Consider the following 115,343-nt stretch of genomic DNA (forward strand, 5'->3'; position numbering starts at 1 on the left):
TCCGCCCGCCATTGCCATCGAACAGAAAGTGAATAGCCGCAATCCGCGTTCTACGGTGGGCACCTCGACCGAGATTTACGAATATCTCCGCCTGCTGTACTCCCGGGTGGGAAAAACGTATAGTCCCATCAGCGGGCAGGAAGTGAAGAAACACTCCACGGAAGACATCGTCAACTGCATGCTCTCCTATCCGGAAGGTACGAGATATACGGTGCTGACCCCCATCCGCCTGCGTGAAGGCCGCACCTTGCAACAGCAATTGGAAATAGACCTGAAACAAGGATTCAACCGTATCGAAGTGAACGGTGAAATGAAACGAATCGATGAATACACGCCCGTGGCAGGTGATGAAGTCTACCTGTTGGTCGACCGTATGGCGGTAACCACCAGCAAGGACGCCATCAGCCGGCTCACCGACTCTGCCGAAACAGCCATGTACGAAGGTGACGGAACCTGCATGCTGCGTTTTTATCTATCGGATGGCACCACCAAACTTCATACTTTCAGCACGAAATTCGAAGCGGACGGCATCGTCTTTGAAGAACCGAACGACCAGATGTTCTCGTTCAACTCGCCTATCGGTGCTTGTCCGGAGTGCGAAGGATTCGGTAAAGTGGTCGGTATTGACGAGCACTTAGTCGTTCCGGATCGTTCATTATCGGTGTATGAAGGAGCTATCGTATGCTGGCGCGGCGAAAAGATGGGTGAATGGAAAGACGAATTGATTCACAATGCGGAAAAATTCGACTTCCCCATTTTCACTCCTTATTATGAGTTGACAGACGCTCAACGCCGGTTGCTTTGGGAAGGCAACCCATATTTCCACGGCATCAATGATTTCTTCAAGATGCTGGAAGAGAATCAATATAAGATACAATACCGGGTGATGCTGGCACGCTACCGTGGAAAGACGCTTTGCCCGAAATGCCACGGCACCCGCCTGAAACCGGAAGCCGGATATGTACGGGTGGGCGGTAAGAATATCTCCGAACTGGTAGATTTACCTATTACGGAATTAAAGCAGTTCTTTGACCATCTGGAGCTGGACGAGCACGACAGCAATGTGTCCCGACGTATTCTGGTTGAAATCAATAGCCGGATTCGCTTTCTGATTGATGTAGGTTTGGGCTATCTGACGCTGAACCGGCTCAGCAATTCCTTATCGGGCGGAGAAAGCCAGCGTATCAATCTGGCAACCTCGCTGGGAAGTAGTCTTGTTGGCAGCCTTTATATTCTCGACGAGCCAAGTATCGGACTGCATAGCCGTGATACAGACCGCCTGCTTCATGTGTTGCGCCAACTGCAACAATTAGGTAATACGGTAGTGGTGGTAGAGCACGACGAAGAGATTATCCGTGCCGCGGATTACATTATCGACATAGGTCCTAATGCCGGACGTCTGGGCGGAGAGGTTGTCTACCAAGGCGATATGAAGGATTTGAAGAAGGGAAGCAACAGCTATACGGTACGTTATCTTTTGGGAGAAGATGAAATACCCGTTCCGGAGCATCGCCGGCCGTGGAATAACTATATCGAATTGAAAGGCGCACGTGAGAATAATCTGAAAGGAGTAAACGTACGCTTCCCGCTCAATGTAATGACAGTCGTTACGGGTGTTTCCGGTTCCGGAAAGAGTACACTGGTGAGAGACATTTTCTTCCGGGCATTGAAACGTGAATTAGACGAATGCAGTGACCGGCCGGGAGAATTCTCTTCAATCGGAGGAAGTTTGCGCGACCTTCGGAATGTAGAATTTGTAGACCAGAACCCGATTGGCAAATCATCGCGCTCAAATCCGGTGACTTACATCAAGGCTTACGATGAAATCCGCAAACTATGGTCTGAACAACCTTTGGCGAAGCAAATGGGATATACTCCCGGATTCTTCAGTTTCAATAGCGAAGGCGGCCGTTGCGAAGAGTGTAAAGGAGAAGGAACCATTACTGTAGAGATGCAATTTATGGCAGATTTGGTATTGGAGTGTGAATCTTGTCGCGGGAAACGCTTCAAATCCGACACGCTGGAAGTGAAATTCAACGATAAAAGCATCTACGATGTATTGGAGATGACCGTGAACCAAGCGATTGAGTTCTTCAACGAACATGGACAGAAGAAAATTGTGAAGAAACTGCTTCCTCTGCAGGACGTGGGACTGGGATACATTAAATTAGGACAGGCTTCTTCTACCCTTTCCGGTGGTGAAAACCAGCGTGTCAAACTCGCATTTTATTTAAGTCAGGAGAAAGCCGACCCAACGATGTTTATCTTTGACGAGCCGACTACGGGATTGCATTTCCATGACATCCGCAAACTTCTGGATGCTTTCGACGCACTCATCCGCCGGGGACACAGCATCGTTATCATCGAGCATAACATGGACGTTATCAAATGTGCCGATTATGTAATCGACCTCGGACCGGAAGGCGGAGATAAGGGTGGAAACATCGTAGCAGCGGGTACTCCGGAAGAAGTTGCCGCCTGCGGAGCAAGCTATACGGGGCAGTTTCTGAGAGAAAAACTGGGATAACGATTCGTTTTATTTTCTTAGGTTCTTTATATCTTGTCTCGCCCCATATATGAGGTTATGTAAGCTAACAGTGTAAATAATCTATATATTACTGCATAACAAACGAATATACCTACCACCCCGTCCTTCGGACACCCCTCCTTCCCGAAGGAGGGGAAGCCATGCGGACGAACTTATATCGAACTAACGTCAGTTAAATGGGCTCAACCACGCTGTAATCATGCTTCAATGCAGTCAACAATCACCGACGGGAGAAAGTTTTCCGACAGGCGCCCCGTTCTGTTAACGGATGCAAACGCAATAGAAGGGAGTTTGTCCGCATTTTGAAAAACGCAACAAGTCGCCCATCAGTTTACATCATTTAACAATCAAGCGTCAAATTCCGCTTTACACTCGCTTCATGAAGCATTCATTTTCGTTCCTTCACAGATATTAAGTAAATATTTATTCAATTTTAGAACGAAGAGGGAACGAAGGTGAAACGAAGGAGATACGAAGGGGATACGGAGAAGTGACGAAAAAGCAGCGGAAAAGCGAGGAAAAGACAAAAAATCAGAATCTTCGGGAAGGCTCCGGAGGGAGCTTGTTTTTTTGTTTTTTTATCAGTCCGTTAACCAAGATTAAGCGCCCGGAGTGAACCGCCGAATGGAAAATCTTGGGTACGGATGGTGCAAAAGAAGGTGTGTCAAAATGCGCACCTTCTTTTTTATGCACAAAGAGGCTGTGCCAAAACTCTTATAAACAAAAAGTCACCCTCGCTACAATTATCTGCGACGAGGGTGACTCCGTAGAAAGGGGCGTTTTAACACAAGCCCCCATATATCAAATATCGATCATACTACTATAAGTAGAAACCGAATCCAACCTTCACACCGAAACGTGACATATCTCCATCATTGAAACGCCATTTATAATAAACGGCAGGTTCAATGGTTACCGTACGCGAAAGGAAGTAAGCGTATCCGGCTTCGAGCCCCAGTCCCCAGTCCGTCTGATGTTTTCCACCACTCCAGCGGAAACGGTTCCAGTCGAGTCCGCCACCCAGATAAACACCTGTTTTATTGAAGTAGAAACGTACTCCGGTGCCCAATGTATACTCATCTATCGGTTTCGACCAGTCGGCCCCGGCATTTACCATCAAGGCAATACCCTCAGCTAAGAATGTGCCGACTTGTGCACCAACTCCAAATTTTGCTTTATCGTTTTCACTATACGAAAAGTCCAATCCCGACAATGAAGGATTAATAATCGTAATTCCTTTCTCAAATTGCGCCTGTGCAGTGAAAGAGACTGCCAATAAGCAAAGAGCCAAAGCTAATTTCTTCATAAACTTACTTTTTTAAGTGAATAGATTGTTCGTCTTTTTTGCGGCGTTCGCGCATTTGTTCCTTTTTCCGAAGCACCAGCCAAAGAAGGAGGACGATGACATAAGAAACTGCCACCGTAATTATTTTCTCTGTCGGGCCGACTTCCGTATTACGAGGCAACAAATAAGCCGCCGTTACGGATACATAAATAAGGAATGCAAGCGCCACTCCTGTTGATTTTCTTATTTTCTTCATTCTGTTGATTTTCTTGTTTTCTTCATTCTGACAATTTTCTTGTTTTCTGCTTGCCCAGCCAGACATAGAACCAAGCTGCCGCAATCACCACACACGCTATGCCGATGCCGTAGGAGACTGCATGCGAAAGTCCCAATCCTTCGGGAGCAATGCATATATAAGTTGAACATACACATGTCATAAACAGTGCCGGTATCAAAGTAATGATATAAGGTTTTCTGGATACCGCCAGAAAAACCGTTATAGCCCACAAGGTAAACACAGCCAATGTCTGATTTGCCCAGGCAAAATAACGCCATATCATATTAAATCCGTTTGCATCACGCAAACTATACAAAAGCAAACCAATAGCTACTACAAACATCGGAATACAAATGTACAAACGACGGCGCATACTTTTTTGCTCCATGCCCAAGAAATCCGCCACAATCAGACGTGCCGAACGGAAGGCGGTATCTCCCGAAGTAATCGGAGCGGCAATCACTCCCAAAATAGCAAGTACTCCGCCGATTGCTCCCAACCATTCTTTTGTGATGGCATCAACGATAACAGAAGCATTGCTTTCTTCCATTCCGTTCTCATGGAAAAAATAAGTAGCGGCAGCAGCCCAAATAAGAGCAACAATGCCCTCGGTAATCATTGCACCGTAAAACACCGGGCGACCGTGACGTTCCGAGGTCATGCAACGTGCCATCAATGGGCTCTGCGTAGCATGAAAACCGGATATGGCACCACAGGCAATGCTCACAAACATAATCGGGAAGATAGGAAGTTCGTTCGCTTCCGGGTTCGTATTTTGCAATCCGTCCCACAACTCCGGCAAAGCGGGATGGTTAACGTAGAGCATCACCAGAATGCCTACTGCCATAAACAACAAGGCAATCGCAAACAATGGATAGATTTTACCTATTATTTTATCAACAGGCAACAAAGTAGCCAGCATATAATATGCAAATACAACGATAATCCAAAACGTAGCATCCAAACTTTCCGGAGTGAGTTTTGCCAACAATCCGGCAGGTCCCGCAACGAAAACCGCCCCTACCAGAATCATTAAAATGACAGTGAATCCTCTCATCACCTGCTTGGCGGTCAGTCCTAAATAACGGCCTATTATTTCCGGCAAGCTTTCGCCTCCATTACGCAAAGAAAGCATTCCGGCAAAATAATCATGCATTGCCCCCGCAAAAATACTTCCCAGCACAATCCACAAGTATGAAGAGCTACCGAATTTCGCTCCCATGATGGCTCCGAAAATAGGACCTAATCCGGCAATATTGAGAAATTGAATCATGAAAATCTTCCAGGTGGGCAATGGAATATAGTCCACTCCATCCGCCTTGGTAAGAGCCGGCGTCTTACGGTCATCCGGACCAAAGACGCGTTCCATCAGGCGCCCGTACGTAAAATAGCCTACTATCAGTGCCAGCAGACATAGAGTAAATGTAATCATAGCGTGTCGTTTTTTTAACTTGGCAAATGTAACATAATCTCTCGAAACAGCCCAACATTACCGACACTTTTACTAACTTTGCGGGGATTTAAAACGAAAAACAAAGAATATGCGTCGATATATTTTCATTCTTTCACTTTTGTTTCCTTTCCTCTCCGTAGCCGCACAGCCCAAGCACGAGGTTCGTGCCGCCTGGCTCACTGCTCTGTATGGTCTTGACTGGCCTCGTACACGTGCTTTAAGCCCTCAAAGTATCTGCAAGCAAAAGGAAGAATTGGTGGATATTCTCGACAAGCTGAAAGCTGCCAACTTCAATACCGTCCTGTTTCAAACACGTACACGCGGGGACGTGTTATATCCCTCGTCTATCGAACCTTTCAACGCTATCCTGACTGGGAAACCCGGTGAAAATCCCGGATATGACCCGCTCGCCTTTGCCATCGAAGAATGTCATAAGCGGGGGATGGAGTGCCACGCCTGGATGGTGACTATCCCATTGGGAAACAGGAAACACGTTGCTTCTCTCGGCAACCGTTCCGTCACCAAACGGATGAAAGACATTTGTGTACCGTATAAGAATGAATATTTCCTCAATCCGGGACATCCGGGAACCAAAGAGTATCTGATGAAACTGGTGCGGGAAGTCGTAAGCCGTTATGATATAGACGGAGTGCATTTCGATTATTTGCGTTATCCGGAGAATGCCCCTCTCTTTCCCGACAAGTACGACTTCCGCCGATATGGCAAAGGGCGTACAGTAGAGCAATGGCGACGGGACAATATCTCAGAAATTGTACGCTATATATATAAGGGTGTAAAAGCGATGAAGCCGTGGGTGAAGCTAAGTGCCAGTCCGGTAGGAAAATACCGGGACACCTCGCGTTACTCTTCCCGTGGGTGGAATGCTTTCTTTACCGTTTATCAAGACCCGCAAGGATGGCTCGGCGAAGGCATCATAGACCAGATATATCCGATGATGTATTTCCAGGGAAACAGTTTCTATCCTTTTGCCCTCGACTGGCAGGAACAGAGCAACGGACGACAGGTGATTCCGGGACTCGGCATCTATTTCCTTCATCCCGACGAAGGCAAATGGACACGCGCTGAGATAGACCGCCAGATAAACTTCATCCGCAATCATAAAATGGCTGGTGAAGGGCACTACCGTGTGAAATATCTCATGGAAAACACCCAAGGCATTTATGATGAACTGGCCGAAAACTTCTACGCATATCCGGCTTTACAGCCTCCTATGCCTTGGTTGGATAATGTGCCGCCCACAGCTCCGTCCGAACTGAAAATAACTAATATCGACCATGGATATACGGAATTAACCTGGCAGGCTGCTACTGATAACGATCAGCGTAACAAGCCCATGTATGTTATTTACGCTTCTAATGAGTATCCGGTAGACATCGACCGACCGGAAAATATCGTTGCACAGAATATCAGGGAGACAAGTTATATCTATGCCCCTATTCTACCTTGGAATGCGAAAAAGCATTTCGCAGTGACGGCTATTGACCGCTATGGAAATGAAAGCGTAGCGATACAAGAAGGAAACTAGAAGTACAAACCCTATTTGAAACAATTTTTGAAACTAACCGTATACAACAGGTGATGTTGTTGCTCTTTAGTCGCAAACCCTTTATTCATCGGATGAAATCGGATAAACAAGAAAAAAGTAGAGAGGAAGATTGAGAATAAATATCCAGTGGGAAGATATGCCGGTGTATGTGAATATTTAGCACCATACAAGAATGAGTCAAATTTAAATTATCACTTGGTTCATTTCTGTGCCAGAATAAACTAAATGATATTTTTCCAGTTAAACAAAATTATAACGCCCGTTCTTTGAGATATTGAAAACGAAATATTACGAAAATAATGATTATCTTTGAACCACTAAAAAGAGATTAACAATGAATGACCTGCTTCGTAAACTCCCTATCGGGATACAGACCTTTGAGAAACTTCGTAAGGGTGATTATCTATACGTAGATAAGACAGAGCTTGTATGGAAAATAGCTTATACATCTACTCCATACTTTCTGAGCCGTCCACGCCGTTTCGGTAAAAGTCTTCTCCTCTCTACCTTTGAAGCCTACTTTGAAGGAAAGAAAGAACTCTTCGAAGGGCTTGCCATTGAAAAGCTGGAAACGAAATGGGAAAAGCATCCTGTGCTACATCTGGATTTGAATGCCGAAAAGTACGATTCTCCGGAAAGACTTTATGACATCCTCAGCCGTCAACTCACCTTATGGGAGATTCAGTATGGCAAAGGAATAGACGAGAACACTCTTTCCGGTCGTTTCTCCGGCGTCATCCGCCGTGCCTACGAACAAACCGGTAGCAGCGTTGTAGTCCTGGTAGACGAATACGACAAGCCTCTATTGCAAGCTTTAGGCAATGACGCCTTGCTGGATGAATACCGTAAAACCCTGAAAGCCTTTTACGGAGTATTGAAAAGCACCGACCGCTACCTGCGTTTCGTCTTCCTCACAGGAGTGACGAAATTCTCGCAAGTAAGTGTATTCAGTGACCTCAACCAGTTGCAGGACATCACCTTATGGCCCGATTACGGAACCCTTTGCGGCATCACTCTCCAAGAATTAGTGGATACCTTCCAACCGGAAATAAAGATACTTGCAGCCAATAATTCCATTTCTTATGATGAGGCGGTGCAGCGAATGACACGTCTTTACGATGGCTATCATTTTTGCATCAACTCGGTAGGCATTTTCAACCCGTTCAGCATACTGAATGTCCTGAAATCAAAAGTGTTCGACAATTACTGGTTCCAAACCGGTACTCCGACTTTCCTCGTCGAGATGCTGCAAGAAACCGAATATGACCTGCGTACTCTGCTTGACGGAATCGAAGCACCGTCTTCCATGTTCTCCGAGTATCGGGTAGATTCCAACAATCCGATTCCGCTGATTTACCAAAGCGGCTATCTGACGATAAAGGCTTATGATGAACGTTTTCGCAACTACCTGTTGGAATTTCCGAACGATGAGGTGCGTTACGGTTTCATGGATTTCCTAGTACCGTTCTACACTGGAGTGAAGAATAACGATCAAGGCTTTTACATCGGCAAGTTCGTCAATGAGTTAGAGAGTGGAGACTACGATGCCTTTCTCACCCGCCTGCAAACCTTCTTTGCCGATTTCAATTACGAACTGAACGAGCAGACAGAACGCCACTACCAAGTAGTTTTCTATATTGTCTTCAAACTTATGGGACAGTTCACTGATGCCGAAGTGCGCAGCGCCCGCGGTCGTGCAGATGCCGTAGTGAAAACACCTAAATATATCTATGTCTTCGAATTCAAACTGCATGACACGGCAGAAGCGGCATTGAAGCAGATTGACGATAAAGGCTACTTGATACCGTATCAGGCAGACGAACGTGAAGTGATAAAAATTGGAGTAGAGTTCAGTACGGAAAAACGCAATATCAATCGCTGGCTAGTGTGAACAGATAAAGTTAAATATTATCGGGAGCTACCAATACCCACGCCCGATAACAGCTTCTCCTATGAACAGGAACCAAAGGTAAATAACCGGCGTACACTCTACCTTCCCTGATTTCCAACGGATAAGTTGCGGACATTCGTTCATGTTCCTGCAAAGCTTCACCTTCTGAAGGATGATAATCAATCACAAAACGTCCTGTTGAACCTGGACGTACATAACGGTCATGTAAAAAACGCGCAATGACTCCCATATTCATGCGCAGATTGATTTCCACACAGGGATGAATCCGAAAAACCGGCTTTTCATTTTCCGGAAACCGACAAATCATCATATCAACTCCAAGATAACCTTTATAAACGGTTCCCACCAACGCAGAAAGTCTGTATTTCAAACAGTTCTCCAAATCCATCAGAGCCTCTGAAGGGATATATTGCGCAAGTTTTTTCCGGATTGCCTCATTAGAAAGCAGACAGTTCCCTTCATACATTCCACTCTTTCCGGTATGGAAGAGGGAATATCCCACAAACGTCAATTCACCTGCACCATCGGAATAAAACTCCATGGCAAAATCTTCTACCTTATTATATATAGGCTCCGCAATGACTCCACCCTGCGAAGCAGCCACACGAGTACACCAGCCGGAGATGAAAGAAGTAAATATGCCTTTACACCAGTTCAGACCTTTACCGCTTCCCGAAAGCGGAGCTTTCAACAAACATTCCTTCCGCCCTTCCACAAAACGCTTCCATTCCTCCGGGGTCTTTAAATAATAAGATTCGCCGCAGAAATATTCATTCAGTTGTAATTCAGGAAGTAACGCGACGGCTTTAGAACGATGAGAGTATTCCCGCAGATCGTTTAATTGCCCCATAGAAGGCAGCAGGACTTCATCCACACCCAACACAGAAAGCCGCTTCCGTAAAGCCACATCCCATCCCCAGGGACGAATATCCAAATCCTGTTCAATAGCAAGTTCCGGCTCCGTTATCAAATCAACCGAAAGTCCTAATAATTCCTGTATCTTCTTCACATAGTCGAGATTATAGGCGGAAGGAGCCAATACCGCACTCCCCTCTTCCGCATACCACATCGGAAGCAAAGCCAATTCGGAAGCCATACGTCTTGCCGAAGCCGGAGCCATATAATTTGTTTCACCGCTGGCAAGCGCCAAATCATGTTCCGGATTGAATAGATAAAGAGCCTTTTTTGTCATTTCAAATGAATTCAAAACTTTATTCTGCAAATATATACAGGAAATAGCCAGGAAGGACTACAATAAACAGAAAGTTGGAATTAAACACACAATTTTGCCATCTCTACTTTGCAAATCCTAAAAAAAGCAGTATATTTGCCACTCGAAAAACAAAGAACTGAAATGGAATCATTCTACCGCACACACGCCTACCTCGTTGAGCACACCAATGCCCCCGTTCGCCGCGATCTCATGGACGAGATCGACTGGAGCGACCGCCTGATTGGTATCAAAGGGACACGTGGCGTAGGAAAAACCACTTTCCTTCTCCAATATGCCAAAGAGAAATTCGGGAACGACCGTTCCTGTCTGTTCATCAACATGAACAACTTCTATTTCTCGGGTCACAGCATTATAGAGTTCGCCAACGAATTTCAAAAACGTGGCGGAAAAGTATTGTTGATCGACCAGGTGTTCAAACATCCGGAATGGAGCAAAGAGTTACGCATGTGTTACGACCGTTTTCCTAATCTGAAAATTGTCTTCACCGGCTCGTCCGTGATGCGACTGAAAGAAGAAAATCTCGAACTGCGTGATATTGCAAAGAGCTATAACCTGCGTGGATTCTCTTTCCGCGAATTTCTGAACTTGCAGACAGGTATGAAATTCAGAGCATACAGCCTCGAAGAAATTCTTAGCACTCACGAACAGATTGCCAAAGGAGTACTCTCCAAAGTTCGTCCGCTTGACTATTTTCAGGATTACCTGCACCACGGATTCTATCCGTTCTTCCTCGAAAAACGTAACTTTTCGGAGAATCTGCTGAAGACGATGAACATGATGGTGGAAGTAGATATCCTGCTCATCAAACAAATTGAACTGAAATATCTTTCAAAGATAAAAAAATTGCTATATTTGCTCGCTGTCGACGGACCGAAGGCTCCAAATGTGAGCCAACTGGCAAGCGACATACAGACATCTCGCGCCACGGTGATGAACTATATCAAGTATCTGGCAGATGCGCGACTCATTAATTTGGTTTATCCGAAAGGGGAAGAATTCCCTAAAAAACCTTCGAAAATAATGATGCACAACTCCAACCTGATGTATTCCATCTATCCGGTGAAAGTGGAAGAGCTGGATGTGCTCGACACATTCTTTGCAAATTCTTTATGGAAAGACCATAAGATACATAAAGGGGATAAAAACGTCTCTTTTATGGTAGACGAAGTAATGCCGTTCAAAATTTGCCAGGAAGGCGCAAAAATCAAGAACAATCCGAATGTAACGTACGCGTTGCATAAGGCTGAAATAGGTCGGGGCAACCAGATACCCCTCTGGATGTTCGGCTTTTTATATTAAAAGATTTATTTACTTAAATATTTAATTTAGTTATGACTAAACAGAAGAAATTCATCACTTGTGATGGTAACCAGGCTGCAGCACATATCTCGTATATGTTCTCTGAAGTAGCAGCTATCTACCCCATCACTCCTTCTTCGACTATGGCTGAGTACGTAGACGAATGGTCTGCCGCAGGACGTAAGAACATCTTCGGCGAAACAGTATTGGTACAGGAGATGCAATCTGAAGGTGGTGCTGCCGGTGCAGTTCACGGTTCTCTTCAGGCGGGTGCGTTGACTACTACTTACACTGCTTCCCAGGGTCTTCTCCTGATGATCCCTAATATGTACAAAATTGCCGGTGAGTTCTTGCCTTGCGTATTCCATGTATCTGCTCGTACATTGGCTTCTCACGCATTGTGTATCTTCGGTGACCACCAAGACGTAATGTCAGCTCGTCAGACTGGCTTTGCGATGTTGGCTGAAGGCTCTGTACAGGAAGTTATGGATTTGGCTGGTGTTGCCCACTTGGCTACCATCAAATCTCGCGTTCCGTTCATGAACTTCTTCGATGGTTTCCGCACATCTCACGAAATCCAGAAGATCGAAATGTTGGAAAATGATGATCTTGCTCCGCTAATCGACCAGGAAGCTTTGGCTGAATTCCGTGCCCGCGCACTGAACCCGATGAAACCGGTAGCTCGTGGTATGGCTGAAAATCCTGACCATTTCTTCCAACATCGTGAATCATGCAACAACTACTATGAAGCAGTTCCTGCTATCGTAGAAGAATACATGAATGAAATTTCTAAAATCACAGGTCGTAAATACGGTTTGTTCGATTACTATGGTGCAGAAGATGCAGAACGCGTAATTATCGCTATGGGTTCTGTAACAGAAGCTGCCCGCGAAGCTATCGACTACCTGGTAGCAAACGGCGAAAAAGTGGGTATGGTTGCCGTACACCTGTATCGTCCGTTCTCTGCTAAACACTTCCTGGCTGCTGTACCTAAGACTGCTAAAACTATCGCAGTTCTTGACCGTACTAAAGAACCGGGTGCTAACGGCGAACCTCTTTACCTTGACGTTAAAGACTGCTTCTACGGTGCAGAAAATGCTCCGGTTATCGTTGGCGGCCGCTACGGTTTGGGTTCAAAAGATACTACTCCTGCTCAAATCCTTTCAGTATTCGAAAACTTGGCTATGCCAATGCCGAAGAACCACTTCACTATCGGTATCGTAGACGACGTTACTTTCACTTCTCTTCCTCAAAAAGAAGAAATCGCTTTAGGCGGCGAAGGTATGTTCGAAGCTAAATTCTACGGTTTAGGTGCTGACGGTACAGTAGGTGCTAACAAGAACTCTGTAAAGATTATCGGTGACAACACTGACAAACACTGCCAGGCTTACTTCTCTTACGACTCTAAGAAGTCAGGTGGTTTCACTTGTTCTCACTTGCGTTTCGGTGATACTCCGATCCGTTCTACTTACTTGGTAAATACTCCGAATTTCGTTGCTTGTCACGTTCAGGCTTACCTGCACATGTACGATGTAACTCGCGGTTTGCGTAAGAACGGTTCTTTCTTGCTGAACACAATCTGGGAAGGTGAAGAACTGGCTAAGAACCTGCCTAACAAGGTTAAGAAATATTTTGCACAGAACAACATTTCCGTATATTATATCAACGCAACTCAGATTGCACAGGAAATCGGTTTGGGCAACCGTACCAACACGATCCTTCAATCTGCATTCTTCCGTATCACAGGCGTTATTCCTGTAGAACAAGCTGTTGAGCAGATGAAGAAATTCATCGTTAAGTCTTACGGCAAGAAGGGTGAAGACGTTGTCAACAAGAACTATGCTGCCGTTGACCGTGGTGGTGAATACAAGACTTTGGCTGTTGATCCTGCTTGGGCTAACCTGCCGGATGACACAAAAGCTGAAAACAACGATCCTGCATTCATCAACGAAGTAGTTCGTCCTATCAATGCACAGGATGGTGACCTGCTGCCTGTATCTGCATTCAAAGGTATCGAAGACGGTACTTGGCATCAAGGAACTGCTAAATATGAAAAACGTGGTGTAGCAGCATTTGTTCCCGAATGGAATCCGGAAAACTGTATCCAGTGTAACAAGTGTGCGTACGTTTGTCCTCACGCTGCTATCCGTCCGTTCGTGCTTGATGCAGAAGAACAGAAGGGTGCTCAGTTCACACAATTGAAAGCAGTAGGTAAAGCATTCGACGGCATGACTTTCCGTATGCAAGTAGACGTGCTTGACTGCTTGGGTTGCGGTAACTGTGCCGACATCTGTCCGGGTAATCCGAAGAAGGGTGGCAAGGCATTGACCATGAAACACCTCGAAAGCCAATTGGCTGAAGCTGCCAACTGGACTTACTGCGTAGACAACGTGAAGACTAAACAACATCTTGTTGACATCAAGGCTAACGTGAAGAACTCACAGTTCGCGACTCCATTGTTCGAGTTCTCAGGTGCTTGCTCAGGTTGTGGTGAAACTCCGTACGTGAAACTGATTTCTCAGTTGTTCGGTGACCGTGAAATGGTTGCTAACGCTACCGGATGTTCTTCTATCTACTCCGGCTCTGTTCCTTCTACTCCTTACACTAAGAACGAAAACGGTCATGGTCCTGCTTGGGCTAACTCACTGTTCGAGGACTTCTGTGAATTCGGTTTGGGTATGGAATTGGCTAACGAGAAGATGCGTGCCCGTATCGTGAAAGTGATGAACGAGGCTATTGCTGCCGAGTGTACTCCTGCTGAAGTGAAAGAATTGTTCACCGAATGGATGAACAATATGCTGGATGCAGAAAAGACTAAGGAATTGGCAGCTAAAATTATTCCGGTTGTTGAAGCTAACAAGGATAAATGTAACCACTGCAAACAAATCGCTGAACTGCAACAATATCTTGTTAAACGCAGCCAGTGGATTATCGGTGGTGACGGTGCTTCTTACGATATCGGTTACGGTGGCCTTGACCATGTAATCGCTTCCGGTAAGGACGTTAATATCCTTGTTCTGGATACTGAGGTTTACTCTAACACAGGTGGTCAGTCTTCTAAGGCTACTCCGGTAGGTGCTATCGCCAAGTTCGCTGCTGCCGGTAAGCGCGTACGTAAGAAAGACCTCGGTCTGATGGCTACTACTTACGGTTATGTATATGTTGCACAGATTGCTATGGGTGCTGACCATGCTCAAACGCTGAAAGCTCTCCGCGAAGCAGAAGCATATCCCGGACCATCTTTGATTATCGCTTACGCTCCGTGTATCAACCACGGTCTGAAAGCTGGTATGGGTAAGAGCCAAGAAGAAGAAGAAAAGGCTGTAGCATGCGGTTACTGGCACTTGTGGCGTTACAACCCGGCTTTGGAAGCTGAAGGCAAGAATCCGTTCCAGTTGGATAGCAAAGAACCGAACTGGGCTGATTTCCAAGGTTTCTTGAAGGGTGAAGTTCGTTACGCTTCTGTAATGAAACAATATCCTGCTGAAGCTGAAGAGTTGTTCAAAGCTGCTGAAGAGAACGCTAAATGGCGTTACAACAGCTACAAACGTCTGGCTAAAGAAAACTGGGGTGTTGCCGAATAATCGGTTGCCACACTGTTGACAGATAAATAATCAAGTAGGAGGAAAACGAAGTTATTGTTTTCCTCCTACTTTTGTTTTTTTTACCCACCAAACTACTGAATATCACGGCTCTTTCATTTAACTTTGATGCTATAATGCACCACTGTTTAATCACACTGTGCCCCAGAAAAAGACCACTCCGTATGGAGCCGAAAGAGATTCACAGCCATAGGATATGCAACGCAAACACTTACGCCTGCATATGGAAATGAGTTAAAAAGTGACTTTGGAGTAGCCCTTACCAGTGGACGTGCTGTCTATTTGCACAAAAAGCCATTATTCGGTAAACTCAAGTTTGCATTTAATTGGGGCTCGGATATCAGCTATACCAAGTATAAGAACTACAAAGAAGAGTATAACTACAGTGCTGCTGACGAAATGGAAATCCAAGACTACGGTTTGCATCAATGTGACAATACCCGTTCAATGGCGGGCTGAAGTTTTATCCTTTTCTTTTCAACAAATCCGTCGGGCTCTCGCCAAACTGTTCCTTATAGCATTTGGCAAAATAAGAAGGTGAACTGAAACCGACTTCATAACCAATTTCGGCTACCGTCATATCCGACGAAGCGAGCAGAGACGCAGCTCTCTTCAGACGGGCAATACGGAGCAATTCATTAGGAGAATAATTAGTCAAGGATTTTATCTTCCGATAAAGCTGCACACGGCTCAAGCCCATTTCTTTGCCCAAATCTTCTACATTCAAACCGGAATCTCCCATCTTTGCGTCAATCAAGGCTTTGAACTTTTCTACAAAATCCTTGTCCATATCGCAGACATCTTCTTTGGCCAATGCCTGTCCGCCACCAAAGAATTGTTTCAGGCGACGATGCGAATCTATGAGGTTGCGGACACGCGCCAGCAACAATTGCGAACTGAAAGGCTTGGAAATGTAAGAGTCCGCACCACCATCATAACCTTGAATCTTCTGTTCATCCAAAGAACAGGCAGTCAAGAGGATAACGGGAATATGGCATGTTTGCAGTTCGCTTTTCAGACGACGGCAACATTCAATACCATCAATGCCCGGCATCATCACGTCAGAGATGATCAAATCCGGAACATATTTCATAGCCTTGCGGATACCTTCCGAACCGTCCGCCGCTTCAATGACAGTATAGTCTGTATGAAGTAGTCCATGAACATATGAACGAATATCCACATTATCATCAATGATAAGTACGGAAGGTTTGGAAGAATCATAGTTCTTTTCCAGTTCCTCTTCCTCAATGGGCAAAGCATCGTTCAAGGAAGAAGCTTCGGAAACAGAAGATACCGGAGATTCTTCCAAAGAAGAGGTCTCGCAAGCACAAGTCCGTACCGGCAAATCGACGGTGAAGACGGTGCCTTGCTTTTCGTCACTTTCCACTGATATAGTCCCACCATGCAGCTCGACGAAAGCCTTTACCAAAGCCAGCCCTATCCCCGAACCGGCATGGTGCATATCAATTTTATAGAAACGGTCAAAAATATTACGGATATGTTCGGCTGAAATCATCGAACCGGTGTTGGATACGGTAAAATGAATCCATCGGTCATCCTCTTTTGTCAAGGCAGACAAACGGACGGTAACTTTACCATTCTCCGGCGTAAACTTGAAGGCATTGGAGAGAAGATTAAAATAAATGCGTTCCAACTTCTCTACATCTGCCAAGGTATGGTAGTCCGTATCCGGCATATTGTCAAAAGAAAAATGAATATGCTTTTTGCGGGCTGCCGCCAGGAAAGATTCGTTCCAACCTTTGAAAGAGGAAAGAATATCAACCGGAACGGGGGTATATTCCATCTTCCCGTTTTCGTATTTACGGAAATCCAATATCTGATTGACCAAACGCAAGAGGATATTCACGTTTCGTTGCACCAACAGTAGCATCCGGTGTTGGTCGTCACTCAACGTCTTATCAGCCAACAGATGCTCCACAGGGTCGGCCACCAAAGTTAAGGGAGTTCGGAAATCATGAGAGATGTTCGTAAAGAAAACAAGTTTGGCGTGGGTGGCCTCTTCCAGCTGATGAGAAAGCTGTATTAACTGGTCACGCTGTTCTGCCAGTTTGTCGCGCTGTTGTTCCAATTGGTCGCGCTGCTCTTCCAACTTATCCCGTTGCTCTTCCAACTGCCTTTTCTGTTCGGAGAGCTCTCTATTCAAACGATTTTTAGAACGCAGCGAGTTGTAGACAACTACCAATAATCCTGCCACCAGCAAGAGAATAACCAAACCGCCATACATCACCACTTGTTGTGTAGCCACACGTGACAAATATCCATCGATACGTCCGTTCAGTGTTTCTATCTTTTCGTCCAGTTCCGAGATGTGAGCAGTCTGAAGTTGCATGACATGTGCGTTAGTCCGGTCTACTACCGCTGTATTCATTATGGTTTCACGCGGGTAAGGTTTTGCTTCGAGAATATTCATTGCCAGTTGCAGTACTTTATCACCGTTAGTCGGATAAATAAAGGTAGCGTTCAATACACTGTCAAGCACAAGCTCCAGTCCGTTTCCTTTGCCCGGCAAGGCATCGATACCGACAAATATCATTTCTTTCTCCCGCCCCGCCTTTCTGGCAGCCTGATAAGCTCCGGGAGCTATGCGGTCATTATGCGCATATACGGCATCAATCTTCGGATGGCAACGGAGTATGCTATCCATTGCTACTTCCGCCGGTTCGCGCTCCCAGGCTGCATCCGCTTTATCAATCAGCTTTATATCAGGAAAGTTACTGATAGCCGCCATAAATCCCTGATGACGTTCCATTGCAGGAGTCGATCCACTCAGTCCGGTAAGCTCCACCACATTTCCTTTTCCTTTCAGAGTGGATGCCATGTAATTTCCTACTGCGCGGCCTATTTCATAATTATCAGCACTGATATATGCAGTATATTTATCAGAAAGAATCTTCCGGTCGACCAAGATAACAGGGATTCCCTTTTGGTAAGCCTCTTCCACAATCGGAGTCATCGGGGCCGCTTCATTGGCAGAGATAATCAGCAAATCGACACCTTTATCTATGAAATAACGGACATCTTCCGCCTGCTGACGGTTATCATCGCCCGCCGACCGTATCTCTACCGACACTCCGTCATAAAACATGGCTTCACGGAGAATCTCATCATTCATCTTATGCCGCCAGGAATCATCACTACACTGAGCCACCCCAATACGGAAACGGGGGGCATCCTGCCGACAGGCAGTCATGCCGATAAGACAAAACAATATCACTATCCACTGCGTGTATTTCATCGGTTTAATCGTTTTAAATACTTTCATCGTTTTCATAGTACTTAGCAGATTGATTCAGAACAAAAATAAAAATAAATCTGCAAGTTAGCTAACTATCCCCCGATTTTTCTACAAATTACTCTCTCTAAAGAAGATAAGATAACTAAAAATATTCACCGGGAAATTATTAACAAAAGTATAAGAGGTAAACAAAACACTTAATCAATGTTATAAAACATCTCTTTTTATTTGGATTATTTGCAGATTTCACAGAAGTCCGTATCTTTGCACTGTGTTTTTCATAGTATTAGATTTAAGGTTAACAAAGGTTGGAGCAAGGCGTTGCTCCTTTTTTTATGCCTATACGCGAACACATACTACTTGAACCCTACTACGGTTATCGTATAAGCTATCATGGCTCAGTAATAATATTGTTCTCTTAAGCACATATTTTTTACATTAAACAATCTTTTAACTATTCCGAAGAATTCAGAAATACACTTTCCTGCATGTCTATCAAGCTACAGGGTAACATCATGGAAATATAATATATTTCCTCCTCAGGTTGACGAGGAATAGAGGTCACTTCTTTCATGTTCCCATATTCTTTCAAAAAATTGTCTATTTGTTCGAATACCTCAATAGGAATATGATCCAGCTTTATTGTACAAACATACATAATATGCAGAAACCTTCCATCCAGTCCATGCCTAATCATAATCGTGAAATCATCATCTTCTTTTGTTAACTGCATATCCTTCAGATAAGGTCCAACATAACGTTTCACTACATCACGGGGATCGACTTCTCCAACAGTTATCCTATAATAATCTCTCCAATCCTTTTCATTTTCTTTATCTACAGCACACTGGACATTACAAATACGGATACGATTATTATAATACATTTTTTCATACACATTATGTTCCTTTGTCTGCACATAGACAATGGTATCTTTAGCAAACAGATTTATACCTATAAATAATAGACTGAAAAATAAGATTGTTCTCATAAACATTTTATATTTCATTATTTACAATTTTCCTTTATCAATCCTAATATTTTATTTAAAACTATAGGACCATAAGATTCGTTATATTTATATCCATTAGTAATTGAATAAGAACGGTCATAAACATAAAATAAAGAAGACCATTCTCGGAAATCCGAATCGGTTATAGATTCTGGAATCCCCTTTTTAGTTAAACGACTCAGCCAATCTTTATATATAGTTTGTTGTTTATCCCATTCTTCATGATTTTCAAGTTCATTCTTGTAAAATTCTCCACAAACTAACGGATATAGTTTACTCTGCCAATCCTCATATGTAGCCCTTTCTATTTTCCCTTTAAATTTCGAATAAAATACAATATCATCAATTAATACCCTTTCATACTCCATCATTCCACGTGAATCCAATCCCTCATACATTCCTTGCTCTATTTGCAGTAAGTGTATCAATTCATGACTAAAGGTACGAGCACAAATATATTCCTCATCACCAAACTTCAAAATTACTCTCACCGGATTGCCTTCACCATCCAATAATACAGAATTCCCTCCGCTTCCTTGCAAACTCGGGTCTATTTTCACCGAACTGAACTGACATTCTTTCTTCGTCAAGTAATTAAAAGCCGCCTCAATATAACAATTATGATTGATTGCTTCTTGAATTGCTTCATTTAATTGCTCCAGTTGTTTGGAAGTTAAATTCCCTTCATCATATATAATCTTTTCCACCAACGGATAAAAAGGAGGAGAAGATGTACCACTACTATTACTACCACCACCTGTAATGATTGTCCCACTACCGGACGGAATATATCCATCAGTACCAGCAAATCGACATGTATATTGACATCTAAAACCATATTGGCGGTACTTCCAGTAGGTATTCAAAAAACGGGCCAAATTACTCATTACCCTTCGGGCGTATTCAACATCTACAATTCTATCAAAAACAAACAATCCTTCCATACGAAAAGCAGACATATGAATACATTCTAAATATACAGGGAACCCTCCCGGCATTTCAGCACCAGATATTAAAAAGGTTTCGATTTCATTTTTCAATTCTTCAAGGTTAACAGTAGAGACAATAAGACCATTATGAGTCCAACTACTCAAACCCGTATATGTATAATCCATCTCCACTCCCATGCTATCACCATATCCATAACCAGACACTGTACCATACCGTGTTTGTACCTTTCCATTTGTTATTATTGGGAATTCCTCCAATAATATAGCAGGTGCCACTAATTCATCGTCAATGACAAGCCCTTCTTTTCTTCAGTCCTTAAAAAGTGATGAATACAAATATTGCTTGATAATAGGTATTTGCTCATTCAAAACAACCGCATCTATACGGAACGGCACTCCCAATATCCCATCCATTCGTTTAGTTTCCCAAGAAAAAAGTTCGTCCACAGGATAAACAATACATCCTTCTACTATATTATCTGAATTTGTATATGGCACGGAATAATACATTCCATAATCACCGGAAGCCTCCAAAACAGTATATTCATATAATGCAGTCTTATCGGAAAGTTCTCTTTCAAATCGTTCATAACTTCCTTCTTGTTCCTGCATCAATCGGATAAGTTGCAGTGCACCCACATTTTTTACTCCTTCTTCCCCCCCAAAAACATACGTCCACAGGAGAGGGAGGCGTACAAGCAGACACAACTATTATTAATAACAAGACCGAAATCTGTAAATGTGTTCCCTCATATCAAGCAAAGACTTATATTATTTTACAAAGATATGTTTTCTCTGTTCAGAACCAAATAAAAAATAAGTTTTAACAAATGAACGGACAAATTACTCTATTAATACAAAAAATTCCACAGTACAAATGTCATTACGGCAAATATACTGTGAAATACTTATTATATCTTTACTCTAACAAACGAACGATTATAACAATCTGTCTTTCAACACCTGCGGAAGTTCCGGCATCGCCCCGCTCTGCGTGCAGACATAAGCAGAAACTTCCACCGCCAGCTTATGAGCTTCGGGAACCGGCTTGCCATTCAATATGGAAGCACAGAAAGCTGCCGTGAAAGAATCGCCCGCTCCTACCGTATCGGCTACGGGAACTCTCGGCGTTTCCTGGAAAGAGACAACGCCCGGAGTAAATACATAGCTGCCATTGATGCCGCAAGTCAGAATCAACATTTTCAGATTGTACTTGGCCAACAGAATCCAGCACTTGTCCTGCAAGTCGATGCCCGGATAACCGAACATACGGCTGATGGTCACCAACTCTTCGTCGTTTATCTTCAAGACATTGCAGCGTTGGAAGGAATCGCGCAACACTTCTTTGGTGTAGAAGTCCTGACGGAGATTGATGTCGAATATCTTTAATTGTCCGTCTATATCGGGCATGGTGTCCAAGAAGCGGTTGATAGTGGCGCGACTTGCTTCATTGCGCTGCGCCAACGAACCGAAGCAAACGGCACGTGTGTTCAACGCCAGACGTTTCAGTTCGTCCGTGAAAGGAATGTTATCCCAGGCAACCCCCTCCTTGATTTCATAACAGGGCACACCTTCGGCGTCCAGTGTCACTTGCACCGTACCGGTAGGATAATCTACCCGTTCAATCTGAGTATTCAGTTTCTTGTCTTTAAAGACCGACATAATCTCATCCCCCAGTTCGTCATTGCCTACCGCACTGACTACACGGCTGTCAAAGCCAAATTGCGAAACATGATAAGCGAAGTTTGCCGGAGCACCGCCTATTTTCTTTCCTTCGGGCAGCACATCCCATAGTGCTTCACCCATTCCTACTATCGTATTATTCATGATAAACAGAGTTTAATTGATTCCCAAATATAAAATTATTTTCTGATACGGAGCGTATAGAACAGCAGATAAAGCACACCGATTGTCATTACTGCAATAGCGCCGTTCTGTCCCAGTGAAGTGTCCGAAGCCACTCCCATCGCCAACGGAAATACCGTTCCACCGAAAAGCCCCATAATCATCAGACCGGAGACTTCGTTTTTCTTACTCGGCAGATAAAGCAACGCTTGCGAGAAGATGACGGAGAATACGTTAGAGTTACCGAAACCAATCAGGGCGATGCAAGCATAGATAATCGCTTTCTCGTGGAAGATGAACAAACCAATCATGGCAACCAACATCATTACTACACTGATAGCAAAGAAAGATTTCGGAGACATCTTGCGCAGAATGAAAGAACCCAGGAAGCAACCCGCCGTACGGAAGATAAAATAGAGACTTGTCGCGAAAGCGGCATCATCCAGTCCCATTCCGATGCGTTCCATCAGAATCTTCGGAGCGGTAGTGTTCGTACCTACGTCGATACCGACATGACACATGATACCGATGAAGCAAAGCAGGATGAACGGTTTGCCGAGCAAAGCGAGACATTGTCCGAAAGTAGACGGTCTGCCTTCTTCTTTTTCTTCTTTAATCTGTGTGACATTGAGCAACAGAACAGCAATAACGGCTACAATCATGTAAATCGGGAACAGGATGCGCCAGCCCAAATCGAAAGTCGGGATGGCTTGTGTAGCTCCCCACATGGCAATATAAGGAGCAAGGAAAGAAGCGATGGCTTTTACAAACTGACCGAAAGTCAGGCTACTTGCCAGGCGGTCACCCCTCACGATGTTGGAGAGCAAGGGATTCAGAGAGGTCTGCATCAATGCGTTTCCGATACCCAAGAGGGAGAAAGAAATCAGCATCAGCATATAACTGTCACCGAAAATCGGCAATAACAAAGAAGCAAAAGTGACAATCAGACTGAGCAATACAGTCTTCTTCTGACCGATACGGCTCATCAGCATCCCTGTCGGTACGGAGAAAATCAGGAACCAGAAGAAGACAAGTGAGGGAAAAATGTTTGCTTGTGAGTCCGACAGACCAAGGTCTGCCTTTACATAATTGGAAGCAATGCCTACCAAGTCAACGAACCCCATGGCGAAAAAGCATAGCATCACCGGGATAAGTTTGGAGAGAGAAGAGTTTTTACTGTTTTCCATTGTTATATCTGTTACTTAAATTTCGCATACCTGTTTATCCGTATGCTACAAAGTGAATCTGTTATTGTATAATTTCTGTATCTTTAGGGCTTAATTTGTCCGCCCTTACGGGAGCAAACCTGTTTGCCCCTTATCCGATTCTTGCTTCACACCGCTATAATAGGATGAAAGCTACGATATTGTTGATTTGTCACGGCCGTGACAAATTCTCTTCATGGCTGTGGTAGCTTCTCTTCATGCCCGTGAGAAGAATCTACCACTGCCGTGGCAAGCTACTTATACCGTAGGCTTAACAGAAGTATACCGTTACCTTAAGTGTAGGAACCCGTAAGGGTGGATATACTCTGCCGTAAGGAACCGGGAAAAGAGCCTACAGATTACATAGAAGAGTCCTATGGCTTCAACCGGTAAACCACAAACGAATCTACCTTATAGGATCCGCCCTTGCTGTAAAAGCCGATATGGCAGTAAGGCTCCGACGGGAATACCTGATTGGTCATTGCGAAACGTCCACCGTCACCGAATGCTTCTACACTTGATTTATCTACAAACAGGCGAAGTTTCAGTTCATTCCTTCCGCTTTCGATAGCCGTCCACGTCAGCGTCGGGAAATTTTCGTTGAAGCTGACATCTCCGCTTTTACGGCGGTCCATAGAGAATTTGTTCTCTTTCATGTCATATTGCATGTCCACTTCCTCGCCCTTATCATTGTAGAGACGGAAGCCGATAATGTCTGCATGTTGGTTCTTGATGGTCAGTTCTATTTCGTAAGCACCTTCGTTACCCGGAATCATTTCTTTGACCGTGCGTGTTCCACTTACTTTGAACGAACGTTTCTTCGAAATGTCGCGCAGTTTCAGCAGTTCGGGAGAAGGGGCGGATTTGAGATAAATCTCACCGTCTGCGGCAAACAGGCTCAAATCGCGGGGAACGGAGTTCGGACTACGGTATTGGGAGGTAGGAACATCATTTGCATATTGCCAGTTGCTCATCCATGCGATGGCGATACGGCGGTTGTCGGGGGCATCACTCCAAGTAACAGTAGCGTAATGGTCTTTTCCCCAGTCCATCCATTTGGTTTTGGAGGGTGATTCGTTTACAAACTCTTTTCCGTTGAAGGAGCCTACAAAATATTGAGTAGCACTTCCTCCGAAAGGACCTCCTGGATTCAAATTACAAAGCAACACCCATTTCTTATCATTGGTACCTTCTACTGGAAGTTCAAACAAATCGGGACATTCCCACACGCCGCCATGTGCACCTTGTCCTTCACCGAAACGACTTTCAAAGGTCCAATCTTTCAGATTAGGAGAAGAGAAAATCTGCATTTCCTGCCCTACTGCCAATACCATAATCCACCGATGGGTTTCTGCATGCCAAAACACTTTCGGGTCGCGGAAGTCACAGACCTCAGACACCAGAACGGGATTGTTTTCGTATTTAGTAAAAGAACGTCCGTTGTCGGTGCTGTAAGCTATACTTTGCACTTGCCGGTCACTGCTTTGAGTGTAGATAGCAACAATAGCACCTGCACCAAATCCTGCTGTATTATCGTAATCCACCACAGCCGAGCCACTGAAAATTGTTCCTAATGCATCAGGAGCTATAGCAACAGGAAGATGTTTCCAGTTTACGAGGTCTTTGGTGATGGCATGTCCCCAGCTTAGATTTCCCCATTGAGAACCATAAGGGTTGTATTGATAAAACAGATGATATTCACCGTCTTTATATACCATTCCGTTCGGGTCGTTCATCCAACCATAAAGGGGCGAAAAATGATAAGTGGGACGGTACTTTTCCCGATTAGCTGTATCAAACGTATCGGATAATCTCATTTCCTTGCAGCAAACCGTATTTTCAGGAGAAAAGTTTGTATGAAGAGGATCATTCGTTTGTAGTTTAAATTTGCAGGAAATCGTCCGGCCTGAATAACTGGAAATGTCTACAGGAACAAAGTAATCCACTTTATGCATCGCCAGCCGTACATCCAGCCATTTCACCTCTTCATTATTTATAATCATACTGATACGTACATCGGGGGCAGTTTCTTCTACCGGTAGAAGAAAAAACTTCTGATTGGTATTAATACGTACCATGTAATGTCCTTCTCCAAGATTCTTTATCAATAAAGGAGAATCTGCTGCGCGGAGCGAAAAAGAAAAAGTTATAAGTAAAAAATAAATCAGAACAGCCTGAAATTGCTTAGATAAAAGAAATACATTCATGTTTCAATGGTATTAAAATATGATTAAAGTATGATTGATGTAGGCAAAGGTAGGCGCTTCGGGATGAAACGCCTATCAAATTTGTTTCAAACGCTGTAAAAAATGTTACTTCCGCATGATTCGAGCCTATTCATAATTCTTATTCTGGGTATATAATCCTGGAATATAGTACAGTTGGTTATAAGGTATCGGGAAGAACTCATTTTTTCCCGCTTCATAATGAGCATCCTTATAATATTGGGCATAGGTCTGTCCGTCATATACACTGTTTTGTTCGCTTGCAAAGTAAGCATTCAGCGTTTTAGAAGCAATCCCCCAACGGCGCAAATCAAAATAACGTCCGTTTTCCATCGCCATTTCCAAGCGACGCTCCCAACGCAGACACTTACGCGCAGTTTCCTTGTCTTGGAAGTAAGACTCCGGATAAATCACAATCTCACACTGTTCTTTTGCATAAGAAATGTGTTTTTCAATCGAATTGGCTGCACGCTGACGAATATCATTGATAATGACACGGGCTTTGTCCAGTTCGTCCAATTCAATCAATGCCTCAGCACGCATCAGCATCACATCCGTATAACGGAATACATAATCGTTCATTGCGAACGCCTGCCATGATCCGTTGTAAGTCTCTCCTTTCGAACGTTGGGGCACTTCTTTCAAGGAAGTATAATAGCCATACGTATTCGGCGTACGGGAGTTGTCTTTCGTCATCACATATTCTGCTTCATATTTGTATGGATAGGTAGGCATGCCGACTGTATGAAAGAGTCTGGGGTCCCATTTCTGTTCGTTCACTTCTCCGTTGACCGGATAGCTGATTTGATGATTATAGTCATCAAACATCGGCAGACCATTCTCTGTCTTGAATGCATTCACCAGATTCTGCGAAGGCTTATGAAAGTCCCATCCGCAAGTCCACATTCCCCAACACCCATTCAACATATTCGACCAGTTGGCACGTCCGAAACTTGTGTTATCATCCTTATAGTCGGAACATTGTACGGCAAAGACCGATTCCTTGCTGTTCTTGTAATCCGGCAAAAAGATGTCGCCGAAATCTTCCAGATAATCATACTTGGAATCTTCAACGTCTTTCGTATATGTTACCACCTTGCTCATATATTCTTTATTTATATGAGATACGCCGGTAGTCGCTTCATAACCGTCTCCCCATGCCAAGTTCAAATAACACTTTGCCAGGTAAGCCGCAGCGGCAATCTTATTTACCCGTCCGCCATTAGCCTGTTCGTCCGGCAGCACATTATAGGCAGTTTCAAAATCAGCTATTATTTTACCAAAGAGTTCCTGATACGTAAACTGGTCATTTCTTATCTGCTCGATGGTATTGTTTGAATACGCCACTTCATCAATCCAAGGAACTTGGCGAAACACGGTCAACAATTTATAATAGAAGTGCGCGCGTAAGAATTTAACTTCCGCAATGCGCTGCTTACATAAATCCTCACCAAGTTTGTTCACTCCGTTTCTGTCCAAAGACACTAACGCACGATTGCAACGGGAAACGGCACAATAGAGACGATACCAAAGCTCGTCCATCTCACCCGGAGTAGTAGCCGTCAACGTAGACCAAATCTCAAAAGGATGATAGCCGGTGTCGGTCGTCCCGGAACCACCTTTCAAACAGTCGTCAGATGTTATATCACCATAAGGAAACAGATTGAACGGATAGGAAAACCAGCAGTCGCCCAACATGGCATAAGCGGCATTCACCATCTTCTCCGGTTCGGAGAACGCTTTATCTTCATCAATCACTGCTGTGGGATTATAGTCGAGAAAGTCATTACAGTTTGTAAAGGATACACCCATCAAACAGGCAAGTGCAAATGTATATATTTTCTTTTTCATTGTTTTTCTTCTTTTAGTATGTTAGAAACTAAGTTGCAGACCGAATGACACAGAGGTGGCCAGCGGATAAGCCCAATCCGGATTTTCAGGGTCGGCACAAGTCAGACCTTTACTTTTGACTGTTAGCAAGTTCTGTCCCGACAGATATATACGTGCATTGCTCATTTTGAATTTAGACAAGAATGAGGCAGGCAAATTATATCCCAGTTGCAAATTGCGCAACTTCAAATAGGAACCGTTTTCTACAAAATAGGTTGAAGCGCGACCTTCATCGGCAGTATTGTTAGTGGTCAGTGCGGGAATAGTGGAACCGGTGTTTGCGGTAGTCCACGCACCCAACAAACGGTTTCCTTTGTTTGAGCCCGCATCTGTAATACTCCAGAAGTCAGTCTGAAACTTTTGGTTGTTATACACGTCCTTATCATATACCCCTTGCCAAAACATGCTGAAATCAAATCCTTTATAATTCAATGCGATATTCAGACCATAAGAAAATGCCGGAACAGGATTGTAAATCCAAGTTTGGTCATCGGCTGTAATACCATTCTTACCATCCAAATCTGCATATTTCAGTCCACCTACACGTGCGTTCGGTTGACCGGAAGCATCCACTTCGGCCTGATGTTGGAATATACCCTCTACCACATAGCCTACAATAGAGCCGTATGGTTGACCGGACTGAACCAGATTCTCCGTTGTTGTGTGTGCATAAGATCCTGTGGAGGTTGCAGGAAGGTAAGTTACTTTATTGCGGAAAAAATCTAAGTTTCCGTTTACATCAATTCCAAGCCCGCAAGCCAGAGTCTTGCGATAACCCAAAGCAACCTCCATTCCCCAGTTGCGCAATGAAGGACCATTGGCCCAAGATGCCCCACCTTCTCCCAGTGCGCCCAAGTAAGAGGGATTAATCAACATATTGTCCACATCTTTCACATATCCATCTATTGAACCGTATAAACAGCCTTTGAGAAGTGTGAAGTCTGTACCGATATTGAACTGTTCGGCCGATTCCCATTTCAAATTAGGATTCGCAAGTTGAGTGGCACGATAACCGGAAGGGAACGTTCCCGAATATTGCAACAGTAAGTCGTAAGCGGTAGAAGTAACACGGTCTAATCCATAATCGGCTACATAAAGTCCAAACTGGGCATTATTGTCTATTGCCTGATTACCGGTCTGTCCCCATGAAAAGCGAAGTTTCCAGTCGTCCATCCAATCTTTCCGCAACAGTTTAGACAAACGCAATCCGAGAGTCGCTGCCGGGAAAGTACCCCAACGATTATCTTTACCAAATCTGGAAGAACCGTCTCTGCGAATGGTGAAAGACGCCAAAACGAAATCGTCGAAATTATAGTCTATCTTTCCAAAGAAAGAAGCCAACCGGAACCCTACCTTTGCGCCAGCGTTTCTCATTGTACCAGTTGCCGCATTGGGCCACATATAGTCTTTATCTTCCAAAGCGTACTCTTCGGAATAAGCAGAAAAATCAATCACGGATTGCTTGGTCATTTCGGTACCTGCCAATACGGTAATATCATGTTTATCGGCCAATCGGAAATTATAGTTGGCAGTATTCGACCATGTCCAGTTTGTTTCATTATTGTGAGAAAGCGTTGTTTTCGCTATGTCATTATTCACAATATCAGAATGAAAAGTGTTTGTCATCGCATTGATGAATGAAGAATAATGGTCGATACCGAAGTTTGAACGAAGCACCAGTCCTTTGAGCGGTTTCAACTCTACATAGCCGTTACCAAACAGACGCCAGTAGTCCAGATGGTTGTCACGATTATTATATGATTCGCGCAACGGGTTCTGACGGTCGCTCATTCCACCTACAGGACCGGCAAACGTCACACCGTCTTCCTCATAAACCGGAACAGTAGGAGCCATCTTCAACGCATTCTCCATCGGAGCGCAATCTACCTGGGTGGTATATGTCACAGTGAAGTTCTCACCTATGGTGATATATTTGTTCACATTATAGGAGGAATTCATACGAGCGGATATATTCTCAAAATCAGTGTATTTCAAGATACCATTATTCTTCTTATACCCCAAAGAAAACATGGTGGAATGTTTGTCATTAGCGTGTGAAAGAGACAAATCATAATTTTGCAAGAACCCGGTACGCGATATTTCGTTCAGCCAATCGGTATCCGAATATTTCATTGTTTTCTTTTGATTGATGTAACCATCGTATAAGCCGTTTACCGTATAATTTACATAACTTCCCGTTGCCGGATTCCAAACCGTAATGGGCGTGCCGCTTGCGGCTTTCAGGTTCAATCCATAATTTCCGGCATAAGCAACCGGGTCTAATCCGTCATTCAAAGCAGCCTGAGCCATAGCTGTTGCGTATTCCGAAGTGTTCGAGAGCTTCATCAACGATTGGGAAGTGTAAAACTGCGCAGCCAGATTTGCCGAGAAGTCGACCTGCATTTTATCGGCTTTCTTTCCTTTCTTCGTTGTAATGATAATAACACCGTTCGATGCACGCGAACCGTAAATAGAAGCGGATGCCGCATCCTTCAGCACTTGCATACTTTCGATATCATTGGTATTAAGAGAGTTTAAAGCACGAGTAGTAGGCACTCCGTCAACCACATACAAGGGATCTTGTGATGAATTGAAAGAACCGATACCGCGAATGCGAATGGTTCCTGTACTACTGGGCGAACCGTTTGTAGTAATTGTCATACCCGGTACTTTACCTTGCAGACTTTTCATCGGATCGGCATCAGTCGAAGTTTTTAAAGATTTGGTCGAGACAACGGCAACCGATCCTGTCAAGTCCGCCTTCTTTTGGGTAGAATAGCCTGTCACTACCACTTCCTCCAACATTTCGGAGTCTTCCTCCAAAATAACGTTTAATAAAGCTTTCGCCTCCACTTTGACTGATTTAAAACCTACATAAGAAATGGTAAGTAATGAACCTTGCTTTACTGTCAACGTAAAGTTACCATCAAAGTCGGTAATAGTACCGTTGGCCGAAGCGGTTGATTCAATGACGGAAGCACCGATAATCGGCAACCCATCTGTTTTGGAAGTTACGTTTCCTTTTACCATTATGTTCTGTCCGCTGAGGACTGACAAGAACATAAACAGGAAACAAACGCTGCAAAGAAGTTTTTTGTTCTTCATAATACTGAGCATTAGTTTAATATTATTAATTTTAAAGTACGAATTTTCTTTTTATCGATGGTGCAAATTTCGGTTGATTTATATCAAACAGCTAAAAAAAATGTTTCAAAGGCTATAATATTTGTTGCATAGAACGCTATTTTATAGGGTTTTATACATTATTATCCGAGATAGAAGAATTATAGAGTATCTATTCTGCAGTAAGTATGGGAAATATTACCTTTGTAGGTGATAAGAACTTAAAAAATGGAAAGATGAGATTAAATGTATCGAAGATTACATCTAATCAATTAAATATGTTTAGATAGATTCTCAAGTATAAAACAGAATCAAACTGTGTCAGCAGGCTCCTGACACAGTTTGTTTTTCTTTCTTAAGACTTATTTCCCCGCACCTGTCAGCAACTTCCCAAACAGATTCAGAATACCCGCCACACTCTCTTTATCAGGCACAGGAATCCGGAGCGTGGTCTGTCCGGTCTCCTTATCTTCTTCGACTATAGAATCCACCAATTTCTGAGTAGCCTCCGGCGAGCTGAGCGTACGAGCCAAACCGCTAAGGAAAGAAAGTCCTTGCTGAACCAATCGTTCCGGATGCTCTTCGGCGTCACTGACAGATGAATCCGAAGCCTCTTCCATCTGTTCCGATATGACCGACGGCCTTGCTTGCTCAATGGCTTCCTCTTCCGGCGATTCTACCAATTCTTTTACTACCTTTTCATCATCAGCCACTTGATTGATATTCTCCTCCTTATCATCCCAATCAATGTTACTGCCGTCCGCACGGTTATCATCCGCTATCTCAGAAGAAGCATCAGCCACCACTTTGATAGAATCCATAATCTTATCAAACTTACTGTCTTCCAAGAATATGGTATCTTCCCCATTATCCAGAATACCTTCGAACAAAGAAGTCTTAAAATTCAATGTCGACAACATCCTTTCTTCAATAGTCTGGCTGGCAACAAGATTAATCACTTGGATATTCCTCTTCTGCCCAATTCGGTAAATACGGGCTATGCGTTGTTCGAGAACCGCCGGATTCCAAGGCAAATCAAGATTAATCAATATCGAAGCCACCTGAAGATTCAGTCCGGTACTTCCCGCATCTGTCGACAGGAATACACGGCTCTCCGGCAGTTCGGTAAAGCTCTCCACCAAATTCTTTCTGGCTTCGGAAGGCACTCCACCGTGAAGATATTCATAACGGACACCTAATTCATCGAGTTCTTTCGCAATAAGCCGCGTCATCCTCTCCCATTGGCTGAAAATCACAACTTTCTCGTCTCCGCTCTCAAAAACATTCTTCAGAATATTCATCGTTTCTTCTACTTTCGTATCATAACGACTTTTCTGGTCGAGAATGTAAGTACTGTCACATATCATTCTCATCTGGCTGAGCATCATCAACAAACGCTTACGGTCTTTTTCACTCAGGAAACGCGTCCTTGTCCATTTATACACCAACTGGGCTACCATGTTCTGATACTCATCATGCATATCCCGTTGTTGCTCGGTCATGGGGACAAACAGAACTTTATCCATGCGCCCCGGCAACTGAAGAGCCACGTCTTTTTTCCGGCGCCGGATAAGCACATTCTTCATCCGTTCACCAATGGCATTCAAATTCTTATAGCTGACCACCTTACCGGTATCCGACTTGACCACCGTTTCATCGATAAACTGATAATAAGGCCCCAGACAGAACTGGTCAACAAACTGCATGATTGAATAAAGCTCTTCCAGCTTATTCTCGAGCGGAGTACCCGAAAGAATTACTGCATATTCCGATTCGATATGACGGGCATTTCTTGATATCTGCGTGTTCCAGTTCTTCAAGCGTTGCACTTCATCCATGATGAGGAAATCGGTATGCAAAGATTTGAGAATCTTTATATCATTACAAATGCTGTTGTAAGAAACTATTTTATAAGTCTCTTCCGCTTCGTAGAGTTTCTTTCTCACCAGATGATTGCCCTCTACAACAATTGCTTTGGAGTCCGTGAAACGTTCTATTTCTTTTTTCCATTGATATTTCAATGATGTAGGACATACAATGAGAACCGAAGATATGAAATGGTGAGCTTTCATCAGTTCTGCCGTTCCAATGGCCTGGATTGTTTTTCCCAAGCCCATTTCATCAGCGATAACAGACTTTCCTGCACGAAAGGCAAAACGTATACCTTCCTTTTGATAAGGATAAAGTTTGGTTTTCAACAACTTATCCAAGGCTGTATCGGAAGCATACTCAGGTAAAAGTTGTACGCGTCTCCGCTGGTCGCGTTGCTCAAGAATAAACCCCAAAGCATCCGGATACCAGCGAAATGTATTATTCAACCGCACGGCATCACGAAAAAATTCGGTAACCGAATCCAACGCTTCAGGGCGCATTACTCCATCGGGAGTAAAATAAGGAGCTGCCAGGCGACGAAACTCTTCTTGATTGTCTGTCCCTATCCGCAGACATACTTTTCTTTCTCCCTGATAAGACAAATAAACGGATGTATAAGGCGGAATGTCCCGGCATACTTTGCGATGATTGTCTTCAATCCAGAGTTTCACAGCTTCCAGATGTTTACAGCTACCTAATTGGCTTGTCTTGAAATCCATGCATGAGCAGTAGTTCCACGGACTATCTTGCCCTCTGTATACCACCCTATATTCGTTACGGGTTACGGAATTGACCACGTTATAATAGCCGGGGTACTCCTTCCTGTTATGTTCGGAAATGGCAAACTTCTCTTTCATTGCCGCCTGCCTGCGCAAAGCAATCTGCCATTCCTGCAAAGTCATATTGTCCGGTCGATAATGATAGGATACCTTATTTATTGATTCTTTCGCACTTTTAGCGGTCTTATTTTTCTTTGCCATATCGTACTAAGTTTTATATTGTCCGCCAAAATTACAAAAAAAGAAGAATAAAACGGACATTACACATATGTATTTTATATCGGTTTGTTTTCCTGAATTTATTTTTCTACTTTTGAAGCCAATCTTTATTCTTCTGCTTATGCCGGCCAATAGAAATGCCTTGATACGTTATAAAACAATTGACAACTGTCTGCGTAATCCTTACCGACGCTGGACGTTGGAAGATTTGATGGACGCCTGTTCGGATGCCCTTTACGAATATGAAGGCATCGACAAAGGAATAAGCAAACGTACCGTGCAGATGGATATACAGATGATGCGCAGCGAGAAGCTGGGTTATAACGCTCCGATTGTGGTGTACGAAAATAAATACTATAAATACGAAGACCCGGAATACAGCATTACACAAACTCCGCTGAACGAACAAGACCTGAAAACGATGTCGGAAGCCGTGGAAGTGTTGAGGCAGTTTAAAAGTTTCTCCCATTTTAAAGAAATGAGCGATATTATCAACCGCCTGGAAGACCATGTCGCTTCTGCCCGAATGAAAACCACTCCTGTCATTGACTTTGAAAAGAATGAATCATTGAAAGGACTGGATTATCTGGATACGATCTATCACGCCATTGTGAACGAGCATCCCATACGGCTGAAATACCGTTCGTTCAAAGCGCGCTCGGCCAACAGCTTTATTTTTTATCCTTATCTATTAAAAGAATATCGCAACCGGTGGTTCGTTTATGGAGTAAGGAAAAGCGGACGTATATTGCAAAATTTGGCTTTGGACAGAATACAATCACTGGAAGTTCTGCCACAGGAACATTACATAAGAAATACATTCTTCGATCCGAACACATTCTTTGACGACCTTGTCGGAGTAACCAAGAACTCAGGAAGCAAAGCGGAAAAAGTAGGTTTCAAAGTAAAGGCTGACGAAGCGCCTTACATCATAACCAAACCAATACACCGCAGTCAGCAATTGATAGAAAGATTAACCGACGGAAGTGTCATACTAGAAATTGAAGTAGTCGTCAACCATGAACTGGAACGGGTATTCTTCGGATATGCCGACGGAATACAAATTCTGTATCCGCAGACATTGGTAGAATTGATGGGCAAGAAACTAAAAAGGGCTGCCGAACAATATACAACAAACTCAGAGTAAAAAACAACTGTCCTATCCGCCATTCAATAAAAGAAGAATGAAGGCCGTTTATTCCTCAAATAAAACTCTTGCACACTCATATCCTTCTTGATAAAACTCCGTCAGCTTCCGCACATCTCTCTCGATGCGGTCTACGGCAACAGGTTTCAACGGACGGATAACGATAATCTTTCCCTCGTCTTCCATACGCTCCACCATTTCCAACTGTTCATTATACACGGCACAACGACGCCCCAGCGCTTCGCGCAAATTCGGATATTTACGGTATATGAATGACGGAACGCGAATATCTTTCGAGTCTTTCCGATAACCACGATTACGGGTGAGCACAACGACATTGCGAGTGTAACCGTCGGAAATGGCACGCTGCAAAGGAATAGAGTCTACGATTCCCCCATCAAGCATCGGAATACCGTCCACATAAGCGATGGGACAAACAATAGGCAGGCTGCTGGAAGCACGGACAATGTCAATCACCCGGTTCTTGTCTTTTTTCTCTTCAAAGTAGTTGGCTTCTCCCGTCAGGCAATTCGTCGTCACCATAACGAAACGTTCGGGCGAAGCAAAATACGTCTCATAATCATACGGAAGGATGTGTTCGGGAAACTCATTGAACAGCAAATCGAAGTCGAGGATATTCCGTTTCTTGAGCAAGTACTTCAGACCGATATAATTGTATTTTTCCAGCAGGTCAATGTTGCTGTATTTGGCACGTCCCCGTTGACGGGAAGCATAGGACAGTCCATTGCACGCTCCGGCAGACACCCCTATCGTATAAGGGAACCGGATATCACAATCCATCAAATAATCGAGTACGCCACAAGTAAACACGCCGCGCATTCCCCCGCCTTCCAACACCAAGCCGGTAAATTCATCTATTTCCAAATTCTTCATTTTTTATCTCCCCCTATTTTTATTTACCACTCTCTCTACATACTCCGTCTAATTACTGTTGGTTGCATATTTATTATAAAAACAAACAAAAGACAGATTACCCGACAAAAATAGCAAATATTCAAACAAAATCTTATTTTTTTCTGCATCAATCTATGTAACTTTAGGCTAACTTTATTGTTTTAAGTAAGAAAAGACTTAACAATAATCATACGTTTCTGCAGATTTTGTCATACAGCATAATCACCTTCTCCAAACGGACTTACCGTGCCAAGATACAGTAATATTCATTCTTTTTTTATGCAAATTGAATCCAAACGGATGGTTTTCAAAAGAGGAATCATTATATTTGTAGCCAAAACAAATTTAATATGAATATTATAAGAATGAAAAAGAGTATCCTTATTGCTGCCTGGAGCTTATGTAGCTTGGGCATGATGGCACAAGACGCAAAGCCCCAAGAGGGATTTGTATTCACGACAGTGAAAGAAAACCCTATTACTTCCATCAAGAACCAGAACCGTTCGAGTACGTGCTGGAGTTTCTCAACTCTCGGATTTGTAGAGTCAGAATTACTCCGTATGGGCAAAGGCGAGTATGACCTGGCCGAAATGTTCGTAGTGCACAAAACAATGCAAGACCGTGGCGCGAACTATGTACGTTATCACGGTGACAGTTCTTTCTCTCCAGGCGGAAGTTTCTACGATGTAATGTATTGCATCAAGAATTATGGTATCGTTCCGCAGGAAGTGATGCCGGGTATCATGTACGGCGATACTCTGCCGGTACATAACGAACTGGACGCTGTTGCTTCCGGCTATATCAACGCCATCGCTAAAGGCAAACTGAGCAAGTTGACTCCAGTATGGAAAAACGGGCTGGCAGCAGTCTATGACACCTATTTAGGAAAGTGCCCGGAAAACTTCACTTACAAAGGCAAGGAATATACTCCGAAGTCCTTTGCTGAATCATTGGGATTGAATCCTGACGATTACGTATCACTGACTTCTTATACACATCATCCGTTCTATTCCCAATTCGCTATCGAAATTCAGGATAACTGGCGCAACGGTTTGTCTTACAACCTGCCTATCGACGAACTGATGGCTGTAATGGACAACGCTGTAAAGAAAGGTTATACTTTTGCATGGGGTAGCGACGTGAGCGAACAAGGATTCTCACGCGATGGTATAGCCGTTATGCCGGACGCAGCCAAAGAATCGGAACTGTCAGGTTCGGATATGGCTCGTTGGACAGGTCTGACTGCCGCCGACAAACGCAGAGAATTGTTCACCAAACCTTTCCCGGAAAAGGATATTACCCAGGAAATGCGTCAGGTTGCTTTCGACAACTGGGAAACAACAGATGACCATGGAATGGTTATCTACGGTATCGCCAAAGACCAGAACGGAAAAGAATACTTCATGGTGAAGAACTCATGGGGTAAATCCGGCAAATACAACGGCATCTGGTATGCTTCCAAAGCATTCGTAGCTTACAAGACTATGAATATTCTTGTACACAAAGATGCCCTTCCCAAAGAAATCGCAAAGAAGCTGGGGATTAAATAAAGATAACTTTTAAAATTTATAATTGATTCAGAAAGCGGCTGCACGATGCAGCCGCTTTCTTTTTTTTCTCATCTGTCATCATTTATCTATATATTACGTATCTTTACCCCCGGAAAGAAAAGATACAACCGATAAAATGAAAAAAAATATTGTACTTATTGCAATTCTATTTTGCACTGCCTTTGCACAGGCGCAAGAAGTTTTTGTAAATGCAGATTTTGTCAGCAGTTATATCTGGCGCGGTATAGACAGCGGCAATGCAAGTGTACAACCCTCACTCGGCCTCAACTGGAAAGGACTGACTGTCTACGCCTGGGGCTCTACCGAATTTCGTGAAAAGAATAATGAGATAGACCTTTCATTGGAGTATGAGTATAAAAACCTGACTCTTTACGCCAACAACTATTTTACCCAAACAGAAGACGAGCCTTTCAAATATTTCAATTACAACTCGCACTCCACCGGACATACTTTTGAAGTAGGAGCCGGATATATGCTCAGTGAGAAATTCCCGCTATCAGTAAGCTGGTACACTACATTTGCCGGAAACGATTATCGGGAAAATGGAAAACGCGCCTGGTCGAGCTATTGTGAACTGAGTTACCCGTTCAGTGTGAAAGACGTCGATTTAAGTATTGAAGCAGGCTTCACACCTTGGGAAAGTATGTATTCCGACAAATTCAATGTGGTCAACGTCGGACTATCCGCCACTAAAGAGATCAAAATAACGTCCGGCTTCTCATTACCTGTATTCGGAAAACTGATAGCCAATCCTTACGAAGAGCAGGTTTATTTTGTATTCGGAATAACACTCTAGCGAATTTATCGATTTAATAATTTAGCAATAATCACCCCCATGAAAAAACACTCTCTTATTTTCTGTACAGGAGTTCTTTTACTGAGCGCCTGCAATCCGGCAAAAGCACCGGAAGCTATTTTGCCTGTTCCCGAAGCCAAGCAGGTGGAATGGCAAAAGATGGAAACATATGCTTTTGTACACTTCGGACTTAACACATTCAACGACCGCGAATGGGGATACGGAGATTCCGACCCTAAAACATTCAATCCTGCCAGACTGGATTGCGAGCAATGGGTACAAACGTTTGTAAATTCGGGCATGAAAGGAGTGATCCTGACAGCCAAACATCACGACGGATTCTGCCTGTGGCCTACACAACTGACAGAATATTGCATCCGTAACACCCCGTATAAAGACGGAAAAGGCGACATCGTTCGCGAACTATCGGATGCCTGCAAGAAGTACGGCATTAAATTCGCAGTTTATCTGTCTCCCTGGGACAGGCATCAAGCCAATTACGGTTCTCCCGAATATGTAGACTACTTTTATAAGCAACTCAACGAACTGCTGACCAACTACGGTGATGTTTTTGAAATCTGGTTTGACGGTGCCAATGGCGGAGACGGCTGGTATGGTGGCGCAAAAGACAGCCGTACTATCGACCGTAAGACTTATTACGATTATCCGAGAGCTTACAAAATGATTGACGAACTGCAACCACAAGCTGTTATCTTCTCTGATGGTGGTCCGGGTTGCCGCTGGGTAGGTAATGAAAAAGGATTTGCCGGAGCTACCAACTGGGCTTTCCTTCGTGCCGGAGAGGTCTATCCGGGCTATCCCAACTACCGCGAACTGCAATACGGTCACGCTGACGGCAATCAATGGGTAGCCGCCGAATGCGATGTTTCCATCCGTCCGGGATGGTTCTACCACCCGGAAGAAGACGGCCGCGTGAAGACAGTAGAACAACTGACCGACCTCTACTACCGCAGCGTAGGTCATAACGCAACATTGTTACTCAACTTCCCGGTCGATCGTGACGGACTGATCCATCCGACAGACTCTACCAACGCCGTAAACTTCCACCAGAACGTACAAAAACAACTGGCACACAACCTATTGGCGGGACTTTCTCCCAAAGCATCGGACGAACGGGGAAAAACATTCTCTGCAAAAGCGGTGACCGATGGTGAGTATGATACTTATTGGGCTACCAATGACGGTGTCAACTCTGCCACAATCGAGTTTGACCTGCCTCAAACGGAAAAGATTAACCGTATGATGTTACAGGAATATATACCTTTGGGGCAACGTGTCAAATCATTCGTTGTAGAATACAACCAGGAAGGCGAATGGCTTCCGGTAAAATTGAATGAAGAAACGACCACTATCGGATATAAACGCCTTCTTCGTTTCGAGACAGTCACCACAGATAAGATCCGTGTCCGTTTTACAGATTCGCGAGCTTGCCTCTGTATCAATAACATAGAAGCCTACTATGCAGGAGAGACTTCCGATACATATACCGCAAAAGCAGAAGAGTTGAAGAGTTATCCGTTCACGCTCACCGGAGTAGATGCGGAGGAAGCACAAAAATGTATGGATAAAAACAATCAGACCACCTGCTTCATCAACGAAAACACATTATTGATTGATTTGGGAGAGGAACGCACAATTACCTCCTTCCATTATCTCCCCGACCAGAGTGAATATAATAAAGGGATAATCAGCTCTTATGAAATCTCTGTCGGCACGGACAGCAATGCTGTCAACCAGCTAGTAGCCAAAGATGAATTTTCCAACATAAAGAATAATCCGATTCTGCAATCGGTTTACTTTACTCCGGTAAACGCCCGCTATGTCCAACTGAAAGCAACACGGATGATACATGACGGTGAACCGATGGGGTTAGCAGAAATTGGTATACAATAAAAGAATAGAGACTCTCTCCATAAAATCAGAATAAGGTGCAATTATGAACTAAACCATTTGCTTTATTATAATAAGAGCCTGTTTAAATTTTCCTGAGATTATGTTAGATAGGCTTTACCGACCAGTTTTTATTCGTCACATAGTCTCCGTCATGCTCCTCACAACAACAGAAAATATACTCGAAAGCAACTCTCAAAACTGTGTCGGGCAAAACTCGGAGCAGGCTCTTAATAACCCACTTTTCATTCATTAATAGAAAAGTTCTCTTTTATTAATTGTAAACTTCTTATTATCAGTATGTAAACTTATTTTTCGTTAACCGTAATCTATAAACGCAAGCTTCGTTTATAAAAACAAAGGCTTTGATTATAAAAACGAAGCTTGCAATTATATAATCAAAGCTTGCGTTTATAGTTTGTATCGAATGAAAAGAAAGTTTCCTTCCTGTCCGAAGGAACTTTATACTTAATGGGCGGGAAGTTTTCTATTAATAGCCAAGAGCGCAACTGTTAATATCCCTTCCGCCAACTACAGACGGACGCGACAAGAAGAGCCGGGTTAAGTTAAAATATCAGCTATAAAATTATGACTGAAGAGAATTTAAACAGGCTCTAAATGATTCCTATAGGCATTTTTATTTCGCCGTTTGCCTGCCTGGATATAGTTCATTAGGCAATCTTATTTCGTATAACTATAGTCATACGAAAAGATAATAGGCAATCAAGATAGTCTTATCAGGCTATGGAAAAAATCTAATTAGTAACATACAATAAACACATAGCGAAAAGACAAATTTGAGCGAAGTGTAGCGAATGGCACTGAAACAGTGTTCGTTACGCTTCGTTTTTGTGTGGTAAGGAAGCAACTGAAAGCCACTTTGAAGCCAAATGCGGCAGGAGTTCAGTTACCAGCCCATTACTACCGTAACGGATGAAAGTTTTTAGTTAAAGGCTTCTATTTCTGCAATTTGCGTAGGTTTGCATATCTGTCGGTAATACACCGACCTATACAACCACAAAGAAAAGGCAAAGTGATGAAACTGTAAAAACAGTCAGTTCTCCTATTAAAATCATTATTCTGCTAATACACAATAAAAAAGTGCGTTTCTTGTACTGCTGGGAACTGCACTTTTTATAATTTTGCAGTCGGAATAACATCAGCAAGGATATGCAGGAAGACATCTTACGTTTTTTTCGTCCTATAAATCATTCATTCGATGTAAAAGAGGACGATTATGTACAAGCGAAAGTTTGCATTTCAATGGCAGACGCCATGGCTCGGAATACGAACAGCAGTTTGTATATAATTGATTATAACCAGAAAAACTTCTTGTATGTATCTCCGAATCCTTTGTTCTTGTGCGGATACACACCGGAAGAGGTGCGAGGGAAAGGATACGGTTTCTATTTCGAGGTGGTTCCGGCAGAAGAGATAAGAATGCTGTTCGAAATAAACGAGGCAGGTTTTTATCTTTTCGGCAGGCACTCTTCGGAAGAGAAGTACGGTATGACTATCGAATATGATTTCCATATCAAGGCCTGTGACGGACGTTTCCGGTTAATCCATCACAAGCTGACTCCCGTGCTCCTTGACAAGGATGGGTATATGTGGCTGGCGTTATGTACCGTATCGCTTTCTCCCGCATCCGTTCCGGGAAACGTGTTGATGACATGCAAGCACCGCCCGGTTCACTGGGCCTATTCTTTTGAGGGGCAACGGTGGAAGGAACTTCCCAATATTGTATTGACCGACAGAGAAACCGACATTCTGCAACTCGCAGTAAAAGGATTTTCCAATACGGAGATTGGAGAGGCTTTGTTTGTGGATGCCAATACCGTGAAATTCCACAAGAAAAAACTGTTTCAGAAGTTACATGCAAAAAACATCACTGAAGCCATCGGCATCGCATCCAATCTGCGGCTGATTTAGAAAGACGAGATAAAATTTCGGAAACGGTTCGATAGGCAGATGCCGTTCGACATATTGCCTTATTTTATCTTGTCCTCTCTTCCTGATAACATCATCTTGCAAAGATGGGTATATCATCCTTTTTTTGATAAAAGCAATATTCCAAAATGCCATATAGCCGATAACATATCTTTCTACCGCCTTTTCTATCGGCTCATCCTCTTTCCGTAGGGATGCAAGGGGAAAAGCAGTATTCTCAAAGATACCGATTTCCGCCCATGAAAGATTTATGAATGTCAAGGGGTATTCCATTTTATCTCCTGCCGATTAAATCCTCATTCTCAATCGTCTTGTTGGTTTTCTTCACACGTGCTTTCAATGAGCCGAAACGATAGGACACACGCAATGTCAGATTGCGGGAGTGAGTTATCCATCTTCTCTCACCCGTGTAATCCCCGTTGATTGTATGTGCACAATACTGTCCGTATCTGGAGAAATTGCCGCTGTCGCAATAGCCCATGAGGCGAACTGACAGACGCTCTTCTTTCAGGAATGAGCGTGAAAGTGTCAACATATAGAAATAAGTCGGTTTCGAATAGTCATACAGATTATCTAAAGTAGATTCATTGCGCCCGGTCGCAAGCGACAGTTTTATTTTCCCCGGCAACTGTTGTTCTGCCTGCGCATAGAATGTCCAATGCCAGCGTTCATTCTCCAGCCCAAGTTGGTGGCTGTAGAGTTTCCTGTGTTGTACGCTATTGTTTAGCATAAGACTTGTAGTAGATGAAATTCTCCAACGCAAGTAAGTGTTAATGGTATACCCACGGAGTTTCAGATTGTTTTCGTATGTGGTATGGCGCACATCATCCATCAGATAATTGTACTCCCCGATTCCGGTATTATTTAGTGTAGAAGACAGCGAAACATTTGCGGTCAATTTGGGCAAAGTCAGCATATAGGAAAGTGAAATGTTATGAGGATGCGCACTTTTTAATGATGGATTTCCATTGGATATTTCATCAGGAGTTTCTTCAACGGCAGGATTCAAATAGGAAATCCCCGGACGGTAGATGCGGGAGAGATAATTCAGCTTGAGCGTATTCCGGTCATTTACCTTGTAACTGATACCGAGGGAAGGAATCCAGTCACCAAGATGTTTGGCAAAGTCCGGATTGCTTCCATCTTTATAGTGTGCGTCGATATATGAATATTCATAGCGCATTCCGGCACGTGCATTCCATGCTCCTGATGTGAAGCGATATTCTCCGTAAACAGCGGCAATGTGCGTATAGTGGGCAAAGTCGGTATGGTTCTTTGTACCGTTGTCGTAACCAAACTGGCTCAAGCTGCTATTGTCACGGAAAATATATTTCGTTCCCATACTTAATTGGTGATGCTCGGATAACGGACGCTCCCAATCAAACTGAAACGTATGCTCGGCAAAATTGTTCTTCTTCCTGCTGTCGAAAGCGGAATAGTCAACGGGCATATTTTCCATATCCGAATAAACCCAATCGGCGCGTTGACGTGTATTGGTGGTGGAAAGCAAGTAAGAAAACGTCAGGGCTTCTCCTTCTCTTCCAGTCAGATGTTGGTAATCAATGTGCCCGTTGAAATCGAAAAACCTTTGATAGCTGTCGTGCAAGTTTTCCGCATACGAATATATGACAGTATTGTTTCTGGAAAATAGCGAGGTGGTCTTATTGTAGTTGATGTCAACATCATAAGAGTAGCCTCCGAACGACAAGGAGAACAAGTTTCGTGCGTTCATTTCATAGCTTGCTTCCAGTTCCATGTTGTGCAGCCAGCCGAGATTATCGCCTTTGTCGGATATTCGTTGCACGTTCCCGCTGGTTTTATATAGATATTCTTCGTCTCCATAATGGTAAGTACCGTCATGGCTGAGCCTCTGTACACTGTAATTGCCTCCTAATGTAAACTTCCGGACTTGTGTTGTCAGAAACAAGCTTCCATAATGTTGTCCGGACGCACTATATGCTCCTTGTGCCGTACCTACAACTCCGTCCATAGAAAGTTTGTCATTCGTGATAATGTTCAATATGGCATCCGCACTTTCTCCGTCATATTTTGCTCCCGGTTCTGTAATTACTTCAATGTTCTTTACCACATCGGCTGGAATGGAAGAAAGCACGTCTTTTGAATTGTTGGTATAGTTTCGGCTTGGACGTCCGTTTCTATATACTTTGAAATTACTGCTTCCATTCACTTTGATATTCCCTTGTCCGTCCACCGTTACGAAAGGAACCTTTCTCAGTATCTCTATGACTGAACTACTTTTTGCATCCGTATCTCCCTGCACATCATACGTGGTACGGTCAACTTCGTTTTTTACCAACTTCTTTTGCGCTGTTACTGTTATGGCATCCAATTCTATTCCTCCCCGTAATATAATTATCCCCACATCCCTTCCATCGCACTCTATTATTTGAGGCTGATAGCCGACAGAAGTGACTTTTAATAGACAATCACCTTTACGTTCTTTTAATTGGAATGTTCCGTCCTCCCGGCTAAGAGTCCCTTCCACAAATGTGGAGTCGGTCTTCAACAATACAACATTGGCAAAAGCCACTGGCGATTGTTGTTCATCCACAACTTTACCCGTAATATTCTGTGCCCTTATTATTTCTGCTACATTTAACAAACACAGAAGACATACCCATTTGAAAAGATTATTTGCTTTCATACACTCTGCGATTTGAATTATAGCGCAAAGTTCTGAATAATAAATATATTACCTGCTACCCGATAGGATAGTATTGTTGTTATCGTAGAAAAAACTACCCAATAGAGTAGTCGCAATACGGCATAAAAATCCCGCATTTTAACTTCTCTGAACGACCCAAACGCAAAAAATGCTATATAGAGATTTCTATCTTTCGGGAAAACTTCCTATATTTGCAAACAAAGAGAGTTATTTGACAGCATAGCACCGCAAAGCGCTGAAAATCGCACGGTTGCCAATTCGTTACTGTTATTCCTCAAATATTCCGCTAAATATTTATTCCTCAAATGGTTGTGTCAGACCGTTGAAATTCTAAAATAATAGATAATATGGTACAGAAAACAAAGATTATCGTGCAGAAGAAAAACTATACTCTCCGTACTTGGCAAACCGAAGATGCAGCATCATTAGCCCAATATCTCAATAACAAGAATATTTGGAATAACTGTCGTGACGGTCTCCCCTATCCTTATAGCCAGGAAGATGCTAACGTTTTTCTCGCTATGGTACAAGCAAAAGAAAACATTCATGATTTCTGCATTGAGATAAACGGAGAAGCAGTCGGAAATATCGGTTTTATACCCGCTACGGATGTAGAACGTTTTAGTGCAGAAGTGGGCTACTGGATTGGAGAACCTTTCTGGAACCAGGGAATCGTTACTGACGCCCTGAAAAAAGCTATCAACTATTATTTCGAACACACTGATAAAATACGTGTATTCGCAGTCGTATTTGAGCATAACTCCCCATCCATGCGGGTATTAGAGAAAGTGGGATTCACGAAAGTAGGAATTATGCAAAAGGCTATTTTCAAGAATGATAATTTCATGAACGCACATTATTATGAACTTATCAAATAATCCGGAATTCATCAAGGAATCCTTTTCGGACACCCTCCTCATAAACGCCTTGTCAACCCTGAATTAAATCTATAAAAGCCCTCCTATTTTGCTCAAAATTCTTAAACCTGTGCATTTTTTACTCAGATTTCTTGTCAGAACCAAGTGTTTGAGTAAATTTGCATGCTGATAGTTAACCGGATAGTTTGAATAGCAAGAGATTACTACTTGACTACTGGCTGCTAACTTGTAGAAATACTAATACTAAATTTAATAGCATGAGTTTGAAAATTGTTGTATTGGCAAAACAAGTTCCCGACACACGCAACGTTGGGAAAGATGCCATGAAAGCCGACGGAACGATTAACCGTGCGGCACTCCCCGCCATCTTCAACCCCGAAGACCTGAATGCTCTCGAGCAAGCTCTCCGATTGAAAGATGCTCATCCAGGCTCTACCGTAACCATCCTGACAATGGGACCGGGACGGGCAGCCGACATTATTCGTGAAGGACTTTTCCGTGGTGCAGATAACGGTTACTTATTAACCGACCGTGCTTTCGCTGGTGCAGACACACTGGCTACGTCTTACGCACTTGCCACTGCCATCCGCAAAATCGGTGAGTATGACATTATTATCGGTGGTCGTCAGGCAATCGATGGTGACACGGCACAGGTAGGTCCGCAGGTAGCAGAAAAGCTGGGATTGACGCAAATCACATACGCAGAAGAAATTCTGGAAGTGGGCGATGGTAAGATTAAGGTGAAACGTCACATCGACGGTGGTGTTGAAACTGTAGAAGGCCCGCTGCCTATCGTGATTACTGTCAACGGTTCTGCAGCTCCTTGCCGTCCGCGTAACGCTAAATTGGTTCAGAAATACAAGCATGCCAAGACTGTGACTGAAAAACAGCAAGGCAATCTTGACTATACAGACCTGTATGACAAGCGCGATTATCTGAATCTGGCAGAATGGAGCGTAGCCGACGTAAACGGCGACCTCGCACAATGCGGTCTGTCCGGTTCGCCGACAAAAGTGAAAGCCATCCAGAACATCGTATTCCAGGCTAAAGAGAGCAAAACCATCAGCGGCAGCGACCGTGACGTGGAAGACCTGATTGTTGAACTATTAGCTAACCACACCATCGGATAATCATGAATAACTTATTTGTATATTGCGAAATAGAAGAAGGTAACGTTTTAGACGTCAGCCTCGAACTTCTGACCAAAGGTCGTTCGTTAGCCAACCAGTTGAACTGTCAGCTCGAAGCAGTGGTTGCCGGAACCGGCCTCAAAGAGATTGAAAAACAAATCCTTCCTTACGGAGTAGACAAACTTCACGTTTTCGACGGCGAAGGACTTTACCCTTATACTTCACTCCCCCACACGTCTATTCTGGTAAACCTTTTCAAAGAGGAACAGCCGCAAATCTGTCTGATGGGTGCCACTGTGATCGGTCGTGACCTCGGTCCGCGCGTTTCTTCTGCTTTGACCAGCGGATTGACTGCCGACTGTACTTCACTTGAAATCGGTGACCACGAAGACAAGAAAGAAGGCAAGACTTACAAAAACCTGTTGTATCAGATCCGTCCGGCTTTCGGCGGTAACATCGTTGCTACGATTGTGAACCCGGAACACCGCCCGCAGATGGCAACCGTTCGCGAAGGTGTGATGAAGAAAGAAATCCTCTCTCCTACTTATCAAGGAGAAGTGATCCGTCACGATGTGAAAAAATACGTAGCCGATACGGACTATGTAGTGAAAGTTATCGAACGCCACGTAGAAAAGGCTAAGAACAACCTGAAAGGTTCTCCGATCATCGTAGCCGGTGGATACGGAGTAGGTTCGAAAGAAAACTTCGACCTGTTGTTCGACCTCGCTAAAGAACTTCATGCAGAAGTAGGTGCCAGCCGTGCTGCTGTCGACGCAGGTTTCGCAGATCACGACCGCCAGATCGGTCAGACAGGTGTTACGGTTCGTCCGAAACTCTACATCGCTTGCGGTATCTCCGGACAGATTCAGCATATCGCCGGTATGCAGGAAAGTGGTATCATCATCTCCATCAACAACGACCCGGATGCTCCGATCAACACGATTGCCGATTACGTAATCAACGGAACTATCGAAGAAGTTGTGCCGAAGATGATTAAGTATTATAAACAAAATAGCAAGTAAGGAAAGATGGCTAATTATTATACAGACATACCGGAACTCAAGTTTCACTTGAACAATCCGATGATGAAACGTATTTGCGAACTCAAAGAACGCAATTACAGAGATAAAGATGAATTCGACTATGCTCCGCTGGACTTCGAAGATGCTGTAGACTCTTACGACAAAGTGTTGGAGATTACCGGAGAAATCACAGGAGAAATCATTGCCCCTAACGCAGAAGGCGTGGACACAGAAGGACCTCACTGTGCCAATGGTCGCGTAGAATATGCTTCGGGAACCAAACAAAACCTGGACGCAATGGTGAAAGCCGGCTTGAATGGTATGACCATGCCACGTAAGTTCGGCGGTCTGAACTTCCCGATCACCCCATACACCATGTGCGCGGAAATCGTGGCTGCTGCCGACGCTGGTTTCGGGAACATCTGGTCATTGCAAGACTGTATCGAAACTCTTTATGAGTTTGGTAACTCCGACCAACACAGCCGCTTTATCCCGCGCATCTGCCAAGGTGAAACCATGTCAATGGACTTGACAGAACCGGATGCAGGTTCCGACCTTCAATCTGTTATGCTGAAAGCTACTTACAGCGAAAAAGACGGATGCTGGTTGCTGAACGGTGTGAAACGTTTCATCACGAACGGCGACGCCGATATTCATCTCGTACTGGCACGTTCGGAAGAAGGGACAAGAGACGGTCGTGGTTTGTCCATGTTCATCTATGACAAACGTCAGGGTGGCGTGAACGTACGTCGTATCGAAAACAAACTCGGTATCCACGGTTCTCCTACCTGCGAATTGGTATATAAGAATGCAAAAGCTGAACTTTGCGGTGACCGCAAACTCGGTTTGATTAAATACGTAATGGCTTTGATGAACGGTGCCCGTCTGGGTATTGCCGCACAATCTGTAGGATTGAGCCAGGCAGCTTACAATGAGGGGTTGGCATACGCTAAAGACCGTAAGCAGTTCGGAAAAGCAATTATCGAATTCCCGGCTGTGTATGACATGCTGGCTATCATGAAAGGCAAACTGGATGCCGGACGTGCTTTACTGTATCAAACATCTCGCTACGTAGACATCTACAAAGCATTGGACGACATCGCCCGCGAACGTAAACTGACTCCGGAAGAACGCCAGGAACAGAAGAAATATGCTAAATTAGCAGACAGCTTTACTCCGCTGGCTAAAGGTATGAACTCTGAATATGCGAACCAAAACGCTTACGACTGTATTCAGATTCACGGTGGTTCAGGTTTCATGATGGAATATGCCTGTCAACGCATCTATCGCGACGCACGCATCACCAGCATCTACGAAGGAACTACCCAGTTGCAGACCGTAGCCGCTATCCGTTACGTGACCAATGGTTCTTACATCGCTACTATCCGCGAGTTTGAAGCTATTCCTTGCTCACCGGACATGGAACCACTGATGTCTCGTCTGAAAAAGATGGCTGACAAATTCGAAGCAAGCACCAATGCAGTGAAAGAAGCACAAGACCAGGAATTGCTTGACTTCACCGCTCGCAAACTGGTAGAAATGGCTGCTGACATTATCATGTGTCACCTGCTGATTCAGGATGCCAGCAAGGCTTCCGAACTGTTCTCCAAATCTGCACATGTATATTTGAACTATGCAGAAGCGGAAGTAGAAAAGCACTCAAACTTCATCAAGAACTTCGATAAAGAAGACTTGGCATTCTACAAAAAGTAATAAATACGCTATCAAATCTCATAAAAGCATCCCTTCTTAGGAAGCGGATGCTTTTTTATTTGTCACATTCTATTATTTTTCATTATTATTCTATACATTTGTCAGTGGGATAAGTAACTTCTAATCGACGACTCTACATAAGAGCACGATTCGAAGTCCCGTTCAATACGTATTCTCATGAAGAAGAAATAGAAAAGAGATGGCAGAGGATTTAATCATCAGCACAGGAAATAAGGAAGAGAAATACCGGGAGTTACTTCCACAACTACACGCTTTGGTAAGTACGGAAACGGATCCCATAGCCAATCTTGCCAACATTGCGGCAGCGCTAAAACAGACTTTCGGTTTCTTCTGGGTAGGTTTTTACCTTGTGAAAGAGGATGAACTCGTACTGGGTCCGTTTCAGGGTCCCATTGCCTGTACCCGCATCCGCCTTGGCAGAGGAGTTTGCGGCACAGCCTGGAAAGAAGCGCGTACACTGATTGTTCCTGATGTAGAACAGTTTCCCGGACACATTGCTTGTAGTTCGGACTCGAAATCGGAAATAGTAGTACCGATCCTCCAACAGGGTGAAGTTGTTGGAGTGCTGGATATTGACAGTGATGAACTGGATAGTTTCGACATCATCGATGCACGCTATCTGGAAGAGATTTGTACGTATATTGGATAAGTTGACAACCATGCAAACGTCCTAACGTCCTAAAAAACGGAGACCCTATTTTTTTACCAGTCCATATCTTCTATTTCCCGTTCTCGGTACAGCAGAAGTTGTTTGCGAAGCGAACTCATTTCGCGTCTCATGTCTTCCATCTTTTCCAGTAAATGATGAATGGCATCGATACCTTCCATATTGATGGATAAGTCGTAGTACATTCTACTGTAACGTTCCACGTTCGGGAGTTCCGACAAAAGCAGATAATGTTCGCCGCCTTCGGTATGTACGTTAATCAAACCGCCCTCTTCCAACAAGTCGATGAATGAAGGCTCAATATGACATTTGTGACAGTATTCACTGACAATAATTAATTCGGTCTGCATAGTGCTCATTCATTTTAGTTCATACTCTGTAATTGACGGAACAACTCTTTCTGTTTGTCGGTCAAGTTCGTAGGAATCTTGACGGAATAGGTCACAATCAAGTCACCGAATTGTCCTTCCTTCTTATAAACCGGGAATCCTTTACCTTTCAGTCGGACTTTCGTACCATTCTGCGTTTCCGGCTTTATCTTCAGTTTCACTTTACCATCCAGCGTGTCGATCACTTTCTCACCTCCCAATATAGCAGAGTAAAGGTCTACTTCCACATCTACGTATAGGTCGTCGCCCAGGCGTTTGAACACCGGGTCATCGGCTATCACGAACGTAATGTATAAGTCGCCCGTAGGTCCTCCGTTGACACCTTCGGCTCCGTAGCCTTTCAGTTTGATTACCTGTCCGTCGGCTACACCGGCAGGGATAGTGATACGCACTTGTTTACCATTGACGGTCAATATCTGCTTATGCGTTTGAGCAGCATTACGAAGGGAAAGATGAAGTTCGGCATTAAAGTCCTGTCCGCGGAATCCCGCAGAGCCTTGTCCTCTTCCTCCCCGATGTCCGAACATGGATTCGAAGAAATCGGAAAATCCACTGGCATTGCCACCGGAAAATCCCTCTCCATCGGAACTATACCAATAACTTCCGTTACCGTCGGAGAAACCTTGACCTGCACCACCGAATCCGCCGAAACCTCCCGCACCGCCATAGCCTCCGGCTTGCTGCTGTGCACGTTTCTGCGCTTCGAATTCATCGGCATGTTTCCAATGTTCACCGTACTCATCATACTTTTTACGTTTCTCTGGATCACTTAGTACTTCATTGGCTTCGTTGATTTCCTGAAATTTATCCTTTGCACTCGGGTCATTGGGATTCAGGTCAGGATGATATTTTCGGGCCAATTTACGAAAAGCCTTTTTGATATCATCCTGAGAAGCTCTTTTGTCTACTCCAAGAATCTTGTAATAATCTATATAGGCCATGTTTTATGAATTTAATCGTTCATACATCATACGGCAAATAACACGCCAATCTCGCTTTTGGATGCAAAAATTAAAATAAATAAGTATTAAGTACCAAGTATTAAGTATTAGCCATGCGGATCAACTTTTCCAGAGATACCGGTTAATATTTAGTGGTATTTGTCTTACGAAAAATCAAACTTTTTATTCTTTTTTTCCTTATTGGCGTCATTGAAGTAATCAAGAAACTTTTTAAAGAATCTTCGAAAGGCCGACAGGGCTATCATCCCTCCGGAGATTCTGTTGTTTTCGTTAAAGTGCCAAATTCTTTTAGCCGATATAAACATTCACACAGAGATATACATAGAGTTCTTCATCACACTGATCGAACTCAATCTTACTCTCTCTCGACAGCCACCCTAAAGCGGCACCCAGCTCTTTATCTTTCAACCCGGATTTTCTCTTCAGAAGTCCGTAGCTCCACTTTTCGTTATTACTAAGCAGTTGCCAAACCTTACCGGCATTTACACCGATTTCATTTCTATTCATTTTTCTAGAGTAATTAAGAGGTTTAATATATTAGGTTAAAATTTCGCTTATAGAGATAACAAAAGGATAATGCAATTGTTTATAGGTCTTTACTAAAAAAGGTAACGCAAATAAGATTCACCCCGAATATGTGATGTCTAAAATAGACAAACTTAATGCGGACGATGCTGTGTATACGGTAGATACGGGAATGACTTGTGTATGGGGAACACATACCTTTTTATCGTCTATCTTGAGGTGATAATCATTTTATTTTATTATGTTTGTAATCATCAAAAAGTAAAAACACATGGAAAAGACCAACTCTTCGCCTTTATCCCGACAAGCACTGTACGCTGATAAAAAACAATGGAATCAGTTCCTTTCTGTTTTTTTATTGGCAGTGGGCGTTGGTTTTACAGTGGCAGGCATTATCTTCTTTTTTGCCTACAACTGGGATGAATTACCTAAATTTGCAAAGTTAGGAATAGTAGAGGTGTTATTAGTAGCTTCTGTCCTGCTCGCTACATTCACCCGTTGGAACAAGCTCGTCAAACAGATTTTCCTGACCGGAGCTACCTTCCTGATAGGTACGCTTTTCGCTGTCTTCGGACAAATCTACCAAACGGGAGCCGATGCTTACGATCTTTTCCTAGGATGGACTCTTTTCACCATTCTCTGGGCGGTTGCTATCCGTTTCGCTCCGTTGTGGCTGACGTTCATCGGATTACTTTGCACTACGATATGGTTGTATAATATACAGATAGCTAGTACCAACTCTTGGGAAATGACTTTGTTGGCCAATGCAGTAACCTGGATATGTGCCTTGGCAACGATCATCACAGAATGGATGAGTATAAAAGGTCATTTGGACAGAAACAATCGTTGGTTTGTCAGCCTTCTTTCACTGGCTACCATTATACACACCAGTTTTCTGTTAATGATGGCAATCTGTGAAGAGAACGCCATATTGTCTGTTCCCCTCATAAGCACCGTCCTTCTATTTTCTGCGGGACTTTGGTATGGATGGAAAGTAAAAAGCCTGTTCTATCTGGCTATCATTCCGTTTGCCGCATTAATGATTCTATTGACTACATTCATATCACAAAGCAATCTTAGGGATGTTCAGATATTCTTCTACGGAGGAGTTATTGTCATCACCGGAACAACTTTGCTCATTTACATCATTCTTCATCTAAAAAAGCAGTGGTATGGCACAGAAGCATAATCTCACTATTCAAGTCGTATCCGTTATCGGGGGAATCCTGACGGCTATTTTCTTTTTGGGATTTCTGGCACTTGCCAGAATCCTCCGCTCCGATATTTCTTGCCTGATTGCTGGAAGTATATTAATTCTCACTACGCTAACAATCAGCCGCAAGGTGGTCTGGTCTTTTCTGGATGCAATGAACATCACTTTATACATAGCCGGATGTGTATTGATTGGGTTCGGTATAAATGCCAGCATTAATCTCTTCTTCATTACACTTATGGGAATCAGTATTCTCACATTCTTGCTATCAAGAGGGTTTATCCTCCCCTTTCTTTCAGTCATTCTGTTTAATATATCTTTTTTCGGAGAAGCTGCCCATGTCTTTTCTTCGTTTTATCCCTTGCAAATAGCCGCAGTCCCTATCCTTGGAGTGTTTCTATTTACCAACATCTTTGAAAACAAGTTGTTTGAGTGTATAGGAACAGAGAATTACCTTTCCAAATACCAGCCATTTCATTTCGGATTATTCGTATCCGGTATCGTCTCACTGGGAGGATTATCAATCAATTACATGATATCAGAAACAAATAGTTGGCTTGTGGCCTGCATACTGTCTGTTTGTATATGGTTCGGAATTCTTATCATGGTTCAACGAATCATGCAGGTAATGGAAGTAACGAACCCGGTAAGCCAGATCGGAATATGCATTCTCTGCATCCTTATCTGCCTGCCGACAATGTTTGCACCATATCTGTCGGGTAGTCTCTTACTGATCCTGATATGTTTTCATTATGGCTATAAAGCAGAATGCGCCGCCGCACTTCTTCTCTTTATCTATGCCGTTGCCAAATACTACTATGATTTGAACCTAAGCCTTCTTGTGAAGTCAATCACGCTTTTCCTCACAGGAATCACATTCATGATTGCTTGGTATTATTTCACTCAAAAAAGAACGAAACATGAAAAAACAGAGTCAAATACTGATTATCATTAACCTGTTACTTTTGTTAGGATACTTCAACTGGTCCATTTACCAAAAAGAACAAACACTGAGAGACGGTCAACTCGTATTGTTTGAACTGGCTCCCGTCGACCCTCGTTCACTTATGCAAGGTGATTACATGAATCTCCGTTATAGAGAAGCTACATCAGCCTTACTCGGTGACACACAAGTAGCTACACATGGATATGCCGTATTAAATATCGACAGTAACCGAGTAGCCCGTATTGTCCGACTTAAGGATGCATTAGAACCTTTGAACGATAACGAACCGATCATCAACTATAAAATTGTAAATGACCGTTTATTTCTTGGTGCCGAATCTTTCTTCTTTGAAGAAGGTCAAGACACCCTTTATCAAAAGGCAACATACGGAGGTCTGAAAGTGAACGCCAAAGGAGAAAGTTTACTTGTGGGATTGTATGATAAAGACTTTCTGCTGATTAAGCCTGATAGATGAATATCGAAAAGCCCGGACTTTCACAAGCCTGGGCTCTTTGCATTCTTAAAACATCTCCTTATCTATAGGGAAAAAGGGACTAGCAAATTGCTTCTAACATAATAAGCGAGATGTCTTAAGAGCTATAAAAGGGATGTCCGTGGGAAATAGAGGCATCCCTTCTAAGGAACAGTGATTTGAATGGTACACTTTCACAAGCATCTCCATCCGGCTGTTTCCTTTTATAATATTTCATTCTGTAATACAAATACTTACACGATTTTCTTTCGGAGTAGAATAAGGTTGTACTGTATCTCCCTTGAAGTCAACTTTTATTCTGTCTGCCGCAATGCCTTTAGATTTCAATGCTTCAGCAACATTCCTGGCACGAGCCTCGGACAACTTAAAGTTTATTATTGCATTACCTGTATTTACATCTGCATAACCTGTTATGTAAATCTTTGCCTCAGGATTTTTCTCCATATACTCAACCAAAGAACTTATTTTTTGCTGTTGCTCGTCCTGAATACGAGCAGAGTTCAAAGCGAAGAAAATATTCTGCTTCATAGGTTCTACAACTATTTTGTCCTCCTCCGGCTTCGATTGCTCCACTACCGGAGTCGGTTCAGGACGTTGCTCCACTGTCGTAACAGAAACAGATTGTTCGGGTTCATAAGAAACAGGAACCACCTTCCTGGAGCTTCTTCCTAATGTAAAAGAGAGCCCAACCAATCCGTTGAATTGCCAATCAGCATTCACACCTTTCTTAGAGTTAAACTTGTCAGACAACATATTTGTATTCAACTCTAAGTTGATAGCCACATGATCATTCAGACGAAGATTTGTTCCCAGTCCGATACGTCCTGAAGCATACAGTTTCTTACCTGTCCACAAACGTTGCAAATTATACCCGATTGCGTTCAAAGCTACAGCCTCATCATTGTCAAAAGCGCCATTCAAGCCTATACCCAGAAATAGATATGCATTGAATATACGTTTTGAATTGAAACCATAACACAAGTTACTTAGATCAAACATAGCATCTAGGCCACCCTGCAAATATTTATATTCATAAGTAATTGCCGGATTTACCCAACTTCCTTTAGCCTGCCAGCCACTTGCTTCTGCCCGAACTGCAAACAACGGAGTAAACTTATATCCCAAAGCTACCGCCACGGACGGAGATACCAAATCTCCGAAAGTCGCTTCGCCTAAAGTATAGGCACCTCCTCCTTGCAGAGACAGAAACCAATGTGGATTGAACTCAGTTTTTCCTTCCTCTTTTCCGAAAAACTGTTCTTTTGTGTAATCAGACTGCCAAGCAAAGGCAACATTGGCGTATGCCAGAAACAGAACCAACAGAATGTGATATTTAATCTTCATATTTATTATATAATTCAACTCAAAACAGAGGACGCTCCGTTTGTTTACTGGAACGTCCTCCGAAAAATTATCTACAAATCAAGTTTCTTTATAAGAGAATCATGACTTTGTTATTGAATCGCGTTTTCTGTCAATGTTACAGGAATTGCACATTTCACAACTGACAAATCTTCGAATGTAACGGTTGCCATTACTGTAAGTCTGTAATCTCTATTCAAATGAGAACCTTCGTTTTTCCAAGTCACTTCACCTGTAGCAGCATCAACCTTCAATTCTGAATTTGCAGACATATTATTTTTAAGTAGAGTCCAGTCACCTTCTTCAACAAAAGCGTATTCCACACTTACCATGCCGGCATTCAGCTTATAAGTATCTATAGCTTTACTACTCAACGCTAATGCATTAGTAACATAAGAATAAATAGCGGCTCCTTCGTTATCCTTCACAAGAACTTGAGGCATAGTGGCTCCGGTGTTTACACCTACTCCATTACCAAAGATCCTGATACCGGCAGCATTTGCAGCAACAAACGGATTGATGAATACAATGTTATATGCAAATTCACATTCTTCTCCATTTACCAAAGTTACCTTATAAGTCATCTTCTTAACAGCATCACGTTCAGTCATCGGTTCGGTCAACTTAACTGTCTGATCTGTTGTGAATGAAGTAGACGGATCTACACCTGTTACACCAGAAGCCCATTGGAACTGAAGTGTGCTTACATTATTAACTGTATTGTAATATGCGAAGATATTCTCACCAGCTTTATTCGCAAAATGCTCGCTCACTACAGAAGACATTTCCCAGCCGTTGTTTTCTTGCCCTTTGACTATAATACAATCATTATAAGTCTGTCCATCAGCAAGAGATCGATATGTCGCTTTGTAATACAAAGGATTATAAGTATAAGGAACACAAACTTCTTTCACATAGAATACCTGTTGAAGAACAATGTCGCCGTGTGAATTATCATTAGAAGGAATAGTAATCTTAACCGAGTACTTAGCACCCTTACCGTCTACATCTTTATACGTATTCTGAGTCTTGATCTTATTATTGATACCCACTTTGATAGCAGATGTCTTGGTAGCGTCATTGTTCAGTTTAATATTCAGCAGAACACCCTTTTCATCTATCACTGCATCTGTATCTCGTTCTCTCTCCTGCTCGATAACAGTCTCTTCACGACCATTTCTGTCAGTTACAGTAACCAATACATTATATTTATGGTCAGCACCACCATAATAGTTCCAGAATGTAGTAGAAGTCAATTCTGCAGTACCGTAAATCTTATTGTTGATGTCTTGATAGTCCATGTTAACACCATCTTGTGGATAATCATTAGTAAATGCTGCCATACCAGCTTCCAATTGATGATAATCCGCAACTTGATCTTCTGCAATCCTGATAGTTCCATAATCTGGTTTTTCGTCCGGAGCCTGAGATGTTTCTGTAATCTCCAATTTGATATAAGATGAAGCTACGAGTTTCTTTTCACCTGCATTGCTAGTCAAGAAAGCGTCTACTCTAACAACGGGAGTACGTCCGATAGCCGGAGTTCCGTTTTTCACTTCAGGATTAACTTTAATAACACCGTTGCTGGCAATGTCTTCTCCTTCTTTTACGATAAACCATTGTTGATTTGTCTTTTCGTCATCTTCAGCCAAATACTTCTCAGGTATCGAGAATTCATAACTCATGCCTTTGAATCCCAATGCTGCCAACCAATTATCTTTATCATTAGAATACAATCCTACATAATTTTTCAAGTCAATAGTAGCATCATATTTAAATGTAGCATTTGCAGCAGCGTTCAATGCAACGAACTGTTTGATAAAAGCATCCGATTCACCACCGCTGATAGATTTTGTACGTTTATAGAAACCAACAGCAGTATCATCGCCTGCCTCAGTCTTTGTAGTATCAGCAAGTACCAAGTCAATCTTGCTAGATGTAGCATATACATAATCAGATGTCATTGGTTTCTGACCATACCATGCCTGTAAAGCAGCAATGTTATATTCAGCATTTTGAGCCAATGCGTTCGGATTAATTGTTGTTTCGATAGTTACAACACCCTCCGACACCTTCGTCTCGTCAACATTCAGCAACACTTTCTTGTCGCCAGCTGCACGGGTTTTCACTTTACGATCGATAAAGCCGAATACCGTTTTTCCGTCAATATTTGCATCTTCCGGATTCAAACGATAATTCAATGCCACAACATTTGATTTGCCCCAATCTTTCTGTGCATTGAACTGGCCACTAGCATTATACTTTGCTTCATCTAAATAACTCTCGATATGATAGAAAGGCTTACTAGTAGTTGCATAAGGAACATCTGTACTTACTACATCAGGAATGAATGCGATAGAAGATAAAGCAATGCCTGAAGTGATGTCTATTGCTACACCCTCCGGTGCTCCTTCAACTCCTTGAAGCGTCAATACATTGCCATTAAGAACAGCAGTGATTCCACCTTCAGATGCTGCGGTTTTCCAACTAATATCTGTTGCTTCCAGCAATTTGCCATCCTGATAAATATCAAAACAGCCAGTTTCTTTGTTAGGTACATAGTACTTACCGTTTTCACCGGCTACACCTTCTTCACCAGCCGATCCGTCAGCACCGGGTGCTCCATCTACTCCGACAGCTTTATATTCGGTTTTCACACCATTTTTGTACCAATAGCCATCTTTCTCACCAATCGTCCAAACATCAGCATCCGCACCATTCTTACCATCCGCACCATCTTTGCCATTAGTCAGTACATAGCTTTTGCCGTCACTAAGCGTCACGGTAATTCCGTTCTCTTCTTTCACAACATTTGTTATAACGGAACCGCTGTTAACTTTTGTCTGCAACTCCTCAAGTGACACCTTTACAGCGTCAATCTGTGTTTGCAGATTGTCAATGTCATCATCGTAGTCCTTACAGCCTACATAGGTGACAGTAGAAAGTGCCAACGCCCCGAAGAACATCACTTTTACAAATTTTCTTTTCATAACTACTTAAAAATTACATTAATAATATATTATTAAACACTAAGTTTCAATAATAGACAGCCCGTTACTTCATAGGTAACGGGAAAACCTTTGTGCCTGCTCTTTTGAGTAGCCAATACTGGAAAACGATATGATAGGTGATGAAACTTTTTTACCCCTGCTTCTGATAAGCGGCAGAGGGGAGGGAAATCTTTTGCAATATTTTAGAAGTAAACAAAGCCCTAATACAAAGAATCCACGTGTTTTATCTGTTTTAGTTCCGCTTTTGAGTAGTTTATTAAAAAAATGTGTGATTTCGTTTGGTTGTTTTAAGAAATATGCTCATATTTGCACCGAAATTTATTTCCGTTACCTATGAAGTAACGAGCTATTTATCAAGATGTTAATCCGCCTGTAGATCGTCGGACAAAATCAACAACCTGTCTATTAGCTTCATCAATTTTCTTACTCCTGAAAGGTTTCAAATAAGTCTCGGTTACGGTGATAGACGAATGTCCCATGGCTTCGGAGATAATACCCGGATGGATTTCGCAATAATAAGCTGTCGTAGCCCAAGTGTGCCGCGCGGTGTACGAGCTTAATTTATCGCCTAATCCTAATAACTCTCCTAAAAGCATTAATTGCTGATTGAAACTACGCAAAGCCAACTGATATTCACGATACGCTTCTTTCGTTCCTTCGCGGCTTTCCAAAAAAGGAAAGAGATAAGGAGAAGAAGAATCGCAGTTCATGTATTTCTTTACCAGAATCATTGCTTCCGGAGTCAACATCACCGACAGGGGACGCCCCGTTTTACGCCTACGATATGTGATCACATTATCACGTAAATCATTTTTGTGCAGATAAGCAAGATCAACAAACGGTATACCACGAAGAAGAAACATTAAAATAAAAAACTCATGTGCCCGTCGTAATCTTAAAGACACTCCGGACGAACGGGACAAGTCCGCAAACACTTTCTTCATATCTTCATCGCTCAATACACGTTTATGATCGGCACGAGTACCTGTATAAACTGAACGAAACAGGTGAGGAACATAAGGCGCCTTACGAAGATCGACAGCCCGATTATAAACTGCACGAAACGTGCGCAAATAAGTGGAGACGGTATTCCAGCTGCATCCACGACTCCGAAGATGCACCTCGAATCCTTTTAACCACTCCGGACTCACCTTATGGAAGGTGAAATCCTCTTTCCCACAATAAGCAATGATGGCATTGAGGCTGCTACGGTATACATGAGCGGTACCAAAATTTCCCTCCATCTGTAGCTCACGGGCTACTTGCTTCATAAATGTTAATACTTTCAACATCTCTCGGTTTATTAATAAATTAGACAATAAATATAGGGGTATTCTCCCACAATCGAACAAATGGAGGGCAGAGATGTTGCAGGAATACAAAAAAAGAACCACCTCCCCTGATAAGGGAAAGTGGTTCTTATATATTCTTAAGAAGGAGACCGGAATTACATCATTCCGCCCATGCCTCCCATTCCGGGAGCGCCCATCGGCATTTCAGGTTTGTCTTCCTTCTTTTCTACAATCACACATTCGGTAGTGAGGAACATACCAGCGATAGAAGCTGCATTTTCCAAAGCTACACGAGCCACCTTAGCAGGGTCTACCACACCGGCAGCGTGCAGGTTTTCGTAAACGTCCGTACGGGCGTTGTAACCGAAGTCACCTTTGCCTTCGCGTACTTTCTGAACAACTACCGCACCTTCTTTACCCGCATTTGCTACAATTTCGCGAAGCGGTTCTTCGATGGCACGTTTGATGATACCAATACCGGTTGTTTCGTCAGCATTGTCACCCTTCAAATCTTCGATGCTGTCGATAGCACGGATGTAAGCTACGCCACCACCCGGGATGATACCTTCTTCGATAGCGGCACGGGTTGCACGCAACGCATCGTCTACGCGGTCTTTCTTTTCTTTCATTTCCACTTCTGAAGCGGCACCTACGTAGAGAACGGCTACACCACCTGACAATTTAGCCAGACGTTCCTGCAATTTCTCGCGGTCGTAGTCAGACTTGGTTGCAACAATCTGAGCCTTGATTTGCTCGCAACGTTCTTTGATGCTGTCTTTGTTACCTGCACCGTTTACAACAGTTGTATAGTCTTTGGTAACTGTAACTTTGTCGGCAGTACCCAGCATTTCGATAGTAGCTTGTTCCAGTTTCAGACCTTTTTCTTCGCTGATAACAACACCACCTGTCAGGGTAGCGATATCTTCAAGCATTTCTTTACGACGGTCGCCGAAGCCCGGAGCCTTCACAGCACAAATCTTCAGCTGAGAACGCAGACGGTTTACTACCAATGTAGTCAACGCTTCGCTGTCTACATCTTCTGCAATAACCAACAGCGGACGACCTGTCTGTACAGCCGGTTCGAGGATAGGCAAGAAATCTTTCAGGTTAGAAATCTTCTTGTCATAGATCAGGATGTAAGGTTTCTCCATCTCACATTCCATCTTCTCCGTATTTGTCACGAAGTAAGCCGACAGATAACCACGGTCGAACTGCATACCTTCTACCACACCGATAGTAGTGTCTGTACCTTTTGCTTCTTCGATAGTGATTACACCGTCTTTAGAAACTTTACGCATAGCGTCGGCAATCAATTTACCGATTACAGGGTCGTTGTTTGCAGATATGGTAGCAACTTGTTCGATTTTGTCATAGTTGTCACCTACTGTCTCTGCTTGTGATTTGATTGATTCTACCACTTTGGCAACGGCCTTGTCAATACCACGTTTGATATCCATCGGGCTGGCACCGGCAGTAACGTTCTTCAAACCTTCGGCTACGATAGCTTGTGCGAGAACGGTTGCAGTAGTTGTACCGTCACCGGCATCGTCACCGGTCTTGGAAGCTACTTCTTTCACCAGTTGCGCACCGGTATTCTGGTAAGCATCTGCCAATTCGATTTCCTTTGCTACTGTCACACCGTCTTTTGTGATGTGCGGAGCACCGAATTTCTTCTCGATGATAACGTTACGTCCTTTCGGGCCGAGAGTTACTTTTACTGCATTTGCCAAAGCATCGACACCTTTTTTCAATTGGTCGCGGGCATCGATATTGAATAATATTTCTTTTGCCATCTCTTTATTTACTATTTAAAGATTTATGATTTACTATTATTAATTACCCCAAAACAGCGAGAACATCGCTCTGACGCATGATAAGATATTTGGTACCTTCAACGTCAAGTTCCGTTCCGGCATATTTGCCATAAAGAACCGTATCGCCTACTTTCAATACCATTTCTTCGTCTTTCGTACCGTGACCTACTGCCACAACTTCACCTTTCAAAGGTTTTTCTTTTGCCGTATCAGGGATAATGATACCGCCAATTGTTTTTTCTTCTGCAGGTGCAGGGAGGATAAGCACTCTGTCTGCTAATGGTTTAATGTTCATAGTTACTTTTTTATATTTTAGTTATACATTTAATTGTAAGTGTTGTCCACCGTCTTTCAGGCGGAACGCTAAAGTCTGTGCGAAAAGCGTGCCAAAGCAAATAAATGATTCTTTGTCAGAAATTGACTGACAAAATGGCTGACTACTTGCGCTGTATGGCAAGAAAGTACGTTTGTTGCCTGCGCAACTCAACTTCTGTTCCCGCTTCTCTTCCTTCCGAAAGGAGGAGAAGCGGGAGCCCCATCCGGCGGTTCAGTCCGGACGCGTTAAATCTTGGTTAACGTACGGATAAAAAAACAAAAAAAATCTCCTTCCGGAGCCTTCCGGAAGATTCTGTTTTTTTGTCTTTTCGCCGCTTTTCCGCTGCTTTTTCGTCACTTCTCCGTATCCCCTTCGTATCACCTTCGTTCCCTCTTCGTTCCCTCTTCGTTCTAAAATTGAATAAATATTTACTTAACATCTGCCAAGAAACGAAAATAAATGCTTCGCGAAGCGAGAATGAAGCGGAATTTGATGTCCGATTGTTAAAAGATGCAAACCCGCAGACGGTTCGTTGCGTTTTTCGAAATGCGGACAAATCCTCTTTGGTAGCGTTTGCATCTGTTAACAGAACGGGGCGTCTGTCGGAAAACTTTCTCCCGCCGGCGATTGTTGATAGCATTGAAGCATGATTGCAACGAGACGGGGCAGGATGTCTTGACACCTCCCTTGCATCTGCTCCAAGTATTCTTTAGTAGAGCTTACCTAAGAACTCCCCATATAGAATAAAGAATGTTACAGAAGGCTTAAATATTGAAATTCTGTTCGTATCTTTGCACCGGCTAACTAACAACCTTTTTTATTGCAATATGGCATTTACGAATAATATTATGATTGTCCGGCATAAATTGCTGGCAGACCTCGTCAGACTCTGGAAAAACGACGAATTGGTGGAAAAGATAGACCGGCTCCCGATTGAGCTGAGTCCGCGGAAATCAAAACCGTTAGGACGTTGCTGCATACACAAAGAACGGGCGGTGTGGAGATACAAGACTTTTCCGCTGATGGGACTGGATATGACAGATGAACACGACGAAGTGACCCCGCTTTCCGAATATGCGCGATTGGCATTGAGCCGCCCCGAACCGGAGAAGGAGAATATCATGTGCGTTATTGACGAAGCCTGTTCTTCCTGCGTACAAATCAATTACGAGATAACGAACCTTTGCCGCGGCTGCGTAGCCCGCAGTTGCTACATGAACTGTCCGAAGGGTGCGATACGTTTCAAGAAAAACGGTCAGGCAATGATTGACCATGACACATGTGTCAGTTGCGGTATCTGTCACAGAAGTTGCCCTTACCACGCTATCGTATATATTCCCGTGCCTTGCGAGGAAGCCTGCCCGGTAAAAGCTATCAGCAAAGATGAACACGGCATAGAACACATTGATGAGAGCAAGTGTATCTACTGCGGAAAATGCATGAATGCTTGTCCGTTCGGTGCCATCTTCGAAATCTCGCAAACATTCGACGTATTGCAACGCATCCGTAAAGGAGAAAAGATGGTTGCCATCGTTGCTCCGTCTATTCTGGGACAGTTTAAGACCTCTATCGGACAGGTATATGGCGCTTTCAAGGAAATAGGATTTACGGATGTGATTGAAGTAGCCGAAGGCGCTATGGCAACCACCAGCAACGAAGCCCACGAATTATTGGAGAAACTGGAAGAAGGACAGCCGTTTATGACTACCTCCTGTTGCCCTTCTTATATCGAACTGGTTGAGAAACATATTCCGGATATGAAACCATACGTTTCTACCACCGGTTCGCCGATGTACTACACCGCACGGATTGCCAAAGAGAAGCATCCGGATGCCAAGGTGGTGTTTGTCGGTCCTTGTGTGGCTAAGCGCAAGGAAGCACGTCGCGACGAAGCGGTGGATTATATTCTGACGTTTGAAGAAATCGGTTCGATTCTCGACGGACTGGGTATTGAACTGGAACAGGTACAGGAGTTCTCTATATTACATACGTCTGTTCGCGAAGCACATGGATTTGCACAGGCAGGCGGTGTGATGGGAGCTGTCAAGGCTTATCTGAAAGAGGAAGCGGATAAAATCAATGCAATACAAGTGTCGGACATCAATAAAAAGAATATCGCTCTGTTGCGTGCCTGCGCCAAGACAGGAAAAGCCGCCGGGCAGTTTATTGAAGTGATGGCTTGCGAAGGCGGATGCATCACCGGGCCGAGTACGCACAACGATATTGTTTCAGGACGTCGCCAATTGGCACAGGAGCTGCTCAAACGGAAAGAGAGCTATGAAACAATGGATCGATAAACTACGGCAGGAAAGAACACTCAGGCCGGAAGAGCTCCGCCAACTGTTGACCGGATGTGACGCAGAAACCCTGCGTTACATCAATAAACAGGCGCAGGAAGTCGCTCTCCGCCACTTCGGAAATAAGATTTATATCCGTGGGCTGATTGAAGTCAGCAATTGCTGCCGGAACAACTGTTATTACTGTGGCATCCGAAAAGGAAACCCGAATATCGAACGTTACCGATTGAGCCAGGAAAGTATACTGGATTGTTGCCGACAAGGATATGAATCAGGTTTCCGCACTTTCGTGCTGCAAGGCGGAGAAGATACCGCACTGACAGACGAGCGGATAGAAATGACTGTCGCCCGTATCAGGCAGAATTATCCGGATTGCGCCATTACCCTGTCGCTCGGAGAAAAATCGCGCGAAGCGTACGAGCGTTTCTTCCGTGCCGGAGCCAACCGTTATCTGTTACGTCACGAAACATATAATGAGTCGCATTACCGGCAACTGCATCCGGCAGAAATGTCCGGCAAACAGCGCCTGCAATGTTTAGCGGATCTGAAAGACATCGGCTATCAGACGGGAACCGGAATTATGGTCGGCAGCCCGGGGCAAACAGTAGAACATATCATCGAGGATATCCGGTTCATTGAAAAGCTCCGTCCGGAAATGATCGGCATCGGCCCTTTCCTGCCCCATCATGATACGCCTTTTGCCCAATATCCCAGCGGAACGGTGGAACGGACCCTTCTTTTACTATCCATCTTCCGCCTGATGCACCCGTCCGCATTGATTCCGGCAACCACGGCACTGGCTACGCTCGCTCCCGACGGCAGAGAACGGGGAATACTGGCAGGAGCGAATGTGGTAATGCCCAACCTGTCGCCCCGGGAGGAACGGAAGAAATATGAATTATACAATGACAAAGCTTCACTCGGAGCGGAATCCGCCGAAGGACTGGATGCGCTACAAAAACAGTTGAATGCCATCGGTTATGAGATTTCTACCGAAAGAGGCGACTTCAAGTGTAATCCGTAGTGAAAAAACAAAGAATATTATGATATACCAAAAAGATTCATCCAAAGCAGAAGAGTTTATCCATCACGAAGAAATTTTGGATACGCTGGAATATGCACAGAACAATAAGGATAACCGTGTCCTGATTGAACAACTGATTGAAAAAGCTGCCCTGTGCAAGGGACTGACGCACCGGGAAGCGGCTATTCTGCTGGAATGCGACCAACCTGACCTGATAGAACGTATCTTTCATCTCGCCAAAGAAATCAAACAGAAGTTTTACGGCAACCGTATCGTCATGTTCGCACCGCTTTATCTGTCGAATCATTGCGTAAACGGTTGCGTATATTGTCCGTATCATGCCAAAAACAAAACGATTGCACGCAAGAAACTGACACAGGAAGAAATCCGACGGGAGGTAATTGCCTTGCAGGATATGGGGCACAAACGGCTGGCTCTTGAAGCCGGTGAGCATCCGTCGCTGAACCCGATAGAGTATATTCTCGAATCTATCCGGACGATTTACAGTATCAAGCATAAAAACGGAGCTATCCGCCGGGTAAACGTAAATATCGCAGCCACTACGGTAGAAAACTATCGCCGATTGAAAGAAGCGGGTATCGGCACGTATATCTTATTCCAAGAGACTTATCACAAAGATAACTACGAAGCTCTCCATCCCACCGGACCTAAAAGCAATTACGCCTATCACACCGAAGCGATGGACCGCGCGATGGAAGGAGGAATCGATGATGTAGGCATTGGCGTCCTTTTCGGTCTGAATACTTATCGGTATGATTTCATCGGATTATTAATGCATGCCGAACACTTGGAAGCCCGGTTCGGTGTAGGGCCGCATACAATCAGTGTGCCGCGCATCTGTTCGGCGGATGACATCGATGCGGGAGATTTCCCGAATGCTATTTCGGATGAGATATTCAGCAAGATTGTAGCTGTCGTCCGCATTGCCGTTCCTTACACGGGAATGATTATTTCTACACGCGAATCGCAAGAATCACGCAAGAAAGTGCTCGAACTGGGTATTTCACAAATCAGTGGCGGTTCGCGTACCAGTGTAGGCGGATATGCTGAAACGGAACTGCCCGGCAATAACTCCGCCCAATTTGACGTAAGTGATAGGAGGACATTGGACGAGGTAGTAAACTGGTTACTCGAACTCGGCTACATTCCCAGTTTCTGTACGGCATGCTATCGGGAAGGACGGACGGGAGACCGCTTCATGTCATTAGTGAAATCCGGTCAGATAGCAAACTGTTGCGGGCCGAATGCCTTGATGACTCTGAAAGAGTATCTGGAAGATTATGCTTCGGAAGATACTCGCCAAAAAGGGGGAAGGCTCATCTTAAATGAAACGGAACGAATCCCCAACCCCAAAATCAGAGAAATAGCCATCCGAAACCTCAAAGCCATCGCCGAAGGCAAAAGAGACTTTAGATTTTAGTGATGAATGCGAAGCCCGTTAATCAATAATCAATAATAAGCTACAAACTAATCACCAATAAACATGAGCTTGACAGATACCCCCAACGCCAACAGACTTCACATAGCCCTTTTCGGCAAGCGGAACAGCGGCAAGTCTTCTCTCATCAATGCGCTGACAGGACAAGACACCGCCATCGTCTCGGATACGCCCGGCACAACGACCGATCTTGTTTCCAAAGCAATGGAGATTCAAGGTATTGGTCCTTGTCTTTTTATGGATACTCCGGGATTCGACGACGAAGGGGAACTGGGCGAAATGCGTATCGCCCGGACATTGAAGGCGATTGAAAAGACAGACATTGCGCTACTGCTTTGTGAAGATGATTCAACTTCTTGCGAAAACGAAAGGTTGGAGTCACCGGAAGATGAAATGTGGAAGCTACTGAAAGAGAAGAATATCCCTGTCATCCTGATACTGAACAAAATTGATATACGCAAAAACACAGATGCGGTGGCCGCACGTATTGAGCTGCAATATAACCGGCGCCCGTTGCTTGTCAGCGCAAAAGAAGGAACAGGGATTGAAGAAATCCGGCAGGCGATTCTTGAAAAGCTCCCTTCGGACTTCGGTCAGCAGAGTATCACCGGAGAACTTGTCGCAGAGAACGACCTCGTGTTACTAGTCATGCCACAGGATATTCAGGCTCCTAAAGGCAGGCTCATCCTGCCACAGGTACAGACTATCCGTGAACTGCTGGATAAGAAATGCCTCGTGATGACTTGTACTACCGATAAACTTCCGGAAACCTTACAGGCTCTTGCCCGTCCGCCGAAGTTAATCATCACCGATTCGCAAGTATTCAAAACCGTCTACGAACAGAAACCGGAAGAAAGCAAACTGACTTCTTTCTCTGTTCTCTTTGCGGGATATAAAGGGGATATTCATTATTATGTAGAAAGTGCTGCCGCCATTGAAAGCCTGACGGAATCGTCGCGCGTACTGATAGCGGAAGCCTGTACACATGCTCCCCTCTCCGAAGACATCGGAAGAGTGAAACTCCCACGCCTGTTACGAAAAAGAATCGGAGAGAAACTGCAGATTGATATGGTAGGCGGAACGGATTTCCCGCAGGATTTGACTCCTTATTCTTTAGTCATTCATTGCGGAGCATGTATGTTCAACCGCAAGTATGTGCTCAGCCGCATCGACCGTGCACGGAAGCAGCATATCCCTATGACGAATTACGGAGTAGCCATTGCCTACCTCAATGGGATACTTGAACAGATTGAATATTAAAAAAAGAAGTTATTTAGTTGTATACAAAGAACATATTCCTTACATTTGTCCGAATCTATTATTAACCCCTTCATTAACTTACAACACATGAAAAAGAAAAGAATGGTCTTTACCATTTTATTGGCAACCGGGTTTGCTTTCCAAGTCCGGGCACAAGAGAGACTGACGAGCTACAAAGTACGAAACGCAATCGAAGTACGTACTCCCATTATGAACGACAGCATTAACCCGAAAGGAGAAAAACATTCGGTGAAAATGTTGCTCAGAACTCCGGTCGTACTGGATTTGCCGGATGCTCAGATGCAGTCATTGGCTGTCGATACGGCAGGTTATCTGAGTCTGGAAAAAGCGGAGAAAAACAACAGGCTCTACTTGCTGAAAACGCAAATACGTGCGGAACGCTTCCTGAAAGGGAAACTGAGAGTGACTTCTCCCGTCCGCTGGGAAGTCTTTATCGACGGAGTTTCCAAGCAGACAAAAGACGCTGCCGAAGACAGCATCACTTCCGCCTCTTCACGCGAAATAGCCATCACCATGGAGCCTGAACGCGATTATGAGATTACGTTCAAACTACTTTCCGCTTCGGAAGACAAAGCAGCTCCTACCTTGAAATGTGAACTTATCAAAGACGAGAAATTCAAAGAGATTGCCTGCACGCTTGCTCCCGACGCAAAGCAACGTTTCTCACTCGACAATACCGTATATGGCAACCGGACGATTTCTGTTGCCATCTCTCCCAGCGGAAAGTATTTATTAACCCGCTACTGGAACAATCATTCCGCCAAACGTTCGCGCACTTATTGCGAACTCAGCGACTTGAAAACCGGAAAAGTTCTTTTGGATAACGCAAGGGACGGCATGCGCTGGATGCCGAAAAGCGACAAGCTGTATTATACCGTCACTGCCTTAAATGGAAACGATGTAATCGCACTCGACCCTGCCACCCTTCGCGAAGAGGTTATTTTAAAAGGAATCCCCGAACAAAGTTTCACTTGGTCACCCAATGAGGACTTCCTTATTTATTATCCCATAGAGGAAGGGGTAAAGGAGGTAGGTGCTCTCCGCCGCATTGTAAGTCCGGCAGACCGTATTCCCAATACCCGGGGACGCAGCTTCCTGGCTAAATATGACATAGCCAACGGAGTTTCCGAACGGCTGACTTACGGCAATCACAGCACTTACCTGCAGGATATTTCCCCCGACGGAAAGTATATAGTGTACAGTACTTCCAAAGAAAATATCACCCAACGTCCTTTCTCTTTGTCTTCTCTCTATCTGGTAGACCTCGAGACTCTGAAAGTAGATACGCTCTTCCATGACGAAAGATTCTTGGGTGGTGCCAGCTATTCACCGGACGGAAAACAGTTGTTACTGACTGCAAGCCCCGAAGCATTCGGCGGTATCGGCAAGAACTGCGGCAGTCATCCCATTGCCAATGATTTCGACACGCAAGCCTTTATCATGGACTTGGCTACACGCAAAATCCAGCCGATAACCAAAGACTTCAACCCTACCGTCAGCCCCTTGCAATGGAATCGCGGAGACGGTTGTATCTACTTCAACACGGACGACGGCGACTGCAAGAATATCTACCGTTATTCTCCGAAAAGCGGTAATTTCGAAAAGTTGAACCTCGAAACAGACGTTGTCAGCACTTTCACCTTGTCTGAATATAATCCGGCCATTGCCGCCTATATCGGTCAATCGGATAGCACTTCGGGAGTTGCCTACCTCTACGATATGAAGAAAAAAACTTCCCGCCTGCTTGCCGACCCGATGAAACCGATTCTGGACAAAATAGAATTAGGTAAAACAGAACCTTGGAACTTTACAGCTTCGGACGGCACAGTTATCACCGGAAAGATGTGTCTTCCACCCGACTTCGACCCTAACAAGAAGTATCCGCTAATCGTTTACTATTATGGTGGTACCACTCCTACGACACGCGGCATCGGCAACCCATATTGCGCCCAACTGTTCGCATCACGTGATTACGTAGTATATGTCATTCAGCCCAGCGGTACTATCGGCTTCGGTCAGGAGTTTTCCACACGCCACGTCAATGCTTGGGGAAAACGTACTGCGGATGATATTATCGAAGGAACGAAACAGTTCTGCAAGGAACATCCCTTTGTGGATGCGAAGAAAATCGGATGCATCGGTGCTTCTTATGGTGGATTCATGACCCAATACCTGCAAACTCAGACTGATATTTTCGCCGCTGCCGTATCCCATGCAGGCATCAGTGACGTGACAAGTTATTGGGGCGAAGGGTACTGGGGATATTCATACAACGCGATTGCGGCTGCCGACAGCTATCCCTGGAAGAACCCGGAACTGTTCACCAAACAAGGTTCCCTGTTCAATGCCGACAAGATTAACACTCCGTTATTATTGTTACATGGCACAGTGGATACGAATGTGCCTATCGGAGAAAGTATCCAGCTTTTCAATGCGCTGAAGATATTAGGCAAGACCGTAGAGTTTATTACCGTGGATGGCGAAAACCATTTCATCTCCGATTATGACAAGCGAATTAAATGGCACAACTCTATCATGGCTTGGTTTGCACGCTGGCTGCAAGACCGCCCCGAATGGTGGAATGAGTTATATCCGGAACGTCATTTGTAATTCAGAATTCTGATTGTAGCTCTGTTTTCATATTCCACCTACAAATTCTGAAACGTACAATCTATTAAATAATAAAGGTGTCGCTGATTCTACATTCAACGACACCTTTTATTATTATTATTAACTAAAGTTTCGCAAGTCGGTATATTCCGCATGTTTTCCCCTCCTTCTTGGAAGGAGGGGTGGCTGAAAGCCGGGGTGGTAGGTATAAATAAGGTATATCCATCTATGAAAAAGGAGATTCATTTTTTACCTACCACCTCCCCCTGTGGGGACTCCTCCTTCCCGAAGGAGGAGAATAGAAATAGTACAAGCTTATATCGAACTGACGTTATAATAAATCTCTGCTTATTTCTTCACAGCAGCAATCAACTCTTCTGCCGAAACAAGGTTTTGTTCTCCAGTCTCCATATTCTTCAACATCACCTTTCCTTCGTTCATCTCGTTTTCGCCGACAATGGCTACAAACGGGATATTTTTCGCATTGGCATAGCTCATCTGCTTTTTCATCTTCGCAGCATCCGGGAAAATCTCCGCACGGATACCGGCAGCACGCATTTTAGCCAAAATTCCCATAGAGAAAGCAGCTTCCTTTTCACCGAAGTTGATAAACAGAAGTTCCGTTCCGTTCACAGCTTCTTTCGGATAAAGGTCGAGTTGGTTCAAGACATCGAAGATACGGTCTGCACCGAAAGAGATGCCGACACCCGAAACTCCTGCCATACCGAACACACCGGTCAGGTTGTCATAACGACCGCCACCCGTGATACTTCCGATTTGTACATCCAGTGCCTTCACTTCAAAGATAGCACCTGTATAATAGTTCAGTCCGCGAGCCAAAGTCAAGTCGAGTTCGATTTCATTCTTCAATTCCATTGCTTCCAAGGTATTCAAGATGAATTCGCTTTCTTCCACTCCCTTCAATCCCACTTCACTGGCTGACAGTACATTTTTCAACGTCGCGAGCTTCTCTGCATTTGTTCCGCTAAGAAGGATAATCGGCTGCAACTTGGCGATAGCCTCATCACTGATACCCTTATCTTTCAACTCGGCATTTACATTATCCAGCCCGATTTTATCCAGTTTGTCTATCGCCACAGTAATGTCGACAATCTTATCCGATTCACCGATAATCTCCGCAATACCGGAAAGAATCTTGCGGTTGTTAATCTTAATACATACACGAATATTGAAACGACTAAAAACGGTATCGACAATCTGCATCAATTCCACTTCGTTCAGCAATGAGTCACTGCCCACCACGTCAGCGTCACATTGATAGAATTCGCGATAGCGTCCCTTCTGCGGGCGGTCGGCACGCCACACCGGTTGAATCTGATAGCGCTTGAACGGGAAGGTGATTTCATCACGGTGCATCACCACATAACGGGCAAAAGGCACAGTCAGGTCATAACGTAATCCTTTCTCACAGAATTTGCTTGCCAGTTTGGCTGCATTACGGCTCAACAATTCTTCGTCAGTAATCCCGGAAAAATAATCTCCTGAATTCTGAATTTTAAAGAGTAGTTTATCTCCCTCATCACCGTACTTTCCCATCAGTGTGGAAAGCATCTCCATCGAAGGAGTTTCTATCTGCTGGAAACCATACAAATGATATACGTCACGAATCGTATTGAATATATAATTACGCTTCGCCATCTCTATCGGCGAAAAGTCACGAGTTCCTTTAGGAATACTTGGTTTTGCTGCCATATTTCAATCAATTACATTAAAAATGAGGTCGCAAAGTTACGGTATTTTATTGGAAAAGAAAAAAGAAATTACATTAACGTCAATTTGATCACTAAGATTTGAATATTTCAGATCATTCGCCATTGAGAGTTTCATAATCTTAACGACCAGCTTTGCCCTAACGTGCCTCTTGAGAGTTCAGATACAGATGATCATCTGTTAATAAATCACAAAAGAACAACTTCAATGAATGATAATTTCTTTTTTTTCTTTAAATTGGTAAACACTACTTTAAAAGTAAAGATTAGAACTTGCAACTAACTCTAAAAATTTATATTATGAAAAACAAAGTAATATTCAGTTTGCTATCAGTCCTATTCTTATCTTCATGTAATGAAGAACTTGCAGAAATGAAAGATGAATTCTCAAATGCCCAAGAGTCTTCTTTAATAGCTTACCCAATGAAAAAAGCAAAAACCCGTAGTTTATCATCAAATGATCAAAATTGGGAAAATTGGGATTATATTGTATTAGCTTCTGGCGAAAAAGTATATTCTCCATGGAATAGGACTTATGTCGGGACTGCTATTCCTATTGATATTCGACAAGATGTCAAGGCTGTGAATGGATGGAATCTGATTGCTTATACCGTGAACGGATACGGTGAAAAAGGCATGAACTATTTGGTTTTTCATAATAAATATAGTGGAATATTGAAATTTTTTTATTATTTGGAAAGCGGACAATCCTTTTTACAAAACACGGCTATATGGAAATTACATTTTGAAACGCCACAATCATGTTTGGCCTTTTCTAATTCTTATGGAAGATATCAAACAGATAAGAATATAGAAGATATTTATTTAGGAAATATTTCCAATGACGATTCTAAAGGGTACACTTTAGGATGGAATTGTTTTCAAGTAGAGTTGTCTTATGACCCAGATTTAATAGAAGGGACATTGCAAGTTATTCCACTATCTATGACAACCTCAAATATTTATTTATCCGGTATTACTGATTCAGAAACAACAGGATTGGTCATTTCGGCAACTCATTCAAATATTTATAAAAATGGAGTGAAAACAGTTGCAAATTTTGCTGGTGAAAAAGCGGAAAAATGGGTTAAAAAGAATGTGGATAAAGGTGCTTTTAAAACCGTATCTTCATTGGTTATAAAAGGAGCTGGTAGTTTGGTTAGTTCAGGAATTAGCTCTTTATTAGGATCGTTTGTTGGAGGATTTAATAAAGAACAACAAACTGTTCAGTCTGTACAACTTAGGACGAATGGTACGGTTACATTAGATGGTAAAATAACATCTTTACAAAGTGGGATTATACCCCCTTTTACTTTTTCCATTTCTCAAAATGATGTAGGAAAATTAGGAGTTTGGTGTATGAAAAAAGCACCTGTTCTCAAATTAAAACCTTATGCAATTCATAAAGGAAGGCATTCATTTGATCCTTATGTTCAAGTGTATACAATAAGTGCTCCGAGTTTTTACCAAACAGATTTAGATGCAGATTTAGTGTTAAATCCTGAATTAAAGTCTCAAGTCAGGGATATAAAATATAATTGGAGAATATATGAGGTAGATAGCATTGTGCGAAGAAATGCGTTTAATCAAATATTAGGCAGTTATGGAGGAGTTATGCGAAATAATCGTCATTTGTATCATTTGTATGCTGACTTATATGATCCTTTTTCTCGTCTTTGGGCGGATATACGTTTAAAAGACAAAAATGGTGAGGTTTTAGAAAACTATGAAAAAAATGCACCTCTTGAAATATTCCTTCCAAATGCTCCAGATGGTACCCCAGGAGCCTTACCCAATTATACTTTCAATTCTCCTTATATACTAAATTTAAGTGTGCAGATTGAGACAAACCAAGGAAATACAGTTGTCTCCAGTCATACATTTATACCTCATATCATTTGGGAATATGAAGAATTTAAAAACGGATTGTATGAATTCTTTTATCCATCTGTTCCGATAGAACCGATTATTCAATAAAATGAAATACAATATGAAACGAAATTTAATTTATTACACCCTAATATTTTTCTCATTCACAATCTTTTTTTTCTCTTGTGATGATAGAAAAGAGGACGACAGACTGTTAATGAACACCCATGACATGTGCGAACAGGTTGTTTATAAAAATGTCATCATGATGAATGGCAAAAAGGTAGAAGCAAGCAGACTTGAATTTATACAACAAGAATCCTCTTCTGTCTTTTTAATGAAAATGTATGGTATTATTCCATTGGAAGACGGAGTTCCGGTTATAGTGGAAGCTATACCGGATAAAGATGAAATACGTTTCACGGGAAAGTCAAATGATGTACGCTATCAATTGGAGGTAGAAGGACGATACACCCATCTACAACTAAAAAGTTCAACTGTTTCAAACGAACCGTTTGTAGAAATGAATTGTAAATACAAGGTGCTACCGCAATGCGGGCTCTTGGAAAAACCTTTCATATTCCGCTTAGACACAGAGTGCATGTTTTTTTTGAATCATAGAGACGAAACAATAGAATGGAATGGACAAACGTTACCTAAGATTGAATTCATGCAAACAACCTTAGAACATATTCGTGAACGGTTAGCAAAAGAAGTACAGGCTATCAAGCTTATTTTTCATGAGGACTCATCCTTGGATATATGGATGAAAACGACAGGGAGCATGGATTTCACTTTGTGGATGAATGTACAGTATTGGTTTTTGAATACTTCAGAAAATCTATATCTTGAATTAACAACTACACAAACTGAACTCTTTTATCAACAATGGACAGGTAAACCCACCATGTTCTCTCCTCCTTTCATATCTTTCGATTCAAACAGGAATTTATTGCCGTTGTTCTACAGTTCGGACGAAAAACTATCTTTGGCAATCATTGCACCTTTTTGTTATTCAATGGCTTATTGCTATCTAAAATCCAAAGGATGTGAAGATTTGACCGAGGAAGAGCACGATGAACTTTCTATATTTTTGGAAATCATAAGAGAAGGGCATCGGCTGAATTCTTGGCAGGTATATTTGCAATCTGAACTTGTGAAATCTTCCGAATGATTCCGCAAGAAACATGATTTGTCCTATTTGTATTTCAATCGAATTACATTCTCCAAAACACCAATAAGAAAGATGTCGGAAAATCAAAAAGCATAACAATCTTTTTCAATTTTCCGACATCCTTTTATAAACAGAAACAAAACGAACGCATTCCCCGCTCTGCCTCTTAGTCTCTTCTACCCATGAAAATCATGATATAGTAAACCAATGTAGCCAATGAGCCCAATGCAGCAACTACATATGTATAAGCAGCAGAACGAAGAGCATCTTCAGCTTGTGCATGATTATACGAGTTAGTAATGCCGGATGAACTCAGCCAAACGAGTGCGCGCTTACTTGCATTGATTTCCACCGGCAGCGTAATAAAGCTGAACAGGGTAGTCATGGCAAACAGAATAATACCTGCCAGCAGCAATTGCGGGAAAGTGTTTACCATCAAGATACCACCCAACAGAACCCATGTCATAATGGAAGAGGCAAAGTTCACCACCGGAACCAGCGCACTACGCATCTTCAAAGGAGCATACATACGCGCATGTTGCACAGCATGGCCACATTCGTGAGCTGCTACGGCAGCCGCCATAATACTATTGCTTTCATACACCCCTTCACTCAAATTCACCGTTTTGTTAGTCGGATTATAGTGGTCGGTCAACTGCCCAGGCGTATGTGTCACCTGCACATCATAAATTCCATTGTCATGCAACATCTTCAAAGCTACGTCGCGTCCTGTCATGCCGTTTCCGGTAGGAATCTTGGAGTACTTCTTGAACTTGTTCTGCAAATTCATCTGTACCAACCAACTTACTACGGCAATTCCAATAAATAATACCCAATAAGACATCATATACTTTTCATTTTAATTATTACTCTATATCTATATAAACAAATAGTTTGCCAAAAGTAAGGGGAAACTACCAATGTCAGGATAGTTTCCCCTTGCTTTTATGAAGAATTATCTAAAAATTAGTCAATTGTAAGTTCTACTACATAGTCAATATCTTTCGGCACATCAGCAAACTCCAGCACAACACCTGCTTTCGTTTTGGTAAAGCGAACCGGGGACTGGTCTTTGAACAGCACCGCTTTCTTCACTTTCTTATCTGCCAAAGGCAGGAACAACGCTCTATCTTTCAGATTGAGGATATGCACATAGAGCTTATTGCCTTTCTGTGTCGTCACTCCCCAGTCATGCGGGGCAACTGCACCGCTGCGTGTTCCGTAAATCGTTTCACCATATTTTTTCATCCACTCTCCCATCTCTGCCAAGCGTTGTACAGCTACTGCAGGAAGCTCACCATCGGGTTGAGGACCGATATTCATCAAGAGATTGGCATTTTTACCGGCTGCCTTCACCAAATAATGAATCAATGTCTTTGTTGACTTATAATTCTGGTCGGTAATCTTATACCCCCACATACCATTCATTGTTTCACAAGTTTCTAAAGGCAGGCGACTGATCTCCTGTCCCGAAAGTCCCGCTGAATTTTCACCTGGCAGGTCACGTTCGAAAATCTGAATATCTTCACCTGCAAAAGGCGTCTGATGATGATTGTTACCGATAAGGCATCCCGGCTGGAGCTTATGAATCAATGCGTATTGTTCAGGGAGTTCCCAGTCGAAATTTTTATTCTGGTCCTGATCCCACCATCCGTCAAACCAGATGGCACCAATCGGACCATAATTTGTCAGCAACTCCGTCAACTGGTTATTCATAAATTGATAATAGCTTTTCCAATCCCCTTTCGAATTGGGGCGTCCTGTTCCTCGTCCGGTACGTCCCCAGGGATAATCTTCGCGCACCCAGTCGAGATGCGAATAGTAGAAATGAAGTTTGATTTCGTGTTTCGCACAAGCGGCTGCCAGTTCTTTCACGATGTCACGCTTGAAAGGAGTAGCCTTGACTACATTATAGTCCGAATATTGGGTATCGAACATAGAAAATCCCTCGTGATGACGGGTAGTGAAACAGATATATTTCGCTCCCGAAGCCTTGATAGCCTCTACCCATTTGTCCGCATCAAACTTGGAAGGATAGAAACCGCCTGCCAGTTTGGCATATTCTTTATAATCCAGATTATTATTTGTCATAGTCCACTCACCGGTAGCGAGCATGGCATACAATCCCCAATGAAGGAAAATACCAAACTTATTGTCCTGAAATTCCTGACGTGCTTTCAGGTTCTCTTCGGTGGGTTGATAAGAAGAAGAAGATTGTGCAAATGCACTAACGCCCATTGCGAGCAATAAAAGAAAAGAAATAAAACGTGTTTTCATAAGCGCGATTATTTATGTGTATAAAAAAAATAGACAACAAGAAGTCTGAATAAAGAAAGGCGGAGATAAAAAAAACTCCGCCTTCCCCCTATATAATTACCAGATTGTTATTCTCCAGTATAACGTTCGATAGTCTGTGCCCTGTCCGGTCCTACAGATACAATCTTGATTTCTACACCAAGCTGTTCTTCCAGGAAAGTCAGGTAAGCATTGAATTCTTCCGGGAATTCATCTTCATTCTGCATCTTGGTCATATCTGTCTGCCAGCCCGGAAGCTCTGCATATACAGGTTCTACGCCTTCTGTGATGTCATACGGGAAATAATCGATTTCTTCACCATTCACTTTGTAAGCAACACAAGCTTTGATTGTTTCGAAAGTATCGAGTACATCGCTCTTCATCATAATCAATTTGGTAACTCCGTTTATCATAACGGAATACTTCAACGCTACCAGATCGATCCATCCGCAACGACGTTTACGACCGGTTACAGAACCAAATTCATGTCCCAACGTACACATCTTGTCGCCTGTTTCGTCAAACAGTTCTGACGGGAACGGACCTGCTCCTACACGAGTACAGTATGCCTTGAAGATACCATATACTTCACCAATACGGTTAGGTGCCACGCCAAGTCCGGTGCAGGCTCCCGCACATACGGTATTGGAAGAAGTCACAAACGGATATGAACCGAAATCAATATCAAGCATAGTACCCTGCGCTCCTTCACAAAGCACGCTCTTACCATCCTTCAACAGGTTATTCACTTCATGTTCGCTATCTACGAAATGGAATTGTTTCAGGTATTCGATACCTTCCAACCATGTTTTTTCCAGTTCAGTAAGATCGTATTCATAATTCAAGCTCTTCAGAATTTGTTCGTGACGAGCTTTCGCAGCAGCATACTTCTGGTCGAAGTTATGAAGAATATCACCTACACGAACACCGTTACGGCTCACTTTATCCGTGTAAGTAGGACCGATACCCTTACCGGTAGTTCCTACTTTAGCATCGCCTTTAGCTGCTTCGTATGCAGCATCCAGAATACGGTGTGTCGGAAGAATAAGATGAGCTTTCTTTGAGATGTGCAAACGTTCTTTCAACGGATGCCCTGATGCTTCAAGCGCCTCAGCCTCTGCTTTGAACAGTGCCGGATCAAGTACCACACCATTACCGATGATGTTTACCTTGTTTCCCTGAAAAATACCGGAAGGAATAGAGCGAAGCACATACTTCTGTCCCTCGAACTCAAGTGTATGACCGGCATTCGGGCCGCCCTGGAAACGGGCAACCACATCATACTTAGGTGTTAAAACGTCGACTACTTTTCCTTTACCTTCGTCGCCCCATTGTAATCCTAAAAGAACATCTACTTTCATTTTTCTTTTTTATTGTTGTTATTTACTTTTTTCCGTTTGTTAGCTCTGTCGCACTTACTACATACTCCATATATATATAAAGAGTAATGCGAAAGCTGGAAGCGGCTCAATTTCGTATTTTCAATGGCTTGCTGCAGTTCCTCGTTCTGAAACTCGGTCACTTTACCACATTGAGTACATATCTGATGATGATGTGTCTCTCGATTATATGATTTCTCGTATTGGGAGGAAGTACCAAACTGATGCTTAATGACCAGCCGTGCATTGATAAGAAGGATAATGGTGTTGTAAAGGGTCGCCCGGCTCACCCGGAAATTCTCTTGGTCCATCATCCGTGAATAAAGCATGTCTATATCGAAATGACCATCGATAGAATAGATTGTATCGAGTATGGCATAGCGTTCAGGAGTCTTTCGATGCCCGTTCGCTGTGAGATATTCCGTGAATATCTGCCTTACTGTATCTTTCACGTTTTGAGTTTCCATCATCAGCCAAAATTAGCGCGAACAAAGTTAAGCCTTTTTTGCGGAAAGCAAATGATAAAGAGAAGTTTTTTTAGTTCATCACAGAGTTAGACAGTTTTTTTATAAATTAAGTGGAGACTATCATTCGTTTTGTAGATTGGCTTATATAATAAACAAATAACAAGATGGTTTATTTTTTAGACGCGTCATCCGTGTTATCCGCGTCTAAAAATTAAACCGTTATTTAATAAAAGGACTTACCGCATGGAAATAAGATTAGTCTACAGCAAGCTCCTCTTTCACCATATTGTAGAGCATTTGCTCTCCTTCCAAGGTAGAATCAGCCATACCTTCCACCAAGCGGCATACTTGAAAAGCATGTTCCTCACTATGCTGCATATATTTGCGGATAACCAGCAAAGCAGCATTACGAATATGATAGCTGTCGGAATGTACCGCACAAATCGCCTGGTCGAGCAATTCGCCGGAGGCACGTTCAGTCATATCCCCTTTCTTCATCAGAAGACGGGCGGCAGTCAGGAAACCACAAGTCTGCACATACTCCTGTTCGTCGGCAATCCAGTGAAAAGATTTGGCCGGAGCATACGGTAAATGTTGGAAGAGATTCATACAAGTCAGTTCTGCTATTTCGATATTCCGGATGTTTTCCACCCAAATATCGGCTATCTCGGGATAAAACGTTTCGATCGGCTGAAGCATTCCCGCCAGAATCTTACACTCGCGAATTTCCTCTTTCCATAAAGCCTGCGCCAGGTCATGATTCTTTTCGTAACCTTCGGCAATCATCTTGATACGAGGCAGTTCCACTCCGAAATTGAGTTTATAAACCAGCCCTTTCTCGCGCATACTTTGGGACACAGCCCCGTTCATAGAGAGACGGAGCTGTGTCTTGATATCTTTCAATTGTTCTTTAATATCCATTTCAGATCAGTTGTTTACGGAAGGCAGCGGAGAATAATCAGTGCTGTAACGCATCATTTGTTCTACATAACCTTCATCATAAGAAACCGTGACATCCGTAACATTTCCGTTTTCATCTGTCACCAGTTCGTATTTCGGATTCACAAAACCTTTATAAGGAGCCAGATTCAACTTCTTATAACGTTCCAGAACTTCTGCATGTAAAGCCGGATCTACTTTTACGGCATAGTTTTCTACCAATGCACGGGCACCTTCGAAGTCGCCTGTCGATTTGATTCGCTGAATTTCAGCCAACAATTCGCCGAAAAGCTCGCGCACTTTCTGATAGTCATTGATAACCACATAAGTCTTTCCGTCTTTCTTCACCAATTCTACCACTTTATCGGCAGCCCCCTGCTCAAATACCCAACGGGCTATCAATTGGCGGTTGCGCATGTGAGCTTCTTCCACTGTATTTCCCGGTTCGATACGTACCAACTGCGTCATCAGACCGTTCATCAGATAAGTATAATATTGAGCTTTATAAGCATCGGGAGAAGAGAGAAGTCCCAGTTCCACCAGCTTGGGGTCAGCCACATAATACAATCCGAACAAATCGGCACGCGCCTCTTCGATGGTAGAGCCGTATGCTTTCAAAGCATCAGGATCTACACCCGGAAGTAACTTACCGGAACCGTGTCCCAAACATTCGTGCAAGTCCGTATGCAGCTCATCCGTTAAATCAGAATAAGCATCGATCAGTTGTATTTCCGCATCGCTATAAACAAATTCTTCGTTGAATCCGTTTCCGTGAGCAGCTTTGTTATAAGCATCTGTTATATTTCCGATTGTCACCGATTTAGAACCGTGGTGAGCACGAATCCAGTTTGCATTCGGCAGATTGATACCGATAGCCGTTGCCGGGTAAAGATCACCTGCAAGGATAGCAGCAGTAATCACTTTAGCCGATACCCCTTTTACCTTTTCTTTCTTGAAAGATTTATCTACCGGAGAATGATCTTCAAACCACTGCGCATTGCTACTGATTATCTCTGTGCGGTGAGTTGATTCCAAATCTTTGAAATTCACCAAAGACTCCCAGCTCGCTTTCATACCCAACGGATCGCCATAACTTTCAGTAAATCCATTCACAAAGTCGATGCGTGAATCAAGGTCTTTCACCCAGAGAATGGCGTATTCATCGAAATCTTTCAGATTGCCTGTTTCATAGAATTGAATCAGCTTGGTGATAACAGCCTTCTGTGCCTCATTCTCCGCTACACCTTCCGCTTTTTTCAACCAATAAACAATCTTCTCTATTGCCTGTGTATAGAGTCCGCCTACTTTCCAAACTTTCTCCTCCAACTTTCCGTTTTCTTTGACCAGCCGACTGTTCAGCCCGTAAGAAACCGGTGTTTCATCTTTCGGATCTTTCAGGGCGCTATAAAAACTCTCTGCCTCTTTCTGCGTCACTCCGTCATAATAGTTACAAGCAGAGGTCAACACAAGATCTTCGCCATCTGCCTGGTTTACCCGTTTCGGCATAACAGTCGGATCGAAAATCACCGGAAACAGTTCGGCACAAAGTTGTTCGGCAGTCTGCCCTTTCGCCAACGGCAGCAACTTGGCATCTATACCGAGTACAGCCTGTTTCAAGAATTCCTGCGAGAAGTTGGGCACAAACTTCTCCGCACCATAGTGATGATGAATACCATTGGAGAACCATACTCTTTTCAGATACACCTCCATATTTTTAAAATCAGGCGTTGTTTTATCTCCCTGATAGTTTGTATATACTGCTTCGAGCATCCGACGGATTCTCAAATTATATTTTCCATTCTGGTCAAACAGAATATCCCTTCCCTCCAGAGCAGCCTCTGTCAGGTAATAAATCAGTTCCTTCTGTTTCAGCGTCAGTTCCTCAAATCCGGGAACTTTATAACGCAATATCTGTAAATCAGCAAATTGTTCCACTGTATAATCAAATTTGTCTGCTTCAGCAGTTGTTGTTTTACTTCCTCCGCACGATGTTAAAAGCGTAGCGGCCATTGTCATTAAAATCAGTTGTTTTTTCATAATGCTAGCATTGATTAATTAAAAATGAGAAAAGGAATTATCTCCAAAATCTTTCATTTAGAGGTAATTCCTTTTGACTAATTTCGGAACGCGCAATTATTTCTTATTTTCGAGATGTTTTTTGCGATATCCATTAGGAGTCTCACCTACGTTTTTATAAAATGCAGCGTAAAAAGATTGACGATTTGCAAAGCCCACCATAGCACTAATTTCTTCCACATTTTTGTCGGCATAACGTTTGTCAGTCAATAAATGCAAAGCATCTTTTACTCTGTATTCATTCAACAGGCAAGAATAATTCATGCCAAAGCGTGAGTTCACTACTGCAGAAAGGTAACGAGTATTCGTCTTCAATTCTTTCGCCAGGTCCTTAGCTGAATATTCAGGATCTTTGTATTTCTTCTGTACAACGATGATATGCAGAATCTTGTCATACAACTCATCTGCCAATTCTGGTCTAATCAAAGATCTGTATGCAGCCTTCTTTTCTTTCTTTTCCCTCAAATTGTAGGGACGTTTTTTCGGAGTTTCTTCCGTTTTTTTGTTCTCTAAATCACTCATTGAATTAACTGGTTAGGGTTCGTTCATCTGTTATTAATTGCTCATTTGCAACATAACATGTTACAAATGTCTTACTTTTTTTTTAAACACACAATTATTTTGTGCATTTTTTTTCTAATAAAACAATCAAAAACATTGAAAAAGAGGGAATAAGTTCGAATAATAAGAAACTTTAACCTTTTTATATTTCATCTCGGAAACTGAAATCTACACATTGCGGAAATTGCAAAAGAAAAACGTACCTTTGCAGCAAGTTAAAACAAGCATCCATGAGAGAAACTCTAAAGAAATATTTCGGATACGACAGTTTCCGTCCCCAGCAAGAAGACATCATCCGCCACATCCTCCATAAGAAGGATGCATTAGTGCTAATGCCTACTGGCGGGGGAAAGTCCATCTGCTACCAGCTTCCCGCCTTACTTAGTGAGGGCACTGCCGTTGTAGTATCCCCGTTGATTTCATTAATGAAAGACCAGGTGGAAGCATTGTTGGCAAACGGAATTGCTGCCGGAGCGTTGAACAGCAGTAATGACGAAACAGAAAATGCCAATCTGCGCCGTGCCTGCATTGAGGGACGGTTGAAGTTGCTCTACATTTCACCGGAGAAATTGCTGGCGGAGAAAGATTATTTATTGCGAGATATGCATATTTCCCTGTTCGCTATTGACGAAGCCCATTGTATTTCGCAATGGGGACACGATTTTCGCCCGGAATATACTCAAATGGGAGTTCTCCACCAGCAATTTCCACAAGTACCGATCATCGCTTTGACTGCCACCGCAGATAAAATTACCCGCGGAGACATCATTCGCCAACTTCATCTTGTCGAACCCCGTACTTTTATATCCTCTTTCGACCGTCCCAATATCAGTCTGACGGTAAAGCGCGGATTCCAGGCAAAGGAAAAGAACAAAGCTATCCTTGAATTTATCCGCCGCCATGAGGGAACAAGCGGGATTATTTACTGTATGAGCCGTAACAAGACGGAGACAGTAGCTCAGATGTTGCAGAAGCAGGGGATTCGTTGCGGGGTTTATCATGCCGGATTGCCTACGCAGCAAAGGGAGGAAACGCAGGACGATTTTATCAATGACCGGATTCAGGTAGTATGCGCCACGATTGCTTTCGGCATGGGTATCGACAAGTCGAATGTCCGTTGGGTAATCCACTACAACCTGCCTAAAAGTATAGAAAGTTTTTATCAGGAGATAGGACGTGCCGGACGTGACGGTCTGCCAAGTGACACTGTATTGTTTTATTCTTTAGGTGATTTGATATTGCTGACCAAGTTTGCCACGGAGAGTAACCAGCAGAACATCAATATTGAAAAGCTGCAACGTATGCAGCAGTATGCGGAAGCGGATATTTGCCGGAGAAGAATCCTGCTGAGTTATTTCGGAGAAACAACTACCGAAGACTGCGGCAACTGCGATGTCTGCAAAAATCCCCCTCAACGGTTTGACGGCACAGTCATTGTACAAAAAGCATTAAGTGCCATCGCACGTGCAGAACAACAAATCAGCACAAGCATATTGATTGATATTCTTCGTGGAAACTACTCCGTGGAAGTGACCGGAAAAGGATACCAGGAACTTAAAACTTTTGGTGTCGGACGCGACATTCCACCTCGTGACTGGCAGGATTATCTGCTCCAGATGCTCCAACTCGGTTATTTCGAGATTGCTTATAATGAGAATAACCATCTCAAAATAACGTCAAGCGGAAGCGATATTCTTTTCGGAAGAGCACAAGCTACATTGGCAGTTATCCAGCATGAGGAAGCTGTTACCCGAAAAGGAAAAAAGAAAAAAGTGGTTATCACCAAAGAACTCCCCTTCGGTGCGACAGGCGGCGAAAGCCAAGATTTGTTCGAGGCATTGCGAGGATTAAGAAAACGGCTTGCCGATCAGGAAGCTTTGCCCGCCTATATCGTCCTGTCAGACAAAGTGTTGCATCTGCTTTGCATCTCACGTCCCACCACCATCGAAGAGTTTGGAGAAATTAGTGGTATCGGCGAACACAAGAAAAAGAAATATGGAAAGGATTTCGTAAATCTGATTAGACAGTTCGTAGAATAAAAGAAATTCTTGAATAGTATATATTAACGAGTCGCCTGGTTAATGATTATTCGTTCCACTAATGTTATCTTTCCGTTCCACAGTTGTTTCCCTTTAGTTCCACATATATGGAACTAAAGGGAAACAACTGTGGAACGAACTAATGTCTATAACAAAAACTCTAACTTATGTAAACCGGAAAAATATAGTTGCCTTATTGATAACTTCACTTACATTGCCGCAATTGCTCGTGCAAATCAGCCAGAGGCACTCCCAATGAAATAGCTTTTTCAAAGTCAGCTTTTGCCAACCCTTTCTTCTTCTGTGCCAGGTAGATATTTCCACGCAACAGATAAGCATCAGCCGAGGCAGCATCCAACCGGATGGCTTCCTCCAAATCGACCAACGCCAAATCTTCATGTTTCATCTCACGTTCCACATCGGCACGGGCAATATAGAGCGTCGCATCTTCAGGAGCGGCCGCAAGCATCTTATTCAATATTTCAAGAGCTTCCCGGAATTTTCCTTCTTTCTGCTCCAAAGTAGCCAGTCCCAGCCGTCCGCTATAGCTCTGCGGATCGAGCTCCAATAAATGATTATAATCTATTCTCGCAGCCGGATAATCGCGGCGGAGCACATAAATATAAGCACGCATCAACAAAGCTTCTTTGTTCTGCTTATCCTCGTCCAACACCTGGCAATAATCCGTATAAGCACGGTCTATTTTTCCCATTTCCATATAAATGGCGGCACGGTCGAGCAAAATAGGGACTGCCAAAGGAGCAAAGTTCAGTGCAAAAGAATAAGATTCCAATGCTTTATCAAACTCGCCTAAACGACGCTGAACCAATCCTAAGTTAGAAAAGAGCAGCGCATTCTTTCCGTTTTTCGGTTCTAGCTTCAAAGCCTGAAGCAAAAGTTCCTCTGCCTGGGGAAGACTGTCTTTTTCGATACACTCAATAGCCCTCTCGGACAATTGCTGATAGGTTTGTGCAAAGGTAACAGCCGGAAAACAAAAAAGTAAAGCGATAATTATTCTTACCATGGTTCAGGTCTTTTTATAGTGAATGAATTAATCTAATGGATATGCGTCAAAAGCAAACAATTCGGTCGACAAATAACGCTCTCCCGTATCAGGTAACAACGCTACTATTTTTTTGTTCTTAAATTCCGGGCGTTGTGACAGTTGACGGGCGGCATACACAACTGCTCCCGAAGAAATACCCGCCAACAGACCTTCTGTTGCCGCTAACTCACGCCCTGCACGAATCGCTTCATCATCTGGCACGCCTATCACTTCATCCACCACCGAAGCATCATAAAGCTTCGGGATAAAATTCGCCCCAATACCTTGAATACGATGCGAAGCCGCCTCGCCCCCTGTCAACACAGGAGACGATGCCGGTTCTACAGCAACAATATAAATATTCGGATTATGTTTCTTCAAAGCACGGGCTACCCCGCAGACTGTTCCCCCGGTACCAACTCCGGCTACAAAAACGGCCACTTCACCGTCTGTATCCCTCCAAATTTCTTCACCCGTTGTCCGTTCATGAACAGCAGCATTGGCCGGATTTTCAAATTGTTGCAAAATCACCGAACCGGGAATACTATCACGCAATTCCTGCGCTTTGGCAATGGAAGCTGCCATCCCTCCCAGCCCATCTGTCAATACAATCTGCGCACCCAACGCTTTCAACAGATTCCGCCGTTCCAGACTCATCGTTTCGGGCATGGTCAATATCAGGTGATACCCTTTAATAGTAGCCACCATTGCCAACCCTACACCTGTATTTCCGCTTGTCGGCTCAATAATCGTTGCACCGGGTTTCAATGCTCCACGAGCCTCCGCATCTTCAATCATCGAAAGAGCGACTCTATCTTTTACACTTCCCGCCGGATTAAAAGCCTCTAGTTTGGCAATAATATTTTGTTCCAGACCATACTTTGCACTATAACCGGAAAGCTCCATCAAAGGGGTATTCCCCACTAAATCTGTTAGTTTCTTTGCAATCTTTGCCATCTTATTACTTCATTTTTGTCACAGACACGACAAAGATATGGAAAAAAAGGTATGTTTTACCCCACATCATGAGAAAGATAAGGAAAAGTATAGTAACTTTGTATCCGTTCAATCTTTTTAAGTTTACATATATGAAAAAGAGAATTATACAATTTCTCACGACCTATTTTTTATTTGTTCTTTTATTCGTTCTTCAGAAACCAATCTTCATGGTTTACTACCATGACTTATATACTAATACATCTTTGGGTGACTATTTTCGCGTCGTATGGCACGGATTACCGCTGGATTTATCTCTTGCAGGCTATCTGACCGCTATCCCCAGCATCCTGCTCATTGCTTCCGCCTGGACAAATTCATCCATACTCCGCCGCATCCGGCAAGGATATTTCGGAATAATAGCCTTTGCCATGGCCTGCATTTTTATCATCGACTTGGGATTGTACGGCTTTTGGGGATTCCGTCTGGACGCCACTCCTATTTTCTATTTCTTCTCTTCTCCCAAAGATGCCATAGCAAGTGTCAGTTTTTGGTTCGTACTACTTGGAATTCTAGCTATATTGATCTACGCAGCAATTCTATATTGTATTTTCTATTGTGTCCTTATCCGGGAGAAAAAGCCTCTGAAAATACCTTATCGACGCCAGAATGTCTCGCTTGCACTGCTTTTGCTGACAGCGGCACTCTTCATCCCTATCCGGGGCGGATTCAGCGTATCCACCATGAATTTGAGCAAGGTGTATTTCAGTCAGGACCAACGCATGAATCATGCAGCCATAAATCCGGCATTCAGCTTCATGTATTCTGCCACCCATCAGAATAATTTCGATAAGCAGTATCGCTTCATGGATCCGAAAATAGCCGACGAATTATTTGCAGAAATGGTGGACAAACCAGTCGCAGCAACGGACAGCATCCCTCAATTATTGAATACACAACGCCCGAACATTATTTTCATTATCCTTGAGAGTTTCTCCACACACTTGATGGAAACTTTCGGAGGACAACCCAATGTGGCTGTCAACATGGATAAATTCGCAAAAGAAGGCGTATTATTCAGCAACTTCTACGGCAGCAGTTTCCGCACAGACCGCGGACTGGCATCTATCATCAGCGGATATCCCGGACAGCCGAGTACCAGCATCATGAAATATCCCGAAAAGACAGACAAACTTCCTTCCATCCCCCGCAGCTTGAAAAATGCAGGATACAGCCTCGAATATTACTATGGAGGAGATGCCGATTTCACCAATATGCGCTCTTACCTGGTATCTTCCGGAATCGAGAAGATTATTTCCGATAAAGATTTCCCTCTGTCCGAACGTACCGGAAAATGGGGAGCACAAGATCACGTTTTGTTCCAGCGCCTGATGAAAGACCTGAAAGAAGAAAAACAAGAAGAGCCATTCCTGAAACTGGTTCAGACATCAAGCAGCCACGAACCATTCGAAGTTCCGTTCCACAGGCTGGATGATAAAGTCCTCAACTCCTTTGCGTATGCCGACAGTTGTGTGGGAGATTTCGTGAAACAGTATCAGGAAACACCGTTATGGAAAAACACACTGTTTGTACTCGTTCCCGATCATCAGGGTGCATACCCATACCCGATAGAAAATCCGTTGGACGGACAAACCATTCCGCTGATTTTAATCGGAGGTGCAATAAAACAACCTCTCGTAGTAGATACTTATGCTTCGCAAATTGACATTGCCGCCACTTTGCTCGCTCAATTAGGATTGCCGCACGATGAATTTACTTTCAGCAAGAATATCCTGAATCCGGGCTCTCCTCATTTCGCGTACTTTACCCGGCCGGATTATTTCGGAATGATTACTGCCGATAACCAATTGGTGTACAACCTTGACGCCAATACCGTGCAACTGGACGAAGGCACCGCCAAAGGAGCTAACCTGGAAAAAGGAAAAGCGTTCTTACAGAAGCTTTATGATGATCTTGCCAAACGCTAATTATTAAGAAATATGGAATATTTATAAGGTAATATAGGACATTACTATTCTTTATTGTATATTTGCGACGTTAAAAATAGATCAATAAAGCCTGATGACACATAGCGAAATCGTCCAAATCCTTTCGGAGATAGATACCAATATCTTCTTATCTTTCAATGGTATACACTCCCCTTTCTGGGATTATTTCATGAGTTCCTTCACGGGTAAAATAATCTGGGTTCCCATGTATGCCACCATATTATACATATTATTAAGAAATTTCCACTGGAAGGTAGTCGTATGTTATGTGGCAGCTATCGCGCTCACGATTACCTTTGCCGACCAAATGTGCAGCAGTATCATCCGCCCGGTAGTGGCACGCCTGCGTCCCGCCAATCCGGACAACCCAATTGTGAATATGGTATATATCGTAAACGGGTATCGTGGAGGAAGTTATGGTTTCCCATCGTGCCATGCGGCCAATTCATTGGGTCTTGCCATGTTTGTAGTATTTCTGTTCCGTAAACGTTGGCTAAGTATTTTCATCGTAACTTGGGCAATTCTTAACTGCTATACACGTATATACTTGGGTGTACATTATCCTGGTGATTTACTCGTAGGAGGTATTATCGGAGGATTCGGCGGCTGGTTATTCTGTACTATCGCTCACAAAATAGCCATTTATTTGGAACCTTCCACCCGCACGAAGAGAAAAGATATAAAACAATGGTCAGTCACTATTTATATAGGATTGCTGACAGTGCTCGGTATCATTATATATTCCACTATTAAAAGCTGGTAAAATTCACCACAGATTCACACAGATTGCAAATGATAAAAAAGATATTCCACAAGAAGAATGAAGAGTAAGTGGAGTTATCAAACAAAATCTGAATATTAAAAATCACCCACGTTATAGCTATCTATAACGTGGGTGAAACTATTTATAAAGGGCTGTTACACAGCTCCATCAGCAATCTGTGTGAATCGGTGTAATTTGTAGTAGAATATCAAGCTTTCTTGATATAATCAACAATCCACTGTCCTACTTCTTTCGTTCCGTATTTAGCACCGTCAGCCACCTGAATTTCCGGTGTACGTACATTCTCATCCAAAGAAGCGTCTACTGCTTTACGAATCAGCGCACCCTCTTCTTTGCAATCGAAATACTCGAACAACATAGCTACGGAAAGGATTTGTGCCAACGGATTAGCAATATTCAGTCCTTTAGCCTGCGGCCATGAACCATGAATAGGTTCAAACACCGGAGTGCTCTCGCCTGTGGAAGCAGAAGGAAGCAAGCCCATAGAACCACTGATTACAGAACCTTCGTCAGTCAGAATATCACCGAAGGTGTTTTCCGTTACCATCACATCGAAGAAAGCAGGTTCCTGAATCATCTTCATTGCAGCATTGTCTACAAACATATAGTCTGTTGTCACTTCCGGATAGTTCGGAGCCATTTCCTGCGCAATCTGACGCCACAGACGGGAAGAAGCCAACACGTTTGCCTTATCTACCACCGTCAGGTGTTTTCTGCGCTTCATCGCGTATTCAAAAGCCACTTTCAAGATACGCTCGATTTCCGGACGAGTATAATAGTTGGTATCATACGCCTTGTCATTATCCTGATACTTTTCACCGAAATACATACCTCCGGTCAACTCACGGATACAGATAAAATCTGCGTTCTCTACCAGTTCCGCACGCAACGGAGATTTGTGAATCAGGCATTTGAATGTCTGCACCGGACGGATATTGGCAAAAAGTCCCAGTTTCTTACGCATCGCCAACAAACCTTGTTCCGGACGTACCTTAGCAGTAGGGTCGTTATCAAATTTCGGATCGCCTACGGCAGAGAATAAAACAGCATCCGCATCTTTACAAACCTGATAGGTTGCTTCCGGAAACGGATCGCCTACTTTATCAATCGCATCAGCTCCACAGATTGCATATTCGTAACTTACTTTGTGGCCAAACTTCTCGCAAACGGCACTCATCACATCTACACCTTGCACAGAGATCTCCGGTCCGATACCGTCGCCTGCTAATACAGCAATTTTAAAATCCATAATCGTTTATTCTTCTATTTATATATTCTTATAAAAAACATTCTTCAGGCAAGCTGTTCTCACTTGCTCTTCCCGTATTCATCTTCGATGAGGTTCAGCATCTTCATGGTAGCTTTGATGGCAGCTTCCGTCTGATCGGCATCAAGTCCGCGGGTACGGAACACCTGCTCGTCATAACTCCATGTGATTACTGTCTGCACAAATGCATCCGTACGCCCACCGGGAGGGATTGTCACCGCATAATTGGTCAGCATCGGGAATTTGCGTCCTAACGTCACCTTATATATCTTACGCAATGCACGAACAAAAGCATCATATTGACCATCTCCACTTGAACTCTCTTCATACTCTTTCCCATTGATTTCTATCTTCAACGTAGCCATCGGTTTCAAGCCATGAGCCAGATTCACAAAATAGCTCTTCAGTTTGACCTTCTCACCTATTGATCCATGCTTCAACACATCAGAAACAATGTACGGCAAATCTTCCTGTGTCACCAATTCTTTCTTGTCGCCCAGTTCGATGATACGTTCCGTCACTTTGCGCATAGCATCTTCATCCAGCTCCAATCCGAGATCTTCGAGATTTTTGCGGATATTGGCTTTACCGCTTGTCTTGCCCAACGCATATTCACGTTTGCGGCCAAAACGTTCGGGAAGCAAATCATTACAGTAGAGATTATTTTTGTTATCTCCGTCGGCATGTACACCTGCCACTTGCGTAAAGACATTCTCACCTACAATCGGTTTATTGGCTGGTATCACAATTCCCGAATAAGACTCCACTACCCGGCTGACATCATTCAAACGGCTCTCGTCGATATTGGTCACCGCATTGAAATGGTCTTTCAAGATAGCCTGCACACTCGCAAGAGGAGCATTTCCTGCCCGCTCGCCCAGTCCGTTGATGGTAGTATGCAGTCCTTTGACACCGCTTAATACAGCTGCAAGAACGTTGCTCACCGCCAAATCATAGTCATTGTGCGCATGGAAATCAAGATGGGTATTCGGATAACGTTTCTTCATCTTCCGCATATACTCTATCACTTGCAAGGGATTCAAGATACCCAGCGTGTCAGGCAACATATAACGCTTGACGCTTGTCTCTTTCAATCCATCCATCAACTGGAATACATATTCGGGAGACTCCTTGATACCGTTACTCCAATCTTCCAAATAAACATTGACGGTTATATCCTGTTCGTCGGCATAATGCACCACATTAACGATATCTGCCAGATGTTCTTCCGGTGTCTTTTTCAGTTGTTGCGTACAATGCTTCAGTGAACCTTTGCAAAGAAGATTAACCACGCGGCAACCAGTACACTGAATCCAATCGACAGAAGTATGCCCGTCAACAAAGCCGAGCACTTCCACTTTATGGAGCAGATTACGACGGGCCGCCCAGTCGCAAATCATCTTCACGGCTTCAAACTCACCGTCCGACACACGCGCCGAAGCAACCTCCACCCGGTCTACCTTCAAATCTTCTAACAGCAAACGGGCGATCATTAGTTTCTCATGAGGCACGAAAGATACTCCGCTGGTTTGTTCACCATCACGGAGCGTTGTGTCCATGATTTCTATTTTCACGCCTTCTTTTCCCATTCTTCTATTTTATCTTTATTGCTTAACAAGAAATCTATATCGTCCAATCCGTTCATCAAACAAAGTTTCTTGTAAGCATTGATTTCAAAATGTTCACTTTTACCTGTCGCCTTGTTGGTGATGGTCTGTTCGGGAAGATTCACTTCCACTTCTATCTTCGGGTTTGCTTCTATCGAATTGAACAATTCTTGCAGAAACTCCTCGGTTACAACCACCGGAAGCACAAAGTTGTTCAACTCATTATTCTTATGAATATCGGCAAAAAAGCTGGATACCACCACACGGAAACCGTAGCCGGCAATTGCCCAGGCTGCGTGTTCACGGCTGGAACCCGAACCGAAGTTCTTACCAGCCACTAATATCTGTCCGCTGTAGGTAGGGTTGTTCAACACAAAATCCTTGTTCAAGGAACCGTCTGCATTGTAACGCCAGTCACGGAAAAGGTTATCACCGAAGAATTTTTCTTCACGAGTGGTTGCTTTCAAGAAACGTGCCGGAATAATCTGGTCGGTATCTACGTTTTCTAAAGGAAGAGGTACACAAGTACTTGTGATTATATTAAATTTTGTCTTAGCCATCTTTTTATTTACGATTTACTATTTACGATTGAAATTACATCAGTTCTCTTGGATCGGTAATCACACCTGTCACCGCAGCAGCAGCGGCTACCAACGGACTGGCCAACAAGGTGCGTGCACCAGGTCCCTGACGTCCTTCAAAGTTACGGTTGCTGGTAGATACCGAATATTTTCCGGCAGGAATCTTATCATCGTTCATTGCCAGGCAAGCAGAACATCCCGGCTGACGAATAGCAAATCCGGCTTCTGTCAAAATCTTGTCGATTCCTTCCTTACGGATCTGTGCGTCTACCATCCATGAACCCGGAACCAGCCATGCAATTACATTCTCCGCTTTCTTGCGACCTTTCACGATGGAAGCAAATGCACGGAAATCTTCGATACGACCGTTTGTACACGCTCCGAGGAATACATAATCAATCTTTTTACCCAACAAAGATTCACCCGGTTGGAAGCCCATGTAGTCCATTGATTTCTTGAATGAAACCTGTGCTACTTCGCTCATTCCTTCCATCGTAGGAATGTGCTGTGTGATGCCCATGCCCATACCCGGATTCGTTCCGTAAGTAATCATCGGCTCAATATCAGCAGCTTCGAAACGAACTTCCTTGTCGAATACGGCATCGTCATCACTCTTCAATGTCTTCCAATATGCCAAAGCCTTGTTCCATGCTTCGCCTTGCGGAGCACTTTCACGTCCCTTGATATATTCAAAAGTCACTTCGTCCGGAGCAACCATGCCACCACGTGCACCCATTTCGATAGAAAGGTTACAGAGGGTAAGACGTCCCTCCATTGTCAGATTGCGGATGGCAGAACCCGCATATTCTACGAAGTAACCGGTAGCACCGCTGGTAGTCATCTTGGACATCATATACAGAGCCACATCTTTTGCAGTCACCCCTTTGCCCAATTCATCGTCTACGGTGATACGCATTGTTTTCGGTCTTGACTGAAGAATACATTGCGAAGCCAATACCATTTCCACTTCACTTGTTCCGATACCGAAAGCGATTGCTCCCATCGCACCGTGAGTAGAAGTGTGAGAGTCACCGCAGACAATCGTCATTCCCGGCAAAGTCAAACCACGTTCAGGACCTACCACATGGATAATTCCATTCTTCGGATGCATCATACCATAGTGTGTCAAACCAAAATCCTTCGCATTCTTAGTCAACGTATCGACCTGCATTTTAGAAATCGGATCTTCAATCTCCTTATCCTGATCGTGTGTCGGTGTGTTATGGTCGGGCATACAAAATACCTTTTCCGGACGCAACACTCCGATTCCACGTTCACGCAATCCGGCAAAAGCTTGCGGACTAGTCACTTCGTGACAATATAAGCGATCAATATAAAGCTGTGTAGGACCATCTTCCACAGTAGTGACCACGTGGGCATCCCATATCTTATCAAATAATGTATTCATCTGTTTATTTACTATTTTACTAATTACTATTTACTATTTTAAATGTCAATACGACTGTCAGTCTCTTTTTTATGATTTGAATTTGTTAATACAGTCAATATAAGCTTCTACGGAAGCAGCAATAATATCTGTATTAGCTCCAAAACCATAATAAATCTGGTTATCGTATTCTACCTGCATGTGTACTTTACCTACATCATCACTTCCCTTGCTGATAGCCTGAATAGTAAACTCCTTCAAAATCATGTGGCGTTCTACAATCTTCTTCAATGCTTTGATAGCTGCATCTACCGGACCGTTACCACTGGCACAAGCCTCAAACTTCTCACCGGCAATGTTCACTCCCAAACTAGCTACCGAACGAACGCCGACACCGCTCGTCACCTGCAAATAATCCAGTTTGATGCGATGATTCTGGCTACGGTCTGCGCCCGCCAATACTAAGATATCGTCATCATTAATATCTTTTTTCTTATCAGCCAACTTCAAGAACTCATCATATACCTTATCCAGCTTTTCCTGTTCCAGATCAACTCCCAAGATAGAAAGACGATTTTTCAATGCAGCACGTCCGCTACGGGCTGTCAATACGATAGAGTTATCATCGATACCCACATCATGCGGATCAATAATCTCATACGTCTGCACGTTCTTCAACACACCGTCCTGATGGATACCTGAAGAATGTGCGAAAGCATTACGTCCGACAATCGCTTTATTCGGCTGTACCGGCATATTCATCAGGCTGGATACCATGCGGCTGGTCGGATAAATCTTCTGTGTATTGATATTGGTCTGAATATCTATTTCGTGGTGACTCTTGATAATCATGGCGATTTCTTCGAGAGCAGTATTTCCGGCACGTTCGCCGATACCGTTGATGGTTACTTCCACCTGACGTGCGCCGTTCAAAACACCGGATATCGTATTGGCAGTAGCCATACCCAAGTCGTTGTGACAGTGAGTAGAAAGTATGGCATTATCAATGCCGTCTACATGGTCAATCAGGTATTTTATCTTAGCACCATATTCTGAAGGTAAGCAATAACCCGTTGTATCAGGAATATTCACTACGGTAGCTCCTGCTTTGATAACAGCTTCCACCACACGTGCCAAATATTCGTTATCCGTACGACCTGCGTCTTCCGCATAAAACTCTACATCGTCCACAAAACGGCGGGCGTATTTCACGGCAGCTACCGCACGTTCGATAATCTCTTCACGATTCGAATTGAATTTATATTTAATGTGCGAATCAGAAGTACCGATACCAGTATGAATACGTTTATGTTTAGCAAATCTCAGTGCATCTACAGCAACATCAATATCTTTTTGAACTGCACGTGTCAAAGCACAGATAGTAGGCCAAGTCACCGCTTTTGAAATCTCAATCACTGAATTAAAATCTCCCGGACTCGAAATGGGGAATCCGGCTTCAATCACGTCTACTCCCAACGCTTCCAATGCCTTTGCTACCTGAATCTTCTCTACTGTATTCAACTGGCATCCCGGAACTTGCTCTCCATCCCTTAACGTGGTATCGAAAATAAATAACCTATTGTCCATATTCAATGTATATTATATAATTATTAGCATTAAAAAAGCCTTTCACACTTGGAAGTGAGAAAGGCTTTCACATATTTTCATTTATACACATTTATGCGCAGCACTCACTTCCACTAACCTTTGATAGTAGAATAATAATACCGCATAGTAGAATATGTATAAACATTTGGTTCATTTCTTGTCTCTTTTATAGTTTTAACGATGCAAAGATATGGATTATTTCTTTACCACCAAATAATACGTTACTTTTTTATCGAAAATAATATCATTTCATAAGTTAAAGTCGCTTTTTACCAAAAATATATCACAAATAGAGACCTATATTTCATTAAACGAAAAGAGGGAGCAGAATGTTTTCAACATCCTCTCCCTCATCTTCTTTATTGTTCTAAATCAATAGATTACTTCTTATCGCAACATTCTTTCTTTTCTGCGCAATCTGCTTTTTTATCGCAATCTGCTTTTTTGTCGCAAGCAGTAGCACAAGAATCTTTAGCCTGGCAGCAAGATTCTTTAGCTTGACAACAAGAATCAGATTCAACAACAGCTTCTACTGTTTTTACAGTTGTTTCTTCACCTTCAGAAGCAGCGTTAGTAGTTTTGTTACCAGCACAAGACATCATTGCAAAAGAAAATGTTACTGCTACAGCAGCCAAAAATAATTTAGTTTTCATACCTTTCAAATTTGCTTTAAACGTTTAATAAAATAATTGTCGGTCGCAAATATAGTACATTTTTTGCAAAGTTCCAAAACACCGAAATCCCCTTGACTCATTCCTGAATCAAGGGGATTCTTCTTTAAAACGGCGGCTACCTACTCTCCCACTGTTACGCAGTACCATCGGCGTGACGAGGCTTAACTTCTCTGTTCGGAATGGGAAGAGGTGGAACCCTCGTGCTATAACCACCTGAATAAGGTTATGACATGATGAAAAGTAAAATATAAAGTATTATTCTCAAAAGAATAATCCGCTAAACGTATATACCCAACCGGTACATATTTGAAAGAAAGTGGACGGGCAATTAGTAATGCTCGGCTATGATGTTACCACCTTTACACCTGCATCCTATCAACGTCATCGTCTTTGACGACCCTAAGAAATCTAATCTTGTGGCTGGCTTCGTACTTAGATGCTTTCAGCACTTATCCAATCCCGACTTAGATACCCAGCGATGCACCTGGCGGCACAACTGGTAAACCAGAGGTCAGTCCAACACGGTCCTCTCGTACTAGTGTCAGAGCCACGCAAATTTCATACGCCCACGATAGATAGAGACCGAACTGTCTCACGACGTTCTGAACCCAGCTCGCGTGCCACTTTAATGGGCGAACAGCCCAACCCTTGGGACCTTCTCCAGCCCCAGGATGTGACGAGCCGACATCGAGGTGCCAAACCCCTCCGTCGATATGAGCTCTTGGGAGGGATCAGCCTGTTATCCCCGGAGTACCTTTTATCCTTTGAGCGATGTCCCTTCCATGCGGAAACACCGGATCACTATGCTCTAGTTTCCTACCTGATCGACCTGTCTGTCTCCCAGTCAAGCGCCCTTATGCCATTACACTCTGCGGACGGTTACCAATCGTCCTGAGGGCACCTTTAGAAGCCTCCGTTACACTTTTGGAGGCGACCACCCCAGTCAAACTACCCACCAAACAGTGTCCTCTTATCCAAGAGTTAGAACTCAAATAATCAAAGGGCCGTATTTCAACAGCGACTCCACAAATACTGGCGTACCTGCTTCGAAGTCTCCGGCCTATCCTACACATCAATTACCCAAATTCAATGTTAAGCTATAGTAAAGGTTCACGGGGTCTTTTCGTCCCATCGCGGGTAATCGGCATCTTCACCGATACTACAATTTCACTGAGCTCACGGTTGAGACAGTGTCCAGATCATTACACCATTCGTGCAGGTCGGAACTTACCCGACAAGGAATTTCGCTACCTTAGGACCGTTATAGTTACGGCCGCCGTTTACTGGGGCTTCAATTCAATGCTTCTCTTGCGATGACATCTCCTCTTAACCTTCCAGCACCGGGCAGGTGTCAGGCTGTATACGTGATCTTTCAATTTGGCACAGCCCTGTGTTTTTGTTAAACAGTTGCCTGGACCTATTCTCTGCGCCCAACTCTCGTTGGGACCCTTTATCCCGAAGTTACAGGGTCAGTTTGCCTAGTTCCTTAACCGTGAATCACTCAAGCGCCTTAGTATATTCAACCCGACTACGTGTGTCCGTTTGCGGTACGGGTACCTTAAAGATTAAGTTTAGCGGATTTTCTTGGGAGTATGTTTACACGCGCTATTACCGTTTCCCGGAGGAATTGGTATACTATCAGGTTCGACTCTCTTTGTGGATTTGCCTGCAAAGATCAAAATCTACACCCTTCAACGGACTATTCCGTCAGTCCGCGGCGCTGTCACTGCTCCGTCTCCACGTCACTCTGAAAGGTAGTACAGGAATATTAACCTGTTCTGCCATCGGCATCACCGTTCGGCTGAGCCTTAGGACCCGACTAACCCTGATCCGATTAGCGTTGATCAGGAAACCTTAGTCTTTCGGCGAGGGGGTTTCCCACCCCCTTTATCGTTACTTATACCTACATTTGCTTTTCCACACGCTCCAGCAAAGCTCACGCTTCACCTTCGACGCGGAGTGGAATGCTCCCCTACCGATGTTTGCACATCCCATAGCTTCGGTAAATTGCTTCATGCCCGATTATTATCCACGCCAAACTCCTCGACTAGTGAGCTGTTACGCACTCTTTAAATGAATGGCTGCTTCCAAGCCAACATCCTAGCTGTCTTAGCAATCTGACTTCGTTAGTTCAACTTAGCAATTATTTCGGGACCTTAGCTGATGGTCCGGATTCTTCTCCTTTAGGACATGGACCTTAGCACCCATGCCCTCACTCCCGGGATAGGACTACTGCGCATTCGGAGTTTATCAAGACTTGATAGGCGGTGAAGCCCTCGCATCTTATCAGTCGCTCTACCTCACAGTAGTAATTCCCGAGGCTGCACCTAAATGCATTTCGGGGAGTACGAGCTATCTCCAAGTTTGATTAGCCTTTCACCCCCACCCTCAGTTCATCCGGAAGCTTTTCAACGCTTATCGGTTCGGTCCTCCAGTTAGTGTTACCTAACCTTCAACCTGACCAAGGGTAGATCACTTGGTTTCGCGTCTACTCCTTCCGACTGGGCGCCCTGTTCAGACTCGCTTTCGCTTCGGCTGCGCATCTCAAGATGCTTAACCTTGCCGGAAAAAGTAACTCGTAGGTTCATTATGCAAAAGGCACGCCGTCACTTCTTACGAAGCTCCGACCGCTTGTAGGCGCACGGTTTCAGGGACTATTTCACTCTTCTGTTCGAAGTGCTTTTCACCTTTCCTTCACAGTACTGGTTCGCTATCGGTCTCTCGGGAGTATTTAGCCTTACCGGATGGTCCCGGCAGATTCACGCAAGATTCCTCGTGTCCCGCGCTACTCAGGATACCACTACGCTTCGTTTAGCTTCGAATACAGGACTATCACCGTCTATGGTCCAATTTTCCAAAGGGTTCTTCTCACTAAACTTCTTGCGACATCGTGGTCCTACAACCCCAATATTGCCGTAACAACATTGGTTTGGGCTAATCCCCGTTCGCTCGCCACTACTAGGGGAATCATTATTATTTTCTTTTCCTGCAGGTACTAAGATGTTTCAGTTCCCTGCGTTAGCCTCCATCTAGGATGGATGATGTTCCTTCAGAACACCGGGTTGTCCCATTCGGAAATCTCCGGATCAAAGGTTATTTGCACCTCCCCGGAGCTTATCGCAGCTTATCACGTCCTTCATCGCCTCCGAGAGCCAAGGCATCCGCCATGCGCCCTTGCTTACTTTCTTTCAAACGTTCTGTCCGTGTATTGGTATTGGTGTGGAATCGCTTCCGGCCGCCAATATTGCATACCCGGACACGTACGGTTTGATATATACTTTTAGCTCTTACTTTTTATTTTACTTCTTGTACATCATGTCAAAGATCGTTTCTCTTTTCAGAGACTGTGGAGAATAACGGATTCGAACCGTTGACCCTCTGCGTGCAAGGCAGATGCTCTAGCCAGCTGAGCTAATCCCCCAAAAGAGTTTCGGAGTAGTCCCAGGCAGAGTTGAACTGCCGACCTCTACATTATCAGTGTAGCGCTCTAACCAACTGAGCTATAGGACTAGTTCAACCTTGTCTACCTGTGCGTTAGACTCGGCTTCTTGTTTCTCTTGTTTATCTCTATCTATACTTCTATAGATGGTTGATCTATATCTTATAAATAAACAAGTACCAGTAGTACAAAAACAGAACCTTGAAAAAGCCATCATTACGGCATCTCTCCAGAAAGGAGGTGTTCCAGCCGCACCTTCCGGTACGGCTACCTTGTTACGACTTAGCCCCAATTACCAGTTTTACCCTAGGACGCTCCTCGCGGTTACGTACTTCAGGTACCCCCGGCTTTCATGGCTTGACGGGCGGTGTGTACAAGGCCCGGGAACGTATTCACCGCGCCATGGCTGATGCGCGATTACTAGCGAATCCAGCTTCACGAAGTCGGGTTGCAGACTTCGATCCGAACTGAGAGAGGTTTTGGGGATTAGCATCCTGTCGCCAGGTAGCTGCCTTCTGTACCCCCCATTGTAACACGTGTGTAGCCCCGGACGTAAGGGCCGTGCTGATTTGACGTCATCCCCACCTTCCTCACATCTTACGACGGCAGTCTCTCTAGAGTCCTCAGCAGAACCTGTTAGTAACTAAAGATAAGGGTTGCGCTCGTTATGGCACTTAAGCCGACACCTCACGGCACGAGCTGACGACAACCATGCAGCACCTTCACACCTGCCTTGCGGCTAACATGTCTCCACGTTATTCAGGTGCAATTTAAGCCCGGGTAAGGTTCCTCGCGTATCATCGAATTAAACCACATGTTCCTCCGCTTGTGCGGGCCCCCGTCAATTCCTTTGAGTTTCACCGTTGCCGGCGTACTCCCCAGGTGGAATACTTAATGCTTTCGCTTGGCCGCTTACCGTATATCGCAAACAGCGAGTATTCATCGTTTACTGTGTGGACTACCAGGGTATCTAATCCTGTTTGATACCCACACTTTCGAGCATCAGTGTCAGTTGCAGTCCAGTGAGCTGCCTTCGCAATCGGAGTTCTTCGTGATATCTAAGCATTTCACCGCTACACCACGAATTCCGCCCACCTCTACTGTACTCAAGACTGCCAGTTTCAACTGCAATTTTACGGTTGAGCCGCAAACTTTCACAACTGACTTAACAATCCACCTACGCTCCCTTTAAACCCAATAAATCCGGATAACGCTCGGATCCTCCGTATTACCGCGGCTGCTGGCACGGAGTTAGCCGATCCTTATTCATATGGTACATACAAGAGGGTATGCATACCCTGTTTTATTCCCATATAAAAGAAGTTTACAACCCATAGGGCAGTCATCCTTCACGCTACTTGGCTGGTTCAGACTCTCGTCCATTGACCAATATTCCTCACTGCTGCCTCCCGTAGGAGTTTGGACCGTGTCTCAGTTCCAATGTGGGGGACCTTCCTCTCAGAACCCCTATCCATCGTCGTCTTGGTGGGCCGTTACCCCGCCAACTAACTAATGGAACGCATCCCCATCGATAACCGAAATTCTTTAATATCAAGATCATGCGACCTTGATATCCTATCGGATATTAATCTTTCTTTCGAAAGGCTATCCCCGAGTTATCGGCAGGTTGGATACGTGTTACTCACCCGTGCGCCGGTCGCCATCGGAAGTTTGCAAGCAAACTCCCATGCTGCCCCTCGACTTGCATGTGTTAAGCCTGTAGCTAGCGTTCATCCTGAGCCAGGATCAAACTCTTCATTGTAAAAGTATCTTTAATCATCCGTTAGGATGTCTTTTGCTCTGTTCAGGACGCCGTAAATTCATTGACTCTTTTCAAGTACCTGTGTCTCATAATGCATTGCTACATTAAGACAAGTATTGACGGTTCTATTTTTTACTTGTACTACTTGTATTGTTTATCAATATTTCAAAGAACTTGTCGCTTTCGTTTCAAAAGCGGGTGCAAAGGTAAGCGCTTTATTTTTAACCGCCAAACTTTTTCGGAAGTTTTTTTTCATTTTTTCTTTTTACTCATTTCTCAGGCTCTCTTTGCGAAAGGGAAAGAATGTATAAAAGAAAAGAAACAAAGGACGCTTTCTTTACGAATCGGACTGCAAAGATAAGAACTTTATTTTATATCCTCCAAAACTTTTTCGAAGTTTTTTTGTTCTTATGTTGAAGACCAAGACGCGCTTTTTCACTAAGTCAATCTTACAAGGCTTTCTTCTCTTGGAAAGCGGGTGCAAAAGTAGGCCCTTTTCACATATACTCCAAATATATCAGGATCTTTTTTCGAAGTTTTTTTGAAGGATTTTGCTAAAGTGCTGAAAGAGAATGATGTTGTAGAACATGTTTTCTTTATCATAAAAGGATTGAATAGGAAGCGGTAAAGGAAATGCACATTATTATATTGCATGCGGGTACACGCGTGCGCATGCGAAGAATCGCACACATGAAAAGAATAGAGCGAAAGGGATAAACAAGAGAAAAAAGGTAGATAAGACAACGGATTGTTGATTGAAGAGATCCGTTAGTTCCGGTGGTCCCACATATTGTGGGAAAGTATTCCCGCATATTATGGGAATTTGTTCCCAATTAATAGGGAATATTTTCCCAAGCAGTAGGGAAACTTTTCCCAAGCGCCCGGGAATATTTCCCACAATATGTGGGACTAATACACGGTATATGGAAACAAGCAAAAGGAAGAGGGCGGATACGATATAACTATACTTGGCAAAAGCCGGCAATTGAGGCATATATCAGGCATTCAAGCGATAAAAAAAACGCGAAATGCCCCAAAAACAGAGGAGTGCTTGCAGAGGTGCAAAAACGACATATATCATTATCAATCAATGGATTGAATCAAAAAAGGGAAATTCACATAGTGAGGGCAAACGCCTGCCCTCACTATGCTATCATACTTGCCCTAATAGCGGAAAGCACGATAAATAAAGGGATTGGGAGGAAATATGAGAGCATGAGGGCAAAAAAGGGAAATAATTCCTGTGGGAGGATTAAGAAAAATGAATTTAGGGGAGAATTAAGAAAGAGGAATTTTATCTTTTCTTATGAAAGTAAGTAAAAAGAGATAATTATTAACTTGGAAAATAAAGAGATTATATCAATACGGTATGGATATATAGTAAATCAGCACAATTAGTTGCAGCTTCATCCTGATACCTCCCTCCCATCCTATCATCATCATTGCAGAGTGATCCTCCAACAGACTTGCTTATAAAAATTCGACAGAAATGGGTTCTTCGTCAAATTTGGAGGTAAATTCTTTATCCCTAAGTTCAAGTTATAAATATAGAAAACTATCATACTAATCTTTTTCAAGAAAATGATAAATCGGATAAGTCCATATCATAGATTTATTTAGTATCTTTGTCACTCTATCTTATATAAAAGAAAAAAATGAGTAAAGAATACACACTCGCAGATTTCACGGATATTTTTGATTACTCCACAGGCTGGTTCAGCGACAGTAGCATTAGTAGTCTATTCTATCAGATATTCAAACGATTCCCTTCCATGAAAATGGTGAAATATAAAGTAAACCAGGATTTCCTGAAAGAAATCAAAGAACTTTATCAGCAAGACGATGCGTTCGATATATTCGAGCATATATATTGCAATCATTTTGAGAATGAAAAAGAGGAAGAGGAGGAGGAAGAAGAGAATACATCTACAAAAGAGTTATACGATTGCATCGTTATCTGCAAAAGGAATTTAATGATTGGCTATTTTGATGATTGCATAAAGATTGTCTATTCCAATATCGCCCAAGAAGAAATCGATCATATCAATCAGATTTGCGAAAACCACAAAAAGGAAAATGAGAAACTGAACAATCTATTTATAGTAACATACATTCATAACTATTTCACCCTGAAACAATCGCAAATCAATAAGCCCGCCATTCAGATTGACCGCCACTATAACAATGATTTTGTTCCCGTAGCCGCCGAAATCGAAAAATTCTTATTAGAGGAGAATAAAAGCGGATTAATCATTCTGCATGGAAAACAAGGTACGGGGAAAACAACTTATATCCGCCATCTCATCAATCTCGGGAAAAAGAGAATGATTTATATGAGCGGCGACCTGGTAGATAAACTTTCAGATCCTAGCTTTATCACTTTTATCCGCCAACAAAAGAATTCGATCTTTATCGTAGAAGATTGCGAAGAACTATTATCAAGCCGCAACGGAAGCAACCGCATGAATGTCGGACTAGTCAACATATTGAATATCAGCGACGGACTATTAAGTGATGAATTATGTATCAAATTTATCTGCACATTCAACGCTCCACTAAAAGATATCGACGAAGCCTTGCTTAGAAAAGGACGTCTGGCTGCCCGGTACGAGTTTAAAGACCTGGCAACAGACAAAGTAAACCAACTGATAAAGGAAGAAGGGCTGGATATCCCCCAACAGACACACCCCATGACGTTGGCCGAAATCTATAATTACGAAGGTATGGATTTCTCCTTAGGAAGAAAACGGGTAGGATTCTGAGCGAATCCCCCCCGAAATGTAGGCTAAAGCAATGGAAAATATAACGAAGAATAAAATCATCGCAAATAACGGTTGAATTATTATTTATTACTATAACTATGAAAGTATATACTCATTTTTTCAAAATCAATGAAACGGAAGGATTTCGCTGGAGAACACTATTACACTTCGGAAATTCTTGGGATTGCATAGGTAGTATTGTGATGAAAAATCCAGGATCTTCTACTTTTACCAAAGAAGTCCCCGTATCTAAACCAGAAGTCTTAGAAGGATTATCTCGTTATAGATTCAAAGAACTAAATTGGTATGAATTCTCCATTGATCCTACCATGAGATATGTGGCTAGTCTTTTTGCTTATAAATATGGGCTTGACGATCCAGCCCAACTATCTGGCGTAATACAGATATTCAACCTCTTTTACATAAAGGATGCTGATTTGACAAAAGCCAAGCAAAAAGCGGAAAAATATGGTATTCCACCACTATTCAATGATGCCCTACAAATGACTCAATATGATATTGATCATTTGATTGCTCCTGTGTATTTGGGGTTCGGAAGTTTGGCTTACAGCAAAGAATATGGAGAAAGAGCAAAACTTATTTTTGATGCAGCAATAAAACTTGAAGGGTGTAACTATCTTTCATGCAAATTCCATGAGAATTTCTATTATCACCCACAATGGCTAATTCCTTTTGGCAAGAACTATCATAATGGTTTGCTAACACTTTTGCGATTCAAGCAAGAAACTTTTTATCCTACAGATGCAGATAATGCCATATTGAACATACCAAGAAATACTATAAGCCGCAGCAGAGTGAAAAGCATTGAATCTGCTGTACTTGAAAACTTTCCTACCCGTAGATACGATAATAATAGAAGACTGAAAAGTAATGAAAATGCCGCATACGGCATTACCATTGCTGAAGGTTATATTGAGGTGCGACAGGCTTTTGAAGGCAAATCAAAAACTGCCCAACCAAAAGCTTCCGACAGCGAAGTGAAAAAGACGCTGGAAGATAGAGGATATATTAGCGAAAAGAATTGGTTAGGACGAAAAAGGTTAATTGATTTTGGCAACACGGATTCTGAGATTATCGAACACGTACGTACGGAAATCCAAGAATTATTCAAAGAACTTGAAATATATCACTGGAATTCTTGAAAACACATCACTTCTTGCAGCCTGTGCCCATATTCGGCATAGGCTGTTGTTTTTTTTGCACCATAAAATCAATAAACGAGGATTTATGGTAAGGAATTCATAACAGAGATGTATCCAGATATGAAGAATTGGAGTTGATACCTCATTAGGCAATCAAGTCATCATACATTATGCAGCATACGATTCAAAAACAAATATAATATGACAGTACAAGAGATATTCGACACTCCTGCTATCAAGAAGGTTGAGAATGAAATGATTGGTCTGGAGGAAAACATTGAACGACACCGTGTTGACAAACCGAGTGGACTGGAGATGATGCGTGTGCTAATTGGATTGCGTCGCAATCTCCTTGCCGATATGTTTGTGATGGATGAGAATTACAAGCGGTTGCTCTCAGACTTCAACGAAACCATGAAGCAGCAACTTATTCGAATGCGTCATGAAACTATCAAGGCTGCACATGGTGTAATGAATGCCGATGTGACAGGCGAGATTCAAGCCATAGGCAAGTGTTTCCTCGGTTATCGTTATTCCAAACTTCATCCCGTGCAAACTATGCGAGCAAAGAAAATATGGGCTATCCTTAATGGTTCAATTGATGATTACGTCCAGTTTTATAGTGATGGAGTGCTGATGGGAGGCTATGTGTATGACAGCCGAAAAGAGCAGGAATCTGAGAACCAAATGCTCTATTTGCAGGAAGAGCCGGATAACTGGAATGAGGGTCTCGACATGGAAATAACTAAGGATATGTATCTCATCTATCCTGTTCACCATCTCGTTTCGCACACCGATTTCTCCATCTTCGACCTACTATGGGTGCGGGATTTCAACATGGAGATACAAATGAAGTCGAACTACGCCACCTATCCCGAAGAGGAAGAAGGAGAAGATATCTCATTTATCTGAAAATAATCGTAACGGGTGCATTCCCAATTCACTCCGAACAAACTAGGATTTCATGTTAATCACAGGATGAGTGAAATGAACTATATCAACGAGTTGGCAGATCAACTCATTCCAGCGGAAATGGCTGGTGATGTCAGATGGAGATTATCTCCAAGAGAAGACGATACATGCAAAATGTACTACGCTTTTAAATAACTATCCAATGAGAAAAGTCAAAGAAAAATCATTATTCACAGAACCACTCGCAATAAAAGAGTACATTGCAAAACTCATTGAATTGATAAGTGAAGGACTATTTGAAAAACAACATATCATGTCTGTTGCACTTTTGAGTGCAATAGCAGGGGAAAGCATCTTCCTGCCTGATCCTCCAAGAACTGCAAAAAGTATGGTCGCACGCAGATTGAAGTTGGTGTTCAAAGGGGCAAAGTCCTTTGAATACCTCATGTCTCGTTTCTCCACTCCGGATGAAATGGTCCATATCTATTTCAAAATTAAAGAATGAGGATAAATGGGAAAGAAATATCCGAGAATGAGGACGTACGGATTATGAACGACGTAAGAAGATTGATAAATTATTTCACCACTATCCCCCACTCCAGGAGACTGTTCGGATAATAGGGAGGGAACAACCACAAAGAAGTGACAACAAGGATGATATTGTTTTTAAATACATTCCAATGCTATTGTCCAATTCCTCCGAACTGACAGAGGACGCAGCCTGTTTCTTGTTTCCTCCCGAACAAGAAACCAACAAGAGAGCACCCACAAGTGCTCCAAAAAATAAAATATTCTTCTTCATAATGGTTCGTTTATTAAGTCTTTCGTACTATAACAATAAAAATCGTTTTTTGTTATAGACAAACAATGCATATTCGAGAAGTGTAGTGGAGATATTTAAAATGCAGCTAACGATGATTAAGGAATAAGCAACCAACGCGTATAAAAACAAAAAATGGCTACTCATCACGAGCAACCAATCTTTTGTTAACCTTAAATCTAATACTTATGAAAAAAACACAGTACAAAGGTACCATATTTCAGATAAATAGCAAATTTCAGTGCCTAAACAGACGATATTATAACAGGGTTTAATACTCCATGGAGCGTATTAACATTTCAGACTTCACGCGTTAACATTTAACATATTCATTCACATAAGTTGCTTCTTGGATAAGTAAGAATAAAAAAAAGGCTATCTATCCCAGACAGCCAATCTTTTGTTAACCTTAAATCTAATACTATGAAAAACACAGTACAAAGATACGGACTTTTCGGTTATCTCCAAATTTTCAGCCCAATACAACGCATCTTATAACATGGTTTAATAGAATCTGAACCGCATTAACAAATAAGCAGCCGGACATTAACATTTAACAGTTTCCTTAAATAATCAAGGCAAAAAAACGGAGGAAATGCAAATATTTTCCAATCGGGCACCCTGTTTTATTAAAGAGCGTTTATAAGGGTCAACAAATACCTCTGCCATCTGTTCTTAATAGAAAGTAACCAACAAATTCTCAACATATGAACAGATTCGAAAATAAAGTAGTTGTCATCACCGGTGCTGCCAGTGGTATTGGCGAAGCAACCACACGCCGCATTGTCTCCGAAGGAGGCAAAGTAGTCATCGCTGACCATTCTGAAAAAAAGGCAGAACAGCTTGCCAACGAACTTACTCATGCAGGGGCCGATGTGCGTCATGTCTATTTCTCCGCCACCGAACTCCAGAGTTGCAAAGAGCTGATTGATTTTTCTATGAATGAATATCAACGAATAGATATATTAATTAATAATGTAGGAGGAACCGATCCCAAACGTGACCTTAATATCGAGAAGCTGGATATCAATTACTTTGACGAGGCATTCCACCTGAACCTCTGCTGCACCATGTACCTTTCTCAACAGGTCATTCCTATCATGACTGCCAATGGCGGCGGAAACATTGTCAACGTAGCTTCCATAAGTGGACTTACGGCTGATGCTAACGGTACATTATATGGTGCCAGCAAAGCGGGCGTCATTAATCTGACGAAATACATCGCTACCCAAATGGGAAAGAAAAATATCCGTTGCAACGCAGTAGCCCCGGGATTGGTACTTACCCCCGCGGCATTGAATAACCTGCATGAAGATGTACGCAACATCTTCCTCGGCCAATGTGCCACTCCTTATTTAGGAGAACCGGAAGACGTCGCAGCCACCATCGCTTTTCTGGCTTCGAACGATGCAAGGTACATCACCGGACAAACAATCGTCGTGGATGGCGGCCTGACTGCTCATAATCCGACAGTTGCACTATCATAAAGATCAGATGACGTATAACTAGTAAAAAGAATATATCTTTATTAGCAACCATTACAAAAAATAAATTCTTTTCCTGTGTGTTACTGATACCTATCTTTGTACCCAACTAATAACAAAGATATAAAAGGATGGAAATATAGAAGATAAAAAAAAGAACGTCATGATTGTTAAAACACTACTAGATACAGATCTCTATAAGTTTACCACCTCGTATGCTTATATCAAACTGTTCCCCTATGCAATAGGTACTTTTAGTTTCAATGACCGGAATGAAACAAAATATACCGAAGCTTTTCTGGAAACACTCAAGACAGAGATCAAGAATTTTAGTCAGTTGAGCTTCACGGAAGAGGAGTTGGAATACATGACGAAGAATTGCAGATTCCTCCCGAGAGTCTACTGAGAGTGGTTGTCTTCTTTTCGTTTCGACCCGAATAAGATTGATATTCATCTGGATGAAGCCTGTCATCTCCACATCGAAGTGGCTGACTTGCTTTATATGATGAAGGAAAACATACCGGCAGTCTTGAAGAAGTACAGGCTTGCCTGTATGAGTTGAAGTTGAACAAGAATCAATAATCAAGACAACAGAAAGGCTATAAAAAGAAAAGCAGAAGTACCTCGATAGAAAATACTTTCTGCTTTTCCTTCATATATGTCCTACCGAATAACTATCAACCTAACCATATCAGGAGAAAGATGGTTTAGCAAAAGACTTCTCTGCATCATACTTCGCTCCTATCACTTTATCTTCCGGACTAAGAACAAGCATTGCACAAAATCGAAACTTTCGTGCAAAAAAGGAACATCCTATTCAATAATTATTTATCTTTGCCGCCCAAAATGGTTCAGAATCCGTATCCAACGGACGATGATTAATAGGGAACCGGGTGTAAATCCCGGACAGTCCCGCTGCTGTGAAACTCTGTTTAATGTCTTATAATTGAACTAATTTAACGCCACTGATGTTATTCGGGAAGGCAAATAAGACAAGAGTCAGTCAGAAGACCTGCCATTTTGTGTAAGACGCCCCTCTCCTCGTGGATTAGGAGAAAGAGTATCACTTGTTAAGCCCCAAATCAAAAAAATACTGTTTTTCGTCGGGTGGAGTATGTCCATTAGACGGGAAGACATTAATAAATATGTACTTAATTGAAAAAAGTATGATAAAAAAAATCTTAGTAGCCAATCGCGGTGAAATTGCCGTAAGGGTGATGCGTTCCTGCCGGGAAATGGAGATAACGAGTATCGCTATCTTCTCCGAAGCAGACCGCACCGCGAAACACGTACTTTATGCAGACGAAGCTTATTGCGTAGGGCCGGCAGCATCCAAAGAGAGTTATCTGAATATAGAAAAGATCATCGAAGTGGCAAAAGCAGCTCATGCAGACGCCATTCATCCGGGTTACGGCTTCTTGTCCGAGAATGCTACCTTCGCCCATCGATGTCAGGAAGAAGGAATCATCTTTATCGGTCCCAATCCGGAAACAATGGAAGCAATGGGAGATAAAATTGCCGCCCGTATCAAAATGATTGAGGCGGGAGTACCCGTAGTTCCTGGCACACAAGACAACCTGAAAAGCGTGGAAGAAGCCATAGAGCTTTGCAATAGAATAGGCTATCCGGTGATGCTGAAGGCATCTATGGGCGGTGGTGGAAAAGGTATGCGCCTCATCCATAGTGCCGAAGAAGTGGAAGAAGCATATACCACTGCCAAGAGCGAATCATTGTCTTCCTTTGGCGACGACACGGTTTATCTGGAGAAGTTTGTTGAAGAACCTCATCACATCGAGTTCCAGATTCTTGGTGACAAGCATGGAAACGTCATTCACCTGTGCGAACGCGAATGTTCCGTGCAACGCCGTAACCAAAAAATAGTGGAAGAGACTCCTTCGGTTTTCGTCACTCCCGAACTGCGAAAAGATATGGGTGAAAAAGCGGTAGCAGCAGCCAAAGCTGTGAACTACATCGGTGCGGGTACTATCGAATTCCTTGTTGACAAACACCGCAACTATTATTTCCTTGAGATGAACACCCGCTTGCAGGTGGAACATCCGATTACGGAAGAAGTGATTGGAGTAGATTTGGTGAAAGAGCAAATTAAAGTTGCCGACGGTCAAGTGCTTCAACTGAAACAAGAAGATATCCAGCAACGCGGACATGCTATCGAATGTCGTATCTGCGCCGAAGACACTGAAATGAATTTCATGCCAAGTCCGGGTATCATCAAACAGATTACAGAGCCGAACAGTATCGGTGTGCGTATTGACAGTTATGTATACGAAGGATATGAAATTCCGATCTACTATGACCCGATGATCGGTAAACTGATTGTGTGGGCTACCAATCGCGAATATGCGATTGAGCGGATGCGTCGTGTTCTTCATGAATATAAATTGACCGGAGTGAAAAACAACATCAGTTATCTGCGTGCCATCATGGATACTCCCGATTTTGTAGAAGGTCATTATGACACAGGATTCATCGCCAAGAACAGCGAGTTTCTGCAACAACGGATTACGCGCACCAGCGAATATTCCGAAAATATTGCCCTGATCGCTGCTTATATAGACTATTTGATGAATCTCGAAGAGAACAACAGCGGTATGGCTGCCGACAACCGCCCTATCAGCAAGTGGAAAGAGTTCGGTTTGCATAAGGGTGTGTTGAGAATCTAAATTTTAACAAAGAGAATTCAATTATGGAAATTCATATAGGAAACCGTGTGGCCGAAATAGAACTGGTCAGCAAGGAAGATAACAAGGTAGTGCTCACCATTGATGGAAAAACGTTTGAAGCAGACGTAGTGATGGCAGAAAACGGCACTTGCAACATCTTGATGGACGGACGCAGTTCGAACGCACAGCTGATTCGCCGTGATAACGGAAAAAGCTATAAAGTGAATACGCATTATAGCAGTTTCAATGTAGAAATCGTGGACAGTCAGGCAAAATATCTGCGTATGCGCAAGAAAGGGGAAGAAGAACAGAATGACTGTATCACTTCTCCGATGCCGGGCAAAGTAGTGAAAATACCTGTTGCAGTCGGCCAGGAAATGAAGACGGGAGACACCGCTATCGTTATTGAAGCCATGAAGATGCAAAGCAACTACAAAGTGACTTCAGATTGTCGTATTAAAGAAATTCTGGTTCAGGAAGGTGATAACATAACCGGCGACCAGACGTTAATAACATTAGAACCGATTGCATAATATTAAGAACGGATTGCATTATGGAAGAAATGAATAAAGCATACGCCACGTTCGAGGAACGTGACCGCATCGCTTCTCTTGGTGGAGGCGTCGATAAAATAGAGAAACAACACGAAAGCGGTAAAATGACTGCTCGCGAGCGTATTGATATGTTGCTTGACAAAGGTACTTTCGTTGAACTGGATAAATTGATGGTTCACCGTTGTACGAACTATGGCATGGATAAAAACAAAATTCCGGGAGACGGTATCGTTTCAGGTTACGGAAAGGTAGACGGTCGCCAGGTATTTGTTTATGCTTATGACTTTACCGTATATGGCGGTTCACTGTCTGCTTCCAATGCCAAAAAGATTGTGAAAGTACAACAACTTGCGTTGAAGAACGGTGCCCCGATTATCGCTTTGAATGATTCGGGCGGCGCACGTATTCAGGAAGGTATCGAAAGCCTTTCCGGTTATGCGGATATTTTCTATCAGAACACAATGGCCAGCGGTGTGATTCCACAGATTTCGGCTATCCTGGGTCCTTGTGCCGGAGGCGCTTGCTACTCTCCTGCCCTTACCGATTTCATCTTTATGGTGAAAGAACAAAGCCACATGTTCGTGACTGGTCCGGATGTAGTAAAAACCGTAATTCATGAAGAAGTAAGCAAAGAAGAACTGGGTGGCGCAATGACGCATAGCAGCAAGAGCGGTGTGACGCATTTTATGTGCAACTCCGAAGAAGAACTGTTGATGAGCATCCGCGAACTGTTGTCTTTCTTACCGCAGAATAATATGGATGAAGCTAGAAAACAACCTTGCTCTGACGAAAACAACCGCGAAGACGCTTCGTTGGATACAATCGTTCCGGCAGATCCGAACGTACCGTATGATATGAAAGACATTATCGAACGCGTGGTAGACAACGGTTATTTCTTCGAAGTCATGCCGAACTTTGCAAAGAATATCATCATCGGATTTGCCCGTATGGCAGGTCGTTCGGTAGGTATCGTAGCCAATCAGCCGGCTTATCTTGCCGGTGTTCTTGACATCGACGCCAGCGACAAAGCAAGTCGTTTTATCCGTTTCTGCGACTGTTTCAATATTCCGTTGATTACATTCGAAGATGTTCCGGGATTCCTTCCGGGATATACGCAGGAAAACAACGGTATCATCCGCCACGGTGCAAAAATAGTTTATGCGTTCGCAGAAGCTACTGTTCCCAAACTAACTGTTATTACCCGCAAAGCTTACGGCGGCGCTTATATCGTAATGAACTCCAAGCAGACCGGAGCTGACGTGAACTTCGCTTACCCCAGCGCAGAAATTGCTGTGATGGGTGCAGACGGCGCCATCAATATCCTGTTCCGCAAAGCTGACGAAGCAACAAAGGCTAAGGAACTGGAAGCCTACAAAGAAAAGTTTGCTACTCCGTATCAGGCTGCCGAGCTGGGATATATTGACGAAATCATTTATCCGAGACAGACTCGCAAACGTCTGATCCAGGCGTTGGAAATGACAGAAAACAAGATGCAAACAAACCCACCCAAGAAGCACGGTAATATACCTTTATAACAACTAGATAAGGTGTGCATAAAGCACCCTCCCATAAAGACGAGGCTGTCTAAAAAGTCGGTTCTATCCTCATTCTCCTCCTTCAGGAAGGAAGGGAGTTAGAGTTACTGACTTTTTTTAGACAGCCTCGCTTTTTATGAGTAAATCTTTTTATATGCACAAAAAAACGGTACCCCGATTCACATCGCAGCACCGTCACAACACAAACACAAAATAAAACACGACAAAACTACTATGCAATCTTCCTGTTATGCCGGGGAGGCATATTCACTAGCCTATATATATTCGCATACCTACAAGTAGCCATCAGGCGATTTGCATATATAAAACATTCAGATTCTTATTTTGTTCACGAAAAGAGAAACAAAAATGTTATTTCTTCTCCTTGTAATCTTTCAGAAAGCCTTCCATCAACCATTTTGCGAGTGCCTGACGATTGGAGTTCATCACCAACCGACGCTGATCGAACGCATTCTGGATATTGCCCAACTCCACAAAAACGGAAGCGGGAGTGGTATGGGAAAGCACGTATAAGTTGCGCCCGCTCACTGTGCCGGAAAAGCCCCGGTTAGGCTGATGCTTACCATATTTTGACTCAAACGTATCTTTCATATTATTCGCCAATCGTTTGCTGTCTCCTTTTTTATTCGAATAATAGAAAAATACATCCGTTTGTTTTCCCTTACTACGGCTATCGACATGAATAAAAATCGCCCGGCAATAAGAGTGATTCTTACGGTCTTTCCGGTAAAGGGCGTTTATTTTATCACAACGTTGCTGAAGGCGTTGCACTTGATTTAAAGGAATTGCATCCCCCATACAAGTCTCACGCTTACTGTTCGACAGA

General features: G+C 43.2%; 77 protein-coding genes, 2 tRNA genes, 3 rRNA genes, 3 pseudogenes and 1 riboswitch (2 of these 86 cut by a window edge). Of the genes and pseudogenes, 38 read left to right on the plus strand and 47 right to left on the minus strand.

Translation table 11 applies throughout. The annotated features are described in order from the left end of the window. On the plus strand, positions 1–2,527 hold the 3' portion of the coding sequence (uvrA, locus tag A4V03_RS12865; RefSeq protein WP_065539171.1) for an excinuclease ABC subunit UvrA. It extends 245 nt beyond the left edge of the window; the window shows 2,527 of its 2,772 coding nt (coding positions 246–2,772); its start codon lies off the left edge, out of view; its stop codon occupies positions 2,525–2,527. 841 nt (positions 2,528–3,368) lie between these two features. Here uvrA and A4V03_RS12870 read toward each other — a convergent pair. Genes A4V03_RS12870 through A4V03_RS12880 form a run of 3 tightly spaced genes read right to left on the minus strand, consistent with a single transcriptional unit; the run spans position 3,369 to position 5,542 of the window. Continuing rightward, entirely contained in the window at positions 3,369–3,854 is a 486-nt protein-coding gene (locus A4V03_RS12870) for an outer membrane beta-barrel protein (protein WP_065539172.1), read from the minus strand. 4 nt (positions 3,855–3,858) lie between these two features. Next, the gene (locus A4V03_RS12875) at positions 3,859–4,089 is read right to left on the minus strand and encodes a hypothetical protein (RefSeq protein ID WP_024986718.1); all 231 of its coding nucleotides are present in this window, start codon (positions 4,087–4,089) and stop codon (positions 3,859–3,861) included. Positions 4,090–4,111: 22 nt separating this feature from the next. Further along, positions 4,112–5,542, minus strand: coding sequence for a carbon starvation CstA family protein (locus tag A4V03_RS12880; protein ID WP_065539173.1), 1,431 nt, complete (start codon positions 5,540–5,542; stop codon positions 4,112–4,114). A 109-nt stretch (positions 5,543–5,651) separates the two neighbouring features. Here A4V03_RS12880 and A4V03_RS12885 point away from each other — a divergent pair, with 109 nt between their 5' ends. Continuing rightward, positions 5,652–7,109, plus strand: coding sequence for a glycoside hydrolase family 10 protein (locus tag A4V03_RS12885; protein ID WP_065539174.1), 1,458 nt, complete (start codon positions 5,652–5,654; stop codon positions 7,107–7,109). Positions 7,110–7,464: 355 nt separating this feature from the next. Beyond that, positions 7,465–9,021 carry an ATP-binding protein gene (locus tag A4V03_RS12890; protein WP_065539175.1) on the plus strand — a complete coding sequence of 519 codons (1,557 nt, stop codon included), beginning with the start codon at positions 7,465–7,467 and terminating at the stop codon, positions 9,019–9,021. 10 nt (positions 9,022–9,031) lie between these two features. Here A4V03_RS12890 and A4V03_RS12895 read toward each other — a convergent pair whose 3' ends face one another. After that, positions 9,032–10,234: a hypothetical protein gene (locus A4V03_RS12895; RefSeq protein WP_065539176.1), complete on the minus strand. Its 1,203-nt coding sequence runs from the start codon at positions 10,232–10,234 to the stop codon at positions 9,032–9,034. Positions 10,235–10,396: 162 nt separating this feature from the next. On the opposite strand from A4V03_RS12895, the gene A4V03_RS12900 reads away from it, so the two are divergent. Further along, positions 10,397–11,575, plus strand: coding sequence for an ATP-binding protein (locus A4V03_RS12900; RefSeq protein ID WP_065539177.1), 1,179 nt, complete (start codon positions 10,397–10,399; stop codon positions 11,573–11,575). A 32-nt stretch (positions 11,576–11,607) separates the two neighbouring features. Next, positions 11,608–15,159, plus strand: coding sequence for a pyruvate:ferredoxin (flavodoxin) oxidoreductase (gene nifJ, locus A4V03_RS12905; RefSeq protein WP_065539178.1), 3,552 nt, complete (start codon positions 11,608–11,610; stop codon positions 15,157–15,159). Between the two features lie 481 nt (positions 15,160–15,640). On the opposite strand, the gene A4V03_RS12910 is transcribed toward nifJ, so the two are convergent. The 10 genes from A4V03_RS12910 to A4V03_RS12955 form a co-directional block, all read right to left on the minus strand. Next, positions 15,641–18,436 (minus strand): hybrid sensor histidine kinase/response regulator transcription factor, encoded by a 2,796-nt coding sequence (locus A4V03_RS12910; protein WP_065540418.1) that lies wholly within the window; start codon positions 18,434–18,436, stop codon positions 15,641–15,643. Between the two features lie 454 nt (positions 18,437–18,890). After that, complete coding sequence (locus A4V03_RS12915) at positions 18,891–19,427, minus strand: hypothetical protein (protein ID WP_141243563.1); 537 nt, start codon at positions 19,425–19,427, stop codon at positions 18,891–18,893. 17 nt (positions 19,428–19,444) lie between these two features. Continuing rightward, positions 19,445–20,674, minus strand: a complete 1,230-nt coding sequence (locus A4V03_RS12920; RefSeq protein WP_065539180.1) for a hypothetical protein — start codon at positions 20,672–20,674, stop codon at positions 19,445–19,447. 33 nt (positions 20,675–20,707) lie between these two features. Continuing rightward, on the minus strand, positions 20,708–21,037 hold the full coding sequence (locus A4V03_RS12925; protein WP_141243564.1) for a hypothetical protein: 330 nt from the start codon (positions 21,035–21,037) through the stop codon (positions 20,708–20,710). 300 nt (positions 21,038–21,337) lie between these two features. Continuing rightward, positions 21,338–22,225: a carbohydrate kinase family protein gene (locus tag A4V03_RS12930; protein ID WP_065539182.1), complete on the minus strand. Its 888-nt coding sequence runs from the start codon at positions 22,223–22,225 to the stop codon at positions 21,338–21,340. Positions 22,226–22,260: 35 nt separating this feature from the next. Then, positions 22,261–23,430 (minus strand): MFS transporter, encoded by a 1,170-nt coding sequence (locus A4V03_RS12935; protein WP_065539183.1) that lies wholly within the window; start codon positions 23,428–23,430, stop codon positions 22,261–22,263. Positions 23,431–23,822: 392 nt separating this feature from the next. Then, a complete protein-coding gene (locus A4V03_RS12940) occupies positions 23,823–25,655 on the minus strand; it encodes a DUF4980 domain-containing protein (protein WP_065539184.1) in 1,833 nt (610 codons plus the stop codon). Positions 25,656–25,781: 126 nt separating this feature from the next. Beyond that, positions 25,782–27,524, minus strand: a complete 1,743-nt coding sequence (locus A4V03_RS12945) for a RagB/SusD family nutrient uptake outer membrane protein (RefSeq protein ID WP_065539185.1) — start codon at positions 27,522–27,524, stop codon at positions 25,782–25,784. 21 nt (positions 27,525–27,545) lie between these two features. Beyond that, a complete protein-coding gene (locus tag A4V03_RS12950) occupies positions 27,546–30,668 on the minus strand; it encodes a SusC/RagA family TonB-linked outer membrane protein (RefSeq protein ID WP_167371341.1) in 3,123 nt (1,040 codons plus the stop codon). Positions 30,669–31,048: 380 nt separating this feature from the next. Continuing rightward, positions 31,049–33,538 carry a DEAD/DEAH box helicase gene (locus A4V03_RS12955; RefSeq protein WP_065539186.1) on the minus strand — a complete coding sequence of 830 codons (2,490 nt, stop codon included), beginning with the start codon at positions 33,536–33,538 and terminating at the stop codon, positions 31,049–31,051. Positions 33,539–33,677: 139 nt separating this feature from the next. On the opposite strand from A4V03_RS12955, the gene A4V03_RS12960 reads away from it, so the two are divergent. Further along, positions 33,678–34,703 carry a helix-turn-helix transcriptional regulator gene (locus A4V03_RS12960; protein ID WP_065539187.1) on the plus strand — a complete coding sequence of 342 codons (1,026 nt, stop codon included), beginning with the start codon at positions 33,678–33,680 and terminating at the stop codon, positions 34,701–34,703. A 48-nt stretch (positions 34,704–34,751) separates the two neighbouring features. Here the strand turns inward: A4V03_RS12960 and A4V03_RS12965 are convergent, their stop codons facing one another. Then, positions 34,752–35,597, minus strand: a complete 846-nt coding sequence (locus A4V03_RS12965; protein WP_065539188.1) for a patatin-like phospholipase family protein — start codon at positions 35,595–35,597, stop codon at positions 34,752–34,754. 386 nt (positions 35,598–35,983) lie between these two features. Between A4V03_RS12965 and A4V03_RS12970 the strand changes: the two genes are divergently transcribed. From A4V03_RS12970 to A4V03_RS12985, 4 genes are all read left to right on the plus strand, one after another. After that, positions 35,984–37,168 (plus strand): C1 family peptidase, encoded by a 1,185-nt coding sequence (locus A4V03_RS12970; protein ID WP_065539189.1) that lies wholly within the window; start codon positions 35,984–35,986, stop codon positions 37,166–37,168. Positions 37,169–37,304: 136 nt separating this feature from the next. After that, positions 37,305–37,985, plus strand: coding sequence for a hypothetical protein (locus A4V03_RS12975; protein WP_065539190.1), 681 nt, complete (start codon positions 37,305–37,307; stop codon positions 37,983–37,985). A 39-nt stretch (positions 37,986–38,024) separates the two neighbouring features. Next, positions 38,025–39,899, plus strand: coding sequence for an alpha-L-fucosidase (locus A4V03_RS12980; protein ID WP_065539191.1), 1,875 nt, complete (start codon positions 38,025–38,027; stop codon positions 39,897–39,899). Positions 39,900–41,066: 1,167 nt separating this feature from the next. After that, positions 41,067–41,828 (plus strand): response regulator transcription factor, encoded by a 762-nt coding sequence (locus tag A4V03_RS12985; RefSeq protein ID WP_065539192.1) that lies wholly within the window; start codon positions 41,067–41,069, stop codon positions 41,826–41,828. Between the two features lie 292 nt (positions 41,829–42,120). Here the strand turns inward: A4V03_RS12985 and A4V03_RS12995 are convergent, their stop codons facing one another. Next, positions 42,121–44,511: a TonB-dependent receptor gene (locus A4V03_RS12995; protein WP_084081151.1), complete on the minus strand. Its 2,391-nt coding sequence runs from the start codon at positions 44,509–44,511 to the stop codon at positions 42,121–42,123. A 368-nt stretch (positions 44,512–44,879) separates the two neighbouring features. Between A4V03_RS12995 and A4V03_RS13000 the strand changes: the two genes are divergently transcribed. From A4V03_RS13000 to A4V03_RS13020, 5 genes are all read left to right on the plus strand, one after another. Further along, positions 44,880–45,410 (plus strand): GNAT family N-acetyltransferase, encoded by a 531-nt coding sequence (locus tag A4V03_RS13000; protein WP_065539194.1) that lies wholly within the window; start codon positions 44,880–44,882, stop codon positions 45,408–45,410. A 257-nt stretch (positions 45,411–45,667) separates the two neighbouring features. Then, the gene (locus A4V03_RS13005; protein WP_065539195.1) at positions 45,668–46,540 is read left to right on the plus strand and encodes an electron transfer flavoprotein subunit beta/FixA family protein; all 873 of its coding nucleotides are present in this window, start codon (positions 45,668–45,670) and stop codon (positions 46,538–46,540) included. Positions 46,541–46,542: 2 nt separating this feature from the next. Next, the gene (locus A4V03_RS13010) at positions 46,543–47,562 is read left to right on the plus strand and encodes an electron transfer flavoprotein subunit alpha/FixB family protein (protein WP_065539196.1); all 1,020 of its coding nucleotides are present in this window, start codon (positions 46,543–46,545) and stop codon (positions 47,560–47,562) included. A 6-nt stretch (positions 47,563–47,568) separates the two neighbouring features. Next, positions 47,569–49,275: an acyl-CoA dehydrogenase family protein gene (locus A4V03_RS13015; RefSeq protein ID WP_024988566.1), complete on the plus strand. Its 1,707-nt coding sequence runs from the start codon at positions 47,569–47,571 to the stop codon at positions 49,273–49,275. Positions 49,276–49,474: 199 nt separating this feature from the next. After that, complete coding sequence (locus tag A4V03_RS13020; RefSeq protein WP_065539197.1) at positions 49,475–49,945, plus strand: GAF domain-containing protein; 471 nt, start codon at positions 49,475–49,477, stop codon at positions 49,943–49,945. Positions 49,946–49,998: 53 nt separating this feature from the next. Here A4V03_RS13020 and A4V03_RS13025 read toward each other — a convergent pair whose 3' ends face one another. The 3 genes from A4V03_RS13025 to A4V03_RS13035 all read right to left on the minus strand — a co-directional run bounded on the left by A4V03_RS13025 (position 49,999) and on the right by A4V03_RS13035 (position 51,821). Continuing rightward, positions 49,999–50,313 carry a chaperone modulator CbpM gene (locus tag A4V03_RS13025; RefSeq protein ID WP_008025905.1) on the minus strand — a complete coding sequence of 105 codons (315 nt, stop codon included), beginning with the start codon at positions 50,311–50,313 and terminating at the stop codon, positions 49,999–50,001. A 14-nt stretch (positions 50,314–50,327) separates the two neighbouring features. Next, positions 50,328–51,293: a DnaJ C-terminal domain-containing protein gene (locus A4V03_RS13030; RefSeq protein ID WP_065539198.1), complete on the minus strand. Its 966-nt coding sequence runs from the start codon at positions 51,291–51,293 to the stop codon at positions 50,328–50,330. 309 nt (positions 51,294–51,602) lie between these two features. Next, the gene (locus A4V03_RS13035; protein ID WP_004301053.1) at positions 51,603–51,821 is read right to left on the minus strand and encodes a winged helix-turn-helix domain-containing protein; all 219 of its coding nucleotides are present in this window, start codon (positions 51,819–51,821) and stop codon (positions 51,603–51,605) included. 289 nt (positions 51,822–52,110) lie between these two features. Here A4V03_RS13035 and A4V03_RS13040 point away from each other — a divergent pair, with 289 nt between their 5' ends. From A4V03_RS13040 to A4V03_RS13050, 3 genes are read left to right on the plus strand one after another with little or no spacing between them, the layout of a single operon-like run. Then, positions 52,111–53,028 carry a DUF2157 domain-containing protein gene (locus tag A4V03_RS13040; protein WP_065539199.1) on the plus strand — a complete coding sequence of 306 codons (918 nt, stop codon included), beginning with the start codon at positions 52,111–52,113 and terminating at the stop codon, positions 53,026–53,028. After that, the gene (locus A4V03_RS13045) at positions 53,012–54,007 is read left to right on the plus strand and encodes a DUF4401 domain-containing protein (RefSeq protein WP_065539200.1); all 996 of its coding nucleotides are present in this window, start codon (positions 53,012–53,014) and stop codon (positions 54,005–54,007) included. Before A4V03_RS13040 ends, A4V03_RS13045 begins: the two co-directional genes overlap by 17 nt. Then, positions 53,973–54,473 (plus strand): GDYXXLXY domain-containing protein, encoded by a 501-nt coding sequence (locus A4V03_RS13050; protein WP_065539201.1) that lies wholly within the window; start codon positions 53,973–53,975, stop codon positions 54,471–54,473. The genes A4V03_RS13045 and A4V03_RS13050 overlap by 35 nt, the downstream gene beginning before the upstream one ends. 231 nt (positions 54,474–54,704) lie before the next feature. Here the strand turns inward: A4V03_RS13050 and A4V03_RS13055 are convergent, their stop codons facing one another. From A4V03_RS13055 to A4V03_RS13075, 5 genes are all read right to left on the minus strand, one after another. Beyond that, entirely contained in the window at positions 54,705–55,835 is a 1,131-nt protein-coding gene (locus A4V03_RS13055) for an OmpA family protein (RefSeq protein WP_065539202.1), read from the minus strand. 110 nt (positions 55,836–55,945) lie between these two features. Next, the gene (locus A4V03_RS13060; RefSeq protein WP_065539203.1) at positions 55,946–58,843 is read right to left on the minus strand and encodes a PL29 family lyase N-terminal domain-containing protein; all 2,898 of its coding nucleotides are present in this window, start codon (positions 58,841–58,843) and stop codon (positions 55,946–55,948) included. A 374-nt stretch (positions 58,844–59,217) separates the two neighbouring features. Next, positions 59,218–60,156 carry a tyrosine-type recombinase/integrase gene (locus A4V03_RS13065; protein WP_065539204.1) on the minus strand — a complete coding sequence of 313 codons (939 nt, stop codon included), beginning with the start codon at positions 60,154–60,156 and terminating at the stop codon, positions 59,218–59,220. Between the two features lie 155 nt (positions 60,157–60,311). Then, positions 60,312–61,949, minus strand: coding sequence for a chaperonin GroEL (gene groL / locus A4V03_RS13070; RefSeq protein WP_065539205.1), 1,638 nt, complete (start codon positions 61,947–61,949; stop codon positions 60,312–60,314). 43 nt (positions 61,950–61,992) lie between these two features. Beyond that, the gene (locus tag A4V03_RS13075) at positions 61,993–62,265 is read right to left on the minus strand and encodes a co-chaperone GroES (protein WP_004314007.1); all 273 of its coding nucleotides are present in this window, start codon (positions 62,263–62,265) and stop codon (positions 61,993–61,995) included. An 848-nt stretch (positions 62,266–63,113) separates the two neighbouring features. Between A4V03_RS13075 and A4V03_RS13085 the strand changes: the two genes are divergently transcribed. From A4V03_RS13085 to A4V03_RS13105, 5 genes are all read left to right on the plus strand, one after another. Beyond that, complete coding sequence (locus A4V03_RS13085; protein WP_065539207.1) at positions 63,114–64,583, plus strand: 4Fe-4S dicluster domain-containing protein; 1,470 nt, start codon at positions 63,114–63,116, stop codon at positions 64,581–64,583. After that, positions 64,564–65,607, plus strand: coding sequence for a [FeFe] hydrogenase H-cluster radical SAM maturase HydE (hydE, locus tag A4V03_RS13090; RefSeq protein ID WP_065539208.1), 1,044 nt, complete (start codon positions 64,564–64,566; stop codon positions 65,605–65,607). The genes A4V03_RS13085 and hydE overlap by 20 nt, the downstream gene beginning before the upstream one ends. A 19-nt stretch (positions 65,608–65,626) precedes the next feature. After that, a complete protein-coding gene (gene hydG / locus A4V03_RS13095) occupies positions 65,627–67,048 on the plus strand; it encodes a [FeFe] hydrogenase H-cluster radical SAM maturase HydG (RefSeq protein ID WP_065539209.1) in 1,422 nt (473 codons plus the stop codon). A 63-nt stretch (positions 67,049–67,111) separates the two neighbouring features. After that, positions 67,112–68,326 (plus strand): [FeFe] hydrogenase H-cluster maturation GTPase HydF, encoded by a 1,215-nt coding sequence (gene hydF, locus A4V03_RS13100; RefSeq protein ID WP_065539210.1) that lies wholly within the window; start codon positions 67,112–67,114, stop codon positions 68,324–68,326. A 102-nt stretch (positions 68,327–68,428) separates the two neighbouring features. After that, the gene (locus tag A4V03_RS13105; RefSeq protein ID WP_089280733.1) at positions 68,429–70,957 is read left to right on the plus strand and encodes an alpha/beta hydrolase family protein; all 2,529 of its coding nucleotides are present in this window, start codon (positions 68,429–68,431) and stop codon (positions 70,955–70,957) included. A 348-nt stretch (positions 70,958–71,305) separates the two neighbouring features. Here the strand turns inward: A4V03_RS13105 and hisS are convergent, their stop codons facing one another. Further along, the gene (hisS, locus tag A4V03_RS13110) at positions 71,306–72,670 is read right to left on the minus strand and encodes a histidine--tRNA ligase (RefSeq protein ID WP_065539212.1); all 1,365 of its coding nucleotides are present in this window, start codon (positions 72,668–72,670) and stop codon (positions 71,306–71,308) included. Between the two features lie 317 nt (positions 72,671–72,987). Here hisS and A4V03_RS13115 point away from each other — a divergent pair, with 317 nt between their 5' ends. Beyond that, complete coding sequence (locus A4V03_RS13115) at positions 72,988–74,664, plus strand: hypothetical protein (RefSeq protein WP_065539213.1); 1,677 nt, start codon at positions 72,988–72,990, stop codon at positions 74,662–74,664. Between the two features lie 13 nt (positions 74,665–74,677). Next, entirely contained in the window at positions 74,678–75,730 is a 1,053-nt protein-coding gene (locus A4V03_RS13120) for a hypothetical protein (protein ID WP_135999246.1), read from the plus strand. Positions 75,731–75,896: 166 nt separating this feature from the next. Here the strand turns inward: A4V03_RS13120 and A4V03_RS13125 are convergent, their stop codons facing one another. The 7 genes from A4V03_RS13125 to A4V03_RS13155 form a co-directional block, all read right to left on the minus strand. Continuing rightward, positions 75,897–76,577: a zinc metallopeptidase gene (locus A4V03_RS13125; protein WP_024988134.1), complete on the minus strand. Its 681-nt coding sequence runs from the start codon at positions 76,575–76,577 to the stop codon at positions 75,897–75,899. 119 nt (positions 76,578–76,696) lie between these two features. Next, the gene (locus A4V03_RS13130) at positions 76,697–78,007 is read right to left on the minus strand and encodes an alpha-L-fucosidase (RefSeq protein WP_065539215.1); all 1,311 of its coding nucleotides are present in this window, start codon (positions 78,005–78,007) and stop codon (positions 76,697–76,699) included. Between the two features lie 107 nt (positions 78,008–78,114). Beyond that, entirely contained in the window at positions 78,115–79,386 is a 1,272-nt protein-coding gene (locus A4V03_RS13135) for an adenylosuccinate synthase (protein WP_065539216.1), read from the minus strand. After that, positions 79,383–79,871, minus strand: coding sequence for a Fur family transcriptional regulator (locus A4V03_RS13140; protein WP_008025868.1), 489 nt, complete (start codon positions 79,869–79,871; stop codon positions 79,383–79,385). Before A4V03_RS13140 ends, A4V03_RS13135 begins: the two co-directional genes overlap by 4 nt. A 255-nt stretch (positions 79,872–80,126) precedes the next feature. Continuing rightward, positions 80,127–80,792, minus strand: a complete 666-nt coding sequence (locus A4V03_RS13145; RefSeq protein WP_004314019.1) for a DNA alkylation repair protein — start codon at positions 80,790–80,792, stop codon at positions 80,127–80,129. A gap of 6 nt (positions 80,793–80,798) precedes the next feature. Continuing rightward, positions 80,799–82,847, minus strand: a complete 2,049-nt coding sequence (locus tag A4V03_RS13150; RefSeq protein WP_065539217.1) for a dipeptidyl-peptidase 3 family protein — start codon at positions 82,845–82,847, stop codon at positions 80,799–80,801. Positions 82,848–82,943: 96 nt separating this feature from the next. Then, positions 82,944–83,408: a helix-turn-helix domain-containing protein gene (locus tag A4V03_RS13155; RefSeq protein WP_065539218.1), complete on the minus strand. Its 465-nt coding sequence runs from the start codon at positions 83,406–83,408 to the stop codon at positions 82,944–82,946. A gap of 269 nt (positions 83,409–83,677) precedes the next feature. Here A4V03_RS13155 and recQ point away from each other — a divergent pair, with 269 nt between their 5' ends. Next, positions 83,678–85,486, plus strand: a complete 1,809-nt coding sequence (gene recQ / locus A4V03_RS13160) for a DNA helicase RecQ (protein ID WP_065539219.1) — start codon at positions 83,678–83,680, stop codon at positions 85,484–85,486. Between the two features lie 205 nt (positions 85,487–85,691). On the opposite strand, the gene A4V03_RS13165 is transcribed toward recQ, so the two are convergent. Further along, positions 85,692–86,510, minus strand: coding sequence for a tetratricopeptide repeat protein (locus A4V03_RS13165; RefSeq protein ID WP_065539220.1), 819 nt, complete (start codon positions 86,508–86,510; stop codon positions 85,692–85,694). Between the two features lie 27 nt (positions 86,511–86,537). Further along, positions 86,538–87,488: a cysteine synthase A gene (gene cysK / locus A4V03_RS13170; RefSeq protein ID WP_065539221.1), complete on the minus strand. Its 951-nt coding sequence runs from the start codon at positions 87,486–87,488 to the stop codon at positions 86,538–86,540. 131 nt (positions 87,489–87,619) lie between these two features. Here cysK and A4V03_RS13175 point away from each other — a divergent pair, with 131 nt between their 5' ends. After that, positions 87,620–89,455 carry an LTA synthase family protein gene (locus tag A4V03_RS13175; protein ID WP_084081152.1) on the plus strand — a complete coding sequence of 612 codons (1,836 nt, stop codon included), beginning with the start codon at positions 87,620–87,622 and terminating at the stop codon, positions 89,453–89,455. Positions 89,456–89,549: 94 nt separating this feature from the next. Beyond that, positions 89,550–90,239 (plus strand): phosphatase PAP2 family protein, encoded by a 690-nt coding sequence (locus tag A4V03_RS13180; RefSeq protein ID WP_065539223.1) that lies wholly within the window; start codon positions 89,550–89,552, stop codon positions 90,237–90,239. A 208-nt stretch (positions 90,240–90,447) separates the two neighbouring features. Here the strand turns inward: A4V03_RS13180 and leuB are convergent, their stop codons facing one another. The 11 genes from leuB to A4V03_RS13235 all read right to left on the minus strand — a co-directional run bounded on the left by leuB (position 90,448) and on the right by A4V03_RS13235 (position 102,585). Continuing rightward, positions 90,448–91,509, minus strand: a complete 1,062-nt coding sequence (gene leuB / locus A4V03_RS13185; RefSeq protein WP_004311790.1) for a 3-isopropylmalate dehydrogenase — start codon at positions 91,507–91,509, stop codon at positions 90,448–90,450. Positions 91,510–91,568: 59 nt separating this feature from the next. Further along, complete coding sequence (locus A4V03_RS13190) at positions 91,569–93,116, minus strand: alpha-isopropylmalate synthase regulatory domain-containing protein (protein ID WP_065539224.1); 1,548 nt, start codon at positions 93,114–93,116, stop codon at positions 91,569–91,571. After that, positions 93,098–93,694, minus strand: a complete 597-nt coding sequence (gene leuD / locus A4V03_RS13195; protein WP_065539225.1) for a 3-isopropylmalate dehydratase small subunit — start codon at positions 93,692–93,694, stop codon at positions 93,098–93,100. The genes A4V03_RS13190 and leuD overlap by 19 nt, the downstream gene beginning before the upstream one ends. A gap of 34 nt (positions 93,695–93,728) precedes the next feature. Then, on the minus strand, positions 93,729–95,123 hold the full coding sequence (gene leuC, locus A4V03_RS13200) for a 3-isopropylmalate dehydratase large subunit (RefSeq protein ID WP_065539226.1): 1,395 nt from the start codon (positions 95,121–95,123) through the stop codon (positions 93,729–93,731). A 69-nt stretch (positions 95,124–95,192) separates the two neighbouring features. Then, positions 95,193–96,689: a 2-isopropylmalate synthase gene (locus A4V03_RS13205; RefSeq protein ID WP_065539227.1), complete on the minus strand. Its 1,497-nt coding sequence runs from the start codon at positions 96,687–96,689 to the stop codon at positions 95,193–95,195. A 401-nt stretch (positions 96,690–97,090) separates the two neighbouring features. Further along, complete coding sequence (locus A4V03_RS13210) at positions 97,091–97,363, minus strand: hypothetical protein (protein ID WP_065539228.1); 273 nt, start codon at positions 97,361–97,363, stop codon at positions 97,091–97,093. Between the two features lie 127 nt (positions 97,364–97,490). Continuing rightward, positions 97,491–97,601: ribosomal RNA gene (rrf, locus tag A4V03_RS13215) — 5S ribosomal RNA — on the minus strand. A gap of 91 nt (positions 97,602–97,692) precedes the next feature. Beyond that, positions 97,693–100,572 (minus strand): 23S ribosomal RNA (locus A4V03_RS13220). 159 nt (positions 100,573–100,731) lie between these two features. Further along, positions 100,732–100,805: transfer RNA gene (locus tag A4V03_RS13225), tRNA-Ala, on the minus strand. 15 nt (positions 100,806–100,820) lie between these two features. Then, positions 100,821–100,894 (minus strand) — tRNA-Ile (locus A4V03_RS13230). Between the two features lie 162 nt (positions 100,895–101,056). Then, a 16S ribosomal RNA gene (locus A4V03_RS13235) occupies positions 101,057–102,585 on the minus strand. The 16S, 23S and 5S rRNA genes sit together here with 2 tRNA genes alongside, the layout of an rRNA operon. A gap of 903 nt (positions 102,586–103,488) precedes the next feature. On the opposite strand from A4V03_RS13235, the gene A4V03_RS13250 reads away from it, so the two are divergent. From A4V03_RS13250 to A4V03_RS13270, 5 genes and pseudogenes are all read left to right on the plus strand, one after another. After that, the gene (locus A4V03_RS13250) at positions 103,489–103,905 is read left to right on the plus strand and encodes a hypothetical protein (protein ID WP_084081153.1); all 417 of its coding nucleotides are present in this window, start codon (positions 103,489–103,491) and stop codon (positions 103,903–103,905) included. 335 nt (positions 103,906–104,240) lie between these two features. Further along, a complete protein-coding gene (locus tag A4V03_RS13255; protein WP_065539231.1) occupies positions 104,241–105,347 on the plus strand; it encodes an AAA family ATPase in 1,107 nt (368 codons plus the stop codon). Between the two features lie 98 nt (positions 105,348–105,445). Next, a complete protein-coding gene (locus A4V03_RS13260) occupies positions 105,446–106,510 on the plus strand; it encodes a hypothetical protein (RefSeq protein WP_065539232.1) in 1,065 nt (354 codons plus the stop codon). 201 nt (positions 106,511–106,711) lie between these two features. Further along, positions 106,712–107,422, plus strand: a complete 711-nt coding sequence (locus tag A4V03_RS13265; protein ID WP_065539233.1) for a hypothetical protein — start codon at positions 106,712–106,714, stop codon at positions 107,420–107,422. A gap of 202 nt (positions 107,423–107,624) precedes the next feature. Then, positions 107,625–107,943 (plus strand): annotated as a pseudogene (locus tag A4V03_RS13270) (AAA family ATPase); the annotation flags it as partial. 161 nt (positions 107,944–108,104) lie between these two features. On the opposite strand, the pseudogene A4V03_RS21775 reads toward A4V03_RS13270, so the two are convergent. Next, positions 108,105–108,224, minus strand: a pseudogene (locus A4V03_RS21775) (DUF6845 domain-containing protein); the annotation flags it as partial. 725 nt (positions 108,225–108,949) lie between these two features. On the opposite strand from A4V03_RS21775, the gene hdhA reads away from it, so the two are divergent. The 5 genes and pseudogenes from hdhA to A4V03_RS13300 all read left to right on the plus strand — a co-directional run bounded on the left by hdhA (position 108,950) and on the right by A4V03_RS13300 (position 114,496). Further along, the gene (hdhA, locus tag A4V03_RS13280) at positions 108,950–109,729 is read left to right on the plus strand and encodes a 7alpha-hydroxysteroid dehydrogenase (RefSeq protein ID WP_065539235.1); all 780 of its coding nucleotides are present in this window, start codon (positions 108,950–108,952) and stop codon (positions 109,727–109,729) included. 160 nt (positions 109,730–109,889) lie between these two features. Further along, positions 109,890–110,228: pseudogene (locus A4V03_RS13285) on the plus strand (nicotinate phosphoribosyltransferase); the annotation flags it as partial. Positions 110,229–110,556: 328 nt separating this feature from the next. Then, positions 110,557–110,760, plus strand: a riboswitch (cobalamin riboswitch). A 132-nt stretch (positions 110,761–110,892) separates the two neighbouring features. Further along, on the plus strand, positions 110,893–112,407 hold the full coding sequence (gene accC, locus A4V03_RS13290; protein ID WP_065540420.1) for an acetyl-CoA carboxylase biotin carboxylase subunit: 1,515 nt from the start codon (positions 110,893–110,895) through the stop codon (positions 112,405–112,407). A gap of 23 nt (positions 112,408–112,430) precedes the next feature. Then, positions 112,431–112,940 (plus strand): acyl-CoA carboxylase biotin carboxyl carrier protein subunit, encoded by a 510-nt coding sequence (locus A4V03_RS13295; RefSeq protein ID WP_065539236.1) that lies wholly within the window; start codon positions 112,431–112,433, stop codon positions 112,938–112,940. A 20-nt stretch (positions 112,941–112,960) separates the two neighbouring features. Beyond that, on the plus strand, positions 112,961–114,496 hold the full coding sequence (locus tag A4V03_RS13300) for an acyl-CoA carboxylase subunit beta (RefSeq protein WP_089280721.1): 1,536 nt from the start codon (positions 112,961–112,963) through the stop codon (positions 114,494–114,496). Positions 114,497–114,868: 372 nt separating this feature from the next. Here the strand turns inward: A4V03_RS13300 and A4V03_RS13305 are convergent, their stop codons facing one another. Continuing rightward, positions 114,869–115,343, minus strand: partial view of an N-acetylmuramoyl-L-alanine amidase family protein gene (locus A4V03_RS13305; RefSeq protein WP_065540422.1) — the 3' end only. Its footprint extends 620 nt past the window's final position; only the last 475 of its 1,095 coding nucleotides appear in the window; its start codon lies off the right edge, out of view; it ends in the stop codon at positions 114,869–114,871.

This window comes from Bacteroides caecimuris, assembly GCF_001688725.2.
GTDB lineage: Bacteria > Bacteroidota > Bacteroidia > Bacteroidales > Bacteroidaceae > Bacteroides > Bacteroides caecimuris.

Coding starts and splice junctions, on each gene's coding strand:
- A4V03_RS12870 (WP_065539172.1), bottom strand. CDS start 3,854: ATGAAGAAATTAGCTTTGGCTCTTTGCTTATTGGCAGTCTCTTTCACT.
- A4V03_RS12875 (WP_024986718.1), bottom strand. CDS start 4,089: ATGAAGAAAATAAGAAAATCAACAGGAGTGGCGCTTGCATTCCTTATT.
- A4V03_RS12880 (WP_065539173.1), bottom strand. CDS start 5,542: ATGATTACATTTACTCTATGTCTGCTGGCACTGATAGTAGGCTATTTT.
- A4V03_RS12885 (WP_065539174.1), top strand. CDS start 5,652: ATGCGTCGATATATTTTCATTCTTTCACTTTTGTTTCCTTTCCTCTCC.
- A4V03_RS12890 (WP_065539175.1), top strand. CDS start 7,465: ATGAATGACCTGCTTCGTAAACTCCCTATCGGGATACAGACCTTTGAG.
- A4V03_RS12895 (WP_065539176.1), bottom strand. CDS start 10,234: ATGACAAAAAAGGCTCTTTATCTATTCAATCCGGAACATGATTTGGCG.
- A4V03_RS12900 (WP_065539177.1), top strand. CDS start 10,397: ATGGAATCATTCTACCGCACACACGCCTACCTCGTTGAGCACACCAAT.
- nifJ (WP_065539178.1), top strand. CDS start 11,608: ATGACTAAACAGAAGAAATTCATCACTTGTGATGGTAACCAGGCTGCA.
- A4V03_RS12910 (WP_065540418.1), bottom strand. CDS start 18,436: ATGAAATACACGCAGTGGATAGTGATATTGTTTTGTCTTATCGGCATG.
- A4V03_RS12915 (WP_141243563.1), bottom strand. CDS start 19,427: ATGAGAACAATCTTATTTTTCAGTCTATTATTTATAGGTATAAATCTG.
- A4V03_RS12930 (WP_065539182.1), bottom strand. CDS start 22,225: ATGAATAATACGATAGTAGGAATGGGTGAAGCACTATGGGATGTGCTG.
- A4V03_RS12935 (WP_065539183.1), bottom strand. CDS start 23,430: ATGGAAAACAGTAAAAACTCTTCTCTCTCCAAACTTATCCCGGTGATG.
- A4V03_RS12940 (WP_065539184.1), bottom strand. CDS start 25,655: ATGAATGTATTTCTTTTATCTAAGCAATTTCAGGCTGTTCTGATTTAT.
- A4V03_RS12945 (WP_065539185.1), bottom strand. CDS start 27,524: ATGAAAAAGAAAATATATACATTTGCACTTGCCTGTTTGATGGGTGTA.
- A4V03_RS12950 (WP_167371341.1), bottom strand. CDS start 30,668: ATGAAGAACAAAAAACTTCTTTGCAGCGTTTGTTTCCTGTTTATGTTC.
- A4V03_RS12955 (WP_065539186.1), bottom strand. CDS start 33,538: ATGGCAAAGAAAAATAAGACCGCTAAAAGTGCGAAAGAATCAATAAAT.
- A4V03_RS12960 (WP_065539187.1), top strand. CDS start 33,678: ATGCCGGCCAATAGAAATGCCTTGATACGTTATAAAACAATTGACAAC.
- A4V03_RS12965 (WP_065539188.1), bottom strand. CDS start 35,597: ATGAAGAATTTGGAAATAGATGAATTTACCGGCTTGGTGTTGGAAGGC.
- A4V03_RS12970 (WP_065539189.1), top strand. CDS start 35,984: ATGAAAAAGAGTATCCTTATTGCTGCCTGGAGCTTATGTAGCTTGGGC.
- A4V03_RS12975 (WP_065539190.1), top strand. CDS start 37,305: ATGAAAAAAAATATTGTACTTATTGCAATTCTATTTTGCACTGCCTTT.
- A4V03_RS12980 (WP_065539191.1), top strand. CDS start 38,025: ATGAAAAAACACTCTCTTATTTTCTGTACAGGAGTTCTTTTACTGAGC.
- A4V03_RS12985 (WP_065539192.1), top strand. CDS start 41,067: ATGCAGGAAGACATCTTACGTTTTTTTCGTCCTATAAATCATTCATTC.
- A4V03_RS12995 (WP_084081151.1), bottom strand. CDS start 44,511: ATGAAAGCAAATAATCTTTTCAAATGGGTATGTCTTCTGTGTTTGTTA.
- A4V03_RS13000 (WP_065539194.1), top strand. CDS start 44,880: ATGGTACAGAAAACAAAGATTATCGTGCAGAAGAAAAACTATACTCTC.
- A4V03_RS13005 (WP_065539195.1), top strand. CDS start 45,668: ATGAGTTTGAAAATTGTTGTATTGGCAAAACAAGTTCCCGACACACGC.
- A4V03_RS13010 (WP_065539196.1), top strand. CDS start 46,543: ATGAATAACTTATTTGTATATTGCGAAATAGAAGAAGGTAACGTTTTA.
- A4V03_RS13015 (WP_024988566.1), top strand. CDS start 47,569: ATGGCTAATTATTATACAGACATACCGGAACTCAAGTTTCACTTGAAC.
- A4V03_RS13020 (WP_065539197.1), top strand. CDS start 49,475: ATGGCAGAGGATTTAATCATCAGCACAGGAAATAAGGAAGAGAAATAC.
- A4V03_RS13025 (WP_008025905.1), bottom strand. CDS start 50,313: ATGCAGACCGAATTAATTATTGTCAGTGAATACTGTCACAAATGTCAT.
- A4V03_RS13030 (WP_065539198.1), bottom strand. CDS start 51,293: ATGGCCTATATAGATTATTACAAGATTCTTGGAGTAGACAAAAGAGCT.
- A4V03_RS13035 (WP_004301053.1), bottom strand. CDS start 51,821: ATGAATAGAAATGAAATCGGTGTAAATGCCGGTAAGGTTTGGCAACTG.
- A4V03_RS13040 (WP_065539199.1), top strand. CDS start 52,111: ATGGAAAAGACCAACTCTTCGCCTTTATCCCGACAAGCACTGTACGCT.
- A4V03_RS13045 (WP_065539200.1), top strand. CDS start 53,012: ATGGCACAGAAGCATAATCTCACTATTCAAGTCGTATCCGTTATCGGG.
- A4V03_RS13050 (WP_065539201.1), top strand. CDS start 53,973: ATGAAAAAACAGAGTCAAATACTGATTATCATTAACCTGTTACTTTTG.
- A4V03_RS13055 (WP_065539202.1), bottom strand. CDS start 55,835: ATGAAGATTAAATATCACATTCTGTTGGTTCTGTTTCTGGCATACGCC.
- A4V03_RS13060 (WP_065539203.1), bottom strand. CDS start 58,843: ATGAAAAGAAAATTTGTAAAAGTGATGTTCTTCGGGGCGTTGGCACTT.
- A4V03_RS13065 (WP_065539204.1), bottom strand. CDS start 60,156: ATGTTGAAAGTATTAACATTTATGAAGCAAGTAGCCCGTGAGCTACAG.
- groL (WP_065539205.1), bottom strand. CDS start 61,949: ATGGCAAAAGAAATATTATTCAATATCGATGCCCGCGACCAATTGAAA.
- A4V03_RS13075 (WP_004314007.1), bottom strand. CDS start 62,265: ATGAACATTAAACCATTAGCAGACAGAGTGCTTATCCTCCCTGCACCT.
- A4V03_RS13085 (WP_065539207.1), top strand. CDS start 63,114: ATGGCATTTACGAATAATATTATGATTGTCCGGCATAAATTGCTGGCA.
- hydE (WP_065539208.1), top strand. CDS start 64,564: ATGAAACAATGGATCGATAAACTACGGCAGGAAAGAACACTCAGGCCG.
- hydG (WP_065539209.1), top strand. CDS start 65,627: ATGATATACCAAAAAGATTCATCCAAAGCAGAAGAGTTTATCCATCAC.
- hydF (WP_065539210.1), top strand. CDS start 67,112: ATGAGCTTGACAGATACCCCCAACGCCAACAGACTTCACATAGCCCTT.
- A4V03_RS13105 (WP_089280733.1), top strand. CDS start 68,429: ATGGTCTTTACCATTTTATTGGCAACCGGGTTTGCTTTCCAAGTCCGG.
- hisS (WP_065539212.1), bottom strand. CDS start 72,670: ATGGCAGCAAAACCAAGTATTCCTAAAGGAACTCGTGACTTTTCGCCG.
- A4V03_RS13115 (WP_065539213.1), top strand. CDS start 72,988: ATGAAAAACAAAGTAATATTCAGTTTGCTATCAGTCCTATTCTTATCT.
- A4V03_RS13120 (WP_135999246.1), top strand. CDS start 74,678: ATGAAACGAAATTTAATTTATTACACCCTAATATTTTTCTCATTCACA.
- A4V03_RS13125 (WP_024988134.1), bottom strand. CDS start 76,577: ATGATGTCTTATTGGGTATTATTTATTGGAATTGCCGTAGTAAGTTGG.
- A4V03_RS13130 (WP_065539215.1), bottom strand. CDS start 78,007: ATGAAAACACGTTTTATTTCTTTTCTTTTATTGCTCGCAATGGGCGTT.
- A4V03_RS13135 (WP_065539216.1), bottom strand. CDS start 79,386: ATGAAAGTAGATGTTCTTTTAGGATTACAATGGGGCGACGAAGGTAAA.
- A4V03_RS13140 (WP_008025868.1), bottom strand. CDS start 79,871: ATGGAAACTCAAAACGTGAAAGATACAGTAAGGCAGATATTCACGGAA.
- A4V03_RS13145 (WP_004314019.1), bottom strand. CDS start 80,792: ATGGATATTAAAGAACAATTGAAAGATATCAAGACACAGCTCCGTCTC.
- A4V03_RS13150 (WP_065539217.1), bottom strand. CDS start 82,847: ATGAAAAAACAACTGATTTTAATGACAATGGCCGCTACGCTTTTAACA.
- A4V03_RS13155 (WP_065539218.1), bottom strand. CDS start 83,408: ATGAGTGATTTAGAGAACAAAAAAACGGAAGAAACTCCGAAAAAACGT.
- recQ (WP_065539219.1), top strand. CDS start 83,678: ATGAGAGAAACTCTAAAGAAATATTTCGGATACGACAGTTTCCGTCCC.
- A4V03_RS13165 (WP_065539220.1), bottom strand. CDS start 86,510: ATGGTAAGAATAATTATCGCTTTACTTTTTTGTTTTCCGGCTGTTACC.
- cysK (WP_065539221.1), bottom strand. CDS start 87,488: ATGGCAAAGATTGCAAAGAAACTAACAGATTTAGTGGGGAATACCCCT.
- A4V03_RS13175 (WP_084081152.1), top strand. CDS start 87,620: ATGAAAAAGAGAATTATACAATTTCTCACGACCTATTTTTTATTTGTT.
- A4V03_RS13180 (WP_065539223.1), top strand. CDS start 89,550: ATGACACATAGCGAAATCGTCCAAATCCTTTCGGAGATAGATACCAAT.
- leuB (WP_004311790.1), bottom strand. CDS start 91,509: ATGGATTTTAAAATTGCTGTATTAGCAGGCGACGGTATCGGACCGGAG.
- A4V03_RS13190 (WP_065539224.1), bottom strand. CDS start 93,116: ATGGGAAAAGAAGGCGTGAAAATAGAAATCATGGACACAACGCTCCGT.
- leuD (WP_065539225.1), bottom strand. CDS start 93,694: ATGGCTAAGACAAAATTTAATATAATCACAAGTACTTGTGTACCTCTT.
- leuC (WP_065539226.1), bottom strand. CDS start 95,123: ATGAATACATTATTTGATAAGATATGGGATGCCCACGTGGTCACTACT.
- A4V03_RS13205 (WP_065539227.1), bottom strand. CDS start 96,689: ATGGACAATAGGTTATTTATTTTCGATACCACGTTAAGGGATGGAGAG.
- A4V03_RS13210 (WP_065539228.1), bottom strand. CDS start 97,363: ATGAAAACTAAATTATTTTTGGCTGCTGTAGCAGTAACATTTTCTTTT.
- A4V03_RS13255 (WP_065539231.1), top strand. CDS start 104,241: ATGAGTAAAGAATACACACTCGCAGATTTCACGGATATTTTTGATTAC.
- A4V03_RS13260 (WP_065539232.1), top strand. CDS start 105,446: ATGAAAGTATATACTCATTTTTTCAAAATCAATGAAACGGAAGGATTT.
- A4V03_RS13265 (WP_065539233.1), top strand. CDS start 106,712: ATGACAGTACAAGAGATATTCGACACTCCTGCTATCAAGAAGGTTGAG.
- hdhA (WP_065539235.1), top strand. CDS start 108,950: ATGAACAGATTCGAAAATAAAGTAGTTGTCATCACCGGTGCTGCCAGT.
- accC (WP_065540420.1), top strand. CDS start 110,893: ATGATAAAAAAAATCTTAGTAGCCAATCGCGGTGAAATTGCCGTAAGG.
- A4V03_RS13295 (WP_065539236.1), top strand. CDS start 112,431: ATGGAAATTCATATAGGAAACCGTGTGGCCGAAATAGAACTGGTCAGC.
- A4V03_RS13300 (WP_089280721.1), top strand. CDS start 112,961: ATGGAAGAAATGAATAAAGCATACGCCACGTTCGAGGAACGTGACCGC.